The sequence below is a fragment of the Micromonospora sp. NPDC005298 genome, assembly GCF_040607375.1.
In the GTDB taxonomy this organism is placed as follows: Bacteria; Actinomycetota; Actinomycetes; order Mycobacteriales; family Micromonosporaceae; genus Micromonospora.
In genome coordinates this window covers 1-113926 of the sequence record NZ_JBEXGP010000014.1, presented here as the reverse complement: position 1 = coordinate 113926, position 113926 = coordinate 1, and the positions used below count along the sequence as shown (strand labels likewise).

General features: G+C 72.4%; 102 protein-coding genes, 2 tRNA genes, 1 other RNA gene and 1 pseudogene. 54 read left to right on the top strand and 52 right to left on the bottom strand.

Translation table 11 applies throughout. The features are described 5' to 3' along the window. Window positions 1-42: 42 nt before the first annotated feature. From ABZS77_RS19945 to ABZS77_RS19935, 3 genes are all read right to left on the bottom strand, one after another. Entirely contained in the window at window positions 43-537 is a 495-nt protein-coding gene (locus ABZS77_RS19945) for a hypothetical protein (protein ID WP_354824632.1), read from the bottom strand. 92 nt (window positions 538-629) lie between these two features. After that, the gene (locus ABZS77_RS19940; protein WP_354824630.1) at window positions 630-1184 is read right to left on the bottom strand and encodes a hypothetical protein; all 555 of its coding nucleotides are present in this window, start codon (window positions 1182-1184) and stop codon (window positions 630-632) included. A gap of 106 nt (window positions 1185-1290) precedes the next feature. Beyond that, window positions 1291-1983, bottom strand: coding sequence for an alpha/beta hydrolase (locus tag ABZS77_RS19935; protein ID WP_354824627.1), 693 nt, complete (start codon window positions 1981-1983; stop codon window positions 1291-1293). Between the two features lie 83 nt (window positions 1984-2066). Between ABZS77_RS19935 and ABZS77_RS19930 the strand changes: the two genes are divergently transcribed. Beyond that, entirely contained in the window at window positions 2067-2636 is a 570-nt protein-coding gene (locus ABZS77_RS19930; protein WP_354824624.1) for a TetR/AcrR family transcriptional regulator, read from the top strand. Window positions 2637-2650: 14 nt separating this feature from the next. Here ABZS77_RS19930 and ABZS77_RS19925 read toward each other — a convergent pair whose 3' ends face one another. Continuing rightward, window positions 2651-2842 (bottom strand): DUF397 domain-containing protein, encoded by a 192-nt coding sequence (locus ABZS77_RS19925; protein ID WP_354824621.1) that lies wholly within the window; start codon window positions 2840-2842, stop codon window positions 2651-2653. Further along, window positions 2833-3600 (bottom strand): helix-turn-helix transcriptional regulator, encoded by a 768-nt coding sequence (locus tag ABZS77_RS19920; protein ID WP_354824618.1) that lies wholly within the window; start codon window positions 3598-3600, stop codon window positions 2833-2835. The genes ABZS77_RS19925 and ABZS77_RS19920 overlap by 10 nt, the downstream gene beginning before the upstream one ends. 199 nt (window positions 3601-3799) lie before the next feature. Here ABZS77_RS19920 and ABZS77_RS19915 point away from each other — a divergent pair, with 199 nt between their 5' ends. Next, entirely contained in the window at window positions 3800-4042 is a 243-nt protein-coding gene (locus ABZS77_RS19915) for a flavin reductase (protein ID WP_354824615.1), read from the top strand. 31 nt (window positions 4043-4073) lie between these two features. On the opposite strand, the gene ABZS77_RS19910 is transcribed toward ABZS77_RS19915, so the two are convergent. Continuing rightward, window positions 4074-4904 (bottom strand): class I SAM-dependent methyltransferase, encoded by an 831-nt coding sequence (locus ABZS77_RS19910; RefSeq protein ID WP_354824613.1) that lies wholly within the window; start codon window positions 4902-4904, stop codon window positions 4074-4076. A gap of 76 nt (window positions 4905-4980) precedes the next feature. Further along, window positions 4981-5065: transfer RNA gene (locus tag ABZS77_RS19905), tRNA-Ser, on the bottom strand. A gap of 82 nt (window positions 5066-5147) precedes the next feature. Here ABZS77_RS19905 and ffs point away from each other — a divergent pair. Together ffs and ABZS77_RS19895 are read left to right on the top strand one after the other, a co-directional pair. Then, window positions 5148-5237, top strand: an RNA gene (ffs, locus tag ABZS77_RS19900) — signal recognition particle sRNA small type. Window positions 5238-5403: 166 nt separating this feature from the next. After that, window positions 5404-8442, top strand: coding sequence for a DNA polymerase III subunit gamma and tau (locus ABZS77_RS19895; RefSeq protein WP_354824611.1), 3039 nt, complete (start codon window positions 5404-5406; stop codon window positions 8440-8442). Here ABZS77_RS19895 and ABZS77_RS19890 read toward each other — a convergent pair. Next, window positions 8339-9079, bottom strand: coding sequence for a DUF998 domain-containing protein (locus ABZS77_RS19890; protein ID WP_354824608.1), 741 nt, complete (start codon window positions 9077-9079; stop codon window positions 8339-8341). The two genes, ABZS77_RS19895 and ABZS77_RS19890, sit on opposite strands and share 104 nt — an antisense overlap. A 214-nt stretch (window positions 9080-9293) precedes the next feature. Here ABZS77_RS19890 and ABZS77_RS19885 point away from each other — a divergent pair, with 214 nt between their 5' ends. The 7 genes from ABZS77_RS19885 to ABZS77_RS19855 all read left to right on the top strand — a co-directional run bounded on the left by ABZS77_RS19885 (window position 9294) and on the right by ABZS77_RS19855 (window position 16448). After that, window positions 9294-9602: a YbaB/EbfC family nucleoid-associated protein gene (locus ABZS77_RS19885; RefSeq protein WP_244296072.1), complete on the top strand. Its 309-nt coding sequence runs from the start codon at window positions 9294-9296 to the stop codon at window positions 9600-9602. A gap of 8 nt (window positions 9603-9610) precedes the next feature. Beyond that, window positions 9611-10204, top strand: a complete 594-nt coding sequence (recR, locus tag ABZS77_RS19880) for a recombination mediator RecR (protein ID WP_354824606.1) — start codon at window positions 9611-9613, stop codon at window positions 10202-10204. A gap of 243 nt (window positions 10205-10447) precedes the next feature. Then, window positions 10448-12121, top strand: coding sequence for an ABC transporter substrate-binding protein (locus ABZS77_RS19875; RefSeq protein ID WP_354824603.1), 1674 nt, complete (start codon window positions 10448-10450; stop codon window positions 12119-12121). A gap of 98 nt (window positions 12122-12219) precedes the next feature. Further along, window positions 12220-13227, top strand: a complete 1008-nt coding sequence (locus tag ABZS77_RS19870; RefSeq protein WP_354824601.1) for an ABC transporter permease — start codon at window positions 12220-12222, stop codon at window positions 13225-13227. 65 nt (window positions 13228-13292) lie between these two features. Further along, a complete protein-coding gene (locus ABZS77_RS19865; protein WP_354824692.1) occupies window positions 13293-14252 on the top strand; it encodes an ABC transporter permease in 960 nt (319 codons plus the stop codon). 112 nt (window positions 14253-14364) lie between these two features. Then, the gene (locus ABZS77_RS19860) at window positions 14365-15351 is read left to right on the top strand and encodes an ABC transporter ATP-binding protein (protein WP_354824599.1); all 987 of its coding nucleotides are present in this window, start codon (window positions 14365-14367) and stop codon (window positions 15349-15351) included. After that, the gene (locus ABZS77_RS19855) at window positions 15348-16448 is read left to right on the top strand and encodes an oligopeptide/dipeptide ABC transporter ATP-binding protein (RefSeq protein ID WP_354824597.1); all 1101 of its coding nucleotides are present in this window, start codon (window positions 15348-15350) and stop codon (window positions 16446-16448) included. Before ABZS77_RS19860 ends, ABZS77_RS19855 begins: the two co-directional genes overlap by 4 nt. Window positions 16449-16507: 59 nt before the next feature. Here ABZS77_RS19855 and ABZS77_RS19850 read toward each other — a convergent pair whose 3' ends face one another. Both ABZS77_RS19850 and ABZS77_RS19845 read right to left on the bottom strand, forming a co-directional pair. Then, window positions 16508-16888: a hypothetical protein gene (locus ABZS77_RS19850; protein ID WP_354824595.1), complete on the bottom strand. Its 381-nt coding sequence runs from the start codon at window positions 16886-16888 to the stop codon at window positions 16508-16510. Then, window positions 16888-17529, bottom strand: coding sequence for an HNH endonuclease family protein (locus ABZS77_RS19845; protein WP_354824593.1), 642 nt, complete (start codon window positions 17527-17529; stop codon window positions 16888-16890). The genes ABZS77_RS19850 and ABZS77_RS19845 overlap by 1 nt, the downstream gene beginning before the upstream one ends. A 107-nt stretch (window positions 17530-17636) precedes the next feature. On the opposite strand from ABZS77_RS19845, the gene ABZS77_RS19840 reads away from it, so the two are divergent. Further along, entirely contained in the window at window positions 17637-19130 is a 1494-nt protein-coding gene (locus ABZS77_RS19840) for an MFS transporter (RefSeq protein WP_354824591.1), read from the top strand. 32 nt (window positions 19131-19162) lie between these two features. Here the strand turns inward: ABZS77_RS19840 and leuA are convergent, their stop codons facing one another. Beyond that, window positions 19163-20914 (bottom strand): 2-isopropylmalate synthase, encoded by a 1752-nt coding sequence (gene leuA / locus ABZS77_RS19835; protein ID WP_354824589.1) that lies wholly within the window; start codon window positions 20912-20914, stop codon window positions 19163-19165. A gap of 237 nt (window positions 20915-21151) precedes the next feature. Continuing rightward, complete coding sequence (locus ABZS77_RS19830) at window positions 21152-22423, bottom strand: MFS transporter (protein WP_354824586.1); 1272 nt, start codon at window positions 22421-22423, stop codon at window positions 21152-21154. A gap of 68 nt (window positions 22424-22491) precedes the next feature. Here ABZS77_RS19830 and ABZS77_RS19825 point away from each other — a divergent pair, with 68 nt between their 5' ends. Then, window positions 22492-23484: an ArsR family transcriptional regulator gene (locus tag ABZS77_RS19825; RefSeq protein ID WP_354824584.1), complete on the top strand. Its 993-nt coding sequence runs from the start codon at window positions 22492-22494 to the stop codon at window positions 23482-23484. Window positions 23485-23494: 10 nt separating this feature from the next. Here the strand turns inward: ABZS77_RS19825 and ABZS77_RS19820 are convergent, their stop codons facing one another. Together ABZS77_RS19820 and ABZS77_RS19815 are read right to left on the bottom strand one after the other, a co-directional pair. Then, entirely contained in the window at window positions 23495-24025 is a 531-nt protein-coding gene (locus ABZS77_RS19820; protein ID WP_354824582.1) for a nitroreductase family protein, read from the bottom strand. A gap of 84 nt (window positions 24026-24109) precedes the next feature. After that, window positions 24110-24907, bottom strand: a complete 798-nt coding sequence (locus tag ABZS77_RS19815; protein WP_354824580.1) for a hypothetical protein — start codon at window positions 24905-24907, stop codon at window positions 24110-24112. Between the two features lie 257 nt (window positions 24908-25164). Here ABZS77_RS19815 and ABZS77_RS19810 point away from each other — a divergent pair, with 257 nt between their 5' ends. Together ABZS77_RS19810 and ABZS77_RS19805 are read left to right on the top strand one after the other, a co-directional pair. Next, a complete protein-coding gene (locus ABZS77_RS19810; RefSeq protein WP_354824578.1) occupies window positions 25165-26430 on the top strand; it encodes an aspartate kinase in 1266 nt (421 codons plus the stop codon). Window positions 26431-26435: 5 nt separating this feature from the next. Further along, window positions 26436-27503: an aspartate-semialdehyde dehydrogenase gene (locus tag ABZS77_RS19805; RefSeq protein WP_354824576.1), complete on the top strand. Its 1068-nt coding sequence runs from the start codon at window positions 26436-26438 to the stop codon at window positions 27501-27503. Here the strand turns inward: ABZS77_RS19805 and ABZS77_RS19800 are convergent. After that, window positions 27500-28921, bottom strand: a complete 1422-nt coding sequence (locus ABZS77_RS19800) for a sensor domain-containing diguanylate cyclase (RefSeq protein ID WP_354824573.1) — start codon at window positions 28919-28921, stop codon at window positions 27500-27502. The genes ABZS77_RS19805 and ABZS77_RS19800 overlap by 4 nt on opposite strands. A 222-nt stretch (window positions 28922-29143) precedes the next feature. Here ABZS77_RS19800 and ABZS77_RS19795 point away from each other — a divergent pair, with 222 nt between their 5' ends. Then, window positions 29144-29800, top strand: coding sequence for a histone deacetylase (locus tag ABZS77_RS19795; protein ID WP_354824570.1), 657 nt, complete (start codon window positions 29144-29146; stop codon window positions 29798-29800). A 245-nt stretch (window positions 29801-30045) separates the two neighbouring features. Then, window positions 30046-31773, top strand: a complete 1728-nt coding sequence (locus tag ABZS77_RS19790) for a bifunctional metallophosphatase/5'-nucleotidase (RefSeq protein ID WP_354824567.1) — start codon at window positions 30046-30048, stop codon at window positions 31771-31773. 548 nt (window positions 31774-32321) lie between these two features. Here the strand turns inward: ABZS77_RS19790 and ABZS77_RS19785 are convergent. Next, entirely contained in the window at window positions 32322-33605 is a 1284-nt protein-coding gene (locus tag ABZS77_RS19785) for an MFS transporter (RefSeq protein ID WP_354824564.1), read from the bottom strand. 149 nt (window positions 33606-33754) lie between these two features. Between ABZS77_RS19785 and ABZS77_RS19780 the strand changes: the two genes are divergently transcribed. Next, entirely contained in the window at window positions 33755-34228 is a 474-nt protein-coding gene (locus tag ABZS77_RS19780) for a hypothetical protein (RefSeq protein ID WP_354824560.1), read from the top strand. Window positions 34229-34356: 128 nt separating this feature from the next. On the opposite strand, the gene ABZS77_RS19775 is transcribed toward ABZS77_RS19780, so the two are convergent. Both ABZS77_RS19775 and ABZS77_RS19770 read right to left on the bottom strand, forming a co-directional pair. Next, window positions 34357-36333: an FG-GAP-like repeat-containing protein gene (locus ABZS77_RS19775; protein WP_354824557.1), complete on the bottom strand. Its 1977-nt coding sequence runs from the start codon at window positions 36331-36333 to the stop codon at window positions 34357-34359. A gap of 530 nt (window positions 36334-36863) precedes the next feature. Continuing rightward, the gene (locus ABZS77_RS19770; RefSeq protein WP_354824554.1) at window positions 36864-37358 is read right to left on the bottom strand and encodes a DinB family protein; all 495 of its coding nucleotides are present in this window, start codon (window positions 37356-37358) and stop codon (window positions 36864-36866) included. A 223-nt stretch (window positions 37359-37581) separates the two neighbouring features. On the opposite strand from ABZS77_RS19770, the pseudogene ABZS77_RS19765 reads away from it, so the two are divergent. Continuing rightward, a pseudogene (locus ABZS77_RS19765) lies at window positions 37582-37917 on the top strand (LacI family transcriptional regulator); the annotation flags it as partial. A gap of 102 nt (window positions 37918-38019) precedes the next feature. Here the strand turns inward: ABZS77_RS19765 and ABZS77_RS19760 are convergent. Together ABZS77_RS19760 and ABZS77_RS19755 are read right to left on the bottom strand one after the other, a co-directional pair. Beyond that, a tRNA-Pro gene (locus ABZS77_RS19760) sits at window positions 38020-38096 on the bottom strand. A gap of 236 nt (window positions 38097-38332) precedes the next feature. Then, complete coding sequence (locus tag ABZS77_RS19755; protein ID WP_354824551.1) at window positions 38333-39226, bottom strand: metallophosphoesterase; 894 nt, start codon at window positions 39224-39226, stop codon at window positions 38333-38335. 25 nt (window positions 39227-39251) lie between these two features. Between ABZS77_RS19755 and ABZS77_RS19750 the strand changes: the two genes are divergently transcribed. After that, on the top strand, window positions 39252-39707 hold the full coding sequence (locus ABZS77_RS19750) for a GatB/YqeY domain-containing protein (protein ID WP_354824548.1): 456 nt from the start codon (window positions 39252-39254) through the stop codon (window positions 39705-39707). Window positions 39708-39794: 87 nt separating this feature from the next. On the opposite strand, the gene ABZS77_RS19745 is transcribed toward ABZS77_RS19750, so the two are convergent. Further along, window positions 39795-42233 (bottom strand): transglycosylase domain-containing protein, encoded by a 2439-nt coding sequence (locus ABZS77_RS19745; protein WP_354824545.1) that lies wholly within the window; start codon window positions 42231-42233, stop codon window positions 39795-39797. A gap of 404 nt (window positions 42234-42637) precedes the next feature. Between ABZS77_RS19745 and ABZS77_RS19740 the strand changes: the two genes are divergently transcribed. After that, window positions 42638-42958 carry a WhiB family transcriptional regulator gene (locus ABZS77_RS19740; protein ID WP_030328078.1) on the top strand — a complete coding sequence of 107 codons (321 nt, stop codon included), beginning with the start codon at window positions 42638-42640 and terminating at the stop codon, window positions 42956-42958. A gap of 6 nt (window positions 42959-42964) precedes the next feature. Here the strand turns inward: ABZS77_RS19740 and ABZS77_RS19735 are convergent, their stop codons facing one another. The 3 genes from ABZS77_RS19735 to ABZS77_RS19725 are packed head-to-tail and all read right to left on the bottom strand — an operon-like array spanning window position 42965 to window position 45798. Continuing rightward, a complete protein-coding gene (locus tag ABZS77_RS19735; protein ID WP_354824542.1) occupies window positions 42965-44113 on the bottom strand; it encodes an ArsA-related P-loop ATPase in 1149 nt (382 codons plus the stop codon). Window positions 44114-44170: 57 nt separating this feature from the next. After that, window positions 44171-45148: an ArsA-related P-loop ATPase gene (locus ABZS77_RS19730; protein WP_354824539.1), complete on the bottom strand. Its 978-nt coding sequence runs from the start codon at window positions 45146-45148 to the stop codon at window positions 44171-44173. Window positions 45149-45174: 26 nt separating this feature from the next. After that, complete coding sequence (locus tag ABZS77_RS19725; RefSeq protein WP_354824689.1) at window positions 45175-45798, bottom strand: hypothetical protein; 624 nt, start codon at window positions 45796-45798, stop codon at window positions 45175-45177. A 619-nt stretch (window positions 45799-46417) separates the two neighbouring features. Here ABZS77_RS19725 and ABZS77_RS19720 point away from each other — a divergent pair. The 7 genes from ABZS77_RS19720 to ABZS77_RS19690 all read left to right on the top strand — a co-directional run bounded on the left by ABZS77_RS19720 (window position 46418) and on the right by ABZS77_RS19690 (window position 54243). Further along, complete coding sequence (locus ABZS77_RS19720) at window positions 46418-46891, top strand: hypothetical protein (protein ID WP_354824537.1); 474 nt, start codon at window positions 46418-46420, stop codon at window positions 46889-46891. 44 nt (window positions 46892-46935) lie between these two features. Then, entirely contained in the window at window positions 46936-47091 is a 156-nt protein-coding gene (locus ABZS77_RS19715) for a DUF4177 domain-containing protein (RefSeq protein ID WP_007466198.1), read from the top strand. After that, a complete protein-coding gene (locus tag ABZS77_RS19710; RefSeq protein WP_354824534.1) occupies window positions 47088-47549 on the top strand; it encodes a RidA family protein in 462 nt (153 codons plus the stop codon). The genes ABZS77_RS19715 and ABZS77_RS19710 overlap by 4 nt, the downstream gene beginning before the upstream one ends. A gap of 120 nt (window positions 47550-47669) precedes the next feature. Continuing rightward, window positions 47670-48506: an MBL fold metallo-hydrolase gene (locus ABZS77_RS19705; RefSeq protein ID WP_354824532.1), complete on the top strand. Its 837-nt coding sequence runs from the start codon at window positions 47670-47672 to the stop codon at window positions 48504-48506. After that, complete coding sequence (locus ABZS77_RS19700; protein ID WP_354824529.1) at window positions 48503-52090, top strand: adenylate/guanylate cyclase domain-containing protein; 3588 nt, start codon at window positions 48503-48505, stop codon at window positions 52088-52090. The genes ABZS77_RS19705 and ABZS77_RS19700 overlap by 4 nt, the downstream gene beginning before the upstream one ends. A gap of 131 nt (window positions 52091-52221) precedes the next feature. Next, a complete protein-coding gene (locus tag ABZS77_RS19695) occupies window positions 52222-52713 on the top strand; it encodes a hypothetical protein (protein WP_354824526.1) in 492 nt (163 codons plus the stop codon). Window positions 52714-52743: 30 nt separating this feature from the next. Next, the gene (locus tag ABZS77_RS19690) at window positions 52744-54243 is read left to right on the top strand and encodes a serine/threonine-protein kinase (protein ID WP_354824524.1); all 1500 of its coding nucleotides are present in this window, start codon (window positions 52744-52746) and stop codon (window positions 54241-54243) included. On the opposite strand, the gene ABZS77_RS19685 is transcribed toward ABZS77_RS19690, so the two are convergent. The 10 genes from ABZS77_RS19685 to ABZS77_RS19640 form a co-directional block, all read right to left on the bottom strand. After that, complete coding sequence (locus ABZS77_RS19685) at window positions 54230-54571, bottom strand: hypothetical protein (protein WP_354824522.1); 342 nt, start codon at window positions 54569-54571, stop codon at window positions 54230-54232. The genes ABZS77_RS19690 and ABZS77_RS19685 overlap by 14 nt on opposite strands. 176 nt (window positions 54572-54747) lie before the next feature. Continuing rightward, a complete protein-coding gene (locus ABZS77_RS19680; protein ID WP_354824519.1) occupies window positions 54748-55911 on the bottom strand; it encodes an acyl-CoA dehydrogenase in 1164 nt (387 codons plus the stop codon). Beyond that, window positions 55908-57887, bottom strand: a complete 1980-nt coding sequence (locus ABZS77_RS19675) for a biotin carboxylase N-terminal domain-containing protein (RefSeq protein ID WP_354824516.1) — start codon at window positions 57885-57887, stop codon at window positions 55908-55910. Before ABZS77_RS19675 ends, ABZS77_RS19680 begins: the two co-directional genes overlap by 4 nt. A 72-nt stretch (window positions 57888-57959) precedes the next feature. Beyond that, window positions 57960-59561 carry a carboxyl transferase domain-containing protein gene (locus ABZS77_RS19670; protein WP_354824513.1) on the bottom strand — a complete coding sequence of 534 codons (1602 nt, stop codon included), beginning with the start codon at window positions 59559-59561 and terminating at the stop codon, window positions 57960-57962. After that, window positions 59558-60751, bottom strand: coding sequence for an acyl-CoA dehydrogenase family protein (locus tag ABZS77_RS19665; RefSeq protein ID WP_354824510.1), 1194 nt, complete (start codon window positions 60749-60751; stop codon window positions 59558-59560). The genes ABZS77_RS19670 and ABZS77_RS19665 overlap by 4 nt, the downstream gene beginning before the upstream one ends. Next, on the bottom strand, window positions 60748-62424 hold the full coding sequence (locus ABZS77_RS19660; protein WP_354824508.1) for an acyclic terpene utilization AtuA family protein: 1677 nt from the start codon (window positions 62422-62424) through the stop codon (window positions 60748-60750). Before ABZS77_RS19660 ends, ABZS77_RS19665 begins: the two co-directional genes overlap by 4 nt. Next, on the bottom strand, window positions 62421-63218 hold the full coding sequence (locus ABZS77_RS19655; protein WP_354824505.1) for a TIGR03084 family metal-binding protein: 798 nt from the start codon (window positions 63216-63218) through the stop codon (window positions 62421-62423). Before ABZS77_RS19655 ends, ABZS77_RS19660 begins: the two co-directional genes overlap by 4 nt. 37 nt (window positions 63219-63255) lie before the next feature. Further along, window positions 63256-63861, bottom strand: coding sequence for a TetR/AcrR family transcriptional regulator (locus tag ABZS77_RS19650; protein WP_354824502.1), 606 nt, complete (start codon window positions 63859-63861; stop codon window positions 63256-63258). Between the two features lie 125 nt (window positions 63862-63986). After that, window positions 63987-64730, bottom strand: coding sequence for a metallophosphoesterase family protein (locus ABZS77_RS19645; protein ID WP_354824499.1), 744 nt, complete (start codon window positions 64728-64730; stop codon window positions 63987-63989). A gap of 112 nt (window positions 64731-64842) precedes the next feature. Continuing rightward, window positions 64843-65520: a Crp/Fnr family transcriptional regulator gene (locus ABZS77_RS19640; RefSeq protein WP_007073398.1), complete on the bottom strand. Its 678-nt coding sequence runs from the start codon at window positions 65518-65520 to the stop codon at window positions 64843-64845. Window positions 65521-65663: 143 nt separating this feature from the next. On the opposite strand from ABZS77_RS19640, the gene ABZS77_RS19635 reads away from it, so the two are divergent. The 6 genes from ABZS77_RS19635 to ABZS77_RS19610 all read left to right on the top strand — a co-directional run bounded on the left by ABZS77_RS19635 (window position 65664) and on the right by ABZS77_RS19610 (window position 70963). Continuing rightward, entirely contained in the window at window positions 65664-66326 is a 663-nt protein-coding gene (locus tag ABZS77_RS19635) for an adenosylcobinamide amidohydrolase (protein WP_354824496.1), read from the top strand. Window positions 66327-66382: 56 nt separating this feature from the next. After that, entirely contained in the window at window positions 66383-67558 is a 1176-nt protein-coding gene (locus ABZS77_RS19630; protein WP_354824493.1) for a CapA family protein, read from the top strand. A 41-nt stretch (window positions 67559-67599) separates the two neighbouring features. Beyond that, window positions 67600-68388, top strand: a complete 789-nt coding sequence (gene nth / locus ABZS77_RS19625; RefSeq protein ID WP_354824490.1) for an endonuclease III — start codon at window positions 67600-67602, stop codon at window positions 68386-68388. Further along, window positions 68385-69032: a redoxin domain-containing protein gene (locus tag ABZS77_RS19620; protein ID WP_354824487.1), complete on the top strand. Its 648-nt coding sequence runs from the start codon at window positions 68385-68387 to the stop codon at window positions 69030-69032. Before nth ends, ABZS77_RS19620 begins: the two co-directional genes overlap by 4 nt. Then, window positions 69029-69721, top strand: a complete 693-nt coding sequence (locus ABZS77_RS19615) for a CoA pyrophosphatase (RefSeq protein ID WP_354824484.1) — start codon at window positions 69029-69031, stop codon at window positions 69719-69721. Before ABZS77_RS19620 ends, ABZS77_RS19615 begins: the two co-directional genes overlap by 4 nt. Window positions 69722-69784: 63 nt before the next feature. After that, on the top strand, window positions 69785-70963 hold the full coding sequence (locus ABZS77_RS19610) for a MarP family serine protease (protein WP_354824481.1): 1179 nt from the start codon (window positions 69785-69787) through the stop codon (window positions 70961-70963). A 13-nt stretch (window positions 70964-70976) separates the two neighbouring features. On the opposite strand, the gene ABZS77_RS19605 is transcribed toward ABZS77_RS19610, so the two are convergent. The 4 genes from ABZS77_RS19605 to eccCa form a co-directional block, all read right to left on the bottom strand. Next, complete coding sequence (locus ABZS77_RS19605; protein ID WP_354824478.1) at window positions 70977-71672, bottom strand: phosphatase PAP2 family protein; 696 nt, start codon at window positions 71670-71672, stop codon at window positions 70977-70979. Window positions 71673-71709: 37 nt separating this feature from the next. Beyond that, window positions 71710-72498, bottom strand: coding sequence for a phosphatase PAP2 family protein (locus tag ABZS77_RS19600; RefSeq protein ID WP_354824475.1), 789 nt, complete (start codon window positions 72496-72498; stop codon window positions 71710-71712). A gap of 58 nt (window positions 72499-72556) precedes the next feature. After that, on the bottom strand, window positions 72557-73876 hold the full coding sequence (gene mycP / locus ABZS77_RS19595) for a type VII secretion-associated serine protease mycosin (RefSeq protein WP_354824472.1): 1320 nt from the start codon (window positions 73874-73876) through the stop codon (window positions 72557-72559). 74 nt (window positions 73877-73950) lie between these two features. Continuing rightward, window positions 73951-77931, bottom strand: coding sequence for a type VII secretion protein EccCa (eccCa, locus tag ABZS77_RS19590; RefSeq protein ID WP_354824469.1), 3981 nt, complete (start codon window positions 77929-77931; stop codon window positions 73951-73953). A gap of 101 nt (window positions 77932-78032) precedes the next feature. Between eccCa and eccD the strand changes: the two genes are divergently transcribed. Beyond that, complete coding sequence (gene eccD, locus ABZS77_RS19585) at window positions 78033-79436, top strand: type VII secretion integral membrane protein EccD (protein WP_354824466.1); 1404 nt, start codon at window positions 78033-78035, stop codon at window positions 79434-79436. Window positions 79437-79467: 31 nt separating this feature from the next. Here the strand turns inward: eccD and ABZS77_RS19580 are convergent, their stop codons facing one another. Continuing rightward, window positions 79468-79974: an inorganic diphosphatase gene (locus tag ABZS77_RS19580; RefSeq protein WP_139583140.1), complete on the bottom strand. Its 507-nt coding sequence runs from the start codon at window positions 79972-79974 to the stop codon at window positions 79468-79470. 530 nt (window positions 79975-80504) lie between these two features. Here ABZS77_RS19580 and dacB point away from each other — a divergent pair. The 3 genes from dacB to tilS all read left to right on the top strand — a co-directional run bounded on the left by dacB (window position 80505) and on the right by tilS (window position 84148). Further along, entirely contained in the window at window positions 80505-81977 is a 1473-nt protein-coding gene (gene dacB, locus ABZS77_RS19575) for a D-alanyl-D-alanine carboxypeptidase/D-alanyl-D-alanine-endopeptidase (RefSeq protein WP_354824686.1), read from the top strand. 96 nt (window positions 81978-82073) lie between these two features. Then, the gene (locus ABZS77_RS19570) at window positions 82074-83144 is read left to right on the top strand and encodes a zinc-dependent metalloprotease (protein WP_354824464.1); all 1071 of its coding nucleotides are present in this window, start codon (window positions 82074-82076) and stop codon (window positions 83142-83144) included. Window positions 83145-83155: 11 nt separating this feature from the next. Next, window positions 83156-84148, top strand: a complete 993-nt coding sequence (tilS, locus tag ABZS77_RS19565) for a tRNA lysidine(34) synthetase TilS (RefSeq protein WP_354824461.1) — start codon at window positions 83156-83158, stop codon at window positions 84146-84148. A 2-nt stretch (window positions 84149-84150) separates the two neighbouring features. Here the strand turns inward: tilS and ABZS77_RS19560 are convergent, their stop codons facing one another. Continuing rightward, window positions 84151-85113: a helix-turn-helix domain-containing protein gene (locus tag ABZS77_RS19560; protein ID WP_354824458.1), complete on the bottom strand. Its 963-nt coding sequence runs from the start codon at window positions 85111-85113 to the stop codon at window positions 84151-84153. Between the two features lie 150 nt (window positions 85114-85263). On the opposite strand from ABZS77_RS19560, the gene ABZS77_RS19555 reads away from it, so the two are divergent. The 4 genes from ABZS77_RS19555 to folE all read left to right on the top strand — a co-directional run bounded on the left by ABZS77_RS19555 (window position 85264) and on the right by folE (window position 89259). Further along, a complete protein-coding gene (locus ABZS77_RS19555) occupies window positions 85264-85401 on the top strand; it encodes a hypothetical protein (protein WP_354824455.1) in 138 nt (45 codons plus the stop codon). A 101-nt stretch (window positions 85402-85502) separates the two neighbouring features. Then, window positions 85503-86078: a hypoxanthine phosphoribosyltransferase gene (gene hpt, locus ABZS77_RS19550; RefSeq protein WP_030328005.1), complete on the top strand. Its 576-nt coding sequence runs from the start codon at window positions 85503-85505 to the stop codon at window positions 86076-86078. 461 nt (window positions 86079-86539) lie between these two features. Continuing rightward, a complete protein-coding gene (gene ftsH, locus ABZS77_RS19545; RefSeq protein ID WP_354824453.1) occupies window positions 86540-88558 on the top strand; it encodes an ATP-dependent zinc metalloprotease FtsH in 2019 nt (672 codons plus the stop codon). A gap of 35 nt (window positions 88559-88593) precedes the next feature. After that, window positions 88594-89259 carry a GTP cyclohydrolase I FolE gene (gene folE, locus ABZS77_RS19540; protein WP_354824683.1) on the top strand — a complete coding sequence of 222 codons (666 nt, stop codon included), beginning with the start codon at window positions 88594-88596 and terminating at the stop codon, window positions 89257-89259. A gap of 65 nt (window positions 89260-89324) precedes the next feature. Here the strand turns inward: folE and ABZS77_RS19535 are convergent, their stop codons facing one another. Both ABZS77_RS19535 and ABZS77_RS19530 read right to left on the bottom strand, forming a co-directional pair. Next, the gene (locus ABZS77_RS19535; protein WP_354824681.1) at window positions 89325-90014 is read right to left on the bottom strand and encodes a hypothetical protein; all 690 of its coding nucleotides are present in this window, start codon (window positions 90012-90014) and stop codon (window positions 89325-89327) included. 46 nt (window positions 90015-90060) lie between these two features. Continuing rightward, entirely contained in the window at window positions 90061-92622 is a 2562-nt protein-coding gene (locus ABZS77_RS19530) for an FtsK/SpoIIIE domain-containing protein (RefSeq protein ID WP_354824450.1), read from the bottom strand. A 195-nt stretch (window positions 92623-92817) separates the two neighbouring features. On the opposite strand from ABZS77_RS19530, the gene ABZS77_RS19525 reads away from it, so the two are divergent. Then, window positions 92818-93381 (top strand): hypothetical protein, encoded by a 564-nt coding sequence (locus ABZS77_RS19525; RefSeq protein ID WP_354824679.1) that lies wholly within the window; start codon window positions 92818-92820, stop codon window positions 93379-93381. Window positions 93382-93384: 3 nt separating this feature from the next. On the opposite strand, the gene ABZS77_RS19520 is transcribed toward ABZS77_RS19525, so the two are convergent. Genes ABZS77_RS19520 through ABZS77_RS19490 form a run of 7 tightly spaced genes read right to left on the bottom strand, consistent with a single transcriptional unit; the run spans window position 93385 to window position 101829 of the window. Next, window positions 93385-93984, bottom strand: a complete 600-nt coding sequence (locus ABZS77_RS19520; protein ID WP_354824447.1) for a hypothetical protein — start codon at window positions 93982-93984, stop codon at window positions 93385-93387. A gap of 13 nt (window positions 93985-93997) precedes the next feature. Next, window positions 93998-95209 (bottom strand): M23 family metallopeptidase, encoded by a 1212-nt coding sequence (locus tag ABZS77_RS19515; protein ID WP_354824444.1) that lies wholly within the window; start codon window positions 95207-95209, stop codon window positions 93998-94000. Further along, entirely contained in the window at window positions 95173-95730 is a 558-nt protein-coding gene (locus ABZS77_RS19510; RefSeq protein ID WP_354824440.1) for a hypothetical protein, read from the bottom strand. Before ABZS77_RS19510 ends, ABZS77_RS19515 begins: the two co-directional genes overlap by 37 nt. Then, window positions 95727-97682, bottom strand: a complete 1956-nt coding sequence (locus ABZS77_RS19505) for an MFS transporter (RefSeq protein WP_354824437.1) — start codon at window positions 97680-97682, stop codon at window positions 95727-95729. The genes ABZS77_RS19510 and ABZS77_RS19505 overlap by 4 nt, the downstream gene beginning before the upstream one ends. Before the next feature lies 1 nt (window position 97683). Next, window positions 97684-101088, bottom strand: a complete 3405-nt coding sequence (locus ABZS77_RS19500) for an ATP-binding protein (protein WP_354824434.1) — start codon at window positions 101086-101088, stop codon at window positions 97684-97686. A 49-nt stretch (window positions 101089-101137) separates the two neighbouring features. Beyond that, window positions 101138-101500: a hypothetical protein gene (locus ABZS77_RS19495; RefSeq protein WP_139583242.1), complete on the bottom strand. Its 363-nt coding sequence runs from the start codon at window positions 101498-101500 to the stop codon at window positions 101138-101140. 14 nt (window positions 101501-101514) lie between these two features. Then, window positions 101515-101829 carry a hypothetical protein gene (locus ABZS77_RS19490; RefSeq protein WP_030327982.1) on the bottom strand — a complete coding sequence of 105 codons (315 nt, stop codon included), beginning with the start codon at window positions 101827-101829 and terminating at the stop codon, window positions 101515-101517. A 345-nt stretch (window positions 101830-102174) separates the two neighbouring features. Between ABZS77_RS19490 and folP the strand changes: the two genes are divergently transcribed. The 7 genes from folP (at window position 102175) to ABZS77_RS19455 (ending at window position 106743) form a co-directional block, all read left to right on the top strand. Beyond that, on the top strand, window positions 102175-103041 hold the full coding sequence (folP, locus tag ABZS77_RS19485) for a dihydropteroate synthase (protein WP_354824432.1): 867 nt from the start codon (window positions 102175-102177) through the stop codon (window positions 103039-103041). Further along, window positions 103038-103406 carry a dihydroneopterin aldolase gene (folB, locus tag ABZS77_RS19480; RefSeq protein ID WP_354824429.1) on the top strand — a complete coding sequence of 123 codons (369 nt, stop codon included), beginning with the start codon at window positions 103038-103040 and terminating at the stop codon, window positions 103404-103406. The genes folP and folB overlap by 4 nt, the downstream gene beginning before the upstream one ends. Then, window positions 103403-103930, top strand: a complete 528-nt coding sequence (gene folK, locus ABZS77_RS19475) for a 2-amino-4-hydroxy-6-hydroxymethyldihydropteridine diphosphokinase (protein WP_354824426.1) — start codon at window positions 103403-103405, stop codon at window positions 103928-103930. The genes folB and folK overlap by 4 nt, the downstream gene beginning before the upstream one ends. Before the next feature lie 19 nt (window positions 103931-103949). Continuing rightward, window positions 103950-104489: a DUF3180 domain-containing protein gene (locus tag ABZS77_RS19470; protein WP_354824423.1), complete on the top strand. Its 540-nt coding sequence runs from the start codon at window positions 103950-103952 to the stop codon at window positions 104487-104489. Window positions 104490-104607: 118 nt separating this feature from the next. Continuing rightward, the gene (locus tag ABZS77_RS19465; protein WP_354824420.1) at window positions 104608-105825 is read left to right on the top strand and encodes an ABC transporter permease; all 1218 of its coding nucleotides are present in this window, start codon (window positions 104608-104610) and stop codon (window positions 105823-105825) included. 52 nt (window positions 105826-105877) lie between these two features. Then, a complete protein-coding gene (locus ABZS77_RS19460; protein WP_151488076.1) occupies window positions 105878-106186 on the top strand; it encodes a hypothetical protein in 309 nt (102 codons plus the stop codon). An 83-nt stretch (window positions 106187-106269) separates the two neighbouring features. Then, window positions 106270-106743, top strand: a complete 474-nt coding sequence (locus ABZS77_RS19455) for a hypothetical protein (protein ID WP_354824417.1) — start codon at window positions 106270-106272, stop codon at window positions 106741-106743. Between the two features lie 24 nt (window positions 106744-106767). Here ABZS77_RS19455 and ABZS77_RS19450 read toward each other — a convergent pair whose 3' ends face one another. Next, complete coding sequence (locus tag ABZS77_RS19450; RefSeq protein WP_354824414.1) at window positions 106768-107772, bottom strand: ATP-binding cassette domain-containing protein; 1005 nt, start codon at window positions 107770-107772, stop codon at window positions 106768-106770. 2 nt (window positions 107773-107774) lie between these two features. On the opposite strand from ABZS77_RS19450, the gene ABZS77_RS19445 reads away from it, so the two are divergent. From ABZS77_RS19445 to ABZS77_RS19430, 4 genes are all read left to right on the top strand, one after another. After that, window positions 107775-108461, top strand: coding sequence for an ABC transporter permease (locus tag ABZS77_RS19445; protein ID WP_354824411.1), 687 nt, complete (start codon window positions 107775-107777; stop codon window positions 108459-108461). Then, on the top strand, window positions 108458-109198 hold the full coding sequence (locus ABZS77_RS19440; RefSeq protein ID WP_354824408.1) for an ABC transporter permease: 741 nt from the start codon (window positions 108458-108460) through the stop codon (window positions 109196-109198). Before ABZS77_RS19445 ends, ABZS77_RS19440 begins: the two co-directional genes overlap by 4 nt. Before the next feature lie 213 nt (window positions 109199-109411). Beyond that, on the top strand, window positions 109412-110416 hold the full coding sequence (locus ABZS77_RS19435) for a glycine betaine ABC transporter substrate-binding protein (RefSeq protein WP_354824405.1): 1005 nt from the start codon (window positions 109412-109414) through the stop codon (window positions 110414-110416). 111 nt (window positions 110417-110527) lie between these two features. Continuing rightward, window positions 110528-112198 carry a hypothetical protein gene (locus ABZS77_RS19430; RefSeq protein ID WP_354824402.1) on the top strand — a complete coding sequence of 557 codons (1671 nt, stop codon included), beginning with the start codon at window positions 110528-110530 and terminating at the stop codon, window positions 112196-112198. Between the two features lie 4 nt (window positions 112199-112202). Here the strand turns inward: ABZS77_RS19430 and ABZS77_RS19425 are convergent, their stop codons facing one another. Further along, window positions 112203-113390, bottom strand: coding sequence for an NADH-quinone oxidoreductase subunit D (locus tag ABZS77_RS19425; protein WP_203178985.1), 1188 nt, complete (start codon window positions 113388-113390; stop codon window positions 112203-112205). After that, the coding region (locus ABZS77_RS19420; protein WP_354824399.1) for an SAM-dependent methyltransferase at window positions 113387-113926 on the bottom strand (540 nt) is incomplete at its 5' end. The genes ABZS77_RS19425 and ABZS77_RS19420, both read right to left, overlap by 4 nt.

The following is a 113926-nucleotide window of genomic DNA, read 5'->3' as shown; positions in this document are numbered from 1 at the left end:
TCGCGGACAATCGGCTTGTCGGTTACACCGGGGAAGGATCGATCAGCAGGGGCCGATGCCCTCGTCGAAGAGGCGGCGGGCCCAGTCGGCGTACCCTGCGATGGTTTTCCGGACCGTGCGCCCGTCGTGCAGGAACAGGTACGCGCGGTCGCCGCTGCGGGCCAGCAGCCCGTCGAGGCGTTGTGTCCCCTGTGGAGCGCGCAGGCGGGTGACCGACCGGTAGCGGGCCCAGACCTGGTCGACGGGCGAGCCCGCCGCGATGCCCTCCGGTGTCCGCATCGGGGCGCCGACCCAGAGCAGGACCAGTTTGTCCTCGATGAAGACCGGGCTGACGGTGTCGTGCCCGGCGAGCATCGGCCCGCACGTGTCCAGGCCGGTGCGCAGGACGCCCCGACGGGTCAGCTCGTCCTCGGTGTCACCGAACTCGATGTTGCTCAGACCGTTCAGGTCGATGGTCTCGGCGATGCCGGCGGGCCGGCCGTCGGGGGTCGGCCCGGTTGGCGGTACGCCGCTGCCGGCGATCGAGGCAGCCGTCATCAGCGCAGCAATAAACGCGAATTGTCGCAATTTCATGGAATCCCCCAGTCCCCAACGGGACGGGAGCCGTCAGGTTGCTGCCCGGCGACGGATTACTGGTTTTCCCACTGCTCGACCAGCTCGTCCCAGTAGTCGGCACTGAGTCGCCGCCGTCCGTGCGCCAACCAGCCGTCGGTGTTGCGCTCCAGGTGCAACCCCAGCTCGGCGAACGGGTCGATCCACGTGCCCGGTTCCACGCCGAGCCGGGTCAACGCCTCGTTGATTGGCCACTGGTCGCGCGGTGCGTCGAACACGTCGTCGAACCGTGGACCCCAGGCCAGCTCCCCGCCCAGCCACACCGCCGCCGCCTGGTGGCCGACGCCGCCGCCGAACTCCGCCTCCGCGTACGCCACCGGACCCGACCTCGACCAACCCGACAGCAGATCGACGAGAGCTGTGGACAACACCAGCCCGAACGGATGCTCGGCGCTGCGGTCGTCCACCGTGTAGTCCGGTAGGGAACCGGTCAGCTCGACCACCAACTGCGGGGTGACCGGCAGCAACGCGAAGTCCTGGCGCAGCTCGCCGAGGACCGCGTGATCCAGCTCGGCGGTCTGCTCGCGGAGCAGGTCCGCGTCCGCGATCACCGCGCTGAGCTGGTAACCCATCGAGCCCTCCGCCGTCCACAGCCTGTGGATAGAACATGTGTACGACGGTTCTCCGGGTGCCGCCGGTCCCTGGAACGGTACCGGTGCCGCTGCCGATCCGAAGCGGTCAGATCCGTCCCGACCCTGCGACGGCCCGCACGGTGTCGGCGAGCAGGTGGGGATGGGAGAGCATCGGGTGATGGCCGGCGGATAGTTCGACGGTCCGGGTCGCGCGGGCGGCCTGGAGGCGTTGCAGAGCGGGCGGCGTGGCGCGATCCTCGGCGCAGACGACAGCCGTCGACGGCAGATGACGCCAACCCGCGTGCCCGACCGTGGCGGTGAGCACCGACGCCTCCTGTCGGGTCAGGCGGGCGACCGCCCCCTCGACGGCCTGCTCGTCGCAGTCCTGAAGGAACAGTTCGCGCACCGACTCACGTCGTACGCCGAACGTGCCGTCCGGGGAGAAGTCCAGGTAGGGGGCCGGCTCCGCCGGGGCCAGGTGGGCCAGTGCCTGCCCGACGTCCGGCAGGAACGAGCTGACGTACACCAGATGGGCGACCTCGCCGCTGTCGGCGGCCTCGGTCGCGACCACCCCGCCGTAGGAGTGCCCCACCAGCACGGCCGGGCCGACCTCGCGCAGCACCCGTCGGGTCTCGGCGACGTCCGCCGCGAAGCCGGGCTCGGCATCCGCCACCTCGCCGCAGCTCGGCAGCCGGACCGCGACGCTGTCCAGGCCGTCGGCGCGCAGCGCGGCGGCGACCCGCGACCACCACCACTCCCCGTCGCGGACGCAGGCGCCGTGCACGAAGACCACGGTCATTGCCGTCTCCCGTCCGGCGAGCCCTCGGTGGGTCGCCGCCATCGACGTTAGACGTATCGATCGTTACGTGAAAAAGTGGCTCCGTGGGACGCCGACCGCAGCCGGAGATCCGCGACAGACTGCTCGACGGGTGCGTCGACCACCTGCTGGAGCACGGCCTACCGGTCACCTCGCTGACCCCGGTCGCGACGGCGCTCGGGGTCAGCCCTCGCATGCTGATCTACCACTTCGCCACCAAGGATCGGCTGGTAAGGGCCGCGCTGGTCGAGGCCCGGCGACGGCAGCGGGCGCTCTTCGACGACGTGCTGCGCCACCGCCCCGACACCCCGTACGTCGACACTCTCGCCGCGGCCTGGACGACGCTCTCCGGCCCGGAGGCCCGCCGATACGTACGCCTGTTCAGCGTCGTGCACGACCTGCCGCCGAGCGAGACGCCGTGGCCCGACTTCCCGGCGATGGCGGTGCACGACTGGCTGCCGACGATCGCCGCCGGACTGAGCGCCGACGGTCACGCCCGGCCGGACGTGCTGGCCACGCTGGTTCTCGGGGTGGCGCGAGGTCTTCTGCTCGACGATCGGGCGACCGGCGAACAGGACCGTGCCGCTGAGGCGTACCGAGCCTTCCTCGCCCTACTCGATGGTTCCCTCCGCTGAGCCCTGTGCGGGCGTCAGGCGCGGCGGGGGAGGTGGGCGACGAACGCCCGCCAGGCCGCCGGCGCGAAGACGAGCGCCGGGCCGGTCGGGGCCTTGGAATCCCGTACGCCGACCACGCCGGGCAGGTTGTCGGCGACCTCGACACAGTTGCCACCATTGCCGCTGCTGCGGCTGCTCTTGCGCCACCGCGCGCCGTTCAGCTCCATGACTCCGCCACTTCCGAGATCAGATCGACCGACTGCCAATGCGACAGCGCCTCGCCGCGCACGTTCTCCCATGCGGCCATCATGGCCGCGATGTCCTCCGGGTCGCTAGCGACTTGTCCCTGGAGTTGGTTGTCCAGGTAGCCGGCGACGCGGTGGTCGTGACTGTGCGCGATCACGAACGGCCCGTTCAGGCCGGCGTACGCGCCGACCGTGCCGGGCACGACGTGCACCCGGATGTGCGGCTCGGCGCACGCCGTGACGAGGGTGAGCAACTGCTCGCGCATGGTCGACCGGCCGCCGACCGGCCGGCGGAGGATCGCCTCGTCGATGACCGCCGTGAACTGCGGCGGGTCGTCCCGCTTGAGCACGCCCTGCCGGTTGAGCCGGACGGCGAGGTGCCGCTCGATCTCACCCCGGGGGATCAGGCCCGCGCCGGCGAGCACCGCGCGGGCGTACGCCTCGGTCTGGAGCAGCCCCGGCAGGACCGTCGACTCGTACGAGCGCAGCGACACCGCCTCGCGCTCGATCTCCTGCCACGGACGAAACCAGATGGGATCACGACGTCTCGAAGTGTCCGGCCAGATGTCTGACACGTCCTTGTGGAGTGCTTCCGCTGCCGCCAGGCGGTGCCGAGGATGCGGGATGCGACCCTCCGCCAACCAGCGCCCGACGGTCTTCGGGTCGACGCCGACGGTCTCGGCGAGGGATTCGGTGGTGTGCCCGGTGTCGCTGAGCGCCACCCGCAACGCGTCGTTCACGGCCCCTCCATCGGATGTCCCAAATATCTGGGGACCATATCGCTACGCGGTGTACCTGTCCGGTGACGCGCCCGAGGGTGGTCCACAGAAGACGGCGTGACCGGTGGAGGCGCAGCAGCCCGGCGGTCGGCGTCAGTCGGAGGGCCGCCCCGGCGGGTAGGCGGGGCGGCCCTCCTCCACCGGCGAAGGAGACCCGCCCATGCCCGGCCGTCGCCACCGGAACCACCTGCCCACCCGCCCCACCTGGCGATGTCAGGCGTGCGGCATCGCCTGGCCCTGCTCGGCGGCGAAGCTGCGGCTGCTCGGCGAGTACCGGAACGACCGGCTGGCGCTGACCGTCTACCTCGCGACGCTCCACGTCGAGGCCAGCGCGCAACTCCCCGACGTCGACCCGGCCCGGCTGGCCGAACGCTTCCTCTCCTGGGCCCGCGCCCGCGGCTGAGAACCTGGCCGGGGAGGCGTTCGCGTGCCCGTCAGGGTCGCCAGATGGCGACACCCACGTCCCGCCGACGCTCGGCGAAGAGGCCGTCCCGCGCAGCCGCCGACAGAAGATCGCGCAGGTCAGCCTCGAAGGCGGGAAGCTGGTCGGCGAACAGGTGGGGTGCGGAACTGGACAGCGAGAACACCGCAGCGGTCAGCTCGTCCACCGACCGTTCCACGACCATCCCCTGCTCGACGGTCAGTCGGGTGGGGCCGGAGAAGCCCGCCGCCAGCATGATCTCCCCCTCGCCCCCGGGAGTGCCGGAGGGCAGTGTCCCCTGACCGGCTCGGCGGATCGGCCCCAGGTAGCGCGCGACCAGCTCGGTGATCCGCTGCCAGGGCGGTCGCGGATAGAGCAACCTGTCATCGCCGTCCACGCCCTGGTGGGTGTTGGCGCTGACGTGCACCCAGGCCCCGTCGGGCGCGAGCATCTCGCGGACCCGCCGGGCCACCAGCGGCCGGTCCATCCAGTGGAACGACTGGGCGAACGTGGCCACCCGAAACGTCCCCAGGTCGGCCGGCAGCGCCTCGGCGCGCAGGTGCCGCCACCCGACGGTGGTGGTCCCCGACTCGGTGGCCCTGCGCTGCGCCTCGGCGAGCATGCCCCGGTCGGGATCGACCCCCACCGTGGCCTCGAACAGGGGCGCCAGCAGCAGCGTCAACGACCCCGGGCCACAACCGACGTCCAGGAGGCGGCCGGTGCCGTCCAGGCCGAGCGCCGTACGGATGGCGTCGGCGAGTTCGGGCGGGTACGGCAGCCGGCCCACGCTGTAGTGGTGCGCGCTGCCCGCGTACAACGACTCGTCCCACTCCCACGCCGCCATGGCGTCGATGAGACCACAGCAAAAACGCCCAGCCGACCGGTTATCGGTCTGCTGGGCGTTGCTGCTGCTCCGCGAGCGGAGGATACGAGATTCGAACTCGTGAGGGTGTAAACCCAACACGCTTTCCAAGCGTGCGCCCTAGGCCTCTAGGCGAATCCTCCGCGAGCCAGGATACAGGCCTCCGCCGGCCGGGCCACCCCACCACCCCCTGAAGATCGACGGGCGGTCGGGTAGGCTTGGCGTCACCTCCCGTGCGGCGGTATCTCGTGAACCTCCCCAGGGCCGGAAGGCAGCAAGGATAAGCGAGCTCTGCCGGGTGCACGGGAGGCCTTTTTGTCTCCGGAGCCGGTCGCTGACCTGGGGCCGTACCGGGCCGTGGAGACCGCCACGTCGCCGATCTGGCGTCGATCAACGCCCGGTAACCCGCGCGTTCGGCGGGGTGGGTGGTCACCCGCGCCGGACCGGCGCAGAATGGCTCGGTCGAGAGGAGGCGGGACGAGTGACGCTGGCGCTGTACCGCAAGTACCGGCCGCGTACCTTCGCCGAGGTCATCGGGCAGGAACACGTCACCGAGCCGTTGTCGCAGGCGCTGCGTAGCGGGCGACTCAACCACGCCTACCTCTTCTCCGGCCCGCGCGGCTGCGGCAAGACCTCGAGCGCCCGGATCCTGGCCCGCTCGCTCAACTGTGAGCAGGGGCCCACCCCGGAGCCGTGCGGCAAGTGCGAGTCGTGCCGCTCGCTGGCCACCGACGGCACCGGTTCGATCGACGTGATCGAGATCGACGCGGCCAGCCACGGCGGTGTCGACGACGCCCGCGAGCTGCGCGAGCGCGCCTTCTTCGCGCCGGCCAGCAGCCGCTTCAAGATCTACGTCATCGACGAGGCGCACATGGTCTCGACGCAGGGCTTCAACGCCCTGCTCAAGCTCGTCGAGGAGCCCCCGGAGTACGTCAAGTTCATCTTCGCCACCACCGAGCCGGAGAAGGTCCTCGGCACGATCCGGTCGCGGACCCACCACTACCCGTTCCGGCTGATCCCGCCGAAGGTGCTCCGCCCGTACCTGGAGCAGCTCACCCAGGCCGAGGGCGTCGCCGTCGAGCCGGCGGTCTTCCCGCTCGTGGTCCGCGCCGGTGGCGGCAGCGCCCGGGACAGCCTCTCGGTGCTCGACCAGCTCATCGCCGGCGCCGGTCCGGAGGGGGTCACCTACGCGCGGGCCGCCGCTCTGCTCGGCGTCACCGACGCGGCGCTGATCGACGAGATGTGCGACGCGCTGGCCGCCGGGGACGGCGCCGCCGCGTACGCCACCGTCGACCGGGTCGCCGAGGCCGGCCACGACCCGCGCCGGTTCGCATCCGATCTGCTGGAGCGGCTCCGCGACCTGATCGTGCTCCAGCAGGTGCCGGACGCCGCCGCGAAGGGCCTCATCGACGGCCCCGCCGACCAGATCGAGCGGATGGCCGCGCAGGCCTCCCAGCTCGGCCCGGGCACGCTGTCCCGCTGCGCCGACATCGTGCACGACGGCCTGGTGGAGATGCGCGGCACCACCGCGCCCCGGCTCCTGCTGGAGCTGATCTGCGCCCGGATGCTGCTGCCCGGCGCCGACGACTCCACCGGCGGCCTGCTCCAGCGCCTGGAACGCATGGAACGCCGGCTCACCCTGGGCGGTGGCGACACCCAGACCACCACCCCGGGGGTACGCCCACAGCCGGTCTCCCCGGTCCCCGCTGCCGCAGCCAACCCGATGCCGGTCAACGCCCCCACCTCCGCACCGCCGTGGGAGGTCGACCCGGCGACGTCCCCGACCCGAAGTGCCGCAGCCCAGAGCGCTCCGACCTCGGGCGCTCCGACCTCGGGCGCTCCGACCTCGGGTGGCCCGGCGTCGGCTGCCTCGACCGCCGACTCGCCGATTCCGGCGTCTCCCGGTGCGTCGGCGAGCACCGCCGCGCCGGCCCCCGTCTCCCCAGCCGGCCCCGGTGCGGCCGGTGGCTCGCCGGTCCAGCGCCGCGTGGTGCCGCCGTCGGCGGTACTCCCCGACCCGGCTACGCCCGTGCCTCCCCGACCGGGTGCGCCGGCCGCCGCGCTGGACGCGGTCGCGGTCCGCCGGGTCTGGCCCGACGTGGTCGGCAAGGTCAACCGGACCAACAAGCGGATCGCGGCCCTGATGCGCGACGCGGTGGTACGCGAACTCGACGGCGACATGCTCGTGCTGACGGTGAAGTCCACCGTGCTGGCCAAGATGATGGCCGACCACGCGGCGGTGCTCACCGACGCGCTCTACGAGGAGTTGGGCGGGCGCTGGCAGATCCGCTGCGAGGTAGCCGGCGAGCGCGGTGGCGTGCCGCTGTCCGGTCCGCCGCGCTCCCAACCGACCCGCCCCGCCGCCGCCCCGCCGGCCGACTCCGCCGCCCCGCCGAACGTGGGCGCCGGCGGCCCGACGAGCGTGCCGAACGTGGGCGCTGGCGGGCCGACGAGCGCGCCGAACGTGGGCGCTGGCGGCCCGACGAGCGCGCCGAACGTGGGCGCTGGCGGCCCGACGGGCGCGCCGGGCGGGAGTGCCGCCCCGGCCGTCGCCCCGCCGAACGCGAGCCCGGCCGCCCCGCCGAACGCGGGTGCTGGCGGCCCGACGGGCGCGCCGATGACGACCACCGGCGCGGTGAGCGCTCCGCCGAACGGCACCGCCACCGGCTCTACGAGCGCGGCACCGAACGGCAGTGCTGTCGCCCGCCCGGCGAGCGCCGCACCGAACGGCAGTGCCGTCGCCGGTCCGACGGCTGCCGCGCCGAACGGCGGCGCTATTGCCGCGCCGAACGGCAGCGCTACTGCCGCGCCGAACGGCAACGCCGCCACCGGCGCGCGGAATGGCGGCGCTGTCGGCGGCTCGGCGGGCGCGCCGGCTGCCACCGAAGCGACCGACGACGAGGACTGGCCGGAGGCGGCACGCCCCGGAGGTGGTTCCGCCACCACCGAGGCGACCGACGGCGAGGACTGGCCGGAGGCCGCCCTGCCGGGCGGTGCGTCGGCCGGAAACCAGCCAGGCCACGGCTCGATGCCCCCGCCGAATGGCACGAACGGCGGCGGCACGGACGGCGGCAGCGCCAACGGCGGCACACCGGGTGGTCCGGGCGGCTCCGGCGCAGCGCACAGTGGCGACAAGCCGGGCGGGCGGGGTAACCCGACACCGGCGGCCCGGCAGCCGGCGTCAGCCGGTGGTGCCCCGGTGAGCAGCGCCATCGCCGCGGCTCGCGCTGCGGCGGCGGGGCGCGGTGCGCGTACCCCCGCGGCGGCCCGACCCACCGCGGACGCCGAATGGGCGGGCGAACCCCCCTACGACCCGGACTTCGACGGCCCGCTGCGCGGTGGCCGGCCGGGTGGCGCGGCGCCGGCGGCCCCGGTCTACGAGGGGTTCGACCCGGGTGACGAGCCGCTGGACGAGGTCATCGACGAGAAGACCGCTCGGGAGTCGAGCGAGGAGCAGGCGGTACGGCTGCTCCGGGAGACCTTCGGGGCGGAGAAGATCGACGAGGTCGACGCGCGTTAGTCGGCGCCTCGGCCAGCAGGACGCCAAGGCAGCAGGCCCAGAGGGGGAAGGGCAGCACGGCGACGCGTTCCATGCCGCCCACCCCGATCCCGAGGCCCTGCTGGGCGAAGAACAGCACGGTCCCCGCCAGCGCGGTCAGCCCGGCGACGACGGTGAGCCGTCGCCACCGGGCCAGCAGCGCGGTGCCCGGCACGAGGCCGGCCAGGAGCAGCCCCACGTTGCCCAGGCCCATGATGAGTACCGCGCCGAGGACGTGCAGGTTCTCGTCGACGTCGGCCGGGTACAGGGCCGCCAGGGCGTACCCGCCGGTGGCCAGCAGCAGCAGCGTCTGCGCCGAACGCAGCACCGCGCCGCGACCCAGGAGCCGCCAGGTCAGCAGGAGCCCGGCGGCGAGCAGTACGGCGGTCGCCAGCATCGTTGCGTTCATCAGCGGATGCCAGGGTGAGCAGACGTAACGGGGTCGGGTGGTGTCCCAGATGCCGCAGTGCGCGTTGCCCAGGTCACTGATGTTGTGGGTACGCCAGCTGTAGGTCGGTTGGCGCCAGCGCAGGCCGGTGACCAGACTGGCGACGAGGAAGATCGGCGCCGCCACGACCCAGCACAGCGCGCCGATCCGGCCGGTGCGATTGAGGTTCATGCGTCGAGCAGACCAGTCCGGTAGACCCCGACGCACTACCCGCAGATAGCCGGTTCGAGGTGGTGCCAGCCGTACCCGACAGGGAGCTGGGACGCCCCGGCGTGGGCGCGCGCACCGGGCGGGGCGGGGTCGGTCACAGCGGTTAGGCTGGTCGGCGGCCGAGCAGACGAGTGCGAGAAGGAGCCATCCCGTGCGCCCAGGTGGACAGCCGAACATGCAGCAGATGCTGAAGCAGGCGCAGAAGATGCAGCAGCAGATCGCCGCCGCGCAGGCCGAGCTGGCCGAGGCCGAGCTGACCGGCACCGCCGGCGGTGGGCTGGTCACCGCGACGGTCTCCGGCGCCGGCGAGCTCAAGAGCATCAAGATCGACCCGAAGGCCGTCGACCCGGACGACGTGGAGACGCTTGAGGACCTGGTCGTCGCGGCCATGCACAACGCCGCCGAGGCGGCCCGTGAACTGACCGAGCGCAAGATGGGCCCGGTCGCCGGCGGCATGGGCGGCCTCGGCCTGCCCGGTTTCTGAGCCGGCAGATGTACGAAGGTGCCATCCAGGATCTGATCGACGAGCTGGGTCGGCTGCCGGGCGTCGGCCCGAAGAGCGCCCAGCGGATCGCGTTCCACGTCCTGTCGGCGGATCCGGCCGACGTCAACCGGCTGGCCGGCGCGCTGCGCAAGGTCAAGGACCTGGTGCGGTTCTGCACGACCTGCTACAACGTGGCCGAGTCCGAGCAGTGCCGGATCTGCCGCGACCCGCGCCGCACCAACGAGGTGCTGTGCGTGGTCGAGGAGCCCAAGGACGTGGTGGCCGTCGAGCGGACCGGTGAGTTCCGCGGCCGGTACCACGTGCTCGGCGGCGCGATCAATCCGCTGGAGGGGATCGGGCCGGACAATCTGCGCATCCGGGAGCTGCTGATCCGACTCGGTGACGGAACGGTACGGGAGTTGATCCTGGCCACCGACCCGAACACCGAGGGTGAGGCGACGGCCACCTACCTGGCGTTGATGGTGAAGCCGATGGGCATCGCGGTGACCCGCCTGGCCAGTGGGCTGCCGGTCGGCGGCGACCTGGAGTACGCCGACGAGATCACCCTGGGTAGGGCGTTCGAGGGTCGTCGGGCCGTCTGAGTCGTACCCGTGGGGGTGGTGCCGTCGACGACGGCGCCACCCCTTCGTCGTGCCCGGCGCCGCACGCATCGATGTGTCGCTCGATGTGTTCGCCGTGCCGTCGACTGTCAGACGCCCGCGCAAGGTGTCGGCTTGGTAGCGATTGCATGACGCCCGTTCCGCTTCCGGTGTGACATGTCATAGCCTCCCGCACACGGACCGAGCCACAGCTCGGCGTGGTCATGCGCATGACAGAGGTGAGAGATGCAGGCGAGAAGGCTTAAATCGGCTGTGGCCATCGCGGCCGTTGCCGCTCTGGCGGTCGGCGCGGCCGGCTGCGCGGAGAGCGAGCGCGACGGTGACAGTGGCGAGGCCAAGACTGGCGGCACCTTCATCTTCGCGGGTGCCGGTGACCCGAAGAACTTTGATCCGATCTTCAACGATGACGGTGAGTCGTTCCGGCCGGTCCGGCAGATGTTCGACACCCTGGTGAGCCACAAGCCGGGCACCGCCGAGCTTCAGGGCGGCCTGGCCGAGAGCTGGGAGAGCGACCCCACCGGCAAGGTCTGGACGTTCAAGCTCCGCCAGGGCGTGAAGTTCCACGACGGAACGCCGTTCAACTCCGCGGCGGTCTGCTACAACTTCGACCGCTGGTACAACATGAAGGGCGCTGCCGCCCAGTCCCAGATGATCTACTACATGGACGTCTTCGGGGGCTTCGCCAAGAACGACAACGAGGACGCCGGCAAGGCGATCTACAACAAGTGCGAGGCGAAGGACGACGGCACCGCCGTCGTCACCCTCAACCAGTACAAGGGTGCCTTCCCGGGTGCCTTCGCGCTGACCTCGCTCTCGATGGCCAGCCCGGAAGCCCTGAAGAAGTACGACGCCGACACGGTGAAGCAGAACGGCGACTCGTTCGAGTACAGCGCCTTCGCCACCACCAACCCGGTCGGCACCGGCCCGTTCACCTTCGGTGGTTGGGACAAGGCCAAGAACGAGATCACCCTGAACCGCAACCCGGACTACTTTGGCGAGAAGGCCAAGGTCGACAAGATGATCATCAAGGTCATCAAGGACGAGAGCACCCGTAAGCAGGAGCTCCGTGCCGGCACCGTGCAGGGCATCGACTTCCCGGCCCCGGCCGACCGCAAGGCGCTCGAGGGTGAGGGCTTCCAGGTCATCAACCGCCCGGCGTTCAACATCCTCTACCTGGGCATCAACCAGAAGAACCCGAAGCTGAAGGACCTGCGGGTGCGGCAGGCGATCGCCTACGCGCTCAACCGCCAGCAGCTCGTGCAGACCAAGGGCCCGGGTGGCGCGAAGGTCGCCGACGAGTTCATGCCGGACACCGTGCTCGGCTACGCCCCGGACGTGCAGAAGTACGAGTACAACCCGGACAAGGCCAAGCAGCTCCTCAAGGAGGCCGGCGCCGAGGGTCTGACGCTGAACTTCTACTACCCGCCGGACGTCACCCGGCCGTACATGCCGAACCCGCAGGAGATCTTCACCGTCCTCGCCAACGACCTGCAGGCCGTCGGCATCAAGGTCAACGGTGTGCCTCGCCCGTGGAACGGTGGCTTCAAGGACGACGTGCAGCAGTTCGGCAAGCACGACCTGCACATCCTCGGCTGGACCGGTGACTACAACGACCCGGGCAACTTCGTCGGCACGTTCTTCGGCCGGGGCAAGGCCGAGTTCGGCGACCAGTCGATGACCGAGATGTTCGACGCCATCACCAAGGCCGACGCCACCGTCGACGAGGCTGGCAAGAAGGCGGCCTGGGAGCAGGTCAACCGGGACATCGCCGCCAAGTGGCTGCCGGCCGTTCCGGTGTGGCACGCCCCGCCGGCGATCGTCGTCACCAAGGACGTCAAGGGCCTGGTGGCCAGCCCGCTGACCGACGAGCGATTCAACACGGTCAGCATCAGCAAGTGACATCCATCGGCTGACGCCGTAGGCGTGATCGGCCCGGGTCCGGGGCTCCTCCCGGCCCGGGCCGATTCCGCGATCATCGAGAGTCTGGTGTTTGAGAGATGTTGCGAGTCATAGTCCGCCGCCTGCTGCAGTTGGTGGTGACCCTCCTAGCGCTGTCGGCGCTGATCTTCATCTGGCTGCGGAACCTGCCCGGTGGCCCGGTCGAGGCGCTGCTCGGCGAACGGGCCACGCCCGAGCGCCGCGTCCTGCTGACCAAGGCGCTCGGCTACGACCAGCCGATCCTGGTGCAGTACGGCAAGTTCATGCAGCGGGTCGTCACCGGCGACTTCGGCAACTCGATCCGGACCGGTGACCCGGTCACCGAGGTCATCAGCCGCGCCTTCCCGGCCACCATCGAGCTGGCCCTCGCCGCGATGATCATCGCCGTTGGTCTCGGCATCCCGTTGGGCTATCTCGCCGCGCGCTGGCGGGGACGCTGGCCGGACAACCTCACCATCGCCGGCACCCTGCTCGGCATCTCGATCCCGATCTTCTTCCTGGGCTACCTGCTCAAGGACGCGTTCACGCAGAACATCCACTGGTTCCCGCCGTCGGGCCGGCTCACCACCGGTATGGACAACACGAACGTCACAGGCTTCTTCGTCCTCGACGGCCTGCTGACCCGGGAGTTCGACGCCAGCGCCGACGCGTTGTGGCACCTGATCCTGCCGGCGATCACGCTCGCCACCATCCCGCTGGCGGTGATCGTGCGGATCACCCGGGCCAGCGTGCTCGACGTCCTCAACGAGGACTACGTACGCACCGCCGAGGCGAAGGGCCTGCGGCACCGCACCATCCGGGGCCGTCACATCCTGCGCAACGCGCTGCTGCCGGTGGTCACCACCATCGGTCTGCAGACCGGCGCGCTCCTCTCCGGCGCGGTGCTCACCGAGAAGGTCTACAACTGGGGCGGCATCGGCACACTGATCACCGACTCGATCAGCGGCGGCCGGGACTACCCGGTGCTCCAGGCGATCATCCTGCTCGCCGCCCTGGTCTTCGTGGTGGTCAACCTGCTGGTCGACCTCTCCTACGCCTTCATCGACCCGAGGGTGCGTGTGCGATGAGTGATCCGATCATCCAGGCGGGAACGCCCGCCCCCCGCAGTGGGGACGAGAAGCCACGCCCCGGCATGAGCGAGCGCAGCATCGGCGTGCTCGGCGACCGCAAGAAGGCGCGGCTGGACGAGCTGGCCCGCGCGAGCGCGTCCGACCGGGGCGGGATCAGCCTCGTCCGGGACGCCGTACGCCGGCTGCGGCGCAACCCGGTCGCCATCGTCGGGGCCACAATCGTGGGGCTGTTCGTCCTCGTGGCGATCTTCGCTCCGCTGATCGCCCCGCACGACCCGGTGCAGCGCTTCGACGAACTGACCAAGAACCTGACCGTGGACAGCATCCCGGGCAGCAGCAGCGAGTTCCCGCTCGGCTCCGACCCGCTCGGTCGCGACTTCCTGTCCCGCATGATCCACGGTGCCCGGCAGACGCTCTTCGTCGGCGTGCTCGCCACCCTCATCGGCCTCGCCCTGGGCGTACTGATCGGCGCGATCGCCGGTGCCTTCGGCGGCTGGGTCGACGTGGTGCTGATGCGCCTCACCGACGTGATGCTCGCCCTGCCGAGCCTGCTGCTCGCGATCACCCTGGTCGCGATGGCCAGCCGGTCGAGCCAGTGGACCGTCATCTTCGCGGTGGCCATCGTGAGCGTGCCGATCTTCGCCCGGCTGCTGCGCGGCTCGATGCTGGCCCAGCGCGAGAGCGACCACGTGCTCGCCGCCCGCGCGCTCGGCGTCAAGGAGCGCAACATCGTGCTGCGGCACATGCTGCCCAACTCGCTGACCGCGGTGATCGTGCAGGCCACGCTGACCTTCGCGGTGGCCATCCTGGACGCCGCGGCGCTCTCCTTCCTGGGCCTCGGCGACCCGGACATCAACCGGGCCGAGTGGGGCCTGATGCTCGGCGTGGACGGCCAGCGCTACTTCGAGGTCCGTCCGGAGCTGGCGTACTTCCCGGCGCTCGCGATCATCGTGGTCGCGCTCGGCTTCACCCTGCTCGGTGAGGCGATGCGCGAGGCGATCGACCCGAAGAACCGGCGGTGAGCACGGTGCGCGCAAACAGCACGGCCGGCCCGCGCCTCGGGCGAGCGCGAGGAGTGCGCTCGCGAGCCCCGCTGTCGCGGGCGAAGGACCACAGCAGTGAGGAAGTGACCCGATGAGCCTGCTCGACGTCCGTGACCTGAGCGTCGTGTTCCAGCGGCGTGGCGAGCGGCCCTTCACCGCCGTCGACAAGGTCAGCTTCACGGTGGAGCCCGGCCAGACCGTCGGCCTGGTCGGCGAGTCCGGCTGCGGCAAGAGCGTGACCAGCCTGGCCATCATGGGTCTGCTGCCCAAGCGGGGTAACAAGGTCACCGGTGAGGTGCTGTTCGAGGGCACCGACCTGCTGAAGCTGCGTCCCGACGACCTGCGTGACCGGCGCGGCCGGGAGATCAGCATGATCTTCCAGGACCCGCTCTCCTCGCTGAACCCGGTCATCCCGATCGGCGTCCAGGTGGCCGAGGTGCTGGAACGCCACCAGGGCCGGGACCGCAAGCAGGCGCTGCGGGAGTCCCGGGACCTGCTCGACGCGGTCGGCATCCCCGACCCCAGCAGGCGGCTCAGCGAGTATCCGCACCAGATCTCCGGCGGCATGCGCCAGCGGGCGCTGATCGCCATCGCGCTGGCCTGCAAGCCCCGGCTGCTGATCGCGGACGAGCCGACCACCGCGCTCGACGTGACCATCCAGGCGCAGATCCTCACCCTGCTCAAGCAGTTGGTCGACGAGACCGGCACCGCGCTCGTCATGATCACCCACGACCTGGGTGTGGTGGCCGGGCTCTGCGACACGGTCAACGTGCTCTACGGCGGCAAGGTGGTCGAGCGGGCGCCACGGCACGAGCTGTTCGCGCACGCCCGGCACCCGTACACCCACGGGCTGCTCAACTCGGTGCCCCGGCTCGACTCGCCGCGCGGTGAGCGGCTGCACGCGATCCGCGGGTCCGTCTCGGACAACATCCCGTGGGTCGAGGGGTGCGCGTTCGCACCGCGCTGCGACAACGTCGTGGACGCCTGCCTGGAAGGGCCGCCGCCGCTCGAACCGACCGCCACCGGCGGCGACCTCCGCTGCAACAACCCCGTCTCCGAGGAGGTGGCGGCCCGATGACCGAACAGACCGATGCCCTGATCGAACTGCGCGACATCAAGGTCCACTTTCCGATCAAGAGTGGCCTGCTCTTCGACCGGACCGTCGGGTACGTCTACGCCGTCGACGGCGTGTCGCTGAGCATCCGCAAGGGCGAGACGTACGGCCTGGTCGGCGAGTCGGGCTGCGGCAAGTCGACGCTGGGCCGGGGCCTGCTGCGGCTCGTCGAACCCACCGACGGTGAGATCATCTTCGACGGCATCGACGTGCGTGCCCTCAAGGGTGAGGCGATGCGCACGGCCCGCCGCCGCATGCAGATGATCTTCCAGGATCCGCTCTCCAGCCTCGACCCCCGACAGTCGGTGGAGTCGCTGCTCGTGGAGGGGCTCAAGGCGCACGGGCTTGCCGACGACAAGGCCGAGACGAACCGCCGCCTGCGCGAGACGCTCGAAGCGGTCGGCCTGCCCGCCTCCGCCCTCGGCAAGTACCCGCACGAGTTCTCCGGCGGCCAACGCCAGCGCATCGGCATCGCCCGCGCGCTGGTGCTCAACCCGGACCTGATCGTCGCCGACGAGCCGGTCTCCGCGCTCGACGTGTCGATCCAGGCCCAGGTGCTCAACCTGCTTGAGGACCTCCAGAACGAGCGCGGCCTGACGTACCTGATCATCGCGCACGACCTGGCGGTGGTCCGGCACATCGCCGACACGGTGGGTGTCATGTACCTGGGCGGGCTGGTGGAGGAGGCGTCCAGCGACGACCTCTACCGCGAGCCGATGCACCCGTACACCCGCGCCCTCATGTCCGCGGTGCCGGTGCCCGACCCGCTGGTGGAGGACCGCCGGGAGCGGATCCTGCTCGCCGGTGACCTGCCGTCGCCGGCCAACCCGCCGTCGGGCTGCCGGTTCCACACCCGGTGCCCGTGGGCGCAGCCGACCCGCTGCGCCGAGGAGCGGCCGGAACTGCGCGACGTGGTCGGCGGGCACCGGGTGGCGTGCCACTTCGCCGAGGAGATCGCCGCCGGCCGGATCCGGCCGCACGAGGTGGAGGTCGAGCTGGTCCGTCCCGTGGACGGCACCGGCCCCGTCGACCCGCCGGACGAGCTGATCCCGACCCCGTGACGCCGTCGGGGGCCGTCCCGAACCGGACGGCCCCCGCGGCGACACTCGTTGCGGGCGGCTCAGCCCTCCGGACGGTGCAGCAACCCCACCGCGACACTGTGCACCGCGTCCAGCCCCGCCGGGTCGGCCAGCGCGACCGAACCGCCGGTGACCGCGTACCACTCGTCCGCGTCCTTGTACTGCACCCGCAGGGTGACCCTGCCGTCCGCGTACTCGGTGCGCAGGGTCAACTCGCCGGTGACGACACCGACCTCGTCGGTCATCACCCCACCCGGGCCGGGCACGATGTCGGCGGTCCGGCTCTGCGGACCGGCGGCACCCGCCGAGTCCGCGACCATGCCGGCCCCCGGCACGGCGGCCGGCGTGTCGGCAGCACCGTCGGCGGTCATCCCGGCGGTCGCCGGGGCGTTGTCGGTGCCTGTCGCCGCGTCCTCGCTCATCAACAGCCCTCCAGCATGTCGGTCAGGGCGGCCTTCTCGGCAGGGGTCACCGTCAACCGCCAGTGATGCTTGACCGTCACCCAGTCCTTGGCGTACTGGCACCAGTACGACCGGTTCGCCGGCTTCCACTGGGACGGATCCTGGTCACCCTTTGCCCGATTAGAGGACGCGGAAACCGCGATGAGCTGCGGTCGCGTCGTGTCGTTGGCGAAGTCGCCACGTTTGGCGTTGTCCCATTCGTCGGCGCCGGAGCGCCAGGCGTTCGCCAACGGCACCGTGTGGTCGATGTCCACGTCGGAGGGATCGGTCGCGCTGCGGCCGTCGTACACGCTCTCCCAGCGACCACCGACCACGTTGCAGCCGGAGAGCTTCACGTCCTTGCCGTCACGCTGCAGGATGCTGTCCCGCACGTCGCAGTTCTTACCGGTGTCCCGCCAGTGTGGGAAGCGGTCCCGGCTGTAACCCTTCATCGAGCCGGCGCTGGCGACGGTCAGCTGGCTCAACTGTTCGACGGCGTTGCCGCCGTCCCCCGGTGGTGGCGACGCATCCGGCTCCTCGGGCGGGACGCAACCGGCCACGCCGAGCGCCAGCGCCGCGACGAGCGCGGCAACCGACGCACGCTGTCCTGATCTGGTACGCACAGACGACACCTCTCCAGCTTGCGGGCTCCCGGCGATTGCGCACAGTACCCGGGCATGGTTTCGGCGTTTCGTGGCGTCTCCCACATCCTGCAAGGCAGATTGGTGGGATGACCGCACCCCTACCGTCACCAGCGCTGAGGATGGGCACCGCCGCCGGCCGGGGAACGCTGGTCGCCGCGGTGCTCGCCTCCGGCATGGTCTTCCTGGACACCACCGTCGTCAACGTGGCGCTGCCCAGACTCGGCCAGGACCTCGGGGCGAACGTGGCCGATCTCCAGTGGACCGTCAACGGGTACCTGTTGACGCTTGCGGCGTTCGTCCTGCTCGGCGGATCCCTCGGCGACCGCTTCGGCCGGCGACGGGTCTTCCTGATCGGGGTGCTCTGGTTCACCGTCGCCTCGGTGCTGTGCGGCCTGTCGCGGGGCACCGGCTGGCTGATCGCGGCCCGGTTCCTCCAGGGCGCGGGCGGCGCGCTGCTCACCCCCGGCTCGCTGTCGGTGCTCCAGGCCAGCTTCCACCCCGACGACCGGGGCCGGGCGATCGGCGCGTGGGCCGGGCTCTCCGGGGTGTCCACGGCGTTGGGGCCGTTCATCGGCGGCTGGCTCATCGACGCGCTGTCCTGGCGGTGGATCTTCTTCCTCAACCTGCCGATCGCGGTGCTGGTCGTGCTCGCCGCGCTGCGCTGGGTGCCGGAGAGCCGCGACGAGGACGCCTCCCGTACGCACGGTCCGGGCCGCACCCGCCGCCGGTTCGACGTGGCCGGTGCGCTGCTCGGGGCGCTGGCGCTCGCCGGTGTCACGTACGCGCTGATCGACGCGCCGGCACGCGGGTTCGACTCGGCCCCCGTGCTGGTCGCGGCGCTCGTCGGGGTGCTGGCGGCGGTGGCCTTCGTGCTGCTGGAACGCCGGCGCGGCGACACGGCGATGCTGCCCACCGGGCTGTTCGGCAGCCGGCTCTTCTCGGTGCTGAACATCTTCACGGTGGTCGTGTACGCGGCGCTCGGCGGCTTCACCTTCTTCTTCGCCGTCTACCTCCAGAACGTCGTCGAGTGGTCGGCGTTCCGTACCGGCATCGCGCTGCTGCCGATGACCCTGCTGCTGTTGGTCGGCTCGGCGCGGGCCGGTGCGCTGTCGGCGCGGATCGGCCCGCGGCTGCCGCTGGCCGTCGGGCCGGTGATCGCCGCGGCCGGCCTGCTGCTGCTGCGCGGCGTGCAGCCGGGTGCGTCGTACTGGCGGGACGTCCTGCCCGGGGTGCTGCTCTTCGGCATCGGGTTGACCCTGGTGGTGGCACCGCTGACCGCGTCGGTGCTGGGCGCCGTTCCGGACCGGTTCTCCGGAGTGGCGAGCGGCTTCAACAACGCCGCGTCCCGGGCCGGCGGTCTGCTCGCGGTGGCCGCGCTGCCGCTGCTCGTGGGACTGTCCGGCAGCGGCTACGAGCAGAAGGCGGAACTGACCGACGCGTTCCGCGGCGCGTTGGCCTGGTGCGCGGGGCTGCTGGTGGCCGGCGCGGTGCTGGCCCTCGTGCTGGTCCACCGGCCACCCCGCGAGGCGCCGCCGTCCCAGCCCTGCCATTCGATGCCCGCCGCCACACCCCCGAAGTAGGGGCACCACCTCGGGGGTGCGGCGCGTGACGTCTAGTGGCGGGCGCGGTTGACGGCGCTGGTGACCGCCTTGATCGAGGCGGTGACGATGTTGGCGTCGGTGCCGACACCCCAGACCGTCCGACCGTCCACCTCGCACTCCACGTACGCGGCGGCCTGCGCGTCCCCGCCGGAGGAGAGCGCGTGCTCGTGGTAGTCGAGCACCCGCACGCCCACACCGACCGACCGGAGCGCGTTGACGTACGCGTCGATCGGGCCGTTGCCGACCGCGGCGAGCGACCGGTCGCCGCCGCCCACACCGACCTCGGCCTCGATGTCGACCTTGCCGTCGGTGGTGCGGATCGTGTAGCCGTTCAACCGGACCGCCGGGTCGGGCTGGTGGTCGAGCAGGTAGTGCGTCGCGAAGATCTCCCACATGGCGGCCGGGTCGACCTCGCCGCCGTTGTGGTCGGTGACCTGCTGGACCACACCGGAGAACTCGATCTGGAGCCGGCGCGGCAGGTCCAGTTGGTGCTCGCTCTTCATGATGTACGCGACGCCGCCCTTGCCGGACTGCGAGTTGACCCGGATGACTGCCTCGTAGGTGCGGCCCAGGTCCTTCGGGTCGATCGGCAGGTAGGGCACCGCCCAGGTGAACTCGTCGACGGGTACGCCGGCGGCCTTCGCGTCGGCGGTGAGGGCGTCGAAGCCCTTGTTGATGGCGTCCTGGTGCGAGCCGGAGAAGGCGGTGTAGACCAGGTCGCCCGCGTACGGGTGCCGTTCGTGCACCGGCAGTTGGTTGCAGTACTCGACGGCGCGCCGGACCTCGTCGATGTTCGAGAAGTCGATCATCGGGTCGATGCCCTGGGAGAAGATGTTGAGGCCCAGCGTCACCAGGTCCACGTTGCCGGTGCGCTCGCCGTTGCCGAACAGGCAGCCCTCGATCCGGTCCGCGCCGGCCAGCAGGCCCAGCTCGGCGGCGGCCACCCCGGTGCCCCTGTCGTTGTGCGGGTGCAGGCTCAGCACCACGCTGTCGCGGCGCGGCAGGTGCCGGTGCATCCACTCGATCGAGTCCGCGTACACGTTCGGGGTGGCCATCTCGACGGTGGCCGGCAGGTTGATGATCAGCGGACGGTCCGGCGTCGGGTCGATCACGTCGATCACCCGGGAGCAGACCTCAAGCGCGTACTCCAGCTCGGTGCCCGTGTACGACTCGGGGGAGTACTCGTAGAAGATGTCGGTGTCCGGGGTGTGGATCTCGGCGTACTTCTGGCAGAGCCTCGCGCCGGAGGTGGCGATGTCCGCGATGCCGTCCTTGTCCAGGCCGAAGACCACCCGCCGCTGGAGCGTGGACGTCGAGTTGTAGAAGTGCACGATCGCCCGCTTGGCGCCGCGCAGCGACTCGAACGTCCGCTCGATCAGGTGCTCCCGGCACTGCGTGAGCACCTGGATGGTGACGTCGTCCGGGATCATGTCCTGTTCGATGAGCTGCCGGACGAAGTCGAAGTCCGTCTGGCTGGCCGACGGGAAGCCGACCTCGATCTCCTTGTAGCCCATCTGCACCAGCAGCTGGAACATCCGGCGCTTGCGTTCGGGCGACATCGGGTCGATCAGCGCCTGGTTGCCGTCCCGGAGATCCACCGCGCACCAGCGCGGCGCGGCCTCGACGGTACGGGTGGGCCAGGTGCGGTCCGGCAGCTCCACCCGGAACTGCTCCCGGTAGGGCTGGTAGCGGTGGTACGGCATCCGGCTCGGGCGTTGCCGGGCGATCGGATCGGTCTCGGCGTCGGTGACAGGTTGAGCCATCTCAGAGTGCTCCCTGGAACATGTGGCGTCAGCAGATCGGAAGGTGTCGGCGAGGTGCCGGGCGACGGTGCGCGGCGGTGCCGAGAGGAAACTCAGATGTGCTGGACGGCGCGATGCGACTCCGCGACGAGGTGCCGGCCGGTCAGGCCTCGTCGCGGCGGCTAAGGAGGAGCAGCGCCTGCCACATGACCACGTCACCCTACGTGATCTAACCGGGGGTGGGAAGGTAGGTCCGGACTATGGGACCGGCGTCATGGTCGGCTCCGGGGCGTCGGCACCCAGCCTCGGCGTCCGTCCGGCCCAGGCCACCGCGGGCACGATCGCCAGCCCGACCAGCACGAAGACCGCCGCCGTCGGGTACCAGCCCCAGCCGCCGGTGGTCACCCCGAGCGCGGTCAGCCCCGCCGGGGCGATCAGGTACTGCACCTGCTCGCCGAGCCGCAGCGCCCCCACGTACGCGCCGCGCTGGTCGTCCGGCGGAAGGGTGGCGGTGAGCCCCCAGGTGCCCGCCGACTCGATCAGCTCGGCCAGGATCAGGACCATCGCGGCGGCCACCAGCACCGCGATGGTGAGCCCACCCCGGGTGACCTTCGAGATCGGCAGGACCAGGCAGAACAGGGCGATCAGCAGCGCGCCCCGGCGGGAGGCCCTCGCCGCGTCCGGAGCGGTGTCGGCACCCCGGCTGGCGCGTACCTGGAGCAGCACGATCAGGACCGTGTTGAGCAGCACCAGCGCGGCGATCACCGTCTTCGGGGCGTCGGTGTGGGTGAGGATCCACAGCGGCAGCACCGTCAGGTAGAGCACCCCGTGCGCGGTGAGCAGCCCGGACAGCAGGGACACCGCCATGAACGGCCGGTCCCGCAGCACGGCGAGCCGACCCATCGGCTCCACCGGCCGGGCCACCTGCGGCAGCCGGGGCAGCCGGCGTACGAACAGCGCCGTGACCAGGATCACCGCCGCGATGAACCAGACCATCCCCCGGTACGCCTCGATCGTGTCCACGGTCAGCACCAGCCCGCTGATCACCGCGCCCAGCCCGAAGCCGACGTTCAGCGACGAACGCTGGTACGCCATCGCGGTGACCCGTTCGGCCTGCGGGAGCGCGTTGATCGAGTAGACCTGCCGGGCCACGCCTGTCGACGCGTCCACGGCCGCCAGCGCCACCACCACGGCGAGGAAGCCCGCGAAGCCGCCCACGAACGGGTAGGTGGCGAAGAGCGCCGCGTCCAGCACCAACCCGACGGTCCAGACCCGCTGCGGTCCGTACCGGTCGGTGAGCCCTCCCAGCGGCACCGTGCCCAGCAGCGACACCCCGGCCGCGATGGACAGGCCCAGCCCGACCTGGGCGGCGCTGAGCCCGAGCGCCCGGGTGAAGAAGACCGCGCTGCCGGCGTGGAACAGGCCGCTGCCGACGGCGTAGACCATGGCCTGCACGGCCAGGGCTCGGGTCAACCCGGCGGGCGGTACGACGTTTCGGACGGCGGTACGGATGGTGTCTCTGGCCCCCATGGTTGGTGAGTGAACCGTGCTTCCACGCGCCGGGTCGAACCTTTTAGGCTGGACCGAATCGTGCGGGGGTGTGTGTGTCGGAGTTGCGGTTCAGCCTGGCCGACGTCGCCGGAGTCCGGCTCGCCGTGTCGCCGGTCAACGAGACCGTCCTGAGCATGTGGGCGGTGGCCAGCCCGCTGCGCTACCCGGTGCACCTGCCCTGGATCGACCGCGCCCGGGTGACGCTGCGCCGTCCGGAGGTCGCCGTCCCGGTGCGACCGCTGACGGAGCTGACCTGGCGGGGTTGCCCGTTGCCCGACTTCCTCACCCCGGCGGCCCTCCCGAACGTGGAGATGGCCGAGCAGCTCGACCAGGTCGCGGCGACGCCGCCGGCTGTGGTGGTCAAGGATCTGCTGGCCACCACCGCGCGCCGGCCGCTCGGTCCGTTCGGGCTGGCGCTTCTGGCCGACCCTCGCGGGCTGCTGCCGCAGCTCGTCGACGCGGTGCGGGTCTGGTACGACGAGGCGATCGCCCCGGACTGGCCGCGGATACGCGCACTGCTCGACGCCGACGTGGCGTACCGGGCCGCCCAGCTCGCCGAGAACGGCGCCGGTCGGTTCTTCGAGCAACTGCACCCGAGTCTGCGCTGGCTCGGTGACCGGGTGGTCAGCGACGACCCGTTCGAGCGGGATTTCGACCTCCGCGATCGTGGGCTGGCGCTGAGTCCGGCGCTGTTCAGCAACCAGCGGGTGCTGTGGAACCTCCTGGAGGACTCGGTGCCGGCCGGGGCGTACCCGGTCCGGGCGCTCGGGACGCTCTGGGAGGCGACCGCGACGCCGTCCGGCGACCCGCTGGCACGGGTGGTCGGCCCGGGCCGGGCCGCGCTGCTGCACCTGCTCGACACGTCGTCGACCACCACCGACCTGGCCCGACTCGCCGGCATGTCAGCCGGGAACGTCTCCCAGCATCTGACCGCGTTGCACGCCGCCGGCCTGGTGTCCCGGTTCCGGCAGGGTCGGCACGTCATCTACCGCAACACCGATGCCGCGAGCGCCCTGCTCCGGGCCAGCCGCGGCGGCTGAGCCGGAGCGGTCAGACGAGCAGCAGGTCGGTGACCGGGTGGCGGTGGCGCAGACCGGTCTCCAGGGCGAGCAGCTCGGCCGGGAGGCCGAACGGGTCGCCGAGGCGGCCGACGGCGGCGACAACCAGCGGGCGGACGCCCTCGGGCAGGTCGAGTTCGGCGGCGAGGCCGGCCCGGTCGAAGCTGGTGAGTTGGTGCACGTGCAGGCCGAGCGCGGTGGCCTGCACGGTCAGGTGGGCGATCGACTGACCCAGGTCGTACGCGGCCCGCTCGGCGTCGCGTCCGGTGTGCGCCCCGACCACGAGGGTCGCCGCGTTCCGGGCCCAGCCCTGGTCGTCGTCCGGGAGGTTGATCAGGATCCGCTTCCAGGTCTCGTCGTCGCGGTGACCGAGGGCGAAGCGCCAGGGCTGCCCGTTCTCCGCCGACGGCGCCCAGCGGGCGGCCTCCAGCAGCGAGGCCGCCTCGTCCGGGGTGAGGTCGGCGCCCGGGTCGAAGGCCCGTGGGCTCCAGCGGTACGCGAGCAGCGGAGTGAGGTCAGCCATGTGACAGATCGTCCTGTATGGGCGATTCGCCACTCAGTTCGGGCCGACCAAATGTGGTCAAGAGCACCCGTAACGGGATGAAGATCAGGACGTTCCCGCGCTCGGGCTGTCCGACGGGTCAGGGGTCGGCGTCGGCGGGGCCGCGGTGCCCAGCGGCTCGCCCTCCGTCACCGGACCGGCCAACTGCACGGTGGCCGGCGGAGGACCGGGCGGCGCGGCCAGCCGCAGGGTCCCGGTGCCGGTTCGTACGCCCGTCGGTGTGCCGTCCCGGTCGTAGCAGTAGATGCCGACGTCCAGCGGGGCGTTGAGCGACGCCGACGTGGAGTCCACCGAGTAGCAGGTGCCGGTCAGACCCTTCGGCGCGCTCGCCGGGGCGACCGCGAGCGGGGCGCGCCGGTCGGTGAGCACGTCCAGCCAGTCGGTCAACGGATGCTGGACCCGGGGGTCCAGCCGGCGCGGGAGAGGCTCGTCGCGGTCGCCGACCCGGACGCAGCTCGCCGACTCCGGCCGAGCCGGCGACGGCAGGGCGCACTGGAACAACCCGTCGCCGGTGGCGGCCCACGAGACGTCCACGGTGCCGCCCGACGCGCCACCCGGCACGTCGACCCGCCAACTGCCGTCGTTCGCGCTGGTGAACACGATGGTGCGGTCCGTCTGGCCGGACCGGCTGTACACGTACTGGGCCACCAGGCGGCGGTCCTGGGCCGCCGCCGCCAACGCGGCCAACTCGTCCCGGGCGCCGGCGGCGTCCACCTGGGCCGGCGGGCTGTCCGTGGGCGGCGGGGGCGCGGGCTGCTCACCGGTGCAGGCGACCAGGCAGGCTGGCAGGGCGAACGCGAGCGGCCCGAGCACGCGGCCGGCCGAGCGGAGAAGGACGGGCACCGGCCCATTCTGGTGGGTGTGAGCCGCCGGTGGGGACCGGCACACGCCGGGTGCGCCCCGGCGTGTCGGGTCGGGCCGCTCCGGCGTACCGCCGCCCTGGCCAGCAGGGCCGGGACGTCCCGAACGGGCCGGATGGTGGGATCACCTGACCCGCCGCCGTTACCCGCCGGATACCCTCATGGGGTCTGACACGCGCCGCCGGCCCCGGTTCCGGCGGCGTCGGCACGCTCAGGGTCGCTGGGAGGGAGTGCACCGTCGTGGCACTCGTGGTGCAGAAGTACGGCGGGTCCTCCGTCGCCAACGCCGAGCGGATCAAGCGGGTGGCCGAGCGCATCGTCGCCGCCCGCAAGGCCGGCGACGACGTGGTGGTGGTGGTCTCCGCGATGGGGGACACCACCGACGAGCTGCTCGACCTGGCCAACCAGGTCAGCCCGCTGCCGCCGGGCCGCGAACTGGACATGCTGCTCACCGCCGGGGAGCGGATCTCGATGGCGCTGCTGGCCATGGCCATCCACAACCTGGGGTACGAGGCCCGCTCGTTCACCGGCTCGCAGGCCGGCGTGATCACCACGTCGGTGCACGGCCGCGCGCGGATCATCGACGTCACCCCGGGGCGGCTCAAGGGCGCGCTCGACGAGGGCTCGGTGGTCATCGTGGCGGGCTTCCAGGGCGTCTCGCAGGACACCAAGGACGTCACCACGCTGGGACGCGGTGGTTCGGACACCACGGCCGTGGCGCTCGCTGCCGCGTTGCACGCCGACGTGTGTGAGATCTACACCGACGTGGACGGCGTCTTCACCGCCGACCCGCGGATCGTCCCCAACGCCCGGCACATCCGGCACATCACCTACGAGGAGATGCTGGAGCTGGCGGCGTGCGGCGCGAAGGTGCTGCACCTGCGTAGCGTGGAGTACGCCCGGCGGGCGGGGTTGCCGATCCACGTCCGTTCGTCATACTCGACCAACACCGGCACGATGGTCACCGGATCGATGGAGGACCTTTCCGTGGAGCAGGCACTGATCACCGGGGTCGCGCACGACCGCAGCGAGGCCAAGATCACGATCGTCGGGGTGCCCGACGAGCCGGGTGCCGCCGCGCGGATCTTCGACACCGTCGCCGGCGCCGAGATCAACATCGACATGATCGTGCAGAACGTCTCCACCGAGGGCACCGGCCGCACGGACATCTCGTTCACCCTGCCCAAGGCCGACGGCCCGACCGCGATGGCCGCGCTGAGCAAGATCCAGGAGCCGGTCAAGTTCAAGGGCCTGCTGTACGACGACCACGTCGGCAAGGTCTCGCTGATCGGCGCCGGCATGCGCTCGCACCCCGGTGTGGCCGCCGGCTTCTTCGCCGCCCTCGGCGCGGCCGGCGTCAACATCGAGATGATCTCCACCTCCGAGATCCGGGTCTCCGTGGTCTGCCGGGACACCGACCTCGACGCCGCCGTACGCGCCATCCACGACGCGTTCGAGCTGGGCGGCGACACCGAAGCCGTGGTCTACGCGGGGACGGGTAGGTAGCGCCGATGACGGCGCTGCCCACCCTCGCCGTGGTCGGAGCGACAGGTGCCGTCGGCACCGTGATGTGTGAGCTGCTCACCGGGCGTCGCAACGTCTGGGGGGAGATCCGGCTCCTCGCGTCCGAGCGTTCGGTCGGGAGGCGGGTGCGCTGCCGGGGCGAGGAGCTCGTCGTCCAGGCGCTGACCCCGGAGGCGTTCGACGGCGTCGACGTCGCCATGTTCGACGTGCCCGACGAGGTCTCCGCCGAGTGGGCCCCGATCGCGGTCGCCCGCGGTGCGGTCGCGGTGGACAACTCCGCGGCCTTCCGAATGGACCGGGATGTCCCACTGGTCGTTCCGGAGATCAACCCCGAGCAGGTCCGCAACCGGCCCCGGGGCATCATCGCGAACGCCAACTGCACCACCCTCGCGATGATCGTCGCGGTCGCGCCGCTGCACCGCGAGTACGGCCTGCGGGAACTGGTGCTCGCCTCGTACCAGGCGGTCTCCGGTGCCGGTCAGGCTGGCGTGGACATCCTGCACGACCAACTCACCAAGGTCGCCGGGGATCGCGCGCTCGGCTCGCGTACCGGCGACGTGCGGCAGGCGGTCGGCGACGACCTGGGCCCGTTCCCGGCGCCCCTCGCGCTGAACGTGGTGCCCTGGGCCGGCTCGACGGCCGACGGCGGCTGGTCGTCCGAGGAAATGAAGATCCGCAACGAGTCGCGCAAGATCCTCGGCCTGCCCGACCTCAAGGTCAGCGCCACCTGCGTACGGGTGCCCGTGGTGACCGGCCACTCGGTGGCCGTGCACGCGAACTTCGCCACCGAGGTCGACGCCGAGGGCGCCCGCGAGGCACTGCGCAACGCCCCCGGCGTGATCGTCGTCGACGACCCCGCCGCGGGCGAGTTCCCGATGCCGATCGACGCGGTGGGCACCGACCCGTCCTGGGTCGGCCGGATCCGCCGCGCCCTGGACGACCCCCGCGCCCTGGACTTCTTCGTCACCGGCGACAACCTGCGCAAGGGCGCCGCCCTCAACACCGCCCAGATCGCCGAGCTGCTGGCCAAGGAGCTGAAGACCTCGCAGCCCTAGGCGGCCGACAGGTGCACGCCGTCGCGGCCCTGGCGTTTCACCGCGTAGAGGGCTTGGTCGGCTCTGCGCAGGGTGTGGTCGGGGGACTCGCCGGGATGCGGAAGCGCCACGCCCACGCTGATCGTGCGACCCGTGCGTCGGGCCGCCTCGGTCAGCCGCTCGGCGATCCGGACCGCCTCCTCCGGGCGGCTCACCTCGATCACCGCGACGAACTCGTCACCGCCGATCCGGTACAGCTCGTCGCCGTGCCGCAGCGCCCCCTCCAGGGCGCGGGCGAGCCCGACCAGCACCTGGTCACCGGCCTGGTGGCCGTACGTGTCGTTCACCGTCTTGAAGCCGTCCACGTCGATCGCCAGCAGAGCCGTACGGCCCGGGGTGGCCGCCGCGATCCGCTGCCCGAACGGGCCGGTGTGGCGCAGCCCGGTCAACGGATCGGAGCTGGCCTGCTCCCGGAGGCGGGCGAGGGTGCGCAGCCGGTCCAGGGTCGTCCAGGCCTGCCCGGCCAGCAACTCCATGAGGTTGACGGTGGTCGGGTCCGGGCGCAGGGACCGTTCGTCGGCGACCAGCAGCACCCCACCGGCGTCGGGTGGCCCCACCGGGACGGCGACAAGCGTGCGGACACCGGCCCGCGTCAACGGCTGGTAGTCCGCCGTCGGCGGGTGCCCCGCCTCGCCGAGCGTGTAGCCGGCGCCGTACCGGTGCGCCCGCTCGATCATCCGGGCGAGCGCAGCCGGCTCCGCCCCGGTCAACTCCGCCCGGATCCGGGTCTCCAACCCGTGCGGGGTCAACGGCGCCGGCCCGACCCGGACGCCGCCCGCGTCGGCGATCAACAGCACCGCCGTGGAGAGGGTGGAGACCTCCCGGGCGGCGCAGGTGGCCACGCCCAGCACGTCACCCTCGGTGGGCGCGGACGAGAGCGCGGCGGCGTGCCGGAGCAGCTTCTCGCTGCGGCTCTCCGCCGGCGGGCCGCCGAGTGCGGTGATCCGCGCGCCGAGCCGGGCGGCCAGCCCCTGCGCGACCTCCCGCCACGGGGCCAGGTCGACCGGGTCGGTCCACTGGAGGTCGAGCACGCCGATGGTCCGGCCGCTCGGGTCGACGACCGGTACGCACAGCTCGGCGGTCACGTCGGGGCGTACCGGAAGGTAGTCCGGGTCGACGGTGACGTCGGGAACGACCGCCGTGGCGCCGCTGGCGTGCACCCGGCCGACGATGCCGGTCCGGGCCGGCACGGTGGCGAACACCTGCCAGGCGCCGGTCGCCGCGATGCAGCGCAGCCGGTCGTGGACCTCCAGCAGCACGGAGATCGTCGCCGAGGTGTGGCGGGACAGCGCGGTGACAGTCCACCGACAGGCTTCCGGCGTGGTCGACGCCATCGGCAGGCTGACGGTGACGTCGCGGATGACTTGCTGATGATCCACTCGCACGTCGTTCCAGGTAGGGGATGGGGCCGACGCGATCAAGCGTACTCACGCCGCGCCGGACCGACCTTCGTACACATGTGCTATCCACAGGCTGTGGACGACGCCTGTGGGTTCAGGACTCCGCGCGACGCGGCCCACGGCGATAGCGTGGAGGTCCCGGCACCCCAGGAGGTGGCCGATGCTCGTCGCCGGCCCTGTGGTTTCCGAGCGCATCCGCTCATGATCGACGCCGTCTGGTACGTCGCGTACGGCTCGAACATGCACGCCGCCCGGCTCGCCTGGTACATCGGCGGCGGATGCCCGCCCGGCGGACGGCGGACGTACCCCGGCTGCCGGGACCCCCGACCGCCCAGCCGGACACTGCCGGTGTCGCTGCCCGGCGGGATCTACTTCGCCGGCGAGTCCCTCGCCTGGACCGGCGGGATGGCGTTCTACGACCCGCAGCTCCCGGGAGTGGCCGCAGCCCGCGCCTACCTGGTCACCGTCGAGCAGTTCACCGACATCGCCGTCCAGGAGATGTACCGCCCGACGGGCGACACGGCCGACCTCGTCCCGGCGACCGGCGCGGCGATCGACGCGGCCGTCGCCGACGGGCGGGCCACGCTCGGCCCCGGCCGCTACGAGACGCTGGTCTGCCCGGGCAGCCGCGACGGAGTCCCGATGCTCACCTTCACGGCTCCCGTGCCGGCGTCCGCCGTGCGGTGCCGCCCACCAGCGCCGATCTACCTCGGCATGATCGCCCGTGGGCTGCGCGAGTCGCACGGCTGGTCGGCCGGACGAATCGTCGACTACCTGGCCCGCCGACCCGGAATCGCGGACGGCTGGTCGCCCGACGCCGTCACCGCCCTGGTCGTCGAGGCACTCGACGCCGGCTGACACGGCGATGACCGGTCCCTACTGGACCCATCGCGTCAACCGTCGGTCACCTTCGGGACATCGAACGTATCCGCAGCTCTGATGGACTGCCCGGGTCGACGGCACGGCGTCCGGATGAGAGGCTGGCCGGGACGGCGACGGCCCCAACGTCGCCAACCGGGATCGACCCTTTCGACGGCGTCGGTCGGCGGCCCGGTCGACCCACCGGCCGGCCACCGCACGCGCCGATTCTCACAAGGAGTTCCATGTCCAGTTCCGGGATGCGTCGGGCCGCTGTCGGCCTGACCGCACTCGCGGTGGCCGTGCTCGGCGCGGTCGCCACCACCCCCGAGCAGGCCGACGCGCGGCCGAAGCCGGTCGACGTCACCCTGCTGGCGCTCAACGACTTCCACGGCAACCTCGAACCGCCGACCGGCTCCAGCGGCACCATCGCCGGACAGGCCGCGGGTGGCGTCGAATACCTGGCGACGCACCTGGCCGAGCTGCGTGCCGCCGCCAAGAAGAAGAACACCATCACCGTCGCCGCCGGTGACCTGATCGGCGCGTCCCCGCTGCTCTCCGCCGCGTTCCACGACGAGCCGACCATCGAGGCGCTGAGCATGGCCGGGCTGGACTACGCCAGTGTCGGCAACCACGAGTTCGACGAGGGCGCCGCCGAGCTGCTGCGCATCCAGAACGGCGGCTGCCACCCGGTCGACGGCTGCGCCGACGGCACCCCGTACCGGGGCGCCGACTTCAAGTACCTCTCCGCCAACGCCTTCAAGACCGCGACCGGCAAGCCGCTGATGGCCCCCTACGCGATCCACAAGGTACAGGGCGTCAAGGTCGGCTTCATCGGGATGACCCTGGAGGGCACCCCGCAGATCGTCAGCCAGCAGGGCGTCGCCGGCCTCAGCTTCGCCGACGAGGCGGACACCGCCAACCGGTACGCCCGCGAGCTGCGCCGCAAGGGCGTGGAGACGATCGTGGTGCTGCTGCACGAGGGCGGCACGCAGGCGGCGACTGGTGGGATCAACGACTGCGTCGGCATGACCGGCCCCATCGTGGACATCGCCAACCGGATGGACCCGTCGATCGACGTGGTGGTCAGCGGGCACACCCACCAGGCGTACAACTGCGACATCAACGGCAAGCTGGTCACCAGCGCCAGCTCGTTCGGTCGCCTCGTCACCGACATCGATCTCAAGATCGACCGTCGGAGCGGTGACGTGCTCTCCGCGTCCGCCAACAATGTGGTGGTCTCCCGGGACGTCACCAAGGACCCGAAGCAGACCGCGCTGATCGACCGGTACAAGACGGTGCTCGGCCCGGTCGCCGACCGCCAGGTCGGCGTCACCAGCACCGCCCTCGTGACGACGCAGGAGAACCTGCTCGGCACCTGCTCGCCGCAGGTACCCAACTCGTGCGGAGAATCGCCGATCGGCAACGTGATCGCCGACGCGCAGCTCGCCGCCACCGACGACGAGCAGGGCGCGGTCGCCGCCCTCATGAACCCGGGTGGCGTCCGCGCCGCCTTGGACGCCGGCCCCGTCACCTACGGGGAGGCGTTCACCGTGCAGCCGTTCGCCAACAACCTGGTGACCCTGGACCTGACCGGTGCGCAGCTCTACTGCGTCCTCGAGCAGCAGTTCGTCACCGGCCGGACGCTGTACCCCTCCTCCACCCTGCGCTACGTGGTCGACCTGAACGGCACCAGCGCCACCGCCGCCGACCCGTGCGCCGGCACCCGCGTCGTCCGGGGCAGCCTCACCATCGGCGGCACCGCCGTCGACACCGCCGCCACCTACCGGATCACGGTGAACAACTTCCTGGCCGGCGGCGGCGACGGCTTCAGCGCCCTCACCGGCGGCACTAACCAGGTCACCGGCCAGATCGACCTGGACGCCTTCGTCGACTACCTGACCGCCCAGTCGCCGGTCTCCGCCCCGGCGCTGGACCGGATCCGCACCACCGCCGAGGTCCCCGCCACCTGACGGACGACCCCGCGACGATCGGGCCCCGGAGCTGGTGCTCCGGGGCCCGACCCGTTCCGTCGACCACCGCCCGTCGTGGTCGCGCCCGTTCGTGGTCGCCCTCGTCGTGGTCGTGCCCGTGGTGGTCGCGCCTGGGGTGGTCGTGCCCGTCGTGGTCGCGCCCGTGGTGGTCGTGCGCGGGGTGGTCAGGCCCGTTGTGGTCGCCCTCGGGGTGGTCGTGCAGGGGTGGTCGCGCCCGTCGTGGTCGTGCGCGGGGTGTCGCCCCGGTCGTGGTCGCGCACGGGGTGGTCGTGCACGGGGGACTGCCCCGGGTCATCGCGCCCGGGGGAATCGCCCGCCATGATCGTGCTTGAACATGGAAGTAGTGGTATCCAGCCGCGAGGAGGCCACTAAATCCAGGATCGAGCACGATCTTGGCCGTCCCGACGCGGCCGCGTCCCGATGGGGGCGCGTTCCGCCGAGGCCGCGTTCCGATGACGGCGCGTTCCGATGACGGCGCGTTCCGATGACGGCGCGTCCGACGCGGGCGTCGGTCACGCGGGCGTCGGTCACGCGGGGGCGGGGGTCCGCTCGGGGGAGGTGGGGCTTGGCGTCACCCGGCCGTCCTGAGCGGGGGTGAGCAGCCGGCGCAGAGAGAGCGCGACCAGCGAGGCGACCAGGCAGCCGCCGACCACTGTCGCCACCCAGACCCGGCCGTTGGCGGCGGCGAGGAGGGGGCCGGCGGTGACCGGGCCGATCACGCCGCTGATCCCGAAGATCATCGAACTCATCGCGTTGTACCGTCCGCGCAGCTCGTCGGTGGCCAGCGCGTTGGTGAGCGCCGGCATCATCGGCGACAGCATCGTCTCGCCGAAGCCGAAGATCGCCGAGCAGGCCACCACACACAGGGCGGCGAGCACAGCGCTCTCGGTGCTGATCAGGCCGCCGGCTCCGAGGACCAGCCAGGCGGCGGCGAACACCGTACCGACCAGGGCCAGTGCGGCGGTGCGGCTGCGGCCCTCGATCCGGCGGAGAACCAGGAGTTGGGCGAGCACGATTGTCACGGTGTTCGCCGCGAGCGCCCAGGCCACCACGCGGGGGCTCACCTCGACGACCCGCACGGCGTACGCGGCGAAGCCCACCTCGATCTGGGCGTACCCGCAGGTGGTGAGGATCAGGCCGAAGATCACCAGTCGGCGGAACGGGCGGTCCCGCAGCACTGTCAGGTAGCCGCCCGGCGACGGCTGGCCAGCGGCCCGTCCGGCGCCGAGCCGGTGCCCGACAGCGGGCAGGGTGAGCAGGATCAGCGCCGGCATCAGGTAGCTCACCGCGTCCAGCAGGTAGACCGCCTGGAAGGTGACCGGCCTGGCGGTGTCGACGATCGCGCCGGACGTCATGCCGCCGATCCCGATACCGAGGTTGAGCAGCGCGAAGTTCAGCCCGAAGACGCGTTGCCGCTCACCGTCGTCGGTGAGCGAGGCGAGGATGGTGTTCTGCCCGGACCAGATCGCCGAGCTGCCCACGGCGATCACCGTCATCACCGCGAACGCGGAGGCACTGGAGTCGACGAGGGCCAGCGAGCCGGTGCCCACCGCCTCGATCAGCAGACACGGCAGCACCACCCGCCGCGCCCCGAAGCGGTCGATCAGCGTCCCGCCCAGCGGCGACAGGACCAGCGTGACCGCGCCGTACCAACCGATCGCCAGGCCGGCCCGTGCGTCGGTGAGACCGCGTACGTCGGTGAGGTAGATGAACAGGAACGGCAGGGTGAGACCGCGCCCGATCGCCGACAGCAGGGTGCCGACGAGGAGCCGGCGAGCTTCGGAACGGCGGGGTAGGGCACGACGCAGCATGACGGCATTCTGATCGTGGGGTGAGACATCCCGCGAACCCTTTTGCACGCCGTCCGCTGGCTGCCGGTCGCCGGGTGGATCGATCCCATGATGATCCACTCGGCGTGCGGCGGTCAGGTGTTGTCCGCCGGGTCTGCGATGCTGGCCCGATGACCGGCACCTGGCGACATCTGCCCGCTACCGCCCGCGCCATCGCGGTGACCGCCACGACAGCCGTCGCCGCCGCCCAGGCACGCGACGGTCAGGCGTACGACGAGGCGGTCGGTGGGCTCACCGCTGACGAACGGTCCGGCCTGGTGCTCGGCGCGGTCGTCCGGTTGTTGCTGGAGGAGAGCCACCCGGACGGGTTGACCGGCGACGACATCCGCCAGGTGTTGACCCGCTGCGTGCAGGGCGCGACGCGGTGGCGTTCGGACGTGGACCCGCACGTGGTGCTCGTTCTGCTGGCAGGCGCGCTCGGGGTGTACGACCCCGAGGGCGACGAGTCGCCTCCGGACGTGGCGGCGCTGGCCCGGCACGCCCCACTACTGGTGGCCGACCTCTTGGCGGTGACAAGTGTTCCGCTGGCCGACTACCTGGCCGCCGCTTTCGCCGAGATCGAACGCACCGAACGGCAGGATTGACAGGCGCACGGGAGCCTCTGCCACCCGACCGGTCGCCGCCTGGCTCAGCCCTCATGGTGCAGCCGCGGGCGAGGCTTCAGCTACCGGGTTGGCGGCGGGCCCTGGGTGCGGCCCGCCGCCAACGCCGCTCAGACCCGACTCACCTGGACCTTCGGTGACGCCGCCGCTGACATCGCGGCGGGGCGTTGCGGCACCACCACCAGCCCGTAGTTGTAGTTGGCCATGAGCAGGTCCTTCAGGCCGTCGTTGTTGATGTCGGCCACCGCGAGCCCTCGCGGGGTGAAGGAGCTGGCCGGCGGCAACTGGGAGACCCGGAACTCGTTGCCCAGCCAGCCGTCCGGCCGCTGCAACAGCACGCTCGCCGCACTCCACCCGCCGTGCGTGATGGCGACGTCGTCCCGACCGTCGTTGTTGACGTCCGCGATGGCGACAGCGTCCGGCGTCTCGTAGACCGGGTAGCGGATCCACCGTCCGAGCACGCCGGCGCTGTCATGGGTGAGCACCTGCACCTGGGCGTTCGGCGCGTTGCCGGACACGGTGACGACGACGTCCTTCCTGCCGTCGCCCGTCACGTCGCCGACGGCCATGGAAGCGACGGTCTGCTGGTGGCCGGCGGGTGCCTGATACCCCACCGGGTCGGCGAACGACCGGGGCTCCACCTGGGCACTGATCTGGATCAACTGCCCGAGCTGCACCACCAGGTCCGCCCGGCCGTCCCTGGTCATGTCGACCACGTCCAGCACGAAACCGCGGTGCGGAGAGACGAGGGTCGCGGGCGCGAAGCCGCCGTTCTCGTCGCCGTAGCGCACCAGGACGCCGTTGTCGCTCACCGCGACGATGTCCGTCCGGCCGTCACCATCGAGATCATGGAGCCTGAGGTCGATGAGGTCGTCGGCGAACGAGAGGTGCTCGGCCGTCGAGAGCCCCGATCCGGTACGGCGGAACACGTCGACCCCGTCGCCCGTGGCGACGACCAGTTCGTTTGCGCCGTCACCGTCCAGGTCGCCGATCACCGGGTACATACTGCCGCCGGTGGAGGTGGACATCGCCACCTGCTGCTTCATCACGAGCTGGTTGCCCGCCTCCTGCACGAACAGGAAGGCGGAATGGTCGTTGGCGTCGTCGGAGTACTCGGTCGTCGTGATCACCACGTCGGAGAGGCCGTCGCCGGTCAGGTCGCCGGCAGCTACCGCTTCCTCCCAGGAGCCGAGCTTCAGCGACGAGGGCCCGTTGAAGGCCACGGACCCGTAGGGCTGGGTGACCACGGGCACGGCGTCGCCGGACACGCTCGCCCCGGCCGGTTGCCAGTCGGAGCCCTGGAACTGTCCGTACACCGAGGTCGGGGTCCAGCCGGTGCCGTTGACCATGGCGATTGCCGTACCGACGGTGCCGTTGACAGTGGCGAACGCGACCGCGCCGGCCGCGGACATGAATGCCACCTCACCGCTGGGAACTCGGCCGTCGGCGTACCGCACGTTCGCGATGAGCAGGATCCGCTGCCCCTGCTCCACCGAGCCAGGGGACACCGTGATCGTCGTTGTGGTGGCGGGTCCGGTGTAGACCCGAACGGCGTCGGACGTGGCCGAGGCGCCGCCCGCGGCGACCGCACGGATCCAGTAGACGTAGCGGGTGGCGACAGTGAGGCCGGTGTCCACGTACTCGGTCGACGTCGTGGTGCCGACCACAGTCTCCACCGGCTCCGCGTTACTCAGGCGGACGATCTCGTAGCGCGCGGTGCCGGCCACGGCCTTCCACCGTAGGGTCATGCTCGTCTCCGCCGCGGTGGCCCGTACGTTGACGGGCTTCGCAGCCGAGGTCTGCACCGACACCTCGGACGAGTCGCCTGACACGCGCTTGCCGGATCGGGACCGCACCACGTAGTAGTACGTGCTTTGGGCCGTGACGGTCTCGTCGACGTACGACCGCCCGGTGACAATTCCCAGCATCGTGTACGGGCCACCCGACACGGTCGCGCGCCGTACCTCATAGCTGCTGGCGCCCTCAACCGCCTGCCAGCTCACCTCGACCTGGCTCTCGGACACCAGTTTCGCGTCGACCGAAGCCGGTGGTGGCAGGGCTGCCGCGAACGCTGGTGTGCCTGGCACCAGCATCATGAGCAGAGCAGTAAGTAAGACCAGCACGCCGCGATTCAGCCTTCGCAGTGGCGATGACATGCGCATCTCCAGTTCCCCCGTGGGCTTGTCATAGATAGCCGTTGGTACAGCGCCGGTGTGTGCGGGAACGTCACGCGGGGACGGGACGGCGGATCGATCGAGGAGCGTGGCCCGGTGGGCATTGACGCGCACCGCCTGCGGAGCCCACGAGGGTGAGCCGTGACCTGCGGGTGACCCCGGCCGACGGAAGACCACAGGAGACTGGCGACACGAAAAGGGCCAGGTGAGAAGGGGTTTCACCTGGCCCTTTGCCTCTGGTCGGGGTGACGACGCGCGGTCAGAGGCAGATCCGGACGGTAGGACATTCCGGCCGTGGGACCAAGGCGTTCCACTAATGGTCGACCGCAGCCATCATCAGTCCCGGCTTCAAGGCTATTGCGATCTTGCCGAAGGCGGTGTGCGCCTCGGGGCTGGCCATTCCGGGTGACCAGTGGTTGTGGCAGCTGGTAGCCGCCACACGATCAACGGCCGGTGACGCCGTCGATGAGTTCGCGAAGGATGTCGGCGTGTCCGGCGTGCCGGGTGGTTTCGCTGGTCATGTGAGCCAGTACCCAACGAAGCGTACGGGGTTCCTCGTTCACGGACTTGGCCGTACGGACGTCGAGGTCACCAGCCGCGCGGATGTGCGCGTCGCTGTCGGCCATCGCGGCGCGGTAGTCGGCAATGACCTGTTCGGCAGGCTGATCCTCAGCGACCACCATGCCCATGTTGGCATTGGCGTACTGGGGGTCGCCGGCCAGTGTGTATCCGAACCAGTACCGCTCGGCGCCGGTCAGGTGCTGGACCAGCCCGAGCAACGTCGTATCGGACACCACCAGGCGGCGTCGCACCTTCTCCTCGTCCAGCCCTTCCAGCTTTTTCAGGACGCAGGACCGGCTGAAGGACAGAAACGCCAGTGCCGTATCCGTCTCGTTGTCGTCGTTGAGCGGCACGGGTTCGCGCTGTGACTCAAGCATGGGCACGACCCTACGGTGACCCGCGCCGGCAAGCACTCCCACATCGCTGGCGGCACCCGATCATCGGCATGTGAGGACGTACGACGCTAGTTCCAAGGACTACGGCCTGTCACCACCGTCCGGGCGGCCGGGCCCAGCGGCGTCACCCACGTCCCGAGACTGATCTGTCACGCATTGAGCAGCGAGTAGCCAAGCTACTGGGCCAGAACGTATCGACGGGGTGGGCCTTCCCGTGCGGGGACGGAACGCCAAGGCGGAGGCGTGCTGGCTACCGGTCGCCCGGGGCCTGACGCCGCACGGGCTGCGGCACACCCACAGGACGCTGATGGAGGAGCTGGGCACGCTACCCAAGCTGATGGATGAGCGGATGGGGCACGAGGACGGGTCGGTGCGGGCTCGGTACTCGCACGTCACGGCGGAGACGCGCCGCTGGCTGTTCGACGGCCTGACCGAGGTGTGGGTGTCGACCCTGGACGAGCGGCGCGAGATGGCACCGGGTTCGCCGGTGGCGGCGCTGGATCGGCTGCTGGCGACCGGGCGGGGAGAAGCGGGAGAGTGACCCCACAAGATCGTCTCCCAGATCTCTCCCGGAACGGGCCTGAGACGCAAATCAGGGCCAGTCTCCCTCAGCGGAAAACTGGCCCTGAACTGCTACTACCTCTGGTCGGGGTGGCCGGATTCGAACCGACGACCTCTTCGTCCCGAACGAAGCGCGCTACCAAGCTGCGCCACACCCCGAGGCGTGCCGACAAATAGTAGCCCACCGACCCCGCCGGTCAAACTCGGTACCCCCGCCGCCCGCTCGGCGCACGACGCCAGGATCCGCAGCCAAGATCCGCGCAAGTTCAGGGATGTAGTGGCCTCACGGCGCGCTGAAGCCACTACATCCGGGAAGTTGCGCGGATCTTGAAGCGCGATGGGCGCGCTGGGCGCCCCGGGCGCGCCCGAGCGCCGGCGCCGTGCGGCAGCGGAGCTCAGCGGGGGATGAGGGTGAGGATGGTGGCCTCGGGTGGGCAGGCGAAGCGGATCGGCGCGGTCGGGTGGGTGCCGAGGCCTGCGGAGACGTGCAGCCAGGAGTCCGACCCCGGCCAGCGGTGCAGGCCACGTGCCATCGAGCGGGGCAGCCCGCAGTTGGTCACCAGCGCCCCGTATCCGGGTACGCAGACCTGGCCGCCGTGGGTGTGTCCGGCCAGCAGGAGTCCGAAGCCGTCGGCGGCCATCTGGTCGAGCACCCGTGGTTCGGGGGAGTGCGTCACGGCGATCGACAGGTCGGCGGAGGAGGAGACCCGACCGGACACGGCGGGGTAGTCGTCGCGGTCGATGTGCGGGTCGTCGACGCCGACGAGGTCGAGTTGCCGGCCGCCGGCCTTCAGGGTGGTCCGGGCGTTGTTGAGGTCGGCCCAGCCGGCACCGGTGAAGACCTGGCGCAGCTCCTCGTAGGGCAGTTCGACGCCCTCGGTGTACTCCCGGTCGGGCAGGAAGTAGGTGAACGGGTTCTTCAGCACCGGCCCGGTGTAGTCGTTGGAGCCGAACACGAACGCACCCGGGTAGTCGAGCAGCGGTTGCAGCGCCCGCAGCACGCCGGGTACGGCGTCGGGGTGCGCCATGTTGTCTCCGGTGACGACCACCAGGTCCGGGTCGAGGGCGGCCAGCGATGCCACCCAGCCCTGCTTGCGTGCCTGGTCGGGCATCATGTGCAGGTCGGACAGGTGCAGGACGCGCAGCGGTTCCGCGTCGGCCGGCAGCACCGGCACGTCGTACCGCCGGAGGGTGAACATGTTGCGTTCGATGAGCGACGCGTACGCGAGGGTGGTTGCTCCGACGGCGGCGGTTCCGGCGGCGAGCCGGAATAGTGTGCGCTTTCGCATGGCGTTCAGGGTAGTTTGACCGTCCATGAGCACGCTGAAGGACCGCCTCACCGCCGACATGCGTTCCGCGCTCAAGGCGCGCGACGAGCTGACCACCTCCACGCTGCGGATGGCCCTGGCCGCTGTCGGCAATGCCGAGGTCGCCGGCAAGGCCAAGCGCGAGCTCACCGACGACGAGGTGCTCGCGGTGCTGACGAAGGAGGCCAAGAAGCGCCGGGAGGCGGCCACCGCCTTCGCCGACGCCGGCCGGTCGGAGCAGGCCGCCAAGGAGACCGCCGAGGGTGAGGTGCTGGACCGCTACCTGCCCAGGCAGCTCTCCGACGCCGACCTGACCGAGCTGGTGTCGGGGGCGCTCGCCGCGGGCGGCTTCACCGGCAAGGCCCAGATGGGCCCGGCGATGAAGGCGGCCCAGGCCGCGGTGGCCGGCCAGGCCGAGGGTGGTCGGGTGGCCGCCGAGGTACGTCGACAGCTGGGCCTCTGACCCGCGCGCAGCGGTGGTCCGGACAGACGAACGGGCGGGCATCCCGTAGAGGGGGTGCCCGCCCGTTCGCGTGTGTTGCTTGTCGGCTCAGCCGCCGGGGCGACCGCCGCCGCCGGGTCGACCGGGGATGTTCGGCTGGTTCGGCTTGTTGTCGGGCGGGGTGGCGCCGCCACCGCTGCTGACCTGGATGGTCACGACGCCGCCCTTGATGGTGCGCCCGTCGGGGCTGGTGCCCGCCGCGGTGCCGGCCGGGCAGGAGGACGGGACCTTCGCGTCGGAGACGACCGGCTCGAAACCGGCGCCCTTGATGCGCGACTTCGCCTGATCCAGCGACACGCACTTCACGTCGGGGATGCTGCGCTGGTCACCTTCGGAGATCTTCTGGCCCGGAGGCTCGAAGTTGATCCGCGGCTTGCCCTTCATGGCGTCGCGCAGCGTCTCGTACACGGGAGGGTTGATGCCGTCCTTCTCCGCGTGCTTCATCTTGACGTTGGTCTGCGGCCAGTCCGGGTCGGCCATGATGCCGGCCACCGCGTACTGCTTGGTCATCGCGACCAGGGCGGCGGTCTTCTCCGAGTCGGTGGTGCCGGACTTGCCGGCCACCGGCGCGTCGACGATGCCCTTCACCACGCCTGCGGTACGGCTGTTGCCGCACTTGCTGGTCTTGGAGTTGTCGCCGACCGGGCAGCGGGCGGCGTCCACGGCGGCCCGGGCCACGTCGGTGCTGAACCGCTTCTCGCAGCGCGGGTTGGCGATGTCCAGCTTGTTGCCGTCCGGGTCGCGGATCTCCTGCACCGGGATCGGCTCGCAGTACTTACCGTCGGCGGCGAGGGTCGCGTACGCGTTGGCCAGGTCAAGCGGCGTGGTGGAGGAGACGCCCAGGGTGAACGCGCCCCACTGGTGGGCCGCGTCCTTGGTGGCTGCGAACTTCGCGTCGTTGCTGGCCCGGAACTGGATGCCGGCCCGCTTGGCGACGTCCACCACGTTCTCCGCGCCGACCTGCTGCTGCAGCGGGACGAAGTAGGTGTTGACCGACTGGGCGAACGCGGTCCACATGTTCTGCACGCCGCCGGCCTTGAGGCCGGAGTTGGTCGGGCAGTAGAAGTGGGTGCCCTTGCAGGCCGCCGGGCTGCTGCTGTCGATGATGTATTCCGACTTGAACTGCTGCGGCGCGTTGAAGGTGTAGCTGAGCGGGATGCCCTTCTCCAGCGCCGCGACGATGCTGAAGATCTTGAAGGTCGAGCCGGCCTGGTACCCGGTGATGCCGTCGCCGCCGGTGAGCAGCGGGTTGACGGTCGCCGGGTAGTTGCCCCGGATGTTCTTCTTGCTCTTCGCCGGGTCGCTGGAGATCTTGTTCTTCGGGTTCTTCGGGTCGTCCAGCTTGAACTGCCGGTTGACCGCGAGCGCCCGCACCCGGCCGGTGCCGGGCTCGACGACCGCGACCATGGCGGCTTCCTTGCTGTTCTCGCTCTTGGCCTTACGGACCGCCCTGTCCGCGCCCTTCTGCGCCTGCACGTCGATCGACGTCACGATGGTGTAGCCGCCGCTCTTGAGCCGCCGCTCCCGGTCGTACGTGGTCGAGCCGAACGTCTCCTGCTGCATCCACCAGCGGTAGAAGTAGTCGCAGAAGAAGCCCCAGCTGTTTTCGTTCGCGGCGACGCAGCCGTTCGGCGTGCGCTTGTCCTTCACGACCAGCTTGGTCGCCTTGGCCGCGTCGGCCTCCTGCTGCGTGATGGCCTTGATGTCGACCATGTTCTGGATGACGTAGTTGCGACGGTCCAGGGCGAGCGGGTAGCCGGCCTTGGTGGTCGGGTCGTTGGTGGTGGGCGCCTTCACCATGCCGGCGAGCAGTGCCGCTTCCTCGATCTTGAGCTTGCTCGGCGGCTTGCCGAAGTAGACCTGGCTGGCGGCGTAGATGCCGTACGCGCCGTTGCCGAAGGAGGCGAGGTTGAGGTAGCGGGTGAGGATCTCGTCCTTGGAGAATTCCTTGTCGACCTGGAGGGCCAGCCGCATCTCGCGCAGCTTGCGGGCGCTGGTGTCCTCGGTCGCCGCGACCACGTCGGCCGGGTGGGTGGCCGAGTAGGCGATGGCCAGCCGGACGTACTGCATGGTCAGCGTCGAGGCGCCCTGCCGGCCGGAGCCCTCGGCCTGGTTGTTGACGAACGCGCGGGCGACACCGTTGATGTCGACGCCGTTGTGCTTGTAGAAGTCATGGTCCTCGGCCGCGATGATGGCCTTCTGCATGGCCGGCGAGATGTCGGGGAGTTTCACGTCCCGCCGGTTCTCGTCGTACATCGTCGCGAGCGGTGTCTTGCCGTCCGAAGCCACCAGGTAGCTGATCTGTGGCGCGCGGGCCACCGTCAGTTCCGTGGGTAGAGCGCCGAACGTCTCGGCGCCGGCCTTCGCGGCCAAGCCGGACATCGCCACCGCGGGGAAGGCCGCCGCAGCGACCACCACGCCGGCCAGCAGGCCGCACACAAGTAGCGATGCGGCGTTGGTCAGCACATTGTGGTCACGTTTCCGCATCCAGGTCACCTCGACAGGGTACGCGAGTAGGGAACGAGGGGCGCTGGGGCGTTCTTTCCCCATTTCCTGCGCGCGCTGCCCTCGTTGTGCTAAACGCACGACCCCCGGTGCGTGGTTGCGTGTGACCTGCCGCGAGTCTCCACCGATTGGTGGAGGCGGCGCAGCGTTTTCGCCGACCTCGGCCGGGTAACCGGCGGTTGAGAGCCCGGGAAGCCGGGAGTGTCCGGAATGATGGATTTCGTCGACAACGTTGCGTAATCAGTCGACTACGGAGCATGATGGGGGCGGCGACAGCGCCACATGTCGTCCGCGCCGCCTTGGGGAAGGCGGGCCGGGCGATCGGGGGGAATTGCCGGCTGACGTGCATCGAGGTCGGTAGGTACTGCAAGGGGGGACGTGTACACATGGGCATGATCACTGACTGGCCGTCGCTGGCGGCGTGTCAGAACGGGGACCCGGACGCGTTGTTCGTACAGGGCGCCGAACAGAACGTGGCGAAGCGGATCTGCCGGAGCTGCCCAGTTCGGTACGAGTGCCTGGCCGACGCGCTGGACAACCGGATCGAGTTCGGTGTGTGGGGTGGCATGACCGAACGCGAACGCCGGGCGTTGCTCCGTCGTCACCCGCAGGTGACGAGCTGGCGCAAGATGTTCGAGGCCGCGATGAAGAAGAACAGCAAGGACAAGGCCGGCAAGGACAAGATCCTGGTCAGCGCGGCCAACTGACGCGGATCAGGGCCGGCTGATCGCCGCGCCGATCGTCCGCAGCCCGTCGACGTCGTGCACGTCGGCGGGCTGCGCCGTCACCGACACCGACGGCACGGCCGGGAACGCCTCGGTGAACCGCGCCGCCACCTGCTGCTCGCGTACCGCCTGGCGGGCCAACGCGGCGTGCGCCCGCAGCACGTCGGCGGTGCCCTCGTGCCCACCCAGCTCGGTCAGCCGCTCGGCGGCGGCCCGGCTCTGCTCGGCGTCCAGCTCCGGCACCGCCGGGCGGTGCACCCGGTTGAGCACCAGGCCGGCAAGCGGCATCTTCTCCTCCCGCAGCCGGCCGGCGAAGTACGCGGCCTCCCGGACCGCGTCCGGCTCCGGGGCCGCGACCAGCACGAAGGCCGTCTCCCGTGCCTGGAGGATGCGGTACGTCTGCTCGGCCCGCTGCCGGAAACCACCGAACATCGAATCGAGGGCGGCCACGAACCCGGACAGATCGGTGAGAAGCTGCGCGCCGAGCACCTTCTGCACCACCTTCGAGAACATCCCGAACGAGGCGGTGACCAGGCTGAACATGCTCCGGCCGCCGCTTCGGGCCGGTGCCAGCAGCAGGCGCAGCATCCGGCCGTCCAGGAAACGGGACAGTCGGGCCGGCGCGTCCAGGAAGTCAAGCGCCGACCGCGACGGCGGAGTGTCCACCACGATCAGGTCCCACTCGCCGCGGGCGTGCAGCTGGCCCAGCTTCTCCATCGCCATGTACTCCTGCGTGCCGGAGAAGGTGGAACTCATCGCCTGGTAGAACGGGTTCGCGAAGATCTCCGCCGCCTTCGCCGGATCGGTGTGCTGAAGCACCACGTCGTCGAACGTGCGCTTCATGTCGAGCATCATGGCGTGCAGCTCACCGCCGCTGGCCTCGACGTCGATCCCCTTGACCTGGCGGGGCGTGTTGTCCAGCTCGGTCAGGCCCAGCGACTGGGCCAGCCGGCGGGCCGGGTCGATGGTGAGCACCACCGTGCGGCGGCCGTGCTGCTCGGCGGCCCGCAGCGCCAGCGCGGCGGCCGTGGTGGTCTTTCCCACCCCGCCGGCACCGCAGCACACGATGATCCGCACGCCGGGGTCGGCGAGGATCTGGTCGACGTCCAGCTGCGGCGCCGCGTCTTCGGAAGGCACCAATCGAGCGTATCGGGCCGCGTGGGCTCGTGCGCCCGTGCCGACCTCAGGTGTGAGTCAATCCGCCCTGACGAGGGCACGGGACAGCGTCTCGAGGCCAGCCCGGTCCACCCCGTCGGGCAGCAGCGGAAGCTCGAACATCGGCAGCCCCAACTCCACCAGGTCGGCGCGGAGCGAATCCTCGAGCTCCCGACGGATGAGTTGGTCCCGGGCCTCGTCGTGCAGGCCGGCGACGATCTCCCGGTCGGCCGGCAACCCGGCGGCGACCAGCCCCCGCTTCAGCTCCGCCGCGGTGACGGCCCGGCCGGCGGGCAGCGGAGGGCGGGTGCCGTTGACGACCACGTTGCCGATGCCGAAGCCGAGCGACGTCAGGTCGGCCACGGCGTCCACCGTCTCCTGCACCGGCATCTCCTCCAGCAGCGTGACCACGTGCACCGCGGTCATCGGGGAACGCAGCAGCGCGGCGACCCCCTCGCTCTGGGTCTTGATCGGGCCGACCTTCGCCAGTCGGGCCGTCTCGGCGGTGACGTTCAGGAAGCGGCCGATCCGCCCGGTCGGGGGAGCGTCCAGCACCACCGCGTCGTACACGCGCCGCTGACCCGAGGTGCGGGTGGTGGCCTCCTTCACCTTGCCGGTGAGCAGCACGTCGCGCAGACCCGGGGCGATGGTGGTGGCGAAGTCGATGGCGCCGAGCTTGCGCAGCGCCCGGCCCGCCGCGCCCAGCTTGTAGAACATGTCGAGGTATTCGAGCAGGGCCTCCTCGGCGTCCACCGCGAGCGCCCGCACCTCACCGCCGTCCGGGGCGTCCGCGAGGTGCCGCTCCTCGTACGGCAGGGGGTCGATGCCGAAGAGCTGGGCGATGCCCTGGCGTCCCTCGACCTCCACCAGCAGGGTGCGCCGGCCACCGGCGGCCAGCGCCAGGGCCAGCGCCGCCGCCACGCTGGTCTTGCCGGTGCCGCCCTTGCCGGTCACCACGTGGAGACGCGCCGACCATCCGGTACCGGCCGGGTCGGACGGCCGCTCAGCTGCACGCACCCGTCGAGCCTATCCAGGCCGGCCGGTCACGCGACCTCGCAGACCCACCAACCCGTCTTCTGCACCACAGTGAAGCGCAGGTCCTGGTCGGCCACCTTCTCGTCGGCGGTGGTCATGGTGACCCGGGTGGACACGGTGGCGCGGTCCCCGGTCTTGTTGTCCACCTTCGGGGTGGTCCACCGGAAACGGGGGTTCTGGTACTCGGAGGCGTACTTGCGCACCTCGGCGACCTTCGAGGCGATCTTCTTGTCGTCGCGGGAGGCGGCGCAGACGTGACTCGCGGCCTTGCCCGCGTCGCGGTCCTTGTAGATGGCGGTGAGGAACTCGTCGACGGCGACGGCCGGCTCCTTGGCACCCTCGCCGGTCTCGGCGTTGCGCAGGGTCAGGAACGCCACCACACCGCCGCCCACGCAGAGCACCATGATCACGACGAGCGCGATGGCGGCGATCAACAGGCCGCGCTTCTTCTTCGGCGGCACGACGGCACCCTGGTAGGGCGGGTAGCCGGGCGGGGGTGGCGGAATGTCCGAGGAGGTCTGGCCGCCCGGACCCGCCGGCGGCTCGGCCGTGGCGGGACCGCCCGGTCCGGTGGGCTGGCCGGGGGCGGTGGCCCCCTGGGTGGGGAAGGCCGGGGCCGGCGCGGCGGGCAGGGCTAGTTGGCCGGTCTGGCCGGCGGGGGCCGCCTGGCCGGGCTGGCCGGCGGGGGCCGCTTGGCCGGGCTGGCCGGTGGGAACCGCCTGGCCGCGCTGCGCGGCGGGGGTCGCCTGACCGCGCTGCGCGGCGGGGGTCGCCTGGCCGGGAGCGCTCGGAGCCGCCTGGCCGGGGATGGCCGGGGCGCCGGGCTGGCCGACGTGATCCGGGTCGGTCGACGGGCGGGCGGGCGTGCCGGCTTGGTCGCCGCTTGGTGGTTGGGTCATTGCTTTCCCCCGGGGGTGCGCCGCCCGCCGCCGGCGGGGCGTCGAGCGTGATCGAGCGGGCGGCCGGGCGCGGCGCGACCGTCCGACCGGAAGGGTAGCGGTCAACCAGCGGCCAGGTGTCGCCCGTACCGTGCCATCCGCGCCGCCGGTTCGGGCGACGTTGCGGCGGAATCTGCCGCAGTCGGGATTCCTAACCCCAAGGTGTCATATATGTGACTTTAGGTGACTGATCGTGCGCGTCCTGTTGGCGGGACTGCCGCCGCGGACCTACCTTCGTCCCGGTGCGGGGGGCGGAACGGGCGAATCGTCCGGGCCGGAAGCGTGATCCGACTGGTACGACCGGAGGCAGTGCATGCGCGACGCGGACAACATCCCTCGCACCCAGTTTCCGACGAACGACCGGCTCCGCCGGACGGGGGCAGTGGGGGAGGTGGTCGGCAGCCTGCCGGTCAACGAGCGGTCGTACCGCCGGGTTCCGGAGCCGCCGGAGGTGACCCGCGCCTCCAGCCGACCCACCGAGCGGGGCCGGGACGAGGACGAGCCGGGCTTCGTCATCCACCTGCCGATCCGGGTGCCCGACCTGGCGGCGGCCACCGTGCTGGCCGGTCGGGTCGCGGTGTCCCTGGGCTTCCTGCCGGAGCTGGACGCCGGCGAGACCACCGTGTCGAACGCCGACGACCAGAACAACAGGCACCGGGTCTTCTGTGACCTGCTGCTGCCCGACCGCTCGCGGTGCCCGCAGGGGTACGGGCACGAGGGGCCGTGCGGCGAGCTGCCGGCCACGCCGGAGCAGCGTCCCGCGCCCCGCTCGGCAAGCGGACCGTAGGCTGTGCCTCGAACAATTCCGCACCGAGAGGGAGCCCTTCAGCGATGCAGAAGTGGGAATACTCCACGGTCCCGCTGCTGGTCCACGCGACCAAGCAGATCCTCGACAACTGGGGCGAGGACGGGTGGGAACTCGTCGCCGTGGTCCCCGGCCCGAACCCGGACCAGCTGGTCGCCTACCTGAAGCGGCCCAAGGCATGAGCAACGGTCCGCACGCGAAGCTCGCCGAGCTGGGTCTCGAACTGCCCGACGTGGTGCCGCCGGTGGCCAGCTACGTGCCGGCCGTGCAGTCGGGGCAGCACGTGTACGTCTCCGGCCAGTTGCCGATCGCCGAGGGCAAGCTGCTGGCAACCGGCAAGGTCGGTGCGGGGATCTCCGCCGACCAGGCCAAGGACCTGGCCCAGCGCTGCGCGCTCAACGCCCTGGCGGCGGTCGACTCGCTCGTCGGTCTGGAGACCGTGGTCAAGGTGGTGAAGGTGACCGGTTTCGTGGCCTCCGCCCCCGGCTTCACCGGGCAGCCCGCCGTGGTCAACGGCGCCTCGGACCTCTTCGGCACCGTCTTCGGTGAGGCCGGCCGCCACGCCAGGAGCGCGGTGGGCGTAGCCGAGCTGCCCCTGGACGCCCCGGTGGAGATCGAACTGATCGTCGAGGTCGCCTGACCCACGCACCAAGCCGCGATCTTGCACTTGCTGCCCGGCGAATGCCCTGAAGGGGCATGAATCAGCAGCAGCAAGTGCAAGGTCGCGGGGCATGGGGGGCGGGGTCGTACGATCGCAGCCATGAGCGGGCACGTGACGGGGGCGGTGGCGGCGCTTGCCGACGGGCTGCCCGGCTGGGTTTCGCTGCTGCGCGCACCGAACCCCGGGCCGATGACCCTCGACGGCACCAACACCTGGGTGCTGCGCGCCCCGTCGGCGGAGTACGCCGTCGTGGTCGACCCGGGGCCGGCCGACGAGGGGCACCTCGCCCGGATCGCCGAGCACGGCCCGATCGGGCTGGTCCTGATCACCCACGGCCACCCCGACCACACCGAGGGCTCCGCCCGGTTGAGCGACCTGCTCGGCGGGGTCCACGTCCTCGCCGTCGACCGCGCGCACACCATCGGCGGCGAGCCGCTGACGGCGGCCGGCGAGAGCCTGGGTGGGTACGACCTCGACATCCAGCTGCTGGACACCCCGGGGCACACCGCCGACTCGGTCTGCTTCCTCGTCGAGCACGACGGCGAACGGGTGGTGCTCACCGGTGACACCATCCTCGGCCGGGGCACCACGGTCGTGGCCCACCCGGACGGGCACCTCGGGGACTATCTGCGCAGCCTGGAGCTGCTGTCCGCGTACACCGGGATCCCGGCGCTGCCGGGCCACGGCCCGGCGCTCGCCGACTGCGCCGCCGCCGCCGACTTCTACCTGGCGCACCGGCGCGCCCGGCTCGACCAGGTCCGGGCGGCTGTCGACGGCGGCGCCCGCACCCCCGCCGCGGTGGTCGCCGTGGTCTACGCGGACGTGGACCGCTCGCTGTGGTGGGCGGCCGAATGGTCGGTCCGTGCCCAACTGGAGTATCTGGGCGTCGCCATCGGGGAATCCGCGCCGGGGGTCAGTGGGTTGGAGCACATGTGACCTGCCCGGTGTGCGGAACCGTCGCCGTACCCGGCGCGCGGTTCTGCCACAACTGCGGTGCCGCGCTGCCGGCCGCCGCGACGTTGCCGGCGGCCGAGCGCCGGGTCGTCACCGTGCTCTTCGGCGACCTCTCCGAGTTCACCTCCTGGTCGGAGGACCTCGACCCGGAGCGTGTCGGAGCGGTCACCGACCGGGTGCTCGCGGCCCTGGCCGGCGCGGTGAAGACCTTCGGCGGGCACGTCGACAAGCTGACCGGCGACGGGATCATGGCGGTCTTCGGCGCCCCCGTGGCGCACGAGGACGACGCCGAACGCGCGGTCCGCGCCGCCCTGTCCATGCAGCGGGCGGTCCGCCGGGTGCTCGACGACGAGCGGGGCGGCGGCGCGCCGCTCGGGCTCCGGGTCGGGCTCAACACCGGCGACGTCATCGCCGGCATCCAGGCCGCCATCGAGTACACGGTCATCGGCGACACGGTGAACACCGCCGCCCGGCTGGCCGACGCCGCCGCCGTCGGCGCGGTCTACGCGGGCGGGCGTACCGCCGCCGCCACCCGGCACGTGGCCTCCTGGCGGGCACTGCGTCCGCTGCGCCTCAAGGGCAAGCGGGAGCCGGTGGAGGCGTACGAGCTGCTGGGTCTGCTGGACGCGCCGGGCACCCGTTCGGGGCTGGGCGACGAGGCGCCCTACGTGGGCCGGGAAACCGAGATCGGCCGGGTGGCCGGCCGGCTCGCCGAGGTGATCGACCAGGGCGACCCTCGGGTGCTGCTCATGACGGCCGAGGCGGGTATCGGCAAGTCCCGGTTCGCGGCCGAGGTGGAACGCCTCGCCGCCGGATACGACGTGGGCGCCGGCCGGTACGCCGCGCACACCGGTGCCCGGGTGCTGTCGGTGCGCTGCGCCGCCTTCGGTGAGCGCCGCCGTCTCGCACCGCTGGCCGACCTGGTCCGCGCCGCTGTCGGCCTGCCCGGTGACGCGGCCACCGCGCTGACCCGACCCGCCGTGGAGGAGCGGCTGCGTCGCCTCGGCCAGCGGCTCACCCGCGCCGGCGGCGAGGTGCCCCCGATCGCCACCGACCAGTTGCTCGCCCTTCTCGGCTATGCCGAACTGCCCGCGCACACCGGCACCGACAACGGCGAGTGGGCCGGCGCGGGCGCGTTGACCGCCGACGCCGAGGCGGTGCCGAACGCGGTCGCCGACCTGCTCAGCGGGCTCGCCGCCGAGGCGCCACTGGTGATCGTGGTGGACGATCTGCACGACGCCACCGCCGAGACGATCCGCGCCCTCGGACTGACCCTGTCCCGGCTCACCGGCCCGGTGCTGGTGCTGCTGCTGGGCCGCCCGGAGCTGGTGCGTACCGCCGGTGCGCTGACCCGGGTCGCGGACGCCGAGGTGCACTCCCTGCCGCCGCTGCGCGGGGCCGACGCGGCCCGCCTGCTCACCAGCTATCTCAGCGGGGGCAAGCTGCCGCAGGCCGACGCGGACCGACTGCTCGCCACCGCCCAGGGCAACCCGTTCTACCTGGCCGAGCTGGTCACGCTGCTCATCGAGCGGGGGGCGCTCACCACCGCCCCCGGCACACGCGACCAGGGTTCGACGTCCGGTTGGCGGCTGGTGCCCGGCTCGCTGGGCAGCCGACTGCTCTCCCGGGACCTCGCCGCCGTACTGGCCGCCCGGATCGACGCGCTGCCGCCGGACGCCCGTTCGGTGCTGCGGGACGCGGCTGTCGTCGGTGACACCGTGCCGACCGGTGCGCTGGAGGCGCTGCGCGAGCAGCGCGCCGGCCGTGACGGACGGCCGTCGGCGGTGGTCGCCGTGGAACTCGACCGGGCCGTGGAGGAGCTGCTGCAACGCCGGATGCTGCACCGCACCCGGTCCGGCTACGCGTTCGCGACGCCCCTGATGCGCGAGGCCGCGTACGCCGGGGTGAGCAAGGCGGAGCTTGCCGAACGGCACGCGGCGCTGGCCCGCTGGGCGGCACCGGTGGACGGGACCACGACCGGCACGGTGGGCGGCTTCACCGAGGAGGCCCGTGACGACTTCGTGGCGACACACGTCGAGCGGGCCGCCCGGCTCGCCGACGCGGTGAAGCTGCGCCCCGACGCGCCGGCCCGGGCGGTGGGCCCGCTCGGCGTCGCCGCGCTCGGTCGGGCCGCCCGCCGGTCGCTGTCCGCCGGGGAGCCGGCGATGGCTGTGGAGTACGCCGAACGCGGCGCCGAGCTCGCCCGTGACGGTGTGCCGGCCGCCGACCGGGTCGTGCACGCGCGGGCGTTGCTCCAGATCGGCCGGGTGGTCGACGCGCTCGCGTTCGCCGAGAAGATCGCCGCGAACACGGGCGACGAAGCGGTGCGGGCCAGTGCTCTGCTGCTCGCCGGTCAGGCCCAGCAGACCCTCGGCGACCAGGGCCGGGCGGTGTCCGCCTGGCAGGAGGCGTTGCAGGTCGCCACGGCCGGCGAGCTGCCGACCCTGCGTGCCTCGGCGATGCGCCGGCTCGGCATGGCCGACTTCGTGGGCGGGCGGTTGAGCCAGGCGAGCAGTCGGCTGGCCGCCGCGTACCAGGTGAGCCTCGGTGCGCAGGATCGCCGTGGGCAGGCGTGGTCGTTGCAGAACCTGGCCTGGGTGACCACCACCCGGGGCGACTTCGCCGGCACCGACGCGGTGCTCGGCCGGGCCGCCCGGCTCTTCGCCGAGCTGAAGGACCCGTACGGGCGGGCCTGGCTGCGCGGCACCACCGCGTTCGCCCGCCTGCTCGCCGGACGGTTGGGTGAGGCGTGTCGACTGGCGCAGGTCTTCCTGCCCTTCGGTGAGCGGGTCGGCGAGGCGTGGGCGGTGGGCACGCTGCGCGCGGTGGCGGCGTTCGCCACGGCCGAGCTGGGTGAGCTGGCCGAGGCGGACCGGGAGGCCCGCCGGGCGTACCGTGAGTTCGCGGCGGCGTCCGACGACTGGGGGCGCGGGTTCGCGCTCGTGGTCCGTGCCGTGGTGGCGCGGGGGCTGGGCGAGCCGGAGCACGCGGCGGACCTGCTGACCGACGCCCTGTCGTACGCGGAATTGACGTCGCACCCCCTGCTCACCGGGATGGCCGGGACGCTGCGCGGCTTCGTGGCCCTGGACATGGGCGACTGCGAGACGGCCGAGCGGGTGGCCCGTGAGGTGCTGACCGCCGTCGAGCCGCACAACCCGCAGGCGCCGGCGCAGGTCGCGCCGCGGGTGCTGCTCGCCACCGCCCGGCTGGCCGCCGGTGACCCGGCGACCGCGGTCGGGCTGCTCGCACCGGTGGCGACCGTCGCCGCGAGTGCGCCGTCACTGCTGTTCTCCCGCCGCCAGACGATGGCCCGGTACGCGTCGGCGCTGCTGGCGCACGGTCAGCGGGAGCAGGCGTTGGACTGGGCGCGGCGGGCGGTCACCGCACCGGCCGAGGACGTCCGCAGCCAGGTGATCGCGGCAGGTGTGCTGGCCGAGGCGCTGGCGGCCTGCGGCTACCCGCAGGAGGCCCGGTCCTGCGCGGACGAGGCGGTCCGCCTGGCGTACGCGACGGAACAACGCAGTGAACGCGCCGGCGCGGATGCCCTGCGTGCCCGCCTGTCCTGATCCGAGGCCCTTGATCGATCGGCCGGGTTTTTGACGGTTCCGGGGATGTGGTCGTCGGACCCACCGGCTAGCGTGTTGGCACCGTCGGTGGTCCACAGTGCTGATCGTCGCCGTGCCTGGGGAGGCTCTTCATGAAGCTGCCGCGTTCCATCGCGGGCTGGACCATCGCGGTCTTCGGTGTGCTGGCACTGGTGATGGGCGCGGTCGGGCTGCTCTGGCCGGAGGCGCAGCTGCGCATGCTCGGGCTCGAGGTGCCGCAGACGCGGGCCGTCGGTGACCACACGGGCACGTTCCTGCTGGCGTCCTCGATGGCGGCGTTCAACATGGGCGTCTACTACCTGCTCGCGACGGTCACCGAGTGGCGGGTGTTCTACCGGTTCACTGTGGTGTTCCGGTTGGTCACGTTCACCGTGTTCACCATCGCCGTTCTTGCCGACATCGCGCCCGGCCGGTTCTTCGGGGTGGCAGCCTGGGAGGGGCTCGGCGCGGTGGCCACCGCTGTCGGCCTGCGCCTGGACGCCCGCCGGGGCGCGTCGGGCGGCACCGACGTGACGCCTGCCGATGCCGGCCCTTCGGGCGACGTCGGGGACGCCGGGGCCGCTCCGGCGGACGCGGTGCGCTGAGCCGCCGGCCGGGTTGGGTATTTTCGAGCAGTGACCGACACCCCGACCGGAGGCTTGCGGGTGCCAATCGTGCCCGGTCTGACCGATCTGCGGGTGTTTGCCCGGGGTGGGTACGCGACCGTCTACCAGGCCACCCAGATCTCGGTGGGGCGTGAGGTCGCCGTCAAGGTGGAGAACCGGACGCTCGACAACGAGCGCGACCAGGCCCGCTTCCTGCGTGAGGCGCGGGCGGCCGGCCGGATGTCGTCGCACCCGCACGTGGTGGACCTCTTCGACGTCGGGGTCACCGTCGACCAGCACCCCTACCTGATCATGGAGCTCTGCGACGGGTCGTACGCCGAACGGATGCGCACCTCACCGCTCGGTCCGGTGGAGGCCCGCGACCTCGGCATGAAGATCGCCGACGCGCTCGCCCACTCGCACGCCGCCGGAGTGCTGCACCGGGACGTCAAGCCAGCCAACATCCTCTACTCGAACTTCAACTCGGCGGTGCTCGCCGACTTCGGGCTGGCCGTGCTCGCGGAGCACCGGGACGCCTCGGTCACCCTGGAGGTGCTCACCCCGGCGTACGCGCCGCCGGAGATGTTCAGCCACAGCCCGCCGTCCCCGGCCGTCGACGTGTACGCCCTCTGCGCCACCCTCTACGCGGTGATGCACGGCCGGCCGCCGCGCTGGCAGTCCGAGCGCAACCCCAGCCTGGTCACCGTGCTGGAGATGTTCAACCAGCCGCTCCCCGGCCTGCCGGGCGTACCGGACGAGTTGATCGACGTGCTGCGGGCCGGCATGGCCAACGACCCGGCCGACCGGCCCTCCGCCCTCGAACTGCACGAGATGCTCGCCGGTCTGCCCCTCGGCCCGCCGTCGGCGCCGGTCAGTGGTGCCCCGGTCAGCGGCGGCATGACCTACTCCGGTTCGTACACCGCCAGCCAGCCGATTCCCCGCCCCGCCGTGGAGGACACCCAGGCGGTGTCGCCCACCGGTCGGCGTTGGAGGCGACGCTGGTTCCTCGGCGGCGCGGGTGCGCTCGCGCTCGCCGCGTCGGCCACCGCCGGCGCCTGGGTGGCCGGCAGTTCACCGCCACCCGGCCCGTCCCCCTCGGCCAGTCGGGTCGCCGCGCCGGCCACCGGGCCGCTACCCGGCTGCACGACGAGTGCGGGCGCGCCGACCGCCCTGCCCGACGGTGCCCGTTGTCTGCCCGAGTTGGAGTGCTTCGGCCCGATGCGGATCCGTGGGACCCGCGCCGAGGCGGCCCGCGTGCCGTGCGTCGGACCGCACACGTGGGAGACGTACGCCGAGGGTCTGCTGCCGGTGGCGCTGGTCGGCGCCGAGTACGACGAGGTGGTCGCCGCCGAGCCGGTACGGCAGGTGTGCAGCGCCGCCACGTTCCGGTTGACCACCGGGATCGCCGAGGCGACCGGTTGGCGTCTGGAGGTGCTGCCGCCCGTCGAGGGCAGTGTGGACCGGGCCTACCGGTGTCTGGCCGGGCGGGGAGTGAACGCGCTCAGCGCGCCCACCCTCACCGATCGCTGAGGCCGCCCGGCCCTCGGCGGCGGTCACGGACGGCGCGTAACGCGTCCCGGCTGTCGAGCGCGTCGAGGGTGTCCGCGTCGATGCCGTAGGGCATCAGCTCGGGCGGCCCGGCCGCCGCCGGCCGGTCCGCCGGCTCGGGGGAGTCGCCCTGCCGGGCCGCCGAGGCGGCCACCCCGGCGACCATGATCAGCAGGACGCAGAGCAGCGCGAGCACCACGCCGAGCAGATCCTGGCGTCGCCAGACGACCAGCGTGACCAGCGGCCCGAGGGCTCCCAGCGCCGCGATCACCGCCACCGTCCGCGCATCGGGCCTGGGCAGTCGACTCACCCCTCCAGCATGTCCGGCTGGGGCCGGCTGTCAACCGCAGAGCCGACGGCGCGCCGGTCGTCCAGCCGTCCCGCCGGCCCGGCGCGTGTCCGTACGGAGTGGACCCGAGCCGTCACCCTCAGTGGTTCGCGGGCTGTTGCGTCAGCCAGGGCGCGCCCCTGGCTGACCGCCGCCGCTCAGTAGGACTTGTCCTGACCGAGGACGTGCTGGGCGACGAAGTTGAGGATCATCTCGCGGCTGACCGGGGCGATCCGGCCGGCCCGTACCGCGCCGAGCAGGGTGGCCACCCCGTACTCGGTGGTCATGCCCGCCCCGCCCAACGCCTGGACGGCGGTGTCCACGGCGAGCGCGGCGGCCTCCCCGGCCGCGTACTTCGCCATGTTGCCGGCCACCCCGGCCTCCAGGTCACGGCCGGCGTCGTACAGGGTCGCCGCCTTCTGGATCATGAGGCGGGCCAGTTCGACCTGCACCGCCGCGTGGGCGAGGGGATGCGACACACCCTGGTGCGAGCCGATGCTCCGACCACCCCAGACCTTGCGGGTGGCGGTGTAGTCGGTGGCCCGCTCGATGGCGTACCGGCCGGTGCCGGCGCCCATCGCGGCGACCGTGATCCGTTCCGGGTTGAGCCCGGCGAAGAGCGCCGGCAGCCCGGCGTCAAGCGACTCACCGAGCAGTGCGTCGGCGGGCACCCGCACGTCGTCCAGGAAGAGCAGGAACTGGTTCTCCGGGGAGACGATCTCCATGTCCAGCTTGGAGCTGGTCAGCCCGGCGGCGTCGGTCGGCACCAGGAACAGCGCCGGCTTCAGCTTGCCGGTGGAGGAGTCCTCGGTACGGGCCACCACCAGCACGTGACCGGCCTCGTCGAATCCGGAGATGTAGCACTTGCGGCCGTTGAGCAGCCAGTCGTCGCCGTCGCGGCGGGCCACCGTGCTCAGGCGGTGGAAGTTGGAGCCCGCGTCCGGCTCGGTGATCGCGAAGACGATCTTCTGGGTGCCGTCGGCGAGGCCGGGCAGGTGCCGTTTGCGCTGCTCCTCGGTGCCGTGCCGGGCGAGCACTGTGGCGGCGATGGCGGGGGAGACCACCAGCAGCAGCAGCGGGCAGCCGGTCGCGGCCAGCTCCTCGCAGACGATGGCCAGCTCGGTGATGCCGCCGCCCCCGCCGCCGTACTCGGTGGGGATGTTGACCCCCAGGTAGCCGAGCCGTCCCGCCTCGGCCCACAGCTCGGTGGTGTGCTCCCCCGATTTCGCCTTCGACACGAAATAGGAGTGACCGTACCTGCGGCCGAGCGCCCGCACGGCGTCACGCAGTTGGTCCTGCTCGGGGGTGAGGTCGAAGGTCATCGGGGGTCCTCCAAGGCGTTGTCGATGACGGCCAGCACGGCGCCGGTGCGTACCTGACCGCCGGCCGGCACCGGCAGCTCGGCGACGACTCCGTCGATCGGTGCGAGCACGGGATGTTCCAACTTCATCGCTTCGAGCGTGAGCAGCGGATCGCCGGCCGAGACCCGCTGGCCGACCTCGACGTGCACCCGGGTCACCGCGCCGGGAAGCGGCGCGAGCAGCGAGCCGGCCGCCAGTTGCGCCGTCGGCGGTGGGAGACGCGGCAGCTCGGTGAGGCTCGCCGCCCCGTCAGGGCCGTCAACGAAGGTCTCCGACCCCACCCGGTGTACGCGGTACGCGCGCCGGACCCCGTCGACGTCGAGCACCACCCGGTCCGGGTTGGCCTCGATCAGCGCCACAGTCGAGTCGGCGGCGCTCGGCCCGGCGGACCAGTCGGCGAGAGCGCCAGTCCGGTCCAGCCGGTAGCGGACCTCGATCTCGCCGTCCGGGCCGGTGAAGCGGGTGACCTGCGGGACGGCCGGCACGTTGCGCCAGCCCGACGGCAACCCGGCCAGGACCCGGGCCTCGGCGCGACGGCCGGCGGCCGAGGCGAGCGCCGCCGCGAGCGCGACCACCGGAAGCTGACCGGCGGGCAGCAGCGGGGCGAAGACCTCGGAGTGCCGGTCCAGGAAACCGGTGTCGATCTCCACGGCGGCGAACGCCGGGCTGCGCAGCACCCGGACCAGCAGATCGCGGTTCGTTGTCACCCCGTGCAGTTCGGCCCTGGCCAACGCGCTGGCCAGCAGCCGGGTCGCCTCGGTGCGGGTGGGACTCCAGGCGACGAGCTTCGCCACCATCGAGTCGTAGTGCACGCCGACCACCGAACCGGCCACCACACCCGAGTCGAGCCGCAGGCCCGGCCCGGCCAGCCCGCCGAACTCGGCCGCCACCTGGGGGACCGTGAACCGGTGCAGGGTGCCGGTGGCCGGACGCCATCCGGCCGACGCGTCCTCGGCGCAGAGCCGCACCTCGATCGCGTGGCCGGTGCTCGCCGGCAGGGTCGCCGGCAGCGACCCACCCTCGGCCACGAGAAGTTGCAGCCCCACCAGGTCCAGACCGGTGCACAGCTCGGTCACCGGGTGCTCGACCTGGAGCCGGGTGTTCATCTCCAGGAAGTAGAACTCCCCGCCCGGCGCGAGCAGGAACTCCACAGTGCCGGCACCCAGATAGTCGACGGCGCGACCGGCGGCCACCGCCGCCTCGTGCAACGCCGACCGCACCGACTCCGGCACGACCGCCGGTGCCTCCTCGACGATCTTCTGGTGCCGCCGCTGGATCGAGCACTCGCGATCACCGAGGGCGACAACGCGCCCCTCGGCGTCGCCGAAGATCTGCACCTCGACGTGCCGGCCGCGCTCCACGTACCGCTCGATGAAGACAGTGCCGTCGCCGAACGCCGCGGCCGCCTCGCGGCGCGCGGACGCGACGGCCTCGGCCAGCCCCTCGGCGTCCCGGACGATCCGCATGCCCCGCCCGCCGCCGCCGGCGGACGCCTTCACCAGCACCGGGAAATCGGTGACGTCGCCGGTGTCGGTCCAGCTCGGCAGCATCGGCACACCCGCCTCGGCGAGCAGCGCCTTCGCCGCCAACTTGTCGCCCATCGCCGCGATCACCTTCGCCGGCGGGCCCACCCAGGTCAGCCCCGCGTCGGTCACCGCCGCCGCGAACTCGGCGTTCTCGGCGAGAAACCCGTAACCCGGGTGGACGGCGTCCGCGCCGCTGCGCCGGGCCGCCTCCAGGATCAGATCGACCCGCAGGTACGTCTCGGTCGGCGTGTCACCGGGGAGCCGGACCGCCTGGTCGGCTTCGGCCACGAACGGCGCGTCCGCGTCCGCGTCCGAGTGCACGGCGACCGTCTCCACGCCGAGCCTCCGACAGGTCGCGAAGATCCGGCGGGCGATCTCACCCCGGTTGGCGACGAGCAATCTCGAAATCACTGGGCCTGCCCTTCGTCCGCGACTGCGGGACTCCGCTTCGCTGCGTTCCTCGCGCTCACAGGCACACGCCCCCTACATCCGGAAGACGCCGAAACCGTCGGCGCCCTTCACCGGTCCGTTGTGGATCGCCGAGAGGCAGAGCCCGAGGACGGTCCGGGTGTCCCGGGGATCGATCACGCCGTCGTCGTAGAGCCGGCCGGAGAGGAACAGCGCGCCGGACTGCGACTCGATCTGCTGCTCGACCATCATCCGCATCGCCGCGTCGGACTCCTCGTCGTAGTCCCGCCCCCGCGCGGCGGCGGCCTGCCGGGCCACGATCGACAGCACCCCGGCCAACTGCGCCGGACCCATCACCGCCGACTTCGCGTTCGGCCAGGTGAACAGGAACCTCGGCTCGTACGCCCGGCCGCACATCCCGTAGTTGCCGGCCCCGTACGACGCGCCCAGGTTGACCGTCAGGTGCGGCACCGTCGAGTTGGACACCGCGTTGATCATCAGCGCGCCGTGTTTGATGATGCCGCGCTGCTCGTACTCCGTGCCGACCATGTATCCGGTGGTGTTCTGCAGGAAGATCAGCGGGGTGTCGGAGGCGTTCGCGAGCTGGATGAACTGGGCCGCCTTCTGCGCCTCCTCGCTGAACAGCACCCCCCGGGCGTTGGCCAGCACACCCACCGGGTAGCCGTGCAGCTCGCCCCAGCCGGTGACCAGCGCGTCCCCGTACGCCGGCTTGAACTCGTCGAAGTCACTGCCGTCCAGGATCCGGGCCAGCACCTCACGCGGATCGAACGGCACCTTCAGGTCGGCGCTGGCGATGCCGAGCAGCTCCTCCGGGTCGTACTTCGGGGGCTGCGGGACGGCCGTGCGCGGTGCCGGGCCGTGCTTGCGCCAGTTCAGCCGGCGTACGCACTGCCGGGCCAGCCGGATGCCGTCCCGCTCGTCCTCGGCCAGGTGGTCGGCGAGCCCGGACGTGCCGGCGTGCATCGCCGCGCCGCCCAGCGACTCGTCGTCGGTGACCTCACCGGTGGCCATCTTCACCAGCGGCGGCCCGGCCAGGTAGACCTGCGACCGGTCCCGAATCATGATCACGTGGTCGGACATCCCCGGCACGTACGCGCCACCGGCCGTGGCGTTGCCGAAGACCACGCTGACCGTGGGGATGCCGGCCGCCGAGAGCCGGGTCAGATCCCGGAACACCCGCCCGCCCGGGATGAAGATCTCCGCCTGGGTCGGCAGGTCCGCACCGGCCGACTCGACCAGGTTGACCATCGGCAGCCGGTTGGCCAGCGCGATCTCACCGGCCCGTCGGGTCTTGGCGAGCGACCACGGGTTGACTGCGCCGCCGCGGACGGTCGGGTCGTTGGCGACGATCAGGCACTCGACGCCCTCGATCACCCCGATGCCGACGACGACGCTGGCCCCGACCGGGAAGTCCGTGCCGTACGCGGCGACCGGCGACAACTCGAGGAACGGGCTGTCCGCGTCCACCAGCAGGTCGATCCGCTCCCGGGGGAGCAGCTTGCCCCGCTTGTGGTGCCGGGTGACGTACTTCTCGCCGCCGCCCGCCCGCGCCTGGTCCAGCGCGGAGTCCAACTCGGCCAGCCGTTCCCGCAGGGCGGCCCGGTTCGCCGCGTACCCGGGTGCCGACGGGTCGATCGCGCTGTCCAGGGTGGTCATAGGCCCATGCCTTTCGCGATGATCTCGTTCATGATCTCGGTGGCGCCGCCGCCGATGCCGAGGATCCGGGCGTCGCGGTAGTGCCGTTCCACCTCGGCGTCGCGCATGTAGCCGAACCCGCCGTGCAGCTGCAACGCCTGGTCGACCACCTGGTCGCAGGCCGCCACCGCGACGTTCTTGGCCATCGCCACCTCGGTCACCACCGGCTCGCCGGCGGCCACCCGGACGGCGACCTCGTGCACGTACGCCCGGGCCGCCTCGGCGCGGGTGTGCATCTCGGCCAACCGGTGCCGGACCAGTTGCCGGCTGGCAAGTGGACGCCCGAAGGTCTCCCGCTCCCGGCACCAGCGCACGGCCAGCTCGACGCAGCGCTGCGCGGTGGCGTACGCCTGGGTGGCCAGCGAGAGCCGTTCCGCCGCGAAGTTCTGCATGATCGCCAGGAAGCCGGTGTCCTCCGCGCCGATCCGGTTGGCCACCGGCACCCGCACGTCGGCGAACGACAGCTCGGCGGTGTCCGAGCAGTGCCAGCCCAGCTTCTCCAGCCGGCGGCCCACGGTGAACCCGGGGCTGTCCCTGTCGATGACAAGCAGGGTGAGCGAGCCGCTGCCGGGGAAGTCGGTGCAGACCGCCGTGGTCACGAAGTCGGCCCGGTGCCCGCTGGTGATGTACGTCTTCGACCCGTTGACCACATAGTGGTCGCCGTCGCGGCGGGCGGTGGTGCGGATGCCGGCCACGTCGGAACCGCCGTCCGGCTCGGTGATCGCCAGCGCGCCGATCATCGTGCCGGCCAGGGTGGGCCGGACGTACCGCTGGATCAGGTCGTCGTCGGGCGTCGAGGTGCCGCCGAGCCGGCCGCCAAGCGAGCCGCCGACGCCAACGCCCGCCGCCGCGACCATGTGCGGCAGCGCGATGCCGTGCGTGAACAGGGCCGCGATCAGGCCTGACGAGCCGCCGGAGCGGATCACCTCCTCGGTCACGATGATCGAGTCGAGCAGGTCACCGCCGCTGCCGCCGACGGACTCGGGGAAGCCGATGCCGAGCAGCCCGAGCTTCGCGGCGGTGGCGTGCAGGGCGCGGGGCACCTCACCGGCCCGCTCCCAGTCGTCCAGGTGCGGCAGCACCTCCCGGGTCACGAACGCGCGGGTCAGCTCGCGCAGTTGCCGCCGCTCCGGGGTGTCCACGATGCTCATCGGCCCGCCCCCGTCGACACGTCGGCCGGCAGGTCGACGATCCGGGCGCGCAGCAGCTCACCGAGCGCCTTGGCCTGCGGGTCGAACCGGGTGGACGCGGCCACCCCCGCCCCGAGCAGGCCCTCGATCACGAAGTTGACCGCGCGCAGGTTCGGCAGCTCGTAGCGTCGTACCGTCAGCGGCCCGGTCTCCGGCAGCAGCTCGGCCAGCCGCTGCACGGTCAACCAGGAGCGCAGCCACGCGTACCCGGCGTCGGAGCGCGCCCAGACGCCGAGGTTGGCGTCCCCGCCCTTGTCTCCGGAGCGCGCGCCGACCAGCTCACCGAGCGGACCGCGCCGGGTCGGGCCGTCCACGGCCGCGCCGCCGCCCGGGACCGACTCGGCCTCCGGGACGGGGGCGGTGCGGATCGGCGGGGCGATCGGCACCCGCTGGCCGCCGGGCAGCACCGCCACATGCGGGACCTCGTCCTGGGGGACCTCGTCGGCGGTGAACACGCCGTACGGTGTCGCGTCGCCCGGCAGGGTCGTCAACGTGCAGCCCGGGTACGAGGCCAACGCCAGCTCCACCGCCGCCGCCGAGAACGCCCGTCCGGCCCGCGACTTGTCACTGTCGCGCAGGTGGACGTGCAGCAGTGCGCTTGCGGCCTCGGTGTCGGCGGCGTCCGGGTGGTCGGTGCGGGCCAGCGTGAACTCCAACCCGTCCTTGCCCACCGCCTCCTCGACCTGCCCCCGGACCAGCGCCGCCTTCGCCTCGATGTCGAGCCCGCAGAGGACGAACGTCATCGAGTTGCGGAACCCGCCGAGGTTGTTGACGCCGACCTTGAGCGTGGGCGGTGGCGGGGTGCCCCGGACGCCGGAGACCCGGACCCGGTCCGGCCCCTCGGGGAGCAGCGTCACCGTGTCCAACCGGGTGACCACGTCCGGCCCCAGGTAGGCCGGCCCGCCGATCTCGTAGAGCAGTTGGGCGGTGACCGTCTCGACGGTGACCGCGCCGCCGGTGCCGGGGTGCTTGGTGAGCACGCTGGAGCCGTCCGCGTACACCTCGGCGACGGGGAAGCCGGGGCGGTGCCCGCCATCGGGCAGTTCGGTGAAGAAGCTGAAGTTGCCGCCGGTGACCTGCGCGCCGCATTCGACGAGGTGACCCGCGACGGTCGCCCCGGCCAGCTCGTCGAGATCGTCGCGGCTCCACCCGTACCTGGCGATGGCCGGACCGACCACGAGCGACGCGTCGGTGACCCGCCCGGTGACGACCACGTTGGCCCCACCGTCGAGGCAGGCGGCGATTCCGAACGCGCCGAGGTAGGCGTTCGCGGTCAACGCGTCCGGGCGTTGGATGGCGTCGCCCTCGACGTACCCGACCTGAGCGGGCAGGCCCAGCCGGACGGCGAGGGCGTCGATGGCCGCGGCCAGGCCGGCCGGGTTCAGCCCGCCGGCGTTGGTGACGATCCGTACCCCCCGGTCGAGGGCGGTGCCGAGGCAGGTCTCCAGTTGCCGCAGGAACGTCTTCGCGTAGCCGAGACCGGGGTCGCGAAGCCGGTCCCGACCGAGGATCAGCATGGTCAGTTCGGCCAGGTAGTCGCCGGTCAGGACGTCCAGCTCGCCGCCGTCGAGCATGTCCCGCCAGGCGGTGAACCGGTCTCCGTAGAAGCCGGAGGCGTTGCCGATGCGGATCACTTCCGTACCCCGTTCGCGCTTGCCGGCTCGCGGCCGTCGCCGGGCGGCCCGGCGAAGGCCTGCGCCACGTCGAGCCACTCGTCGGCGACCGGTCCGGTGGCCAGCAGGGCGAGGTCCGCGCGGTGGCGGCGCTGGGTGACCAGGAGGCAGAAGTCCCGGGCCGGGCCGCTCACCCGGTCGGCGGCGTCCGCCGGCCCCCAGGTCCAGGTGTCGCCGTCGGGCGCGGCCAGTTCGACCCGGACCGGCGTCGTGGGCGCCTCCCGGCCGTGGGCCGCGAAACCATGCCCGAGGGTACGCACGCCCAGGTGCGCCACGTGCCGGAGTCGGTCGCTGGCGGGACGGACGACGCCGAGCGTGTCGGCCACGTCCTCACCGTGTGCCCAGGTCTCCATGATCCGGGCCGTGGCCATCGAGGTGGCCGACATGCTGGTGCCGTACCAGGGCAGCTTCTCTCCGGCCGGGACGGCGGCCAGGGCGTCGACGAGTGCCGTCCGCCCGGCGCGCCAGCGGGCGAGCAGCTCGGCCGGCGGTGCGAGGAACTCGTCGGCGCCCGCGTCCACCATCCTGGTCACATCCGGCGCGGCGGTCACCGTCGCGTAGAACGCCTCCGCATCGGTGGCGGCCAGCAATGCCACGTGGTCGGTCCAGGCGAGGTGGGCGATCTGGTGCCCGATGCTCCAACCCGGTGCGGGGGTCGGACGCGCCCAGTCGGTCGCGGGCAGCGGAGCCACCAGGGCGTCGAGGTCGGCGGACTCGTCGGCCAGGTCCGTGAGCAGGTCGGTGAGGTCGACCATGGTGCCTCCGGTCGGTGGGGGCCGGTGCGGCCGGCGGTCAGGGCGTGAGCAGGGTGGCGAGCTGCCGCTTCCAGGTGGTGAGCAGGGCGGTGCGGCGGGCCGAGTCGTCACTGAGCAGGTTGGCCACGCCGAGCCCACGCAGCAGGTCGAGCGTGGCCTGTACCGCCTCGCGGACGCCGGGTCGGCGTTCGTCGACGCCGAGCAGGGAGACGGTGAGGCGGTGCATCTCCCGGCCGACGGTGGCCTCCAGTGGCAACAGGGCGTCCCGGAGCTCCCGATCGGTGCGGGCGGCGACCCAGAGCTCGAGCGCGGCCACGAAGAGCGGCCCGGTGAACGCCGCCCCGAGCAGGTCGACCACGCGGTCCAACCGCTGCGGGCCGGCCGGCAGCGCCTCGGCCTCGGTGCGCAGCTCGTCGGCCCGCCGTTCGGCCAGATGGCGTACGGCGGCCGTCACCAGCGCGGCCTTCGTCGGGTAGTGGTGCAGCTGCGCGCCACGTGAGACACCGGCCCGGGCGGCGACCACTGTGGTGGTGGTGCCGGACCAGCCGTGCTCCACCAGGCAGTCGACGGTCGCCTCCAGCAGCCGGGCCTGGGTGGCGCGGCTGCGCTCCTGCTGGGGGACGCGCGTCGACGGGGTGGACACGCGAACAGCCTGCGCCCTGAGAAACAAACAGTCAAGACTGACTTTTTCAGGGTGGCCACGCGGCACACGAGGTCCGGGGCTACCGCCCCCGTCGGCCGTGTCGAGCTGAGACGCGGACCGAGCGGTCAGCGGCCGTCGCGGGGACCGAAGACGGCGAGCGCGTCGGCGTCGCTGTGCCGGGAGCGCAGGTACTCGTCGGCCCAGGCGGCAGCGTCCGGGAAGGTCGACTCCGCCGCCACCCGGGCGCACGCCGCGTCCACGTCGAAATGGGTACGCCGCAACTGCACGCCCTGCCCGAGCAGCGCCCACCACGCGCCCGTGCCGCCGTACGGCATGCCGACGCTGCCCGGGTTGACCACCAGGCGCCGGTCGACCAGCCGGACGAAAGGCATGTGCGTGTGCCCGCACACCACAGTGGAGACCTCGGCGGGGAGGCCCTCGAACACCTCGACCCAACGGGTCATCCGCGAGTCGACGAGCACGACCTCCTCGTCGTCGCGGGGCGTCGCGTGGCAGAACAGGGTCGGCCCGAGCCCGTCGACCTCCAGCGTCACCGACACGGGCAGCGCGGCGAGTCGGGCCACCTGGTCCTCGCGAAGCTGCCCGCCGGCCCAGTTGGACACCTCGAAAGCGGCGAGCCGGCCGGCCCGCGCGTCGATCAGCTCACGTTCGCAGTTGCCGCCCACCCAGCAGACCCGATCACCGAGGTCGGCGAGCACGTCCAGCACCTCGACCGGCTGCGGACCGGCGGCGATGTCGCCGGTGAGCACGATCAGATCGGCGGCCGCGACGTCGGGCTCCGCCAGTACGGCCTCCAGAGCGGGCAGCACACCGTGGATGTCGGAGAGCACAGCGACGCGGTTCGGCATGACCCCCACCCTCGACCGTCACACCGCGAGGAGCCAGCATTTCTGCGCCGGGCAGACGAAACGTCCCCGCCCCCGTCGGTGACGGGATGCGGGGACGGGTCGTACCGCTGTCTCAGACGCGGGCGCGACGGGCCAGACGCTCCGGGTCCAGGATGATGATGCTCTTGCCGTCCAGCCGCAGCCAGCCGCGCGAGGCGAAGTCGGCGAGCGCCTTGTTGACCGTCTCCCGGGAGGCGCCGACGAGCTGGGCGATCTCCTCCTGGGTCAGGTCGTGGGTCACCCGCAGGACGCCGCCGTCGCGGGTGCCGAAGCGACCGGCCATCTGGAGCAGGTTCTTCGCGACCCGACCCGGCACGTCCGTGAAGATCAGGTCGGCGAGCGAGTCGTTGGTCCGGCGCAGCCGTCGGGCCAGCACCCGGAGCAACTGCTCGGCGATCTCCGGGCGGTTGTTCAGCCACGGACGCAGCGCCTGCTTGCGCAGCCGTACGAGTCGGGTGTCCGTCACCGCGGTGGCGGTCGCCGTACGCGGACCCGGGTCGAAGAGCGACAGCTCCCCGACCATGTCCGACGGGCCCATCACCGCGATCAGGTTCTGCCGGCCGTCCGCGGCGCGGCGACCAACCTTGATCTTCCCGGACAGCAGGATATAGAGACTGTCGCCGGGCTCGCCCTCATTGAAGACGACCTCGCCCTTGCGGACCTCGATCGTCTCCATCTCCTTGGCAAGCGCCTCGGCAGCTTCCGGGTCGACACCCTGGAAGATCCCGCTACGGGCCAGTACCTCATCCATCGCGCACCTCCGGTTACGCGTGCCGTCCGTCGGCCGGGTCCGCCGTCCGCTGATCCCCTCGCGCGCCGCCAAGTCTAGGCGCACGTGAGCACGAATCAGAGGTCGGCCCTGGAATCTTGATCGGTAGGCGTAACCTGCCCGACGTGCTGAGCGACCCAACTCTGACCAGTCGCACCGAGGACGGGCGGCGCGTCCCGCTGCTCGTCTGGCGCGCGGACGTGCCCCTGCGGGCGGTCAGCAGCGGCCCGCTCGGCGGTGGAATCGGCGTACGGCGCTGGGTTCTGAACGCGACCGTGCCGATGTCGTACGACCGGGACGACCCGGCCGCCCACCTGGCCGCGCTCGCCGCGGACCTGGCCCTCGACGGGCCCGGGGTGGGCCTCCTGACCGGCGTCGACGTGGCCGAGGTGGTGGGCCGCACCGACACCGGAGTGCGGGCCTGGGCGACCGTCGGCCTCGGCATCCCGGTGCTCGCCGCCGCGCCGACCCCGGCCGCGCTCACCCAGCCCGTCGGCACGGTCAACATCGTGGTGTACGTGCCGGCCCGGCTCGCCGACTCGGCCCTGGTCAACGCGGTGGCCACCGCGACCGAGGCGAAAGCCCAGGCGATCATGGAGTTGGCGTTGCCGGGCACCGGCACCCCCACCGACTCGGTGACCGTGCTCTGCCCCACGGACGGGCCGGAGGCCGCGTACGGCGGACCACGCTCCGCCTGGGGCGCCCCGCTGGCCCGCGCGGTGCACGCGGCGGTGCTCGCCGGCGGTGACCGGCCGGTCGTTCCCTGGTCCGAGCAGCTCACCGGCTGAACTTCCACCCGATCGGCCCTCCTCGGCGCGTTTGCCGGCCGGTAGGGTCGCGGGCGATGTATGCTCCCGCCCCCCTCGCGTCCCGCCCGCGTCGCCGCGTCGCCCTCGGCCTCGCCGCGCTGCTGGCCGCCCTGCTCGTCGCCGGCTGCGCCGACCCCGGCGGTGGTGACGGGCCGGTCTGGCAGCCGGGCGCCGGCGGCGGTGGCACCGGCGCGCCGGTGACCACGGCCGGCCCGAAGGGCGGCGACGCCCCCACGGCCGGCGGTGCGATCTCCCTCTCCGCCACCGGCGACATCATCATGGGCAACGCGCCGAGCCGTCTGCCCGCCGCCGGCGGCAAGGGCTTCTTCACCTCGGTCACCGAGGCGCTCAAGGCCGACCTGGTGATGGGCAACCTGGAGGAGCCGCTGACGGTGGACACCGGCACCGGCAAGTGCGGGGCCAACTCCACCCGCTGCTTCCAGTTCCGGGCACCCCCGGAGTACGCGGCACACCTGCGCGACGCCGGCTTCGACGTGCTCAACCAGGCCAACAACCACGGCTACGACTACGGCCCGAAGGGCTACGAGAACACCCGCAAGGCCCTGGAGAAGTACGACCTGGAGCACACCGGCGCGCCCAACCAGATCACCGTCGTCGAGGTCAAGGGCGTCAAGGTCGCCGTGGCCGGCTTCTCGTCGTACGTCTGGTCGAACAGCCTCGTCGACATCGCCGCCGCCAAGGCGGTGGTCGCCAAGGCGGCCACCATGGCCGACCTGGTCGTGGTGCAGGTGCACATGGGTGGCGAGGGCGCGGACAAGACCCGGGTGAAGCCGGGCACGGAGATGTTCCTGGGCGAGAACCGGGGCGACCCGGTCAAGTTCTCCCACGCCATGATCGACGCGGGCGCCGACCTGATCGTCGGCCACGGGCCGCACGTGCTGCGGGGCATGGAGTTCTACCAGGGGCGACTGATCGCGTACAGCCTGGGCAACTTCGCCGGCGGCGGCAACTCGCTGAGCAACACCGGCCGGCTCGGCTGGGGTGGTGTGCTCAAGGTGTCACTCAAGCCGGACGGCGGTTGGGCCGGTGGCTCGTTCACCTCGACGTACATGAACTCGGCCGGCAAGCCGACGATGGACCCCGACGACCGGGGTCTGGGCCTGGTCACCGAGCTGAGCCGCACCGACTTCCCGAAGGCCGGCGCGCGGTTCGACGGGCAGGGCAGGATCACCGCGCCGACCACGGGTTGACCCGAGCGGGAACGTCCGGGGCGCGACGTAGGCTGACCGTCGTGACCAGTAGCCCTCCCGGTGCCAGCGAGACCGACCTCGGGCGCAAACGTCGTGCCCGCAAGATCGGCCGGGTGCTGGCCGAGACGCACCCCGACGCGCACTGTGAACTGGACCACTCCAACGCGCTGGAGTTGGCCGTCGCCACCATCCTCTCCGCCCAGTGCACCGACAAGAAGGTCAACGAGGTCACCCCGAAGCTCTTCGCCCGCTACCCGACGGCAGCCGCGTACGCCGGCGCCGACCGGGGCGAGATGGAGGAGCTGATCCGGCCCACCGGCTTCTACCGCAACAAGACCGACTCCCTGCTCAAGCTCGGTCAGGCGCTCCTCGACCGGTACGACGGCCGGGTTCCGGGCCGGCTCGTCGACCTGGTGACGCTGCCCGGGATCGGCCGCAAGACCGCCAACGTCATCCTCGGCAACGCCTTCGACGTGCCGGGCATCACCGTCGACACGCACTTCCAGCGGCTGGTCCACAGGTGGCGACTGACCACCGAGACCGACCCGGTCAAGATCGAGCACGCGATCGGCGCGCTGTACGACAAGCGCGACTGGAGCATGCTGTCGCACCGGATCATCTTCCACGGCCGTCGGGTCTGCCACGCCCGCAAGCCCGCCTGCGGCGCCTGCACATTGGCGAAGCTGTGCCCGTCGTACGGCACCGGCCCGACCGAGCCGGCCGCCGCCGCCAAGCTGCTCAAGGGCCCCCGGGCGCGTGACCTGGCGGTCGCCGCCGGAGTCGACCCGGAGCTGGTGCCCGCCCAGGCGGTCGCCGCGGAGGTGCCGTGAACCGCCGCCTCGCCCTGCTGATTCCGCTGCTGCTGCTGGCCGTGGCCGGTTGCACCACCGGTCCGGCCGACGAGCCGGCACCCCGGCCGGCGGCGGCGGACCGGCCGTCGCCGTTCCGGGACTGCGCCGCGCTCGGCACACCGCCCACGGCAGCGTCGCCCGGCGCCGGCACGACGGCCCCTGCCACACCCGGCCCGGGCACGTCGACGACTCCCGGCGGCCCGGCGCTGCCCGAGCTGACGCTTGCCTGCTTCACCGGTGGCGCTCCGGTCGCGCTGCGCTCGGTGGCCGGCCCGGCCGTGATCAACATCTGGGCGTCGTGGTGCCCGCCGTGCCGCAAGGAGCTGCCCGCCTTCCAACGGCTCAGCGAACGCGCGGCCGGTCAGCTCCAGGTGGTCGGGGTGAACAGCCGGGACAGCCGCGGCGGCGCCCAGTCCATCGGGGAGGACTACGGCGTCCGCTTCCCGATCCTCGTCGACCAGGGTGAGGCGGTGCAGCGGGCGCTGGAGCGCAACGCCATCCCGCTGACCCTCTTCGTCGACGCGCAGGGCCGGATCCGGCATGTCGACGCCACCGGGGCGCTCGACGACGCCCGGCTCGCCAAACTGGTGAACCAGCATCTCGGCCTGACGGTGCCGGCGTGACCCGTCGACCACCCGACTGGATCGCGCCGTTGCTGACCCGGCTGGGCACGGCCCGCGCCGAGGACTTCACCCGACTGACCACCCCGGCCGAGGGTGGCCGGGAGAGCGCCGTACTGGTGCTGCTCGGCGAGCAACCCGGCGTCGGCCCGGACGTGCTGGTGCTGCAACGCGCCGCCACCCTGCGCAACCACGCCGGTCAGCCGGCCTTCCCCGGTGGGGCGGCCGACCCGGAGGACGCCGACGTCCGCGCGACCGCGCTGCGCGAGGCGAACGAGGAGGTCGACCTCGACCCGTCCAGCGTGACGGTGCTGGCCGAGCTGCCGAAACTGTGGATCCCGGTGAGCGACTTCGTGGTCACCCCCGTGCTGGCCTGGTGGCACGACCCGCACCCGGTGCATTCCCGGGAGCCGGCCGAGGTGGCCCACGTGGCACGACTGCCGGTCAGCGAGCTCGTCGACCCGGCCAACCGGATGCTTGTCCGCCACCCCAGCGGCTGGATCGGGCCGGCGTTCTCGGCGCGCGGGATGCTCGTCTGGGGGTTCACCGCCGGAGTGCTGGCGACCCTGCTGGAGATGGGCGGCTGGGCGCGTCCGTGGTCGCGCGAACGGGTGATCGAGCTCCCCCCGACCGGGGCGACCCCGGCGCCGTCGGCCGGCACCGACGAGATCGACGAGACGGCCCTGCGCTGACCTGGCGGTCACCTTCCGCAAGCGATGGTCATCTCGTGGGCGTCCTGCCCGTACGCTTGACCCGTGTCCGCCGTGGATCTCGTCCTGTTGCTGCTCATGCTCGTGTTCGCGATCAGCGGATACCGCCAGGGCTTCGTCATCGGAATCCTGTCGTTCTCCGGCTTCTTCCTGGGCGCCCTGGTTGGCCTCCAGCTCGGGCCGCTGCTGGCCCGACAATTCGTGGACAGCGGCACCCGGGTGCTGATCTCGCTGGTGGCGGTGTTCGGGCTGGCGGTCCTCGGTCAGGCGTTGGCCGGTTGGCTCGGCTCACACCTGCGTAAGACGATCACCAGTGAGGTGGGCAGGCGGGTCGACGACGTCGGCGGGGCGTTCGTGTCGCTGTTCGCGGTGCTGCTGGTCGCGTGGCTCGTGGCGGTGCCGCTCGGGTCGTCCTCGCTGCCCTGGCTTGCTGCCTCGGTCCGCAACAGCGCGCTCATCACAGTCGTCGACCGGGTGCTGCCGGACCAGGCCCAGCAGCTCTCCACCGCGCTGCGGGAGACCGTCGACACCAACGGCTTCCCGGATGTCTTCGGCGACCTCGCGCCAACCCGGGCCCGGCAGGTCGAGCCACCCGACCCGGCGTTGGCCGGCTCCCAGGTCGTGGTCAACGGGCAGCGGTCGGTGGTCAAGGTGCTGGGCTCCGCACCAAGCTGCTCGCGCCGCATCGAGGGCTCCGGTTTCGTGTACGCCGACGACCGGGTGATGACCAACGCGCACGTGGTGGCCGGCACCCGTTCGGTCTCCGTGGAGCTGGGCGGCGAGCGGTACGACGGCCAGGTGGTCGTGTACGACCCGGACCGCGACCTGGCCGTGCTGCACGTGCCCGGGATGCCCGGTCCGTCGCTGCGCTTCGCGGCCGGCAACGCGGGCAGCGGCTCCGACGCGATCGTGTTGGGCTTCCCGCTCGACGGCCCGTACAACGCGCAGTCGGCGCGGGTCCGCGACGTCGACCGGATCACCGGGCCGGACATCTACTCCTCCGGTGACGTCACCCGGGAGATCTACACGATCCGGGCGCTGGTGCGCAGTGGAAACTCCGGCGGCCCGCTGGTCTCCGCCAACGGCCTGGTGCTGGGCGTGATCTTCGCGGCGGCCGCCGACGACCCGAACACCGGCTTCGCGGTGACCGCCGCCGAGGCCCGCCCGGTGGCACTGGCCGGCGCCGAACGCACCAGGGGCGTCGGCACCGGCGAGTGCACCTGAGCGTCGCCCCGGGTCAGGTCCGCGCCGGCGCGGCGGCCGGCAGCTTCGCCCGCCCCCACCGCAGCCCCCGGTCCAGCACCGCACGAGCCATGATCACCACGCAGGTGCCGCCGTTGATGAAGGACGCCACCACGTCGCTCGGGTGGTGCATCCCCCGGTACATACGGGTCAGCGCCACGCCAACCGGCACCACGAGCAGCAGGCTCCACCAGGCGACCTTCGCGCCGGTGCTGCGCGCCCGCAGCGCCATCAGCACGGCGATGCCGACGTAGAGCGCCACCGCGGCCGAGGTGTGCCCGGACGGGAAACTCGACGTGGGCGGCGAGACGTCCATGTGCTCCACAGCGGGCCGTTGCCTGTCGATCGCCATCGTGGTCAGCAGGAACACCAGCGCCTGGGCGATCACCGCCGCGCACAGGAACAGCGGTTCCCGCCAGCGCTTGAGCCAGAGACGCAACGCCAGCGCCACCAGAACGGTGACCACGACGATCATCTGCGTGCTGGCCAACGTGCTGAACACCAGCGAGACGTCGTTCCAGCCGCCGGTGCGTTCGGCGGCCAACTCCCGGTTCACCGCGTCCTCCGCGGTGAACGGCCAGATGTCGGCGAAAACCCGGGTGACGAGCACCCCCAGCAGCACCATGACGCCGAGCAGGAGGGAGACCGGCAGCAGCACCCGCCGGACGATCTGGACCACGGTGTCGGACATGAGCCGGCCAATACCCGATCGGCGTCGTCGGCACGCCTCAGGTCTCATCCGGACGCCGCTCGACCTCCGGCGCGATGCCCTCACTGGCCGGTCGGACCGGCCGCAGACCGACGTGCGCCCGCCAACTGGTGAACGCGGCGGCGGTCGCCGCGACCACCGCCGCGCCGAGCAGCCAACCGCCGACCACGTCGCTCGCGAAGTGCACACCCAGCGCCACCCGGCTCAGCCCGGTCACCACGGTCAGCAGCACCGCGGCCACCCACAACACGACCCGCCACACGCCCCGCCCGGCGTACGGCAGGAAGACCAGCAGCAGCACCCCGGCGGCCAGGGTGGCGTTCAGCGCGTGCCCGGACGGGAACGAGTAGCCGGCCGCCCGTGCCACCGGGTCGAGCAGCTCCGGCCGGTCCCGGCCGACGAGCAGCTTGAGCAACGGCCCCATCAACCCACCGACCACCATCGTCGTGGCCGTCCAGGCGGCCAGTCGACGAGCACCGCGGCGCAGCAGCCAGATCACCAGGAGCAGGGCGGCGACCCGCAACGGCATGGGCGCGAAGACCTCACTCCACACCCGCATCACCACGACCCAGGCCGGGTGGTCGAGCGCGTAGCCGTGCAGCCCGTCGGTGACCGACATGTCCAGCCGGTGCAGGGGCGCCCACGCCCCGAGCACAAGCAACGCCAGCAGCGAGAACGGCACCAGCACCAGGAACGCCGCCGTCACGGCCAGGGTCAGCCGTAAGCCCAGCGAGTGATCCGGGTCGAGGCGGCGGCGCTGCCAGGACTGACGGTCGGTGGCGAGGGTGTGCGGGCCCGGCGTGCTCATGGCGACGGTTCTACCCCACTCGTCGGCCGCTCAGGCCTGCCGGTGCCCGAGGCCCGCGTCAGTGGACCCGTCGCCGGAACCGGCGCACCATCATCGCCGCCCCCGTCACCAGGGCGACGAAGAGCACCGCGCCGACCCACACCTGCTCGGGCGCCGAGTCGTCCTGCACGCCCGCCGCACGGGCCGTCCACCGGGTCTCGTGGCGGGGGGCGGTGAGACCGAGCGGGTCACTGCCCGCGCCGGCCACCGGGCCGTCGTCGGCGGAGCCGGGAGCCGAACCGAAGCCGACCACGCCCGGCGAGGTCTGGTCGTCCAACGGGTTCGCCGTCACCGGCGGCACCTGCGAGGTCAGCGCCGCGACCGGGTCCACCACGCCGTACCCGAAGCGGTCGTCCCGGCCGGTCGGACCGATGTCCCGGGCGGTGACCAGCAGCCGGTTGACCACCTCACCGGCGGACATCTGCGGATAGCGGGACCGCACCAGTGCGGCCGTGGCGGCCACCAGCGGCGCGGCGAAACTGGTGCCCTGCACCCGCCAGTACCCGCTGGGCGGACGGGCGCCGACCAGACCGTTGGCCGGCGCGGTGAGCGCCGTCGCCCGGCCGGTGATCGAGCCGGACCACAGGTTGTCGCTGTTGCGCTCCAGACCGGAGACCGCGATCACGCCCGGCTCGCGGGCCGGATACCAGACCTTCAGGTCGGTCGAGGTGGCCAGGTTGCCGGTGCAGGCCACCACCACCACGTCCCGGGCGAACGCGTAGTCCAGGGCCGCGGCCAGGGCCGGGCTGTCGCCGCTGCCGCCCAACGACAGATTGATCACGCGGGCGCCGTGGTCGACCGCCCAGCGGACCCCCTGCGCGACGATCAGCGCGTCGTCGTACCGGTTCCGCTCGTCGAGCACGCGGACCGGCAGGATCCGAGCGTCAGGTGCCAGGCCGACCACGCCCCGCTTGTCGTCCCTGCGGCCGGCGATCAGGCCGGCGACCGTGGTGCCGTGCCCCACCGGGTCGGGCCCGGCGCCGCCCACCAGGTCGTTGCCGGGCAACACCTGCCCGACCAGGTCGGGATGGTTGGGGTCCACACCGGAGTCGATGACCGCCACCGTCACACCCCGACCGGTCGAGGTGCGCCACGCCGTGTCGGCGCGCAACTCGTCGAGCTGCCACTGCTCGTCGCGGACCTGGTCGGTGCGACTCACACTGTCGCCGGGGGCCAGCGCCACCGGCGCGCCGGCGAGCTGACCGCCAGTGGCGGGCACGGCAACGGGTGCGGCGGCTGCGGTCGGGGCCGCCACGGCGAGCGCCGCCGCCACGCCGAGCAGCACCCTCCGGGTCACCGCCGGACCGCTGTGCCGAACCCCAGTCACATCCTCAGCCATTCATCCCGACGGAACCATGACGATCGGAGATTACCGGTTTCCCCACCTGTCACGGGAAGAACCGGCTGAACAGGTCACGGTGGCGGCAGCTGCGCGAGCTGAACGAGGCGCACGCCCTCCCGACGGGTGACCAACCGACCACGGCCCGGCGGCAGCGGACCCGGCCGGACCGGACCGACCAACGCCCCCTCGTCCGGGCTGCCGGCCATCACCAGACCGGACGTGGACAGCTCCCGCAGCCGCTGCACGATCGGCTCGTACTGGGCCCGGCCCGCCCCGCCCGAGCGGCGCGCCAGCACCAGGTGCAGCCCCACGTCCCGGGCGTGCGGAAGGTGCTCCTCAAGCCCTCGCAACGGGTTCGCCGGGCCGGCCGCCACCAGGTCGTAGTCGTCGACGAGCACGAACAGCTCCGGCCCGGACCACCAGGACCGGTCGCGCAACTGCTGCGGGGTGACCTCCGGGCCGGGCGCCCGCCGCTCCAGGTAACCGGTTGCCGACTCGACCAGGTCGGCCGTGTGCGCCGCAGCGGTGCCGTACCCGATGAGGTGCGGCGTCTCGATCGCGCCGAGCAGGCTGCGCCGGTAGTCGACAAGGATCACCCGGGCCTGCTCGGGAGTGAACCGGGTGACGATCGACGCGGCGAGCGCGCGCAGGAACGACGACTTGCCGCACTCCGCGTCCCCGAAGACCACGAAGTGCGGCTCGGCGGCGAAGTCGAGCACCACCGGCCGCAGGTCCGCCTCGGCGATACCGATCGGCAGCCGCAGCCCCGCCGCTCCGGCGAGGTCCAGATCGGCGTACGCCAGCACCGGCGGGAGCAGCCGCACCCGGGGCGCCGGAGGGCCACCCCAACTGCCGGCGATCCGCTTGACCAGATCGGCGGTGTCCCCGTCCGCGACGAGCCGGGGCAGCGCGGTCAGGAAGTGCAGGCTCTCCGCGGTGACCCCGCGACCGGGGCGCTCCGGCACGTTGGCGGCAGCACGTCGGGCCACGAGCGAGTCCGTCGGGTCGCCGAGGCGCAGCTCCAGCCGGGAGCCGAACAGGTCCCGGATCGCCGGGCGGAAATCAAGCCAGCGCAGGGCGGTGGCCACGACGTGCACCCCGTACGACAGGCCCCGGGTGGCGAGGTCGGTGACCAGCGGCTCCAGGTCGTCGTACTCGCCGCGGACGGTGCTCCAGCCGTCGATCACCAGGAACACGTCACCGAACGGGTCGGCCCCCGCCTGGCCGGCAGTCGTCGTCGCCGCACGCCGCTGCCGGTACGCGGCCATCGACTCCACGCCCAGTTCCGCGAAGCGGCGTTCCCGATCGGCCAGCACCGTCGTCATCTCGCCGACGGTGCGTCGTACCGCCGTCGGGTCGGCGCGCCCGGCGACCCCGCCGACGTGCGGAAGGTCGCGGACGGCGGACAGCCCTCCTCCGCCGAAGTCGAGGCAGTAGACCTGCACCTCGGCCGGGGTGTGGGTGAGCGCCAGCGCGCAGATCAGCGTGCGCAGCACCGTCGACTTGCCGCTCTGCGGGGCGCCGACCACCGCGACGTGCCCGGCCGCGCCGTCAAGCGCCAGCCAGAGCAGGTCCCGTCGCTGCTCCAACGGCCGGTCCACGATGGCCACCGGCACCCCGAGCGCGCCGTGCAGCTCCGGGTTGCCCACGACCAGCCCGCGCGTCGGGTCCACCTCGACCGGTCCGAGCAGCTCGTCCAGGGCCGGCGGGTCGCCCAACGGCGGCAGCCACACCTGGTGGGCGGGCGGACCCTGCCCGACGAGCCGGTCGACCAGCAGATCGAGCAGGGTCTCCTGGCCGCTCTCGTCCTCGGCCACCGCGGGCAGGGCCGGGGTGGCCGGCTCGGGCACCGGCACGACGTGGGTGGTGAAGGTGAGCAGCCGGGCGTCACCACCACCGGTGGCGCCCGGCGGCGCGGCCCGACGGCGCACCGCCTCGGACACGTACGCCGCCTTGAAGCGGGCCAGCGGGTCGGTGCCGGCGCGCAGGTAGCCGTGGCCCGGCGACCGGGGCAGCTCGTGCGCGTCCGGCACCCCGAGCACCGTGCGCGACTCCAACGCCGAGAAGGTACGCAACCCGATCCGGTACGACAGGTGGGTGTCCAGCCCGCGCAGCCGCCCCTCCTCCAGGCGCTGGCTGGCCAGCAGGAGGTGCACACCGAGCGAGCGGCCCAGCCGGCCGATCTGCACGAACAGGTCGATGAAGTCGGGCTTGGCGGAGAGCAGCTCGGAGAACTCGTCGCAGATCAGCAGCAACGACGGCAACGGCGCCAGCGGGCTGCCGGCCGCCCGGGCCCGCTCGTAGTCGCGCACGCTGGCGAAGTTGCCGGCCCGCCGCAGCAGCTCCTGCCGGCGTACCAGCTCGCCGTTTATCGCGTCGACCATCCGGTCGACCAGCGGCAGCGCGTCCGCCAGGTTGGTGATCACGGCGGCGGTGTGCGGCAGCCGGTCGAACGACGCGAACGTCGCGCCACCCTTGAAGTCGACGAGCACGAAGTTGAGCTGCTCCGAGCTGTGCGTGGCCGCCAACCCCAGCACCAGCGTCCGGAGCAGTTCGGACTTCCCCGAGCCGGTGGCCCCGATGAGCAGACCGTGCGGGCCCATCCCGTCCTGGGCGGACTCCTTGAGGTCCAGCTCGATGGCGCCGCCGTCCACGCCCACCCCGATCGGCACCCGCAGCCGGTCCCGCGCCGACCGGGGCACCCACCCCTGCTCGGCGGTGAAACTCTCCGGGTCGCCGAGGCCGAGCAGCTCCGGCAGCCCCAGCTCGGCCTGGAGCGGCGCGTCCGGGCCGCGTACCGCGCCGGCCAGCCGCAGCGGCGCCAACCGCCGGGCCACCGCCTCCGCGTCGGCCGGGTCGAGCTGGTCGGCCGTACCCACCTCGGCGTGCCCGTCGATCGACCACGAGTGCAGCCGCCGGCCCTTCAACTCCAGCAGCAGCGCGTACCGGTCGAGCAGACGCGGCGGAGGCGTGTCCAGGTCCACCACGGTGACCGCGTCGATGCCGCCGTCGCCGGTCAGGTCGGTGGCGCCGGTCAGGTCGCCGCCGTCGAGCACCACCACCACGTGCGGGCCGTCGGTGGCCGGGCCGGCCGGACTGAACCGGGAGCGGCTGGCCAGCACGTCGCTGAGCAGCCGCTCCAGCTCGACGGCGGAGCTGGTGACCAGCCGTACCGGGCCCAGCGCGTCGGCGCGGCCGGGATGGTGGGCGTGCGGGAGCCACTTCACCCACTCCCAACCGGCCCGCCGTTCCGGTCCGGCGCAGACCGCGACGAGCAGCTCGTCGGGGGCGTGGAAGACGGCCAGCTGGGTCAGCACCGCCCGGACCAGCGCCTGCGCCGCCGGATCACCTGTCGGTGGGCCGGCGGCAGCCGGGAGGCCGCCGGCACGACCGGCGGTGCGCACGTGCACCCGGGCGAAGCTGCGCAACGACAGGGCCACCGGCAGGTCCGGCACCACGGAGTACGCGTCCAGGAAGCGGCGCAGCGCTCCCGCCGTCATCGGCTCCAGCTCCTCCAGCGGCCGGGTGACCGGGGGGACGAGCGGGGTGGCCAGGGTCTGCGGGCCGACGCCGACGCGTACCACCGCGAAGTCCGGGTCGGCGGGTCGACGTTCCCAGACCCGGTGGCTGTCCACCGTCGACCAGAGCCGACCGGGGTCCGGGTGCCGGTAGTAGAGCCCGGCCCGCTGCCGCCCGGCGGTCTGCCGGACCAGGCGGCGCAGCGTCGCCAGGTGCCGCAGGTACTCGCGGCGGGCTGCCATCATCTCGGACTTCTTCGGGGTGCCCGAGGCGCTGCCCCAGGAGGTCACGAGCATCGCCAGCGAGGACAGCCCGAACATGCCTCCCACCACGTACGAGTAGGCCCCGCCGCCCCGACCGAACATCATCGCCATCGCCACCGTGCCGCCGAGCATGGGCAGCAGCATGAGCATCTGCTGCCACCGTCCGCCGGTCACGGCGGGGATCTCCGGCGGCGCCTCGACCGACAGCTCTCCGGCGGGAATCTCGGGTGCCGGGCGGCGCGGCGGCCGCTTGATGACGACTGTGGACACTCGGCCTCCTGACCGCGCTGGGTAACCCGAGCCTGGCTCATCGTAGGTAAAGTCCTGTCGTCCGCGCAGCCTCCGATCCCCCTCGATATGGAGTCCAGTCGATGACTACCGGGCTGGCCCGCGTCACCATCAGCGCGCCGCAACGGCGGGTGGACGTCGCCCTGCCGGAGCAGGTGCCCCTGGCCGAGCTGCTGCCCGACGTGCTCCGGCACGCCGGTGAGGGCCTCGCCGACGACGGTGAACGGCACGGCGGCTGGGTGCTGCGCCGCACCGACGGCGCACTGCTGGTGACCGCGCAGGCGCTGCTGCCGCAGGGGGTCCGCGACGGCGAGGTGCTGCACCTGGTGCCGGCCCGCGCGCACTGGCCCGAACTCGAGTACGACGACGTGGTCGAGGCCATCGCCGAGGGCGCCCGCCGCCGGGGCGGGGCCTGGTCGGCCGACGCCACCCGGGCCGCGGCCCTGGCCGGTGCCGGCGTACCCCTCGGGGTGGGTCTGCTCGCCCTGCTCGCCGGTGGGCCGGCGCACCGGGCCGGCTGGTTGGTGGCGGCCGTCGTGGCGCTGCTGCTCACCGTCGCCGGCGCGGTTGCCTCCCGCGCCCACGACGACGGCGCCGCCGGTGCCACGCTTGGCGGCTACGCCCTGCCGTACGCGTTCGTGGCCGGCGCCCTCGCGACCGGTTCCGGCGACCCGGTCGGGCCGTTCGGGCCGGTGCGGTGGGTGGGCGCGCCCGAGGTGCTGGCCGGGTCGGTGGCACTGCTGCTGGCGGCCCTGCTCGGGCTGCTCGGGGTGGCCAGCCGGCTGCGGGTGTTCGTGGCCGGTGTCACGGTCGGCCTGGTGGGCGCCGGCGCGGCGCTCGGCGGGCTGCTGCTGCCCCCGGCCGGGGCGGCGGCGGTACTGCTCAGCGCGCTGGTCTTCGCCGTCGGGGCGGTGCCGCTGCTGGCCATCCGGTTGGGCAAGTTGCCCCTGCCGCCGATCACCCTGCCCGCCGCGACCTCCGGCGCGGAGCCGGAGCGGGTCCGGGACCTGCCGGACCGGGGTCGCGTGCACGCGGCGGTGATCCGCACCGAGGAGATGCTCACCGGGATGCTGCTCGGGCACGCCCTGCTCGTGGTGGCGGCGGCTGGTGTGCTGGGACTGGCCGGCGGGACGTGGGGCCGGGTACTGGTGGCGGTCGCCTCGGCCGTGCTGCTGCTGCGGTCACGGCTGTTCGTGGCACTGCGCCACCGGCTGCCGACGGTGCTCGCCGGCCTCGCCGGCTACGCGGTGCTGGGGGCGGTGCTGGCCGGCCGGGCCGACGACGCCGGCCGGCTGGTGCTGGCCCTCGGCGGCGCGGCGCTCGCCCTGCTGGCCGTGGCGGCCGGCACCGGGTACGCCCACCGGCCGGTCTCCCCGTACCTCGGCCGGGTCGCGGACCTCACCGACACGGCGCTCGTGGTCGCCGTGGTGCCGGTCGCCTGCGCGGTGCTCGACCTGTACGACAGGGCCCGGGGGCTGCTCGGTTGAGCGGCACCCGGGCCCGGTGTGTCAGCGTCCGTCAGTGGTTGGTCTCGCCACGCGCCTCGGCGTCCCGGGCACGCTGGTAGGAGGCCACGATCTCGGCCTCGGCCTCGGTGCGGCCGACCCAGGTGGCACCCTCGACCGACTTGCCCGGCTCCAGGTCCTTGTACACCTCGAAGAAGTGCTGGATCTCCAGCCGGTCGAACTCGCCCAGGTGGTGGATGTCGCGCAGGTGCTCCTGGCGGGGGTCCTCGTAGGGCACGCAGAGGACCTTGTCGTCGCCGCCCTTCTCGTCCGTCATCCGGAACATGCCGATGGTCCGGCAGCGGATGAGGCAACCCGGGAAGGTCGGCTCGGGGACCAGCACCAGCGCGTCCAGCGGGTCGCCGTCCTCGCCCAGCGTCTCCTCGATGAACCCGTAGTCGGCCGGGTACTGGGTGGACGTGAACAGGGTGCGGTCAAGCCGGATCCGGCCCGTCTTGTGGTCCACCTCGTACTTGTTCCGGTGACCCTTGGGGATCTCAACCGTCACGTCGAAATCCATCTGCACGCTCCCTCGTCTGCCCACGCTGGCTAACGGAACCACTGGCGACCCTCCGGACAGGTGAATGCCCACCCGCCGACCTCGGCCGCCGCATAGTCTTCGGACCGAAGTAGTGTCACCCAAGCCGATTTTCGCTGGGGGAGGAGGGGGTCGTGGGGAGGGAAGATTCACACTACCGCCCGGACGGGGGCGCCGCGCGCGGTACCGGACGATCCGGCTCCGGTGGTGCCACCGGACGGGTTCCGGTGCCCGACGCCCACCCCCCGCGTGCCTCCGAGCCGCAGCCCGCACCGACGTCGGAGACGGTGACCGGGCGTCCCGCCCCGCTTCCCTGGCATCCCACCGCGGGGTCGACACCGGCCGGCCCGAACACCGGTCGCTTCCCGGTCCTCGGGAGTGAACGACCGACGAGCGCCCCGCCGCGCGGCAGTGCCGCCGTCCCGACCAGCCCGGCGCCGGGCGGCACGCCACCGGACCAGGGGCCGACCGCACCGAACGGCGCTCCGCCGCTCGGCCCGCCGATCTCCGCCCTGCCCGCGCCGGCCGACGCCACTCCCGCACCCGAGCCCGCCGCGCCCCGTCGTCGGCGCCGGCTGCCGCTGGTGCTGGCGGTCGTGGTGCTGCTGCTGGTGCTCGCCGGCGTCGGGGTCGTCGTGACCAGGCCCGGACCGGTGGCCGGCTGGCTGGGCGACGACGCCGGGTCCGCGCCGACCGCCGCGGCCGCGGCCCCCGAACCGGACCCGTCGGACGTGCTCGCCGGCCCCGACCCGAACGCTCCGATACCCAGCCCCGACGGGGTACGCGCCGCGCTCGACCCGCTGGTCGGTGCGGCCGCGCTCGGCGACCGGGTGAACGTCTCGGTGGCCGACGTGACCTCCGGTCAGACGCTGTTCGCCAAGGGGGCGGACGACGGCACGGTTCCCGCCTCGGTGACCAAGCTGGCGACGGCGGTGACCGTGCTCGCCGCCCGGGGGCCCGGGCACCGGATCCCCACCCGCGCGGTGGCCGGCGCGCAGCCCGGTGAGGTCGTGATCGTCGGCGGCGGTGACCCGACGCTCGCGGTCGACAAGAAGGGCTTCTACCCGGGCGCGGCGCGCCTGGACGACCTGGCGGCCCAGGTGCGTACGGCACTCGGCGGCACCGCCCCGACGAGCGTGACCGTCGACGGTTCGATCTACTCCGGCCCGGTCTACGGCCCGGGCTGGGACGACGACATTCCGACCGGCGGGTACGGCGGGGCGATGACCGCCCTGATGACCGACGGCGCACGTAAGGACCCGGGTGCCGCCAGCGGTGGCGCCGAGCGGGTCGGCGAGCCCGATCTGGCCGCCGGCCGGTCGTTCGCCAAGCTCCTCGGCGTACCGGCCGGCACCGTCAAGCGGGGCACGGCCCCGGCGCCGGCCGCGACCGGTGGCACCCCGGCACCCGGCACCGAGCTGGGTGTGGTGCAGTCGCCCCCGATGATCCGGCTGGTCGACATCATGATCAGTCAGAGCGACAACCTGGTGGCCGAGGCGCTCGCCCGGCAGGTGGCGCTGGCCCGCAACCAGCCGGCCTCGTTCGACGGGGCCGCCGCCGCGATGGACGCCGAGGTGGCCGAGCTGGGGTTGCCCGCCGAGGAGATCACGCTCTCCGACGGCAGTGGGCTGTCCCGCCGTAACCGGATCAGCCCGTCGCTGCTCACCGACCTCATCCGGCTGGCCGCCAGCCCGGACCACCCGGAACTCGCCGGTGTGTTCGGGGGCCTGCCGGTGGCCGGTTGGTCCGGGACGCTCGACGACCGCTACCGGGGCGCGCCGGGCACCGCCGCCGGGGCGGGCGCCGTACGGGCCAAGACCGGCACGCTGACCGGGGTGCACGCCATCGCCGGTCTGGTCACCACGACCGACGGCCGGCTGCTCACGTTCGCGGTGCTCACCGACAGGGTGCCCGGCGGCACGGACACCGCCCAACCGGCGCTGGACCGGATCGCGGCGGCGTTGGCCGCCTGCGGCTGCGGCTGACCGCCGGCGTCCCGGCCGCCGGGGCGGAGCCGCGACCGGCGTCGATCGCCGCCGCGAGCCCGGGCCGGGGTGTCGAGGCGCGGGTACGGTGGGTTCATGGCGCAGTTCGTGGACTGGGATCTGGCCGCCGCCACCGCGGGGGCGTTGAGCAAGTCGGGCCCTCGGGTGTCGTACGCCGAGGCCACCGAGGTGGTCGGCGACCTGCGGCGGCTGACCGACGAGGCCGCCGGGCACGTGGCCGACTACACGGGGCTGCGGGCGCAGGTGTCGCATCCGCCGGTCCGGGTGGTGGACCGCAAGGACTGGGCCGCCGTCAACATCGCCGGTCTGCGCGAGGTGATCACCCCGCTGGTCGGCCGGCTCTCCGGTGACAAGCCGCCCGGCGCGTTGACCGAGGCGATCGGGTCCCGGTTGACCGGGGTGCAGGCCGGCACGGTGCTGGCCTACCTCTCCGGCCGGGTGCTCGGCCAGTACGAGGTCTTCTCCGCCGAGCCGGGCCAGTTGCTGCTCGTCGCACCGAACATCGTCGAGGTGGAGCGCAAGCTCGGCGCCGACCCGGGGGACTTCCGGCTCTGGGTGTGCCTGCACGAGGTCACCCACCGGACCCAGTTCACCGCGGTGCCCTGGATGCGGGCGTACTTCCTCAGCGAGGTGCAGGCCTTCGTTGACGCCTCGTCCAGCGGCGGCGAGCACATGGTCGAGCGGCTGCGGCGGGGGGTCTCCACCCTGTCCGACGCGGTCCGTGACCCGGAGAGCCGCACGAGCGTGCTGGACATCGTGCAGACCCCGGCGCAGCGGGCCGTCCTGGATCGGCTGACCGCGCTGATGACGCTGCTGGAGGGGCACGCCGAGTTCGTGATGGACGGCGTCGGCCCGCAGGTGATCCCCAGCGTGGAGCGGATCCGGGCGTCGTTCAACAGGCGTCGTGAGGCGGGCAATCCGCTGGAGAAGGCGATCCGTCGCCTGCTCGGCGTGGACGTGAAGATGCGCCAGTACGCCGAGGGGCGCAAGTTCGTGCACGGCGTGGTCGAGCGGGTCGGCATGGACGGGTTCAACTCGATCTTCAACTCCCCGCTCACCCTGCCCCGGCTCTCCGAGCTGGGTGACCCGGACGCCTGGGTGGCCCGGGTGCACGGTCCCGCCGGCACCGTCCCGGCCGCGGGCTGACCCGCCCGCCGGTGGCCGCGCTCGCCCCGCCGGTGGCCGCGATCCGGGTGGCTGTCCGCCGCGCGCTGACCGGGCTGCCGGCCGGCGGGCCGGTGCTGGTGGCCTGCTCCGGTGGCGCCGACTCGCTCGCACTGGCGGCGGCCACCGTGTTCGTGGCGCCCCGGCTCGGTCTGGTCCCCGGCCTGGTGACCGTCGACCACGGCCTACAGGCCGGTTCCGCCGAGCGGGCCGAGGCGGTCGCGGCCTGGGCCCGCGGTGCCGGGTTCGCGCTCGTGGAGGCGGTCCGCGTCGAGGTGGCCGGCCGTCCGGGTGGGCCGGAGGCGGCGGCGCGGGAGGCTCGGTACGAGGCGTTGAGCGGGTTCGCCCGGCGTCACGACGGGGTCGCCGTGCTCACCGGGCACACCCGCGACGACCAGGCGGAGACCGTCCTGCTCGCGCTCGCCCGGGGCGCCGGCCCGCGCGGGCTGGCCGGGATGCCGGCCGAGCGGGACCTGTCCGGGGTGCCGCTGCTGCGCCCGCTACTCTCGATCTCCAGGGAGCAGACCCGCCACGCCTGCGCCGTGCTCGGTCTGCGGCCGTGGCAGGACCCGCACAACACCGACCCGTCGTACGCCCGGTCCCGGGTGCGGGCCGACGTGCTGCCGGCGCTGGTGCGGGCTCTCGGGCCCGGCGTGCTCGACAACCTGGCGCGTACGGCCCGGCTGGTGGCGGCCGACAACGCCGCCCTCGACGACCTGGCGGAGACGGCGCTGGCGGCCGCCCGGCATCCCGACGGTGGGCTGGCCGTGCCGGAGCTGGCCGGCCTGCCTCCGGCCGTACGCGGCCGGGTGCTGCACGCCTGGTCACGTGAGCTTGGTGCCTCGCCGGGTGCCCTGTCCCATCGGCACATCGCCGCACTGGACGCCCTGGTCACCGACTGGCACGGTCAGGGTGCGACGGACCTGCCCGGGGGCGTCCGGGTGCTCCGCCGCGCCGACCGGCTCGCCCCGGTGACCCCGGACTGATCTCAGACGCTGTCCGCCCGGTCCCGGAAGGTCGTCCGGTAGCTGTGCGGGGTGGCGCCGACCCGGCGGCTGAAGTGGTGCCGAAGCGCCGCCGCGTCGCCGAAGCCGGCCTGGTCGGCGACGGCCTCGACGCTCAGCGGCGTCTCCTCCAGCAGCCGGCGGGCGAGCAGCACCCGCTGGTTGGTGAGCCAGTCGTGCGGGGTGGTGCCGGTCTCGGCGCGGAACCGGCGGGCGAACGTGCGCGGGGCCATCCCGGCCCGGGCGGCCAGCTCCTCCACGGTGATCGTCCGGTCCAGGTGTCCCATCAGCCACTCCAGCACCGGCTCCAGGGTGGGCGCCTCGGGCGCCTTCGGGATGGGCGCCTCGACGTACTGGGACTGGCCGCCGTCGCGGTGCGGCGGGACCACCATCCGCCGGGCCAGTCTGGTCGCGGTGGCGGAGCCGTGCTCCTGGCGGACCAGGTGCAGGCAGGCGTCGATGCCGGCCGCCGTGCCGGCGCTCGTGAGCAGGTGGCCGTCCTGGACGTAGAGGGAGTTGCAGCGCACCCGGGCGCGGGGGTGCCGGTGTTGCAGCTCGTCCACGTACCGCCAGTGGGTGGTGCACTCCCGGTCGTCGAGCAGCCCGGCCTCGCCGAGCAGGAAGGCCCCGGAGCACACGCTGAACAGGTGGGCGCCCCGCGCGTCGGCGCGGCGCAGCGCGTCGAGGACCGGACCCGGTACGACGGTGCCCTGGCTGTGCGCGGGGACGGCCACCAGGTCGGCGTCCTCCACCGGTCCGAGGTCGGCGTGCGGGGTGAGGTGGAACCCGGACGAGGTGCGTACGGCAGCGCCGTCCGGGCTGCACAGCTGGAAGCGGTAGCCGGGGAATCCGTCGGCCGTCCGGTCGGTGCCGAACACCTCGGCGAGCACGCCCAGCTCGAACGGAGCGACCTGGTCGAGGACGAGGACTGCGACGTTGCGGAGCATGTGACGAGGGTAACCCGAGAGGTGGCAGTAAATCGATGCCCAGTGGCATCTCTGCCACTGTCCGGTCGGCGCGAGTGGTCGCAGACTGGTGTCAGTCCGGTGCGCACCGGCGGCGAAACCGACAGCAACCATGCGAAAGCGAGCGCCGCCATGGAGTTCCTGCTCTTCCTCCTGTTCCTCGTCCTGCTCGTCGCCGCCTCGGCGACCGGCCTCACCGCCGACAGTCACGATTCGGCCGACTGGAAGCCCAGTGACGACGGCCGCCGCTGGCGGTCACGTACCAGCTGATGTGTTTAGCGGTTTATCTGGCGAAAAATCCCGGGCGGGACCGCGCCAAAAGGTGCGGCCCCGCCGACGGAGGCCATCGGACGTACGGCAGGCTAGGAGTCATGGCTGACGGCTCCTGGTACGACGCCGACATCGACCACGTGATCATTTCCGAGGCGCAGATCCGCGAGAAGACAGCGGAGCTGGCCAAGCAGGTCTCCGCCGACTACGCCCACGTGGGCGACGGACTGCTGCTGGTCTGCGTGCTCAAGGGCGCGGTGATGTTCATGGCGGACTTCGCCCGGGCGTTGGGCCGCAACGGCCCCCCGGCCGAACTCGACTTCATGGCCATCTCCTCCTACGGCCAGGGCACGACCTCATCGGGCGTGGTCCGCATCCTCAAGGACCTGGACCGCGACATCGCCGGTCGGCACGTCGTCGTCGTGGAGGACATCGTCGACTCCGGGCTGACGCTCTCCTGGCTGCTGCGCTACCTGGAGTCCCGCTCGGCGGCGAGCGTCGAGGTCGTCGCGCTCTTCCGTAAGCCGGACGCGGTCAAGGTGCCGGTTCCGGTGAAGTACGTGGGCTTCGACATCCCGACCGAGTTCGTCGTCGGGTACGGCCTGGACTTCGGTGAGCGGTACCGCGAGCTGCCGTACGTCGGAGTGCTCAAGCCCGAGGTCTACGCCCGCTCCTGACGCCGGTCGGAGTCACCCCGGGGCCGTGTGAGCCCAACTCGTATCGGTATCCGTCAAGCCGACGTTCAGCGCGCTCTCAGGTCTTCCGGTTACCGTGGAGCCCGGTGGCGCGGAATGTACTCCGCGTCCGGCCCCTCGACCGCGTGACCGGGCGTTCGGGTGGCCGGGCAGGACTCCCCGCCACGCCGGTTTTCGCCCGGACCCGCCGTACGTCGGTGCGGGGCTGGTGGGCCTGCCCACGGTGTACGCCGTCGATGTCGACAGTGCGCCGAGTGCGGGGCTCGCAAGCTCACTCCTCGCGTACACGGTGTACCGTCGAATGACCGCGGCGCGGCAGTTTCGCGCCTCGGGGTCGAGGCCGGCCCGCACGGCGGCTCCGGCTGCCGCACACCGCGGCGACACCATCAGACGGTCAGGACGTCGATCAGGAGGATGCGGGCGCCCCGGCGCTCGACAACAGTATGGAACGTACGCGTTTCTTCCGCCGACCGGTGGTCTGGATCATCCTGGTCATCCTCGGCGCCGTTGTGCTCAGTCAGCTGTTCACCGCTGGTCCCAGCTACCACCGCGTGGACACTTCCGTTGCGCTCGACCAGCTGCACACCGCCAAGATCAATAAGGTTGTCTTCCAGGACAAGGAGCAGACGCTCCAGCTCGACCTGGCCCAGAAGACGAAGTTCGGTGAGACCAACACCAACAAGATCGAGGCCCAGTTCCCCTACCAGGCTGGCGACCAGATCTGGAACGAGGTGCTGGACGCCAAGGCGGCCAACCGGGTCACCGGCCCGGCCGACGCCAAGGTCTCGTCGGACAGCATCTGGATGAGCCTGCTCATCAACCTGCTGCCGATCGCGCTGCTCGTGCTCCTGCTGCTGTTCTTCATGTCGCAGATGCAGGGCGGCGGCTCCCGCGTGCTCAACTTCGGCAAGTCCAAGGCGAAGATGATCACCAAGGACACTCCGAAGACGACCTTCGCGGACGTCGCCGGTGCCGAGGAGGCAGTCGAGGAACTGCACGAGATCAAGGACTTCCTGCAGAACCCTGCGAAGTACCAGGCCCTCGGTGCCAAGATCCCGAAGGGTGTGCTGCTGTTCGGCCCACCCGGTACCGGTAAGACGCTGCTGGCCCGCGCGGTCGCCGGCGAGGCCGGGGTGCCCTTCTACTCCATCTCCGGCTCCGACTTCGTGGAGATGTTCGTCGGTGTCGGCGCGAGCCGGGTCCGTGACCTCTTCGAGCAGGCCAAGGCGAACGCCCCGGCGATCGTCTTCGTCGACGAGATCGACGCCGTCGGTCGACACCGTGGCGCCGGCATGGGCGGCGGTCACGACGAGCGCGAGCAGACGCTCAACCAGCTGCTCGTCGAGATGGACGGCTTCGACACCAAGGGCGGCGTCATCCTGATCGCGGCCACCAACCGACCGGACATCCTCGACCCGGCGCTGCTGCGCCCGGGCCGGTTCGACCGGCAGATCCCGGTGGACGCCCCCGACATGGAGGGTCGCAAGGCCATCCTGCGGGTGCACGCCAAGGGCAAGCCGTTCACGCCCGACGTCGACCTCGACTCGGTGGCACGGCGTACCCCGGGCTTCAGCGGCGCCGACCTGGCCAACGTGATCAACGAGTCGGCTCTGCTCACCGCCCGCAAGGACCAGCGGGCGATCACCAACGACTCGCTCGAAGAGTCGATCGACCGGGTGATCGCCGGTCCGCAGCGCCGGACCCGGGTGATGAGCGACCAGGAAAAGAAGATCACCGCGTACCACGAGGGTGGGCACGCGCTGGTCGCCTGGGCGCTGCCGCACGCCGCTCCGGTGCACAAGGTGACGATCCTGTCCCGTGGCCGCTCGCTGGGCCACACCCTGGTGCTCCCCACCGAAGACAAGTACACCCAGACGCGCGCCGAAATGATCGACACCCTGGCGTACGCGCTGGGTGGTCGGGCCGCCGAGGAACTGGTCTTCCACGAGCCCACCACCGGTGCCGGCAACGACATCGAGAAGGCCACCCAACTGGCCCGCGCGATGATCACCCAGTACGGCATGAGCTCCAAGCTCGGCGCGATCAAGTACGGCACCAGCGGGGACGAGCCGTTCCTCGGCCGCAACATGGGCCACGAGCGGGACTACTCGGACTCGGTGGCCGCCGAGATCGACGGCGAGATGCGGGCCCTGGTCGAGCTGGCGCACGACGAGGCCTGGGAGATCCTGGTGGAGTACCGGGACGTCCTGGACAACATCGTGCTCGAGCTGATGGAGAAGGAGACCCTCTCCACCGCCGACATGGCGCGGATCTGCGCACGGGTGGTCAAGCGTCCGCCGCTGGCGCCGTACAACGGCTTCGGCAAGCGGCAGCCGTCCACCGAGCCGCCCGTGCTCACCCCCGCGGAGAAGGACAAGCTCAAGGCGCAGGCCGAGGCCGACGGCGCGCAGGCGTCCGTCGGAGGCGGGGCACCGTCCAACAACTCGGACGGTACGCACTGAGCGACGACCCGACGGCCAGCTCCCCCAACCGGGAGCTGGCCGTCTCCGCGACCGAACCCGACGGCGACGACGAACTGGACTACGTGGCCGCCCGGCTGATCAGCGGCAAGCTGACCGGCCGCCCCGTCGAGGACGCGGTCGACCTCGGCCGGATCGAGAAGGCCGTCCGCGAGATCCTTATCGCGGTCGGCGAAGATCCGGACCGCGACGGACTCCAGCAGACCCCGGCCCGGGTCGCCCGCGCGTACGCCGAACTCTTCGCCGGGCTGCGGGTCGACCCCGCCCAGGTGCTCAGCACCACCTTCGAGGCCAACCACGAAGAGCTGGTCATCGTCCGGGACATCGACGTGATGAGCCTCTGCGAGCACCACCTGCTGCCGTTCCAGGGCAGCGCGCACATCGGCTACATTCCCGGCCCGGACGGGCGGATCACCGGCCTGTCCAAACTGGCCCGGCTGGTCGAGGTCTTCGCCCGCCGCCCCCAGGTGCAGGAACGGCTCACCTCGCAGGTCGCCGGCCTGCTGATGAGCAAGCTCGCCCCGCGCGGCGTCGTCGTCGTGCTGGAGTGCGAGCACATGTGCATGGCCATGCGGGGCATCCAGAAGTCCGGCGCGAAGACCATCACCTCGGCCGTCCGCGGGATCCTGCAGACGGACTCCAAGTCACGTGCCGAGGCGATGGCGTTGATCCTCCCCCGCTGACAGCCCCCACACAGCCGGCCGCCCCTCCCGGGTGGCCGGCTGTTCCGGGCCCGCACCCGGGCGGGTCAACCCGCCAGCAGGGCCAGCAACAGACCCGCCGTGACCAGCACCGCCGGGACCAGGCACACCAATGCGCCGAAGCGCACCGTGCGGTCCAGACGCCCACCCGGGTCGGGCCGGAACACCCGCCCCACAGCGAGCCAGGCGACGACGAAGGCCACCGCGGGCATCGGCAGCCCACAGATCAACGCGGCCACGCTCGCCGCGCCCGTCCCGGTCGCCGCGTACACCACGACCTGGATCAGCGGCACCAGCAGCGCCAGCGGCCCGTACACCAGAAGGTTTCGTGCCCGCGCCGGCCACGACCCCGGCCGGAACCGGCGGCGCGCGGCCAGCGCCGCGTCCGCACCCTCCGCCCAGCCCCGCGCCGTGCGCAGCGCCGCCAGCACGGCCGCCGGGCCGCCCGCCATCGACCGGGTCGCCTCGCTCAACTCCGGCGGCGACGGCACCAGCGAGATCGCCGGTACGCCCAGCTCCCGCAGACGCTCCTGCTGGCTCGCCAGCCCGGTACGGACCAGCGTCAGCTCCTCCCGGGCCGCCTCCGCCGAACGTGCCTGCTCACCGGCGGCGGCCGCCGCGCCACGGCGTACCCCATCCAGTTGCCGCGCCGCCGCCAGGTACTCCGACCAGGCCGTTGTGGGATCCCCGTCGGTCCCGCCCGACCCGGCGGTACGCTGCCGCCCCGGCCCGGTCACCGTCGCGTTCGGACCCACACCGACACCCTCCACGCCCGCCACCGGATCACCAGGCCTCGTCGGCGAACGGCACCAGCACCGTGCCCCGCTCGTCCGGACCGTCCCAGAGGACCGCCCGGTCGGGCCGGCCCCGCCACTCCACCGGCCGGCCGAAGACCGCGGAGAGCTGCGCCGTCGGCACATCCAGCACCGCCACGGCGGCCAGCTTGTCCACCTCGCCGTCCGGCTCCAACAACGCGGCGAACGGAGGCACCGCCCGCCACCAACCCAACAGGTGCCGACCTGCCGGTGGTCCGTCCCGCAGCAGCGCGCGCAACCGGTCCACCGGCAACTCCCGCGGCCCCGGCCGGTCCAACCCGAAGACCACAAGATAGGTCGGCAGATCCGCCTCCACGTCCGCGAGCAGCGTCGGAAGGTCCACCATGCTGGCCGGATGCCGGGCAGCCAGCTCGGCGGTCAACGCCTCCGCCAGCGGCCGGGCACCCGGATCCGGTGCCGCCACCAGGAACCGGGCCGTGCCCGGCTGGTGATGAATCGCAGTGCTGCGGGCCGCCGTCGCCAACAACCCGCCCGCCGCCGGACCCGAACCGAGCAGCGCGAGGTTGCGCCCCGCCGCCGGCCCCAGCGGTACGCACACAGTCGAACGGGCGACGTCCACCGCCCGACCCAGCAGAGCGGCCGGGCCGCGCGCCTGACCGGCCGACGCCGACCGGTACCGCGGATCGTTGCCCAGCAGCGGCCGGGCATACCCGGCGAAGACCACCGGCGGCGCCGAACCCGCCGGCCGGGCCTCCCACAGCTCGTGTCGAAGCCGCTCCACCATCTCCGGGTGGTCCTGCGGATCGGGGTGCCGGATCAACCGCTCGTGACCCCGGATCGCGCCGCGCGGACCGCCCAGCCCGCCCGCCGTGTTCACCACCGCACTGCCCACCGGCAGGCCGGCCGCCGAGTCATTGGTCGGCTCCAACACCGGGCTGCCACCCGGCAACGCCACCCGCACCGGAAACTGCCCCAGCACCGAATCCCGGTGCCCGCTGTCCGCGCGCGTCGACAGTCCCAGCTCACCCGCGCCGGCCAGCACCAGATGCACACCCCACGCCCGACCGGCCCGCGCCAACCCGTCCACCTGGGCGGCCACCTCGGCGGACAGCCGGTCCCGTTCGGCGAACAGCAGCGGCACATTGTCCACCACACAGACGATCCGGGGCAGCGGCCGATGCTCACGCAACTCCGCGAAGCGCTGACCACCCGCCCGCCCACCCGCCTCCGCCCGGCGCCGCACCTCAGCCGTCAACTGATCGAGCAGATCCCGGACGTACTCCCGGTCAGCGGCCATCGCCGCGGCCCGCACCTGCGGAATCCACGACCGGTCCCGCTCGGTCTGCAGGAACTCCACGAACGACTCGCCGTCCCCGAGATCCACCAGGTAGAGCGCCAGGTCGTCCGGCCCGTACCGGGCGGCCAGACCGAGCAACGCGGTGGTCAGGAAAGCCGCGCGACCCCCAGCCGACCTGCCGCTGACCAGCCAGTGCGGCGTCAACTCGGTGAAACCCAACGGCACCGGCCGCCCACCGGCGTCACCGACCGTCGTGGTCAACCCGTTCGCCGGATCCGACTTCCAGAGCTGGTCGCCCGTCGCCGGCAGCAACTCCGCCAACCCCAGCCGGGAACCCGCCTCCACCTGCGCGGCGAGCCGCCGGCACACCGCGTCCACCAGCTCGGCGGGCGGATCCGCCTCGACGAAGACCGGCGAGTTCAGACCACCCGGAGGCTCGGCACCGGGACCGGCGAACGACGCCCCCGGCGGGTCACCCAGAAGCGCGTACGCGTTGCGCAGCGCCAACGGCGTCGTGTGCGGCAGCGGCGGTCGAGCCGCGTACGGCCCCGCAGGTGGCCAACCCGCCACCACCAGGTGCAGCCCAGCCGACGGCCCCTGCTCGGCCAACGCCTCGATCCGCGCCAGATCATTACGCCCGGTCAACTCCGGCAGAGCCGCAACCACCAGCAACAACGTACGGTCATGACGTCGACGTCCGCTCGCACCCGGAGTCACCCACTGCTCCGCCTCCGTCAGCACCGCGCGCAGACCCGCCACGTCCACCGCCGGCGGCGGCAACAGGCCGGCGTCGGCGAGCGCCCCGAACGGGGCGAGCACGGCACCCGTGGCGTCGACCGCCCGTATCAGCAGAGCACCGGCCGGCGCCGCACCCAACAACCGCAGCAGCACCGCCCGCAGCAGCCCCGCCACCCGAGGCTCCCGCGCGTCGGCGTCCACACTCAGATGACCAGTACCGACCAGCGGCACCAACGCCGGGAAACGGGCATCGTCCAACGGCGCCGCCGTACCCACCCGGACGAAGAGCGGCGGACCATCACCAGCCGGAGAATCCACGGTGAGCGAGTCCAGAGCAGCCCCCGACCAGCCCGGCGCCAGCCGCGCCGCAACCACCCGCAGCCGGTCCGCCGCCTCGTACTGGCGGCGCTGGTCGGCAGGGGCCGGGCGGGTCTCGTCCAGGACACCGGCGGCGGCCGTCGCCACAGCCGCAGCGCGGCGGTGCAGAGCTGCGGCGCGGTTCGTACGAGCCTTCGGACCGGCCACCGCGTCCACCCCCTCTAGCCGAGGCTGGCAACCCCTCCCCGAGCAGAGACGGTATCCCAGCCGGGGCCGCTCCTCCGGGAGGTGCCGCGGCGGTGCGCCGGTGTTGTCGTGGATCTCACCAGTGGGGAGGAGTCCGTCACGATCCGCTGGATCTGAGGCATTGGCTCCGGAGCCTCCAGCCGATAACTTCAGGAGGTGGAATCAGTGCAGCCCCCCGCCGGTTCCCAGGTCTCCCGCGTACCGGCCCAGCGAACGCCGTCCGAGCAACTGCCGCCGGCCCCGGCCACGCCGGCCCCGCAGCCGCCGCGCAGGCGGATGCGAACGGTGCTCACCGTGGTCGCCGGGGTGCTCGCACTGCTTGCCGTTGGCGCAGGGATCACCGGTTTCGTGCTGTACAACCGGGCCGCAGCTCCCGATCGCAGCGCTCCAGATGTGGTGGTGGACAACTACCTGCGGGCATTCCTCGTGGATCGCAACGACGTCCGGGCAGACCTCTTCACGTGTGAAGCCGGGGCGCAGTTGGACGCCGTGAGGGGCCTCCGGGCTGAGGCGGAGGAGCGCGAGTCGAGGTTCGGCGTCAATGTCCGAGTCAGTTGGGGGCCGCTGTCGCGGACACCGTCCGGCAAAGGTGAGTCTGTTGCCACCACGTTGACCATCGCCGGTTCTGCTGATGGCGTGCCCAGAAGCAGTCGTCGGGAGGATTGGGTATTCGACGTGATCGAGGACGGCGACGGATGGCGGGTTTGCGGCGGGATGAGAGCGGCCTAACTGTCACTCAATCCACAGCAAGTGGACCGGCACCTCCAGAGTGGTGGGTGACTGGCCGCGCCAGGCCCAGCGGTACCACTCCACCTCGGGAGTGATCCGGACGCAGATGTCCCCCTCGGCGCCGGAGTACGTCTCGGTGACAGCCCGCAGATCACGGTGCTCCTGGGTGCCCTCGACGTGGACCACCCGTCGCCCGGTCACCGCGTCTGCTTCGAAGACGGGCGTGGGCGATGGGTGCGCCGGGCCGTCCAGCGAGACGAGCCGGATGCCGTGGGTCCGGGCGCTTTCCTGTCCGGGCCGGTCGCCGACGGTCTCCACCCAGACCCGCTCGACCGGCACCAGCGGCGCGAACACCTCGACCTGCTCGGCCTCGGCCCGATACCACTCGTGTTCGGGTATCACCGGCACGTAGGTGCGCGCGCCCTGCACCACCCGGTCGTCGGCACGCAGGTCACCGCGCCAGCCCAGCCCGGGCAACCCCACCAGGACCCGCTGCCCGCGCAGCTCCACCCGTTCCGTGGCAGGAACGATGGTGAGCGGGCGGGGTGGCTGGGGCGCCCAGTCGGGCTGATCGGCGAACGGGTCGGGCAACGGTCCGGTCATGCCTGTGGTGACCTCATGCCGGACGGCGCAGCGGGGCGCCCCGGTCGCGCATGAACTGGACGGGGTTCACGGCGCCGGCAGGGCTGCGGTCACTGCGTAGGTGCACCTCGAAATGCAGGTGCGGGCCCGACGAGTTGCCGCTGCTGCCCACCTGGCCGATCACTTCGCCGGCGGTGACCATCTGTCCTTTGTGAACGCGCGGCTGGACCACCATGTGGCAGTACCGCGTGATGTAGCCACCAGCGTGCAACAGGTCGACGAACCATCCGCAGCCACCCTTTCCGGGAAAGCCGTCCACATTGCAGCTCTCCCGGCCGCGCTTGTCCGGGTCGCACCTCGCCACCAGCACGCGGCCGGTTGCCGCCGCGCGGATCTCGGTGCCCTTGGCCGCACCGATGTCGACCCCGTCGTGGCCGGGTCGGCTGGTGGTCCGGAATCCGGAGCCGACATTCCCGGAGATCGGGGCGGTCCAGCCTGAGGCGGCGATCTGTCCGCGTTCCGCAGCGTCGCACACCGCCTTGCCGTTGATTTCGACGGTACGGGCCGCGCCGCCGGACAACGCGTTCACGATGCGGCTGGCCAGTTCCTCGTGCTTGGCGTAGGCGTCCGGGTAGGCGCTGATCTGGACCCGTTGCGCGACTGCGGTCAACGGCCGGCCTTGCCAGCCCTGCACGCCGACGAGTTTCTCGTAGAACTTGCGCGCCGCGTACGCGGGGTTCAACCGCTCGGCGACCGTGCCCCACCCAGGCCGCTGCTGGAACAGGCCCAGCGAATCGTGGTCGGCGCCGACGCCCTCGTGCGGCAGTGCCAGCGACGCGGGTACCCCGCTGTTCGCCAGGTTGCGCAGGGCGGACTCCTGCATGGCGGTGGCCAGGGCGATCACCCAGCCGCGAGAGGGCACCCCCATGTCCTGACCGACCTTGATGATGATTGCGGCATTGCGGATCTGCGCGTCTCCGTACTCGCTGAACCGCGGCAGTTCACCGGTGACGTTCACCGGGCGGACCGGGCCGCACCCCAGGGCTGCCATGTCCTCCCCGTCCTTAGCCTCATCGCCGCCGAGCCCGGTGAGGAAGAAGGCCGCCGTGCCTCCGGTACAGCACAGCAGGAGCAGCAACCCGGTGAGCGCCGCGGCGATCACACCGATTCTCAGGGGTGGACGACGGACGGCGGCGCCAGCAACATCGTTCACGGCCTCTCCCAGTCCACCACGTCGACCAGCCATCCCCCGTCGGCGGCGACCAGTTCCAGCCGAAGTCGCCCGGCGTCGAGGGGAAGCAGCATCTCGACGAACGACTCGGTCCGCTCCCGCATGCTCGGGGGTCCCGCGATCTTCTCGGCTGGCACCGTCTCGGGCTCGGCCCCGTCCAACTTCTCGATCAAGGTCGGAGTGGAGAGGGGACGCATCCCAGCCTGCCACTCTTCGGGGGTCATCCCACTGCGGCCGAGCCAGGCGGTGGCGAACCGCTCGGCGGTCTGCTCGGGTGTGCGGGCGCCCGGCCGGGTCACCGGTGACGGTGGCGTCTCGGTCGAGAGCACGCCGTCGTCGCCGGTCGTCGGGTCCACGGTGGTGATCGGCTGGTCCGGCCGGCTGCTCAACCCGTCGGCGGAACCGTTCGGGTCAGAAACGAGCCGCGCCGCTCCGATCACGCCGAAGACCAGCACCGCGATGACCAGTGCCACCCCCAGCCGAGATCGCAGCGCTCGGGTGAAGAGGAACTCCAGTGCCCGTCGCATCGCTGTCACCGCGCCTCTGAGCGCACCCGAGGGCCGGTGCGGTCCGGTACCCGCTCGGAGGAGCCCGGCCGATAGACCACGAACGACGGGTTCTCGGCAGGCACGTCCGGCTCCGTCCAGGTCGCCGGCTGCCGTCGGCGGGGTTGGGGCGGCACCGAGCCCCGACGGCCGCCGGACTGCTCCGCAGGCGCATCGTCCGCGCGTTCCCGCCCGTCCGGCCGCCCGGCATCGGAGCGCCCCCCACCGACCGGTGCGTTCGGAGTTGGGGCCGGGTCTTCCCGCCGCGCCTCCGGACGTAGCCGGGTCTGCTCCGCGTCCGGTGAGCGGCGCCGACCGCCCACGGGTTCGGCGGTACCGCCCGGTTCCACCACATCGAGGCGCGCGGCGACCCGCATGTCCCGGAAGAAGCGGCGGTGCCAGGACCCGGCCGAACTGACCGCCTCGCTGCTGTCCTTGCCGCCCAGCTGGGTGATCCGCCGGTACGGCCGCAGCAGTAGCCAGCCAACCACTCCGCACAGCCAGACCAGCACCACCTGGAGCCAGCCCGGCAGGGCCGGCGTGCTCATGATCAGGTCGACCGCGAACAGGTAGATGGCGGCGCCGGTACCGAAGATGGCGATGTTGAAGACCGCGGCGACCACCGCGTTCGCCAGCCGGCGCAATCCGGCGCTGGCCGGCCGGAGAAGCCCGACGGTGCCCAGGATGGGTGCCGCGATCACCGCCCAGCGGAAGATCAGGAAGCCCAGCAGGACCAGCACCGACGCGGTCAGGTCGAACATGGCGAAGAGCACGGCCGCGAGCACCGCGATGAAGCCGGAACCGATCCGGTCCATGTCGCGGCTGCCCGTCAGGAACTCGTAAGCCTCCGGATCCTCGACCTTGATCTGATCCGCGACCGTCATCCACTGCTGCTGCTTGGCCTTGATCGTCCCGGCCCGGGTGGCCGGGTTGGCACGCAGCTTCTCCGACTCCTCCCAGGAGAACGCCTTGGCGTCATACAGGGCCGGTCCGTACTTGCGGGCCGTCTCGCTGTCCGCCGAGCCGAGCACACCGCGTAGCCAGTTCCGGTAGAGCATGGACTCGGTGGCCGTGTCGCTGGCTCGTACAGCCGGTGGCCGGTTGTCCTTGCACGCTGCGGGATTCGGATCGTCGCACTGATCCGGCGGAGTGTCCCTGGAAGCCGGACCTATGGCGTCGTGCACGACGCCCAGAGAGGTGATCAGAGTGCCGTCGGCGATGTTCGCCGACTTGACCGGCCAGGCCGCCAGTGCGGTGACCGCCACCATTACCAGCAAGGCCCAACCGGCAGTCGTCATCGCATTGCTCATGTCCGACTGGCGGGAGCGCCAGAGCAGATAGAGACCCACCACGCACAGCGTGATGATCCCGAAGACACTGAACACCTTCTGGTAGACCGCCTTGGTGGCCTTCTCCACCAGCGGGTCGGCCCAGTTCCACATCGCGCGGGGATCCCAGGCCCGCTCCCGCAGTGCGTTCGAGGCACCCACGACGGCGGTGGCCATCATGAACTCGCCGTTGGCGACCGTGGTGGTGAACTTGTAGTCGGGATGGAGGATCGTGGAGGCGCATCCGCCATCCACGTCGTAGGTGCTGAAGCTGTAGCCGCCGTACCCGTAGTCGCTGTAAAGGCCCTTTGGTCCGGGCAGTTTGGACGACTCCGGGCGGGACGCGAACCAGCCGGCCAGGCCCGAGTCCGGGGCGGAGGGCACGGGCGGCTTCCGACAATCGATCTCGGTTTCGCTTACCTGCTTCAGCTTCGCCACGCAGGCACGGAAGTCGGCCTGCCACTCCGGGGTCGTGCAGAGGTCGGCGCGTGCCTGGGCGGCTGGTGGTGCGGCGGAGGCGGCCTCCGCACCGACCAGCGGCCAGACGATGCTGGCCCCGGCCAGTACGCCGAGGGCGAGCAGGAACGACGCGATCCTTGCCCGGGCCCTCGCCATGTCACGCCTCCAGATCCGGCAGGGGGATACTCGGCAGCACTCCGGCCGCTGCGGCGATCGCGGCGGGCGTCGTGTCGAGGTGGTCCAGCAGCCCTTCGACGTACGAGACGTCGACTCGGACCTTCTGCACCCGGCCGTCGACGTCGCGCATCACGAATTCGCGGAAGCCGAGCCGGTTGGATGAGCTGGTGTCGGCGGCGGAGAGGGAGGCAAGGGTCGCCTCGTACCCGTCGTTGACCGGCACCCGCAGCAGCCGGAGCGCTTCGGAGGCGATCTCGGCGTCTTCGGCGATGCGGCCGACGAAGACTGTGGAGACCAGGTTCTGTACGTCGAGGCCGAGGATGTCGCGGGGGTTCTGCGAGGCGACCAGCGCGGCGAGGTTCCACTTGCGGGAGTCTCGGGCGAGTCGGACGAGGAACGAGCGGCCGGAGCGCCAGCCCTCCATGAAGTGCGCCTCGTCCAGGCCCACGAGTTTGCGGGACGACATCGATCCGCCGTAGCAGCGGCGGACGGCGAGCCGGTGCGCGGTGTGCAGCATCGGCAGGGCGAGGGCTTCCTCGGCGGACCAGTACTCGCGTTCGATCTTGAGGTCGGGCAGCCGCAGCCCGGCCATGGTGATCACGGTGAGCGCCGCGTCGGCGCCGAGCAGGCCTTCCGGTGGCCGGCCGAAGAAGAGCATGGCCAGCGGCATCTCGGCCGTGTCCAGCAGCAGGTTGGCGAGTTCCTTGCCGGCGTCGTCGTCGAGGCGTCCGAGGCAGCTCACCACGTCGTCGAGGGTGGAGGTCTCCTCGGCGGGCACCTGGCGGACGGCGTGCCGGAACAGGGTGGCGGTGGACGCCTCGCGGGCCACCTGCGGCGGCACCAGCATCATGCAGATGTCCTGGACGAGCATTCGTCGTTCGGCGCGGGCGTTGGAGACCGCGATCTCGAACTCCCGGTCACCGGCGGCACCGGTGCCGAACTCGCTGCGCAGCGGCGTCGGGATGAGCGAGTAGGGCGCGAGCGTGCCGTGCTCCGAGCCGGTCAGGTTCAACACCCGGGAGTACGGCCGCAACTCGGGCATGGCGCAGAGTCGCGCCAGTGGGCCGGACGGGTCGAGCAGTGTCACCTGGACGCCCCTCCGGGCGGCCAGGTAGCCCAGTGCGCCGAGCAGGGTCGACTTGCCACCGCCCGGTTCGGCGACGAAGACCGCGAGCCCGGAGCGTTCCCGCACCTCCATGGGGAAGTGTAGGTCGAGGAAGACGGGGCGGCGGCACGTGCCGGCGGTCCGGCCGATCAGGTCGCCCCGCCGGTCGCCCACGTTCGACGCGGCCTGGGGGAGCGCGGCGGCCAGCAGGGGGACCGGCATCCGGCGCACGTAGCCGGTGTTGGCGATCGGTTCGCCGGGGATGAACTCGCGGGCCAGCCAGTCCTGGTTCTTCGGATGTTGGAGGGAGATGCGCAGCTCGCGGGAGTAGAGCTGGATGAGGCGACGGGCCCGCTCCAGGCACTCCTCCCTGGTCCGGCCGCCGACCGCGATGCGGTGCCAGCCGTGGGCGCGGGCCGAGTCGACGGGCAACCCGGTGGTCATCTCGTCGCCGATCACCAGTGCCCGCTTGGCCAGGCGTTCGAGCTCTGGCGGTGCGTCGATGCCGTGCTCGGCGTAGTCGAGCTGCTGTGAGCGGATCATCCGCAGTCGGTGTTCGAGATTGCGGAACGAGTCACCGGAGCCGAGGATGTCGACCCGGGTGGAGATCTCCATGGGCCAGGGGAGCCGCTCGTGGAAGTGCAGCCAGGGCTCGTGCCGTTCCGGGATCTCCAGCGGCTCCATCCGGCCGACGGCGAGTACGGCGACGTGCCGTTCCTCGCCGGTCATCCGGTTGACCAGTTTGACAGTCGAGCCGTACGGGGTGCGGTAACGCTCGACCTGTTCGGTGAGTGCCAGCAGGTCGCCGCGTTCCCACTGCCCGTCGGTCACCGGCGAGAGTGTCCCTGGGGGTGCCATGCACAGCGCCACCGAGCGGTAGAGCAGCCACTCCAATTCCTGGGCGGTGACCCGGCGGCCCCGCATCCCGAACGCGCCGAGCACCTCGTCGAACTGCTCGACGGTGCGCCCCAACTTGCGGCGTTCGCCGTCGGCGGTGCCCCGGCCGAAGGTGCGCAGGAGCCGTTCGGTGAGCGAGTCGCCGAGGGACCGGCGGGCGAACGTGACGCCCAGGTAGGTCTGCCCCTCGGCGTGGTTGACGGCCATCAGGTGCCGCTGGGCGGCGACGAGGTGGTCGGCCCAACCGGCGGTGCCGGGCACGTCGGGCAGCGGCGACGCCGTGTGCGCGTCGATGGTGCGCGCCCACTCGTCGGCGGGGAACGGCCGGGTGGTGCGGCGCAGGTGCAGCCGGAAGCCGGCCAGGCCGGCGTACTGCTCGGAGATCGCCGACAGCAGCGCCTCGCGTTCGGCGTCCGGCCGGAACGCCCAGCGCACCTCGGGCAGCCAGTACCAGGCGGTGACGGTGTTCGGGGTGAAGGTCAGGTGGCCGGCGATCTCGGTGATGGCCAGCTCGACCGACGGGTCCCGATCCCCGAACTTGATTTTCGGGGCGCGGACCCGGGCCGGTCGGACGGGTCGGTCCTGCCGGCTCGCGGCGCGTTGCCGGGGCGCGACGATCTCCTTGCCGGCACCCTTGGACCGCTGCGGGGCGTCGGCGCGGCGCGGCGCGCGTTCCAGGGCGGGCCGCTCTGCCGGCGCGGCACCGACCGCGTGTTCCGTCGGGAGCGTCGGCGCGGCTGACCGCTCCGCCGGCGCGGCCGGCCGGTTGGTCGGTGCCGGACGGCCGGCGGGCGCGGTGCCTGGTGCGCGCGTCACCGGGTCGGCGTGCCTCGCGGCCGAGGTGCCTCCGGCGGCCGGGTCGAGGTCGCTCGTCGGGTGCACCATCGGCAGCCGGTCACCCACCTGGTGCGGCACCCGGGACTCGCTGGCCGGGTGGGCTTCCGCGTGTCGCTGTTCGGCGGGGTGCCGGGCGCCGGTGGACCGGTCGTCGGGGGTCCACGGTGGCTCCAGCTCGGGCACCGGGCGGGCCGGGGCGACGGCCGGCGGCTGTTGCGGGATCGCCGGCTGGTGCCGGGCGGCGGGGCCGGCCTGGATGGCTCGCGGGCCACCCGGGCGGGCGCCGCCGAACAGGTCGAGGAACGGCGAGTCGATGTCGGCGTTCTCGCCGGCCGTCACGGCTGTGGGTTCGGCCGGGGGTGTACGCCGGGAAACCGGCCGGGGCGCCTGGAAGACGCCGACCGCCCCGTGCCCGGGTGAGGTCACCAGAGCGGGGTCGAGCGCCACCTCGTCCTCGTCTTCGGTGTAGTCGAACGACTGCGCACGGTGACCTTCGGGTGCGCCCGGGCGGCCGGCCGGGGAACCCGGCGTGGAAGCGCGGCTCATGCGATCGCCCCACCCGTGTCGTGCGACGGACCGCTCGGTGTAAGCCCGGTCATGCCAGCTCCTCCCGGATCCTGATCCGGCTGCCGACCAGGCGCGGATCGCGCTGCTCGACGGCCGGCTCCCGGGTGCGTCGCCAGTCGGTCAGCGCGGTGCGGATGACCACCCGCGCCGGCCGGTCCGGGTCGACGTGCCGGAAGATGAACGACGTGGTCACGATGGCCAGGGCGATCTCCCAGGCTGGGAAGAGCTCGACCGTGAACGTGAACAGCCAGTGGATGAACATGTAGAGGGGGACGAGCAGCATGAAGAGCCCGTACTGGGCGTACGGCAGGTGGACCGGAAGGGTGTAGCCGGGCGGCCCGAGGTAGACCAGGCGTGCCCGGTAGATGTCGTCGTCGGTGCGCAGCCGCATGTGGGTGACCGCGCCTATTCGAAGATCAGGTCGATCAGGTAATCGCCGACGAAGAAGAGTGTTGCCGCGCCGGCGATGAAGGCCAGCCCGACGATCGCGATCGCGGAGCTGGTGAGCACCTTGGAGATCTCGCCCCGGCTGGCGCGCCCGATGAAGATGACGCCCAGGACGGCTAGCAGGATCGGTGCGATCTTGCTGGCGAAGAAGGTGACCACACTGTTGGTGTCGATCCCCTTCGGGGCTGGCTCGGCGAGTGGAGCCGACGCCAGGGTGGAGAGCGCGTGGGCGACGCCTGACGACGCCGTCTCCATGAGCTCGAAGGCGATCACTGGAACCTCCCCATAGCGCGGCCGGCGGTGCCGCGGCGGTGCAATAGGCAGACCTGGCGGGAAATGTGCTCTCAGGGCGCAGCGTTCTCGACCCTGCGTTCGTTACTCACCACGGAGAGTGGCGAGCTTTGGGCGTTTTTCCCCCGCTTCGGCCCTCCCTCCACGCTTCGCCATCTCGATGCTGGCCAATTCCAAAGCGTACGGGCCGCCCCGGATTGCGACAAGCCGCGAACGGGGTGCCCGATCCTGCCCGGATGACCGATCGTACACCTGTTCCAATGAGCACGTCAGGAAGGGTTGCCCCGGGTCGGAGGGGGCCGCCACCGCGACCGGTACCGTCTAGTCGTGACCGATCTGGTGCGGGCTCCGGGCCCGGTGGTGATGGGCGTCCTCAACGTCACGCCGGACTCCTTCTCCGACGGCGGACGGTACGCCGACCTCGACGCGGCCGTCGGACACGGCGTCCGTCTGCGCGACGCCGGAGCGCACCTGGTGGACGTCGGCGGCGAGTCGACGCGCCCGGGCGCCGAACGGATCGACGCCGCGACCGAGGCGGACCGGGTGCTGCCGGTCATCCGCGCGCTGACAGCCGCCGGGGTGCCGGTCAGCATCGACACCAGCCGTGCGCGGGTGGCGGAGGCCGCCCTGGGTGCCGGCGCGGTGGTGGTCAACGACGTCTCCGGCGGTCTGGCCGACCCCGACATGGCCCGGGTGGTCCGCGACGCCTGCTGCCCGTGGGTGCTGATGCACTGGCGGGGCCACTCCCGGCAGATGCGTGAGCTGGCCAGCTACGGCGACGTGGTGGCGGACGTGCGGACCGAGCTGTCCCAGCGGATCGACGCGGCGTTGGCCGCCGGGGTGGCCGCCGACCGCATCGTCGTCGACCCCGGCCTCGGCTTCGCCAAGACGGCCGCGCACAACTGGGAGCTCAGCGCCCGGCTGTCGGAGCTGCTGGACCTCGGGTACCCGCTGCTCTTCGGCGCCAGCCGCAAGTCGTACCTCGGTGGGCTGCTCGCCGCCCCCGACGGCACGCCGCGGCCGATCGCGCAGCGGGAGGCGGCCACCGTCGCCACGAGCGTGCTCGCGGTGGCGGCGGGGGCCTGGGGGGTACGCGTGCACGACGTGCGCGCGACCGCCGACGCGCTCGCCGTCTGGGCCGCGACCGGCAGTCCGCGCGTCACGGCAGGACAGGAACGAGAGGGGCGGCGATGACGACCGACCGGATCCAGCTGACCGGCCTGCGGGCGCACGGCCGGCACGGGGTGTACGACTTCGAACGCGCGCAGGGTCAGGACTTCGTCGTCGACGCCGTCCTGGAGATGGACCTCGCCCCGGCCGCCGCCAGCGACGACGTCGCCGCGACCGTGCACTACGGCGAGTTGGCCGAGCGGCTGGTCGCGGTGATCACCGGTGAGCCGGTCAACCTCATCGAGACGCTGGCGGACCGGCTGCTCGCGGTGTGCCTGGCCGACGGGCGGGTCGACGCCGCCACGGTCACCGTGCACAAGCCGGATGCCCCGGTACCGCACACCTTCACCGACGTGGCGGTCACCATGACCCGGAGGCGGTCCCGGTGACCCGTGCCGTCCTGTCGCTCGGCAGCAACCTGGGCGACCGTCTGGAGCACCTGCGGACCGCCGTCGCCACGCTCGGCGACGCGGTGCTGGTGGTCTCCGGCGTGTACGAGACTCCACCGTGGGGTGACGCCGACCAGCCCGCGTACCTCAACGCGGTGCTGCTGGCCCAGGACGAGACCGCGACCCCGCGCGACTGGCTGGAGCGGGCGCGGGCCGCGGAGTTCGCGGCCGGCCGGGTCCGTGACCCGCTGCGCCGGTTCGGCCCGCGCACCCTCGACGTGGACGTGATCGCCGTCTGGGGCGACGACGACGAGCCGGTGCTCAGCGACGACCCCGAGTTGACGCTGCCGCATCCCCGGGCGCACCTGCGGGCGTTCGTGCTGCGGCCGTGGATCGACATCCAGCCGTACGGGCGGCTGCCCGGTCACGGCTGGCTTACCGACCTGCTGACCACCGGACCGGCCGCGGACGACGTGCTGGATCTGCGTGCCCGGCCGGAGTTGGCGTTAGAGTCGACCGCATGACCGAGCGGAGCCGGCCGGCATGACGCAGGCGAAGTCCCCACCACCGGGCGGGTCGGGTCCCGACCGGTCGCGGATGGGTCCCACCCGGATCTCGAGCCTGGTCGTGGCCGCCCTGGCCGCCGCGGCGGTGGCCTGGCTGTTGATCAGCACCCTCTACTACAGCGGCATCCCCCGGCTGCCCTGGCTGCCGGTCGTGACGCTGGCCGGGCTCGCCGTGCTTGAGGCGTACGCCGCCGTCAACACGCGTGGGCGGATCGAGCGCAAGCCCGGCCGGGACCCCGTCAACCCGCTGATGGTCGCCCGCTTCGTGGTGCTGGCCAAGGCGTCGGCGCTGGCCGCCGCCATCTTCGCCGGCTTCTACGCGGGGCTCACCGGCTGGCTCTTCGTCGAGAACACCCGGGCGGCCACGGAGGATCGTCCGGCCGCCGTCGGCGGTCTGCTGGCCTCGCTGGCGCTGGTCGGCGCCGCGCTCTGGCTGGAACGCTCCTGCCGGGTGCCGGAGCGCCCCGACGACGAGCGTGAGCCCGACCAGCGCGAGAGCCGCCCCGGCCAGCGCTGACCAGGGGGTTACGCCCGGCTCCGGGCGCGGGTACGGTGCCTGCGATCGGAGAGCGAAGGCCGCCCACGATCCGTCCGCGCGCCGGACCGGGGCGGCCGGCGACTGGGGAGGCGGCGTCATGGGGTACGAAGAAGCGGGCCGGGACCGGTCGGCCGAGCCCTCGTCCGGGGTGCCCGCCGCCGTGCTGGAGAACGTCTTCGACGACCCCACCCACGGCGAACCGGGCCGGGACCGGGTGGGTGTGCACGTGTGGTGGGAGTTCCTCCTGGTTGCCGCCCTGGTCGCGTTGGGTTGGCTGCTCTGGCGGGAGGACTCGGCCGCCCTGCGCGCCGACAACCTGCGGACGTTGCTGGTCGACGCGGCGGGGCTCGGGCTGCTCGCTCTCGCGGCCGGGCTGAGCCTGCGTACCGCCGCCCCGAACCTCGCGGTCGGGCCGGTCGCGATCGCGGCCGCCCTGCACTACGCGGAGCAGGGCGACCGAGGGCTGCTGGCGTCCGTCGGCCCGGCAGTCGCGGTCGCCGCGCTGGGCGGGCTCGCGCTCGCCCTGGTCGTGGTGGTGCTGCACGTGCCGGCCTGGGCGGCCAGCCTGGCCGGCGCGGCCGGTGTGGTGGTGTACATCGAACGCCGATCGTCCCCGGTGCTGGTGCAGGGCGACTACGACCCCGGACGCACGGCCGGCTACCTCTTCGCCGGCTTCGCCGCGGTGGCGGTCCTCGGCGGGCTGTTCGGCACGATCCGGGCGATCCGTCGCCTGGTCGGCCGGTACCGACCGGTCACCGATCCGGCCCGTCGCCGGGGTGGGGTGGCCGCCGTGGTCGCCGCCGTCGCGCTGGTCGGCTCGACCGTGCTTGCCGCGCTCGGCGGCGTCCTGCTCGCCGCGAACGGCCCCGGCCCGGTCACTCCCGGCACCGGACTGGACTGGACGGTGCTGGCGCTCGGGGTGGCGCTGCTCGGCGGCACCAGCGCGTACGGCCGCCGGGGCGGGGTGTTCGGCACCCTGCTGGCGGTCAGCCTGGTCACCGTTCTGCGGGAGTACGCGCCGGAGCGGGGCTGGACGTTGAGCACCTGGGCGGTGGGCGGGGCGGCGATCGGCGTCGGGTTGCTGGTCACGCGGCTGGTCGAGACGTTCGGGCGGCCCCTGCCGGGTAGTGTCCCCGACCGACCCGAGCCGGTCAGCGACGGCGCGATCAGCACGGGCTGGGCCATGCCGCCGTCGCAGTCGGTCGACAACTGGCCGCCGACACTTCCCACGCCGGCCGCGCCGCAGCCGACCGACCCGTGGCGGGAGCCGCGGTGGGAGGACAGCCCACGCCGGTGGGACGCCGACGAGCGGTGAGCCGTGTCGCGTCGCCGCGCCGGAGCTGATCTCGCCCGTTAGGCTCGGCGGCATGACCGACTCACCTGCCGCCACCCCCGGCGGAACCTCGTTCGAGGCACTCGACGCGCTGTCCACCGAGGAGCTGCGGGAACGGGCGTTCGCCCTGGCCCGGGAGCGTCGCGACGTGGGCTTCTACTGGTCGGTGCTGCGGCACCTGCCGAACGCGGACGAGGCGACGGTGCTGGACGGCGCACCCAACTCGATCGGCCCGACGATCGACGAGGCGAACGCCCTGTGGCGGGAGCTGACCGGGCACGGCTACGAGGAGTCCGCGCCGCTGCTGCGGGCCGCCTTCATCGACTACCTGATGAAGCACTGACCCGCTCGGGGCAGCCCAGGTCCACCCGGCAGAGCGGGACCGGGCCTGGGCGGATCACGTCGCTCTTCCACCGGTCCGGCCCGGTGAGCCGGTACGGGACCGCCGCCGGCACCGGCGCGCTCGCCGTGCTGCTGCTGGTGGGCATCTGCGGCAGCCCGGCGTACACCGGTTGGGCCGCCACGCAGACCGCCTCGGACTCGGGCATCGCCTTCTTCCTGCGTGTGCTCGCCTGGCCGGCCTGGCGGTTGGACGCGGACGGGCAGCCCGGCGGGTTGTTCGCCGCCGACCTGCGGGCCGTGCTGCTTGTGGTCCTCGCGGTGGCGCTGCTCTATCTGCTGCCCGCCGCGCAGGTCGCCCGGGTGCCGGGCTCGGTCAGCCAGTTCTTCTCCGGCTGGGCCGCGTACGTGCTTGCCGGTGGGCTCGCCGCCGTGCTGGCCGCGCTGCTCGGCCCCGACCCGTCGCTGCTGCGCGCGTTGCAGGACGCCAGCGCCGGGGCCGGTTACGGGTTCCTCGCCGGCTGGATCATCGGCACGGCCAGCCTCGGCGGACGCGCCTGAGCCGTACCCGCTCGGCGGGACCGGTCAGGCCGTCGTCCGGCCGAGGTCGAGCAGGCGTTTCCGGGTGAGCGCCCCGACGGGTCGACCGTCGTCGGTCACCACGAGACGGTCCCGGCCCGAGGTGAGCAGGACGGCCAACGCGTCGTACGCCGAGCCGTCCAGTGGCACGGTGGGCAGGTCGGTGCCGGTGTCACCGGCCAGCGGGTCCAGCGACTCGCGGTCCAGGGGGGTGACCACCAGCCGGCGGATGCCCCGGTCGGCGCCGACGAACTCGCGGACGAACGGCGTGGCGGGCGCGCCGAGCAGGGCGGCCGGGGTGTCGTACTGCTCCAGGTGCCCGCCCTCGGAGAGCACCGCGATCCGGTCGCCGAGTCGTACGGCCTCGTCGAGGTCGTGGGTGACAAGCACGATCGTCTTGCGGACCTCGGCCTGGAGTCGGAGGAACTCCTCCTGGAGGCGGGACCTGACGATCGGGTCGACTGCCGAGAACGGCTCGTCCATCAGCAGCACCACCGGGTCGGCGGCGAGCGCGCGGGCCACCCCCACCCGCTGCCGCTGGCCGCCGGACAACTCGTGCGGGTAGCGGCCGCCGAACTGGGCCGGGTCCAGTCCGACCAGGTCGAGCAGTTCGTCGACCCGGGTGCGGGTCCGGTCGCGGGACCAGCGCAGCAGGCCGGGGACGGTGGCCACGTTCGCGCGGACGGTCTGGTGTGGAAAGAGGCCGACGTTCTGGATCACGTAGCCGATCCGGCGGCGCAGCCGCACCGGGTCGACGTCGGTGACGTCCTCGTCGCCGAGCATGATCCGGCCGGAGGTCGGCTCGATCAGTCGGTTGATCATCCGTAGCACCGTCGACTTGCCACAGCCGGACGGGCCGATCAGGACCACCAGCTCGCCGGCCCGGACGTCCAGGCTGAGCTCCCGCACGGCCTCGGTGCCGTTCGGGTAGCGCTTCTGGATGCCGTGCAGGGAGATCGACGCCGCGCGAGGGGAGCCGGCCGCGCCGGGGGCCTCCGGGGTAACGTCCACGTATGTCCTTCCGCCTGAGCTACCGGGCCGACCCGGGTAACCCCTGGTTCTCCTGGCAGTACGTGCGGGACAACTCTGACACGATCCTCGCCGCCGTGCGCGAACACGCCTCCCTCACCGGGCGGGCGGTGCTGATCGCGGTGTTGATCGCCCTTCCGTTGTCGGTACTGGCGTACTGGGTCCGTCCGCTCGCCGGTCCGATCCTCGCGGTCAGCGGGGTGGTCTACACCATCCCGTCGTTGGCGCTCTTCGCGTTCATCGCTCCGTACCTGGGCACCGGGACGACCACGGTGCTGGTCGGGCTGGTCCTCTACGCGCTGCTGCTGATCGTCCGCAACGTGGTGGCGGGGCTCAACCAGGTGCCGCCGGAGGTCGGCGAGGCCGCCGATGGCATGGGCTACGGGCGGTGGGGGCGGCTGCTCCGGATCGACCTGCCGCTGGCCGTGCCGGGCATCCTGACCGGGCTGCGGCTGGCGACCGTCTCCACGGTGGCGTTGGTCACAGTCGGTGTGCTTGTCGGGCACGGCGGCCTCGGGCAACTGATCTTCGCGGGCTTCCAGAACAACCTCTACAAGGCCGAGATCATGACTGGTTCGGTGCTCTGCGTGGCGCTCGCCGTCGTCCTCGACCTGCTGCTCGTCCTGGTCGCCCGGCTGGTGACCCCGTGGACCGCTAGGAGGGCCCGGTGAGCGTGGCGGCGAGCCCGATCGGCCAGGCGGTGGTCTGGATCAACGACCCGCTGAACTGGACGAACCCCGGCGGCATGCTCGACCGCCTCGGCGAGCACCTCACCATCTCGGCGCTGGCGGTGGCGCTCGGCTGCCTGGTGGCCTGGCCGCTCGGGCTGTGGCTGGGGCACACCGGGCGCGGCGGCGGCCTGGTGGTGCTGGTGTCGAACGCCACCCTGGCCATCCCGACGCTGGCACTGCTGACCATCCTCCCGGTGGTCTTCGCAAGCGGCTTCGGGCGTACTCCGGTGGTGGTGGCGCTTGCCGTGTTCGCGGTACCGCCGTTGCTGGCGAACGCGTACACCGGTGTCCGTCAGGCGGACCCGGAGGCCCGCGACGCGGCCCGGGGGATGGGTCTGTCCGGCGGGCAGGTGCTGCGGCAGGTGGAGCTGCCGCTCGCCGTGCCCTACCTGGCGGCCGGTTTCCGGACCGCCGCCGTGCAGGTGATCGCGACCGCCGCGCTTGCCTCGTTCGTCAACGGCGGCGGCCTCGGTGAGATCATCCGGACCGGCTTCGGCCTGGGCATCGCGGGTGGCGGCGGTCAGATCGTGGCCGGCGGGGTGCTGGTGGCCGGGCTCGCCCTGCTGGCCGAGGTGATCCTCGGCGTGGTCGAACGGCTGGTCACACCCCGTCCACTGCGGCGTGGACGGCAGCGGACGGGCCACCCTCGGCCCACCGACGCCACCGGCCGCGCCTGACCGGTGCCCGCTGCTCCGTCCGGGTGAGCGGACCGCGATCCGCCGAACGCCGGCGGTGCGGTCGGTGACGATGGGGTGACGAAGTCCATCCCAGGTTGTCGGTCCGTTCCGGAGGATGTTGGGTGGACATTCGCGGGCGACCAACAGTCAGGCCGCCCGTCGGACACGCGGCCGGCCCGGGACGGGCCGCGCCGGGACACGGAAGGCGGGCACATGCGCGCACGTACACGTCTGGTGATCGGCGCTGTCGGCGTCGTCGCCGGGGCCGCGCTCCTCACCGGGTGCGGTGACGCCGGTTCGTCCGGCACCGACGCCCCCCAGCAGAGCGCCTCCGGCGCCGGGTGCGCCCCGGTCAAGGGTCAGCAGCTCATCGCACTGCAGGACGACAAGAAGCTCCAGAACTCCGACAACGTCATCCCCGCGGTCAACAGCAAGGTGGCGAACCCGCAGCTGATCGCGGCACTCGACAAGGTCTCGGCGACGCTCGACACGCCGAAGCTGATCCAGCTCAACAAGGCCGTCAACGACGACCGGAAGACCCCGAAGGTGGCCGCGGAGGAGTTCGCGAGCGCCAACAACCTCACCGCGGGCATCGCCAAGGGTCCGGGCGGCGACATCACGGTGGGCGCCGGCAACTTCGCCGAGAGCCAGATCCTGGGCGAGCTGTACCGGATCGCGCTCACCGCCGCCGGCTACCAGGTCAAGGTGCAGCAGATCGGCAACCGGGAGCTGTACGAGCCGGCCCTGGAGAAGGGCGAGATCCAGGTCGTCCCGGAGTACGCGGCCACGATGACCGAGTTCCTCAACACCAAGGCCAACGGCCCGAACGCCCAGCCGGTGTCCTCGCCCGACATCAACGCCACGGTGACCGCCCTCAAGGCCGAGGGTGACAAGGTGGGTATCACCTTCGGCGCCCCGGCCGCCGCGCAGGACCAGAACGCCTTCGCGGTGACCCAGGCCTTCGCCGACAAGTACGGCGTCCGCACCCTCTCCGAGCTGGCCGCGAAGTGCTCCGGCAGCGCGACGGTGCTGGGTGGGCCGCCGGAGTGCCAGCAGCGCCCGTTCTGCAAGCCGGGCCTGGAGAAGACGTACGGGCTGTCGGTGGGCTCGTTCTCCTCTCTGGACCAGGGTGGGCCGCTCACCAAGAGCGCGCTGCGCGACGGTTCGATCAGCGTGGGGCTGATCTTCTCCTCGGACGGGGCGTTCGCCACCAGCTGAGCCCCTTAACGGCCGCGCCGACGGACGCCCCCGCCCGCACCAGGGCGGGGGCGTCCGCGCGTGTCGGTGACCCGTTCCCTCCGCTGGGGATCCTCGGTAGGCTGCACAGCCATGCCAGCCCCGGTCACCTCCGACGCCCGGCGTCAGCCGCGACTGCCGACCCTGCTGTTCTGGGCGGGCGTGGGTCTCGCCCCGGTGGCGGCGCTGATCCTGCTTGTCGCCGACGGCAACACCCCGCTGCGTTTCGCGGCGGTGCTCGCCATCGTGGCGGTCGTGCTGATCGGCCTGTCGATCGCGTTGCGGCCCGACGGTGAATCGGCCCGGGTCGACGAACTGCTGGACGAGATCGAGGAACTGCGCCGGGAGTTGCGGGCCGAGATCGTGGCCGCCGCGCAGCGCGGCAACCAGGCGCTGGACCAGGCGCAGCGGGCGCAGGAGGGCATCGACGCGGTCCGTCGCCGCCTCGACGCCAGCAGTGCCGCGCTCGCCGGTTCCGCCCCCGACGCCGCCGGTGCGGGGCGGGCGCGGGTGCCGACCGCCGCGCCGGTCGACGACGCGCCGTCCGGCCGGGCATCGGCGCCGACCGACATTCCGGCCGGCCGGGGCCGGGTGCCCGGCGACGTTCCGGCCGGCCGGGGCCGGGTGTCGGCTCCGGAGGACGCCGCCCGCTGGGGTCGCGCCGACGACGAACCGGCGTACCCGCGGGCGACCGGGGAGCACTCTCCCGCCGGGGTGTACGGCGCCGAGCAGCCCGCCGCCGGGGTGTACGGCGCGGACCGTCCCGCCGCCAACCGGTACGGGTCGGCGCGCCCCCGTGAGCACGACCGACCCGAGCCGGCGCACCGGCCGGCCGGCGTGGTCCGGCACACCGAGACCGTGCACGTCACCACCCGGCACACCGTCGTGGACGGTGGGCCGCCGGAGACCGCCACCCGGTACGGCGGCGGGTACGCCGGCCAGTGGACGCCGCCGGCGCAGGAGTGGACCCGGGGCGGCGGCGCGGACGAGCGCCCCCGCCCGGCGGAGCGTCCGCGCGGCGAGGCGGAGGATCGCCCCTGGTCCGGGTACGCCGACGACCGGCCCCGGCCCGGTTCCGGTGGGGCCGCCGACCGGGAGGTGCCAAACGTGGACGCCGAGCCCGGTTGGCGGGCCCGGCGTGACGAGCCGCAGTGGACCGGTCGGCGTGACGCGTACGACCCCTCCGACGAGCCTGCCCGGGGTTCCCGCGAGCAGCGGGACCAGCGGGGGTGGGCCGAGCAGCGCGAGCCCGACCGGGGGAGCGCCGCCGCGCCGCAGTCCGGGCCGCCGCTGCGGGCCGACGACACCGGCGAGTTCTGGTCGCAGATGCGGACCGGTGACCGGTGGGCGGCCGTCCGCGACGACGAGAACGGCCGTGAACTGCACGTCGGGGAACGCCGGGCCGAGGTGCACGCCGATCCCGCCGGAACCGAGTACCGGATGGCCGACCGCTGGGCCTCCGTCCGCCGCGAGGAACCCCGCCGGCACGAGGACGCCCCCGGGCGTGCGGAACCCCGCCGGCAGGAGGACGCCGGCTGGTACGCCGAGCGCGAGTCGTACCACCGGGACGAGGCGGCGGGTCGGCCGGCGCTGCCGGTGGGTGGCGTGCCGGTGCCGGAGGAGTGGCGGCCACCGCGCCAGCGGGGTCACCAGGCGGAGCCGGAACGGGTCGGTCGGCGACGGGTCGACGAGCGGTACGGCTACCCGCCGCCTGACGACGTGCCGCGTGCCGGCGGTGCCCCTCCCGGCGACCGCTGGCGCTGACGCGTCACTTGTCGATGTCGCCGACCACGAAGAACATCGAGCCCAGGATGGCGATCAGGTCCGGTACGAGGCAGCCGGGGAGCAGGGTGGCCAGCGCCTGCACGTTGGCGTACGAGGCGGTGCGCAGCTTCAACCGCCACGGCGTCTTCTCGCCCCGGGACACCAGGTAGTAGCCGTTGATGCCGAGCGGGTTCTCCGTCCAGGCGTACGTGTGCCCCTCCGGCGCCTTGAGCACCTTCGGCAGTCGGGTGTTGATCGGCCCGGTCAGCCGGTCCACCCGGTCCAGGCACTGCTCGGCGAGGTCCAGCGACGCGTACACCTGGTCGAGCAGCACCTCGAAGCGTGCGTGGCAGTCGCCGGCGGTGCGCGTCACCACCGGCACGTCCAGCTCGTCGTAGGCCAGGTACGGGTCGTCGCGGCGCAGATCCAGGTCGAGCCCGGAGGCGCGGGCCACCGGCCCGGACGCCCCGAACGCGGCGGCGTCCGCCGCGGAGAGCACACCCACGCCCACGGTGCGGGCCAGGAAGATCTCGTTGCGCCGGATCAGGTGGTCCAGGTCGGGCAGCCGCCGACGTACCTCACCGATCGCCGCCCGCGCCCGCCCGGTCCAGCCGTACGGCACCTCCTCCTTCAGGCCACCCACCCGGTTGAACATGTAGTGGATCCGCCCGCCGGAGACCTCCTCCATCACCGCCTGGATGGTCTCCCGCTCCCGGAAGGCGTAGAAGACCGGCGTGATCGCGCCGATCTCCAGCGGGTAGGAGCCGAGGAACATCAGGTGGTTGAGCACCCGGTTCAGCTCGGCCAGGGCCATCCGCAGCCAGGTCGCCCGCTCCGGCACCTCCATGCCCATCAGGCGTTCCACGGCGAGCACCACACCCAGCTCGTTGGAGAACGCCGACAGCCAGTCGTGCCGGTTGGCCAGCACGATGATCTGCCGGTAGTCGCGGACCTCGAAGAGCTTCTCCGCGCCCCGGTGCATGTAGCCGATGATCGGTTCGCAGGCGATCACCCGTTCGCCGTCGAGCACCAGCTTCAACCGCAGCACGCCGTGCGTGGAGGGGTGCTGCGGGCCGATGTTCAACACCATGTCGGTGCCGAGCTGCTGATCGCCGGTGCCGGCAACGAGGCCGGCCCCGGTGCCGACGGTCAGTTCACGGAGGTCCCCGGCGTCGGTGGTCATGCCCGTCATCGTGCCACGGCCTCGTCGGGCGGGATGCCGACCGGCTGGCGTAGCCACCAGTGCCCGCCGAGCCCGGCCGGGTCGGTCAGTTCGGCCACCGCCGACGCGGCGGCCAGCGCCCGCACGTAGCCGACCGGGTCGGTGCCGGCCAGGCTGAGCGGCGGTCGGCCGCCGTCGGCCCCGAGCGCCCGCAGCGCCTCGGCCTGCGAGACCAGGGAGTACGCACACCGGGCGACCGTCGCGCCGGCGGAGGCGACCGAGTCCATGGCGACGTGCGCGGTCACGTCTGTCGTCCCGTCCAGCGTCGGCGGTACCTGCCGCCCAGCCCGGTACCCGGTCAGCGTCCCGTCGACGGGTCGGTCCTTCGTCAGGTGCCCGTAGTCGACTGCCACCGCCATCCCTCGGCTGATCTTCCGGACCGCGCTGGCCCAGGCTTTGTCTCTCGTCCGTCCGATCTCTGCTCGGTGGTAGCTGTGGGGGGTTTCGGGGCAGCCCGGCCGGCTCCGGGCGGTCAGGCTTGATCCCTGCGCCGGCCGGGCTGCCCC

What these genes read in the sequence shown, in the direction of transcription:
- ftsH (WP_354824453.1), top strand. Translation starts at nt 86,540, where the DNA reads ATGGAACGTACGCGTTTCTTCCGCCGACCGGTGGTCTGGATCATCCTG.
- ABZS77_RS19460 (WP_151488076.1), top strand. Translation starts at nt 105,878, where the DNA reads ATGACCGACTCACCTGCCGCCACCCCCGGCGGAACCTCGTTCGAGGCA.
- ABZS77_RS19515 (WP_354824444.1), bottom strand. Translation starts at nt 95,209, where the DNA reads ATGGCTGGTCGACGTGGTGGACTGGGAGAGGCCGTGAACGATGTTGCT.
- ABZS77_RS19430 (WP_354824402.1), top strand. Translation starts at nt 110,528, where the DNA reads ATGCCAGCCCCGGTCACCTCCGACGCCCGGCGTCAGCCGCGACTGCCG.
- ABZS77_RS19935 (WP_354824627.1), bottom strand. Translation starts at nt 1,983, where the DNA reads ATGACCGTGGTCTTCGTGCACGGCGCCTGCGTCCGCGACGGGGAGTGG.
- ABZS77_RS19645 (WP_354824499.1), bottom strand. Translation starts at nt 64,730, where the DNA reads ATGCCGAACCGCGTCGCTGTGCTCTCCGACATCCACGGTGTGCTGCCC.
- ABZS77_RS19555 (WP_354824455.1), top strand. Translation starts at nt 85,264, where the DNA reads ATGGAGTTCCTGCTCTTCCTCCTGTTCCTCGTCCTGCTCGTCGCCGCC.
- leuA (WP_354824589.1), bottom strand. Translation starts at nt 20,914, where the DNA reads ATGGCTCAACCTGTCACCGACGCCGAGACCGATCCGATCGCCCGGCAA.
- ABZS77_RS19605 (WP_354824478.1), bottom strand. Translation starts at nt 71,672, where the DNA reads ATGTCCGACACCGTGGTCCAGATCGTCCGGCGGGTGCTGCTGCCGGTC.
- ABZS77_RS19780 (WP_354824560.1), top strand. Translation starts at nt 33,755, where the DNA reads ATGACCGGCACCTGGCGACATCTGCCCGCTACCGCCCGCGCCATCGCG.
- ABZS77_RS19795 (WP_354824570.1), top strand. Translation starts at nt 29,144, where the DNA reads ATGATCGACGCCGTCTGGTACGTCGCGTACGGCTCGAACATGCACGCC.
- hpt (WP_030328005.1), top strand. Translation starts at nt 85,503, where the DNA reads ATGGCTGACGGCTCCTGGTACGACGCCGACATCGACCACGTGATCATT.
- ABZS77_RS19870 (WP_354824601.1), top strand. Translation starts at nt 12,220, where the DNA reads ATGTTGCGAGTCATAGTCCGCCGCCTGCTGCAGTTGGTGGTGACCCTC.
- ABZS77_RS19750 (WP_354824548.1), top strand. Translation starts at nt 39,252, where the DNA reads ATGAGCACGCTGAAGGACCGCCTCACCGCCGACATGCGTTCCGCGCTC.
- ABZS77_RS19495 (WP_139583242.1), bottom strand. Translation starts at nt 101,500, where the DNA reads ATGCGGCTGCGCACCGACGACGACATCTACCGGGCACGCCTGGTCTAC.
- ABZS77_RS19910 (WP_354824613.1), bottom strand. Translation starts at nt 4,904, where the DNA reads ATGGCGGCGTGGGAGTGGGACGAGTCGTTGTACGCGGGCAGCGCGCAC.
- ABZS77_RS19755 (WP_354824551.1), bottom strand. Translation starts at nt 39,226, where the DNA reads ATGCGAAAGCGCACACTATTCCGGCTCGCCGCCGGAACCGCCGCCGTC.
- ABZS77_RS19740 (WP_030328078.1), top strand. Translation starts at nt 42,638, where the DNA reads ATGGGCATGATCACTGACTGGCCGTCGCTGGCGGCGTGTCAGAACGGG.
- ABZS77_RS19680 (WP_354824519.1), bottom strand. Translation starts at nt 55,911, where the DNA reads ATGACCTTCGACCTCACCCCCGAGCAGGACCAACTGCGTGACGCCGTG.
- ABZS77_RS19520 (WP_354824447.1), bottom strand. Translation starts at nt 93,984, where the DNA reads ATGACCGGACCGTTGCCCGACCCGTTCGCCGATCAGCCCGACTGGGCG.
- ABZS77_RS19890 (WP_354824608.1), bottom strand. Translation starts at nt 9,079, where the DNA reads ATGAACCTCAATCGCACCGGCCGGATCGGCGCGCTGTGCTGGGTCGTG.
- mycP (WP_354824472.1), bottom strand. Translation starts at nt 73,876, where the DNA reads ATGGCTGAGGATGTGACTGGGGTTCGGCACAGCGGTCCGGCGGTGACC.
- ABZS77_RS19940 (WP_354824630.1), bottom strand. Translation starts at nt 1,184, where the DNA reads ATGGGTTACCAGCTCAGCGCGGTGATCGCGGACGCGGACCTGCTCCGC.
- ABZS77_RS19860 (WP_354824599.1), top strand. Translation starts at nt 14,365, where the DNA reads ATGAGCCTGCTCGACGTCCGTGACCTGAGCGTCGTGTTCCAGCGGCGT.
- eccD (WP_354824466.1), top strand. Translation starts at nt 78,033, where the DNA reads ATGACTACCGGGCTGGCCCGCGTCACCATCAGCGCGCCGCAACGGCGG.
- ABZS77_RS19720 (WP_354824537.1), top strand. Translation starts at nt 46,418, where the DNA reads ATGCGCGACGCGGACAACATCCCTCGCACCCAGTTTCCGACGAACGAC.
- ABZS77_RS19630 (WP_354824493.1), top strand. Translation starts at nt 66,383, where the DNA reads ATGTATGCTCCCGCCCCCCTCGCGTCCCGCCCGCGTCGCCGCGTCGCC.
- ABZS77_RS19705 (WP_354824532.1), top strand. Translation starts at nt 47,670, where the DNA reads ATGAGCGGGCACGTGACGGGGGCGGTGGCGGCGCTTGCCGACGGGCTG.
- ABZS77_RS19505 (WP_354824437.1), bottom strand. Translation starts at nt 97,682, where the DNA reads ATGGCGAGGGCCCGGGCAAGGATCGCGTCGTTCCTGCTCGCCCTCGGC.
- ABZS77_RS19945 (WP_354824632.1), bottom strand. Translation starts at nt 537, where the DNA reads ATGACGGCTGCCTCGATCGCCGGCAGCGGCGTACCGCCAACCGGGCCG.
- ABZS77_RS19425 (WP_203178985.1), bottom strand. Translation starts at nt 113,390, where the DNA reads ATGACGGGCATGACCACCGACGCCGGGGACCTCCGTGAACTGACCGTC.
- ABZS77_RS19570 (WP_354824464.1), top strand. Translation starts at nt 82,074, where the DNA reads ATGGCGCAGTTCGTGGACTGGGATCTGGCCGCCGCCACCGCGGGGGCG.
- ABZS77_RS19600 (WP_354824475.1), bottom strand. Translation starts at nt 72,498, where the DNA reads ATGAGCACGCCGGGCCCGCACACCCTCGCCACCGACCGTCAGTCCTGG.
- ABZS77_RS19865 (WP_354824692.1), top strand. Translation starts at nt 13,293, where the DNA reads ATGAGCGAGCGCAGCATCGGCGTGCTCGGCGACCGCAAGAAGGCGCGG.
- ABZS77_RS19715 (WP_007466198.1), top strand. Translation starts at nt 46,936, where the DNA reads ATGCAGAAGTGGGAATACTCCACGGTCCCGCTGCTGGTCCACGCGACC.
- ABZS77_RS19710 (WP_354824534.1), top strand. Translation starts at nt 47,088, where the DNA reads ATGAGCAACGGTCCGCACGCGAAGCTCGCCGAGCTGGGTCTCGAACTG.
- ABZS77_RS19665 (WP_354824510.1), bottom strand. Translation starts at nt 60,751, where the DNA reads ATGAGCATCGTGGACACCCCGGAGCGGCGGCAACTGCGCGAGCTGACC.
- ABZS77_RS19500 (WP_354824434.1), bottom strand. Translation starts at nt 101,088, where the DNA reads ATGAGCCGCGCTTCCACGCCGGGTTCCCCGGCCGGCCGCCCGGGCGCA.
- ABZS77_RS19925 (WP_354824621.1), bottom strand. Translation starts at nt 2,842, where the DNA reads ATGGAGCTGAACGGCGCGCGGTGGCGCAAGAGCAGCCGCAGCAGCGGC.
- ABZS77_RS19695 (WP_354824526.1), top strand. Translation starts at nt 52,222, where the DNA reads ATGAAGCTGCCGCGTTCCATCGCGGGCTGGACCATCGCGGTCTTCGGT.
- ABZS77_RS19855 (WP_354824597.1), top strand. Translation starts at nt 15,348, where the DNA reads ATGACCGAACAGACCGATGCCCTGATCGAACTGCGCGACATCAAGGTC.
- ABZS77_RS19745 (WP_354824545.1), bottom strand. Translation starts at nt 42,233, where the DNA reads ATGCGGAAACGTGACCACAATGTGCTGACCAACGCCGCATCGCTACTT.
- ABZS77_RS19820 (WP_354824582.1), bottom strand. Translation starts at nt 24,025, where the DNA reads ATGGCTGACCTCACTCCGCTGCTCGCGTACCGCTGGAGCCCACGGGCC.
- ABZS77_RS19770 (WP_354824554.1), bottom strand. Translation starts at nt 37,358, where the DNA reads ATGCTTGAGTCACAGCGCGAACCCGTGCCGCTCAACGACGACAACGAG.
- ABZS77_RS19580 (WP_139583140.1), bottom strand. Translation starts at nt 79,974, where the DNA reads ATGGATTTCGACGTGACGGTTGAGATCCCCAAGGGTCACCGGAACAAG.
- ABZS77_RS19465 (WP_354824420.1), top strand. Translation starts at nt 104,608, where the DNA reads ATGGGGTACGAAGAAGCGGGCCGGGACCGGTCGGCCGAGCCCTCGTCC.
- ABZS77_RS19785 (WP_354824564.1), bottom strand. Translation starts at nt 33,605, where the DNA reads ATGCTGCGTCGTGCCCTACCCCGCCGTTCCGAAGCTCGCCGGCTCCTC.
- ABZS77_RS19560 (WP_354824458.1), bottom strand. Translation starts at nt 85,113, where the DNA reads ATGCTCCGCAACGTCGCAGTCCTCGTCCTCGACCAGGTCGCTCCGTTC.
- ABZS77_RS19470 (WP_354824423.1), top strand. Translation starts at nt 103,950, where the DNA reads ATGACGCAGGCGAAGTCCCCACCACCGGGCGGGTCGGGTCCCGACCGG.
- recR (WP_354824606.1), top strand. Translation starts at nt 9,611, where the DNA reads ATGTACGAAGGTGCCATCCAGGATCTGATCGACGAGCTGGGTCGGCTG.
- ABZS77_RS19875 (WP_354824603.1), top strand. Translation starts at nt 10,448, where the DNA reads ATGCAGGCGAGAAGGCTTAAATCGGCTGTGGCCATCGCGGCCGTTGCC.
- ABZS77_RS19830 (WP_354824586.1), bottom strand. Translation starts at nt 22,423, where the DNA reads ATGGGGGCCAGAGACACCATCCGTACCGCCGTCCGAAACGTCGTACCG.
- ABZS77_RS19445 (WP_354824411.1), top strand. Translation starts at nt 107,775, where the DNA reads ATGTCCTTCCGCCTGAGCTACCGGGCCGACCCGGGTAACCCCTGGTTC.
- ABZS77_RS19805 (WP_354824576.1), top strand. Translation starts at nt 26,436, where the DNA reads ATGACGGCGCTGCCCACCCTCGCCGTGGTCGGAGCGACAGGTGCCGTC.
- ABZS77_RS19915 (WP_354824615.1), top strand. Translation starts at nt 3,800, where the DNA reads ATGCCCGGCCGTCGCCACCGGAACCACCTGCCCACCCGCCCCACCTGG.
- ABZS77_RS19840 (WP_354824591.1), top strand. Translation starts at nt 17,637, where the DNA reads ATGACCGCACCCCTACCGTCACCAGCGCTGAGGATGGGCACCGCCGCC.
- ABZS77_RS19435 (WP_354824405.1), top strand. Translation starts at nt 109,412, where the DNA reads ATGCGCGCACGTACACGTCTGGTGATCGGCGCTGTCGGCGTCGTCGCC.
- ABZS77_RS19790 (WP_354824567.1), top strand. Translation starts at nt 30,046, where the DNA reads ATGTCCAGTTCCGGGATGCGTCGGGCCGCTGTCGGCCTGACCGCACTC.
- ABZS77_RS19640 (WP_007073398.1), bottom strand. Translation starts at nt 65,520, where the DNA reads ATGGATGAGGTACTGGCCCGTAGCGGGATCTTCCAGGGTGTCGACCCG.
- ABZS77_RS19670 (WP_354824513.1), bottom strand. Translation starts at nt 59,561, where the DNA reads ATGACCACCCTGGACAGCGCGATCGACCCGTCGGCACCCGGGTACGCG.
- ABZS77_RS19850 (WP_354824595.1), bottom strand. Translation starts at nt 16,888, where the DNA reads ATGAGCGAGGACGCGGCGACAGGCACCGACAACGCCCCGGCGACCGCC.
- ABZS77_RS19655 (WP_354824505.1), bottom strand. Translation starts at nt 63,218, where the DNA reads ATGGTCGACCTCACCGACCTGCTCACGGACCTGGCCGACGAGTCCGCC.
- folB (WP_354824429.1), top strand. Translation starts at nt 103,038, where the DNA reads ATGACGACCGACCGGATCCAGCTGACCGGCCTGCGGGCGCACGGCCGG.
- ABZS77_RS19885 (WP_244296072.1), top strand. Translation starts at nt 9,294, where the DNA reads ATGCAGCAGATGCTGAAGCAGGCGCAGAAGATGCAGCAGCAGATCGCC.